This window comes from Alphaproteobacteria bacterium LSUCC0684, from assembly GCA_041228335.1.
Lineage (GTDB): Bacteria > Pseudomonadota > Alphaproteobacteria > Puniceispirillales > UBA1172.
In genome coordinates this window covers 1550749-1663395 of record CP166130.1, presented here as the reverse complement: position 1 = coordinate 1663395, position 112647 = coordinate 1550749, and the positions used below count along the sequence as shown (strand labels likewise).

The 112647-nt window shown below is 58.2% G+C and carries 116 protein-coding genes, 1 other RNA gene and 1 pseudogene (2 of these 118 cut by a window edge); 77 read left to right on the top strand and 41 right to left on the bottom strand.

The features are described from left to right. The 5 genes from pdeM to AB8880_07940 form a co-directional block, all read left to right on the top strand. Positions 1-188, top strand: the 3' portion of a protein-coding gene (gene pdeM / locus AB8880_07960) for a ligase-associated DNA damage response endonuclease PdeM (GenBank protein ID XDZ64861.1). 505 nt of this gene lie to the left of the window's left edge; the window shows 188 of its 693 coding nt (coding positions 506-693); its start codon lies beyond the left edge, outside the window; it ends in the stop codon at positions 186-188. Between the two features lie 29 nt (positions 189-217). Continuing rightward, positions 218-1657: a deoxyribodipyrimidine photo-lyase gene (locus tag AB8880_07955; GenBank protein ID XDZ64860.1), complete on the top strand. Its 1440-nt coding sequence runs from the start codon at positions 218-220 to the stop codon at positions 1655-1657. A gap of 65 nt (positions 1658-1722) precedes the next feature. Further along, a complete protein-coding gene (locus AB8880_07950; GenBank protein XDZ64859.1) occupies positions 1723-3030 on the top strand; it encodes an NAD(P)/FAD-dependent oxidoreductase in 1308 nt (435 codons plus the stop codon). Beyond that, positions 3030-3830 (top strand): DUF1365 domain-containing protein, encoded by an 801-nt coding sequence (locus tag AB8880_07945; GenBank protein ID XDZ64858.1) that lies wholly within the window; start codon positions 3030-3032, stop codon positions 3828-3830. Before AB8880_07950 ends, AB8880_07945 begins: the two co-directional genes overlap by 1 nt. After that, the gene (locus tag AB8880_07940) at positions 3827-5017 is read left to right on the top strand and encodes a class I SAM-dependent methyltransferase (GenBank protein ID XDZ64857.1); all 1191 of its coding nucleotides are present in this window, start codon (positions 3827-3829) and stop codon (positions 5015-5017) included. The genes AB8880_07945 and AB8880_07940 overlap by 4 nt, the downstream gene beginning before the upstream one ends. Positions 5018-5031: 14 nt before the next feature. On the opposite strand, the gene AB8880_07935 is transcribed toward AB8880_07940, so the two are convergent. Continuing rightward, the gene (locus AB8880_07935) at positions 5032-5493 is read right to left on the bottom strand and encodes a nuclear transport factor 2 family protein (protein XDZ64856.1); all 462 of its coding nucleotides are present in this window, start codon (positions 5491-5493) and stop codon (positions 5032-5034) included. Next, positions 5490-6233, bottom strand: a complete 744-nt coding sequence (locus AB8880_07930) for an SDR family NAD(P)-dependent oxidoreductase (protein ID XDZ64855.1) — start codon at positions 6231-6233, stop codon at positions 5490-5492. The genes AB8880_07935 and AB8880_07930 overlap by 4 nt, the downstream gene beginning before the upstream one ends. Positions 6234-6445: 212 nt before the next feature. Here AB8880_07930 and xsc point away from each other — a divergent pair, with 212 nt between their 5' ends. From xsc to AB8880_07910, 4 genes are all read left to right on the top strand, one after another. Then, on the top strand, positions 6446-8227 hold the full coding sequence (gene xsc, locus AB8880_07925; GenBank protein ID XDZ64854.1) for a sulfoacetaldehyde acetyltransferase: 1782 nt from the start codon (positions 6446-6448) through the stop codon (positions 8225-8227). Between the two features lie 91 nt (positions 8228-8318). Beyond that, a complete protein-coding gene (locus AB8880_07920) occupies positions 8319-9836 on the top strand; it encodes a trimethylamine methyltransferase family protein (protein ID XDZ64853.1) in 1518 nt (505 codons plus the stop codon). Between the two features lie 58 nt (positions 9837-9894). Beyond that, the gene (pyrC, locus tag AB8880_07915) at positions 9895-10944 is read left to right on the top strand and encodes a dihydroorotase (protein ID XDZ64852.1); all 1050 of its coding nucleotides are present in this window, start codon (positions 9895-9897) and stop codon (positions 10942-10944) included. Positions 10945-10957: 13 nt separating this feature from the next. Beyond that, the gene (locus tag AB8880_07910) at positions 10958-11644 is read left to right on the top strand and encodes an orotate phosphoribosyltransferase (GenBank protein ID XDZ64851.1); all 687 of its coding nucleotides are present in this window, start codon (positions 10958-10960) and stop codon (positions 11642-11644) included. Here AB8880_07910 and grxC read toward each other — a convergent pair. Both grxC and AB8880_07900 read right to left on the bottom strand, forming a co-directional pair. After that, positions 11641-11919: a glutaredoxin 3 gene (gene grxC / locus AB8880_07905; protein ID XDZ64850.1), complete on the bottom strand. Its 279-nt coding sequence runs from the start codon at positions 11917-11919 to the stop codon at positions 11641-11643. The genes AB8880_07910 and grxC overlap by 4 nt on opposite strands. 9 nt (positions 11920-11928) lie before the next feature. Next, positions 11929-12552 carry a MarC family protein gene (locus AB8880_07900; protein ID XDZ64849.1) on the bottom strand — a complete coding sequence of 208 codons (624 nt, stop codon included), beginning with the start codon at positions 12550-12552 and terminating at the stop codon, positions 11929-11931. A 95-nt stretch (positions 12553-12647) separates the two neighbouring features. Between AB8880_07900 and AB8880_07895 the strand changes: the two genes are divergently transcribed. Continuing rightward, positions 12648-13601 (top strand): histone deacetylase, encoded by a 954-nt coding sequence (locus AB8880_07895; GenBank protein XDZ64848.1) that lies wholly within the window; start codon positions 12648-12650, stop codon positions 13599-13601. Here AB8880_07895 and AB8880_07890 read toward each other — a convergent pair. The 3 genes from AB8880_07890 to AB8880_07880 are packed head-to-tail and all read right to left on the bottom strand — an operon-like array spanning position 13555 to position 15323. Next, on the bottom strand, positions 13555-13740 hold the full coding sequence (locus tag AB8880_07890; GenBank protein ID XDZ64847.1) for a hypothetical protein: 186 nt from the start codon (positions 13738-13740) through the stop codon (positions 13555-13557). The two genes, AB8880_07895 and AB8880_07890, sit on opposite strands and share 47 nt — an antisense overlap. After that, positions 13737-14720, bottom strand: coding sequence for an arginase family protein (locus AB8880_07885; protein ID XDZ64846.1), 984 nt, complete (start codon positions 14718-14720; stop codon positions 13737-13739). Before AB8880_07885 ends, AB8880_07890 begins: the two co-directional genes overlap by 4 nt. Before the next feature lie 18 nt (positions 14721-14738). After that, entirely contained in the window at positions 14739-15323 is a 585-nt protein-coding gene (locus tag AB8880_07880; protein ID XDZ64845.1) for a tetratricopeptide repeat protein, read from the bottom strand. A gap of 91 nt (positions 15324-15414) precedes the next feature. On the opposite strand from AB8880_07880, the gene AB8880_07875 reads away from it, so the two are divergent. Then, on the top strand, positions 15415-16026 hold the full coding sequence (locus tag AB8880_07875; protein XDZ64844.1) for a LysE/ArgO family amino acid transporter: 612 nt from the start codon (positions 15415-15417) through the stop codon (positions 16024-16026). Between the two features lie 12 nt (positions 16027-16038). After that, the gene (locus AB8880_07870; protein ID XDZ64843.1) at positions 16039-17238 is read left to right on the top strand and encodes a CaiB/BaiF CoA transferase family protein; all 1200 of its coding nucleotides are present in this window, start codon (positions 16039-16041) and stop codon (positions 17236-17238) included. Positions 17239-17253: 15 nt separating this feature from the next. Here the strand turns inward: AB8880_07870 and AB8880_07865 are convergent, their stop codons facing one another. From AB8880_07865 to AB8880_07855, 3 genes are read right to left on the bottom strand one after another with little or no spacing between them, the layout of a single operon-like run. Beyond that, a complete protein-coding gene (locus tag AB8880_07865) occupies positions 17254-18171 on the bottom strand; it encodes a histone deacetylase family protein (protein XDZ64842.1) in 918 nt (305 codons plus the stop codon). An 11-nt stretch (positions 18172-18182) separates the two neighbouring features. Then, positions 18183-18314 (bottom strand): hypothetical protein, encoded by a 132-nt coding sequence (locus tag AB8880_07860; protein ID XDZ64841.1) that lies wholly within the window; start codon positions 18312-18314, stop codon positions 18183-18185. A 2-nt stretch (positions 18315-18316) separates the two neighbouring features. Next, a complete protein-coding gene (locus AB8880_07855; GenBank protein ID XDZ64840.1) occupies positions 18317-18970 on the bottom strand; it encodes a class I SAM-dependent methyltransferase in 654 nt (217 codons plus the stop codon). A 151-nt stretch (positions 18971-19121) separates the two neighbouring features. Between AB8880_07855 and betB the strand changes: the two genes are divergently transcribed. The 10 genes from betB to AB8880_07805 all read left to right on the top strand — a co-directional run bounded on the left by betB (position 19122) and on the right by AB8880_07805 (position 29267). Next, the gene (gene betB / locus AB8880_07850) at positions 19122-20570 is read left to right on the top strand and encodes a betaine-aldehyde dehydrogenase (GenBank protein ID XDZ64839.1); all 1449 of its coding nucleotides are present in this window, start codon (positions 19122-19124) and stop codon (positions 20568-20570) included. A gap of 11 nt (positions 20571-20581) precedes the next feature. Next, complete coding sequence (gene speB, locus AB8880_07845; GenBank protein XDZ64838.1) at positions 20582-21553, top strand: agmatinase; 972 nt, start codon at positions 20582-20584, stop codon at positions 21551-21553. A gap of 54 nt (positions 21554-21607) precedes the next feature. After that, positions 21608-22141, top strand: a complete 534-nt coding sequence (locus AB8880_07840) for a YbaK/EbsC family protein (GenBank protein ID XDZ64837.1) — start codon at positions 21608-21610, stop codon at positions 22139-22141. A 163-nt stretch (positions 22142-22304) separates the two neighbouring features. Continuing rightward, the gene (locus AB8880_07835) at positions 22305-22922 is read left to right on the top strand and encodes an HD domain-containing protein (GenBank protein XDZ64836.1); all 618 of its coding nucleotides are present in this window, start codon (positions 22305-22307) and stop codon (positions 22920-22922) included. Positions 22923-22952: 30 nt separating this feature from the next. Next, positions 22953-23924, top strand: a complete 972-nt coding sequence (locus AB8880_07830; protein XDZ64835.1) for a class 1 fructose-bisphosphatase — start codon at positions 22953-22955, stop codon at positions 23922-23924. Positions 23925-24051: 127 nt separating this feature from the next. Beyond that, positions 24052-26046 (top strand): transketolase, encoded by a 1995-nt coding sequence (gene tkt / locus AB8880_07825; GenBank protein XDZ64834.1) that lies wholly within the window; start codon positions 24052-24054, stop codon positions 26044-26046. A 12-nt stretch (positions 26047-26058) separates the two neighbouring features. Beyond that, complete coding sequence (gap, locus tag AB8880_07820) at positions 26059-27066, top strand: type I glyceraldehyde-3-phosphate dehydrogenase (protein ID XDZ64833.1); 1008 nt, start codon at positions 26059-26061, stop codon at positions 27064-27066. A gap of 13 nt (positions 27067-27079) precedes the next feature. Next, complete coding sequence (gene rpe / locus AB8880_07815; GenBank protein ID XDZ64832.1) at positions 27080-27772, top strand: ribulose-phosphate 3-epimerase; 693 nt, start codon at positions 27080-27082, stop codon at positions 27770-27772. 5 nt (positions 27773-27777) lie between these two features. Continuing rightward, positions 27778-28485 (top strand): phosphatidylserine decarboxylase, encoded by a 708-nt coding sequence (locus tag AB8880_07810; protein XDZ64831.1) that lies wholly within the window; start codon positions 27778-27780, stop codon positions 28483-28485. Then, entirely contained in the window at positions 28485-29267 is a 783-nt protein-coding gene (locus AB8880_07805; GenBank protein XDZ64830.1) for a phosphatidylcholine/phosphatidylserine synthase, read from the top strand. Before AB8880_07810 ends, AB8880_07805 begins: the two co-directional genes overlap by 1 nt. Before the next feature lie 31 nt (positions 29268-29298). On the opposite strand, the gene AB8880_07800 is transcribed toward AB8880_07805, so the two are convergent. The 3 genes from AB8880_07800 to AB8880_07790 form a co-directional block, all read right to left on the bottom strand. Next, positions 29299-29835: a DM13 domain-containing protein gene (locus AB8880_07800; GenBank protein XDZ64829.1), complete on the bottom strand. Its 537-nt coding sequence runs from the start codon at positions 29833-29835 to the stop codon at positions 29299-29301. Positions 29836-29934: 99 nt separating this feature from the next. Further along, the gene (locus AB8880_07795; protein XDZ64828.1) at positions 29935-30246 is read right to left on the bottom strand and encodes an AzlD domain-containing protein; all 312 of its coding nucleotides are present in this window, start codon (positions 30244-30246) and stop codon (positions 29935-29937) included. Beyond that, the gene (locus tag AB8880_07790; protein ID XDZ64827.1) at positions 30243-30959 is read right to left on the bottom strand and encodes an AzlC family ABC transporter permease; all 717 of its coding nucleotides are present in this window, start codon (positions 30957-30959) and stop codon (positions 30243-30245) included. The genes AB8880_07795 and AB8880_07790 overlap by 4 nt, the downstream gene beginning before the upstream one ends. Before the next feature lie 187 nt (positions 30960-31146). Between AB8880_07790 and pgk the strand changes: the two genes are divergently transcribed. The 7 genes from pgk to glcF all read left to right on the top strand — a co-directional run bounded on the left by pgk (position 31147) and on the right by glcF (position 38209). After that, complete coding sequence (gene pgk, locus AB8880_07785) at positions 31147-32370, top strand: phosphoglycerate kinase (GenBank protein XDZ64826.1); 1224 nt, start codon at positions 31147-31149, stop codon at positions 32368-32370. Between the two features lie 7 nt (positions 32371-32377). After that, complete coding sequence (locus AB8880_07780; GenBank protein XDZ64825.1) at positions 32378-33046, top strand: HAD-IA family hydrolase; 669 nt, start codon at positions 32378-32380, stop codon at positions 33044-33046. A gap of 62 nt (positions 33047-33108) precedes the next feature. Continuing rightward, positions 33109-33750, top strand: a complete 642-nt coding sequence (gene msrA / locus AB8880_07775) for a peptide-methionine (S)-S-oxide reductase MsrA (protein XDZ64824.1) — start codon at positions 33109-33111, stop codon at positions 33748-33750. A 126-nt stretch (positions 33751-33876) separates the two neighbouring features. Next, on the top strand, positions 33877-34002 hold the full coding sequence (gene ykgO / locus AB8880_07770; GenBank protein XDZ64823.1) for a type B 50S ribosomal protein L36: 126 nt from the start codon (positions 33877-33879) through the stop codon (positions 34000-34002). 153 nt (positions 34003-34155) lie between these two features. After that, positions 34156-35643 (top strand): FAD-linked oxidase C-terminal domain-containing protein, encoded by a 1488-nt coding sequence (locus AB8880_07765; GenBank protein XDZ64822.1) that lies wholly within the window; start codon positions 34156-34158, stop codon positions 35641-35643. Then, positions 35643-36887: an FAD-binding protein gene (locus AB8880_07760; protein ID XDZ64821.1), complete on the top strand. Its 1245-nt coding sequence runs from the start codon at positions 35643-35645 to the stop codon at positions 36885-36887. The genes AB8880_07765 and AB8880_07760 overlap by 1 nt, the downstream gene beginning before the upstream one ends. A 2-nt stretch (positions 36888-36889) precedes the next feature. Next, positions 36890-38209 (top strand): glycolate oxidase subunit GlcF, encoded by a 1320-nt coding sequence (glcF, locus tag AB8880_07755; GenBank protein ID XDZ64820.1) that lies wholly within the window; start codon positions 36890-36892, stop codon positions 38207-38209. Positions 38210-38227: 18 nt separating this feature from the next. Here glcF and AB8880_07750 read toward each other — a convergent pair whose 3' ends face one another. From AB8880_07750 to ssrA, 3 genes are all read right to left on the bottom strand, one after another. After that, positions 38228-39832 (bottom strand): fumarate hydratase, encoded by a 1605-nt coding sequence (locus AB8880_07750; protein ID XDZ64819.1) that lies wholly within the window; start codon positions 39830-39832, stop codon positions 38228-38230. Between the two features lie 33 nt (positions 39833-39865). Then, positions 39866-40363, bottom strand: a complete 498-nt coding sequence (locus tag AB8880_07745; protein ID XDZ64818.1) for an SspB family protein — start codon at positions 40361-40363, stop codon at positions 39866-39868. A 108-nt stretch (positions 40364-40471) separates the two neighbouring features. After that, positions 40472-40844, bottom strand: a transfer-messenger RNA (tmRNA) gene (gene ssrA / locus AB8880_07740). A gap of 91 nt (positions 40845-40935) precedes the next feature. Here ssrA and AB8880_07735 point away from each other — a divergent pair. Together AB8880_07735 and AB8880_07730 are read left to right on the top strand one after the other, a co-directional pair. Next, positions 40936-41730: a thymidylate synthase gene (locus AB8880_07735; protein ID XDZ64817.1), complete on the top strand. Its 795-nt coding sequence runs from the start codon at positions 40936-40938 to the stop codon at positions 41728-41730. Continuing rightward, positions 41730-42266, top strand: coding sequence for a dihydrofolate reductase (locus AB8880_07730; protein XDZ64816.1), 537 nt, complete (start codon positions 41730-41732; stop codon positions 42264-42266). The genes AB8880_07735 and AB8880_07730 overlap by 1 nt, the downstream gene beginning before the upstream one ends. A 40-nt stretch (positions 42267-42306) precedes the next feature. Here the strand turns inward: AB8880_07730 and AB8880_07725 are convergent, their stop codons facing one another. After that, positions 42307-43428 (bottom strand): P-loop NTPase, encoded by a 1122-nt coding sequence (locus tag AB8880_07725; GenBank protein XDZ64815.1) that lies wholly within the window; start codon positions 43426-43428, stop codon positions 42307-42309. A gap of 180 nt (positions 43429-43608) precedes the next feature. Here AB8880_07725 and hflK point away from each other — a divergent pair, with 180 nt between their 5' ends. The 3 genes from hflK to AB8880_07710 all read left to right on the top strand — a co-directional run bounded on the left by hflK (position 43609) and on the right by AB8880_07710 (position 47169). Then, positions 43609-44706 (top strand): FtsH protease activity modulator HflK, encoded by a 1098-nt coding sequence (hflK, locus tag AB8880_07720; protein XDZ64814.1) that lies wholly within the window; start codon positions 43609-43611, stop codon positions 44704-44706. A gap of 10 nt (positions 44707-44716) precedes the next feature. Next, the gene (gene hflC, locus AB8880_07715; protein XDZ64813.1) at positions 44717-45589 is read left to right on the top strand and encodes a protease modulator HflC; all 873 of its coding nucleotides are present in this window, start codon (positions 44717-44719) and stop codon (positions 45587-45589) included. A gap of 104 nt (positions 45590-45693) precedes the next feature. Beyond that, positions 45694-47169, top strand: coding sequence for a DegQ family serine endoprotease (locus AB8880_07710; GenBank protein XDZ64812.1), 1476 nt, complete (start codon positions 45694-45696; stop codon positions 47167-47169). 125 nt (positions 47170-47294) lie between these two features. Here AB8880_07710 and serB read toward each other — a convergent pair whose 3' ends face one another. Continuing rightward, positions 47295-48179: a phosphoserine phosphatase SerB gene (gene serB / locus AB8880_07705; GenBank protein XDZ64811.1), complete on the bottom strand. Its 885-nt coding sequence runs from the start codon at positions 48177-48179 to the stop codon at positions 47295-47297. Between the two features lie 36 nt (positions 48180-48215). On the opposite strand from serB, the gene miaA reads away from it, so the two are divergent. The 11 genes from miaA to sbmA all read left to right on the top strand — a co-directional run bounded on the left by miaA (position 48216) and on the right by sbmA (position 61069). Then, positions 48216-49160 carry a tRNA (adenosine(37)-N6)-dimethylallyltransferase MiaA gene (miaA, locus tag AB8880_07700; GenBank protein XDZ64810.1) on the top strand — a complete coding sequence of 315 codons (945 nt, stop codon included), beginning with the start codon at positions 48216-48218 and terminating at the stop codon, positions 49158-49160. A gap of 155 nt (positions 49161-49315) precedes the next feature. Continuing rightward, on the top strand, positions 49316-51118 hold the full coding sequence (locus AB8880_07695; GenBank protein XDZ64809.1) for an acetolactate synthase 3 large subunit: 1803 nt from the start codon (positions 49316-49318) through the stop codon (positions 51116-51118). Between the two features lie 10 nt (positions 51119-51128). Then, the gene (ilvN, locus tag AB8880_07690; GenBank protein ID XDZ64808.1) at positions 51129-51668 is read left to right on the top strand and encodes an acetolactate synthase small subunit; all 540 of its coding nucleotides are present in this window, start codon (positions 51129-51131) and stop codon (positions 51666-51668) included. A gap of 26 nt (positions 51669-51694) precedes the next feature. Next, complete coding sequence (gene ilvC / locus AB8880_07685) at positions 51695-52714, top strand: ketol-acid reductoisomerase (protein ID XDZ64807.1); 1020 nt, start codon at positions 51695-51697, stop codon at positions 52712-52714. Positions 52715-52874: 160 nt separating this feature from the next. Then, positions 52875-53912, top strand: a complete 1038-nt coding sequence (locus tag AB8880_07680; GenBank protein XDZ64806.1) for a rod shape-determining protein — start codon at positions 52875-52877, stop codon at positions 53910-53912. A gap of 8 nt (positions 53913-53920) precedes the next feature. Then, positions 53921-54883 (top strand): rod shape-determining protein MreC, encoded by a 963-nt coding sequence (gene mreC, locus AB8880_07675; protein XDZ64805.1) that lies wholly within the window; start codon positions 53921-53923, stop codon positions 54881-54883. Next, positions 54880-55404, top strand: coding sequence for a hypothetical protein (locus AB8880_07670; protein XDZ64804.1), 525 nt, complete (start codon positions 54880-54882; stop codon positions 55402-55404). Before mreC ends, AB8880_07670 begins: the two co-directional genes overlap by 4 nt. Next, positions 55401-57347 (top strand): penicillin-binding protein 2, encoded by a 1947-nt coding sequence (gene mrdA / locus AB8880_07665; protein ID XDZ64803.1) that lies wholly within the window; start codon positions 55401-55403, stop codon positions 57345-57347. Before AB8880_07670 ends, mrdA begins: the two co-directional genes overlap by 4 nt. Beyond that, the gene (rodA, locus tag AB8880_07660; GenBank protein XDZ64802.1) at positions 57347-58492 is read left to right on the top strand and encodes a rod shape-determining protein RodA; all 1146 of its coding nucleotides are present in this window, start codon (positions 57347-57349) and stop codon (positions 58490-58492) included. Before mrdA ends, rodA begins: the two co-directional genes overlap by 1 nt. Next, positions 58492-59811: an RNA polymerase factor sigma-54 gene (rpoN, locus tag AB8880_07655; protein XDZ64801.1), complete on the top strand. Its 1320-nt coding sequence runs from the start codon at positions 58492-58494 to the stop codon at positions 59809-59811. The genes rodA and rpoN overlap by 1 nt, the downstream gene beginning before the upstream one ends. A 4-nt stretch (positions 59812-59815) precedes the next feature. Further along, positions 59816-61069 carry a peptide antibiotic transporter SbmA gene (sbmA, locus tag AB8880_07650; protein XDZ64800.1) on the top strand — a complete coding sequence of 418 codons (1254 nt, stop codon included), beginning with the start codon at positions 59816-59818 and terminating at the stop codon, positions 61067-61069. A 50-nt stretch (positions 61070-61119) separates the two neighbouring features. Here the strand turns inward: sbmA and AB8880_07645 are convergent, their stop codons facing one another. Both AB8880_07645 and glmU read right to left on the bottom strand, forming a co-directional pair. Further along, positions 61120-62559 (bottom strand): PfkB family carbohydrate kinase, encoded by a 1440-nt coding sequence (locus AB8880_07645; protein ID XDZ64799.1) that lies wholly within the window; start codon positions 62557-62559, stop codon positions 61120-61122. Further along, on the bottom strand, positions 62556-63914 hold the full coding sequence (gene glmU / locus AB8880_07640) for a bifunctional UDP-N-acetylglucosamine diphosphorylase/glucosamine-1-phosphate N-acetyltransferase GlmU (GenBank protein ID XDZ64798.1): 1359 nt from the start codon (positions 63912-63914) through the stop codon (positions 62556-62558). Before glmU ends, AB8880_07645 begins: the two co-directional genes overlap by 4 nt. A 113-nt stretch (positions 63915-64027) precedes the next feature. Between glmU and glmS the strand changes: the two genes are divergently transcribed. Further along, the gene (gene glmS / locus AB8880_07635) at positions 64028-65845 is read left to right on the top strand and encodes a glutamine--fructose-6-phosphate transaminase (isomerizing) (GenBank protein ID XDZ64797.1); all 1818 of its coding nucleotides are present in this window, start codon (positions 64028-64030) and stop codon (positions 65843-65845) included. Between the two features lie 11 nt (positions 65846-65856). Continuing rightward, positions 65857-66417 (top strand): peroxiredoxin, encoded by a 561-nt coding sequence (locus AB8880_07630; protein XDZ64796.1) that lies wholly within the window; start codon positions 65857-65859, stop codon positions 66415-66417. Between the two features lie 108 nt (positions 66418-66525). On the opposite strand, the gene AB8880_07625 is transcribed toward AB8880_07630, so the two are convergent. Then, the gene (locus tag AB8880_07625; protein ID XDZ64795.1) at positions 66526-68718 is read right to left on the bottom strand and encodes an LPS-assembly protein LptD; all 2193 of its coding nucleotides are present in this window, start codon (positions 68716-68718) and stop codon (positions 66526-66528) included. A 228-nt stretch (positions 68719-68946) separates the two neighbouring features. Between AB8880_07625 and AB8880_07620 the strand changes: the two genes are divergently transcribed. Genes AB8880_07620 through AB8880_07610 form a run of 3 tightly spaced genes read left to right on the top strand, consistent with a single transcriptional unit; the run spans position 68947 to position 72717 of the window. After that, on the top strand, positions 68947-69987 hold the full coding sequence (locus tag AB8880_07620) for a glycosyltransferase (GenBank protein XDZ64794.1): 1041 nt from the start codon (positions 68947-68949) through the stop codon (positions 69985-69987). Continuing rightward, a complete protein-coding gene (gene asnB / locus AB8880_07615) occupies positions 69987-71750 on the top strand; it encodes an asparagine synthase (glutamine-hydrolyzing) (protein ID XDZ64793.1) in 1764 nt (587 codons plus the stop codon). The genes AB8880_07620 and asnB overlap by 1 nt, the downstream gene beginning before the upstream one ends. Before the next feature lie 58 nt (positions 71751-71808). After that, entirely contained in the window at positions 71809-72717 is a 909-nt protein-coding gene (locus AB8880_07610; GenBank protein ID XDZ64792.1) for a glycosyltransferase family 9 protein, read from the top strand. Positions 72718-72742: 25 nt separating this feature from the next. Here AB8880_07610 and AB8880_07605 read toward each other — a convergent pair whose 3' ends face one another. Genes AB8880_07605 through cysQ form a run of 4 tightly spaced genes read right to left on the bottom strand, consistent with a single transcriptional unit; the run spans position 72743 to position 76648 of the window. Further along, positions 72743-73297, bottom strand: coding sequence for a DUF924 family protein (locus AB8880_07605; GenBank protein XDZ64791.1), 555 nt, complete (start codon positions 73295-73297; stop codon positions 72743-72745). A gap of 9 nt (positions 73298-73306) precedes the next feature. Then, a complete protein-coding gene (locus tag AB8880_07600) occupies positions 73307-74752 on the bottom strand; it encodes an FAD-binding oxidoreductase (protein ID XDZ64790.1) in 1446 nt (481 codons plus the stop codon). A 47-nt stretch (positions 74753-74799) separates the two neighbouring features. After that, positions 74800-75768 (bottom strand): L-threonylcarbamoyladenylate synthase, encoded by a 969-nt coding sequence (locus AB8880_07595; GenBank protein ID XDZ64789.1) that lies wholly within the window; start codon positions 75766-75768, stop codon positions 74800-74802. After that, a complete protein-coding gene (cysQ, locus tag AB8880_07590; protein ID XDZ64788.1) occupies positions 75761-76648 on the bottom strand; it encodes a 3'(2'),5'-bisphosphate nucleotidase CysQ in 888 nt (295 codons plus the stop codon). The genes AB8880_07595 and cysQ overlap by 8 nt, the downstream gene beginning before the upstream one ends. Positions 76649-76732: 84 nt before the next feature. Here cysQ and AB8880_07585 point away from each other — a divergent pair, with 84 nt between their 5' ends. After that, positions 76733-77428 carry an SOS response-associated peptidase gene (locus tag AB8880_07585; GenBank protein ID XDZ64787.1) on the top strand — a complete coding sequence of 232 codons (696 nt, stop codon included), beginning with the start codon at positions 76733-76735 and terminating at the stop codon, positions 77426-77428. Positions 77429-77507: 79 nt separating this feature from the next. Here AB8880_07585 and AB8880_07580 read toward each other — a convergent pair whose 3' ends face one another. Next, on the bottom strand, positions 77508-78161 hold the full coding sequence (locus tag AB8880_07580; GenBank protein XDZ64786.1) for a DNA-3-methyladenine glycosylase: 654 nt from the start codon (positions 78159-78161) through the stop codon (positions 77508-77510). Between the two features lie 51 nt (positions 78162-78212). Between AB8880_07580 and AB8880_07575 the strand changes: the two genes are divergently transcribed. Next, on the top strand, positions 78213-78902 hold the full coding sequence (locus AB8880_07575) for a cytochrome b/b6 domain-containing protein (protein ID XDZ64785.1): 690 nt from the start codon (positions 78213-78215) through the stop codon (positions 78900-78902). Positions 78903-78937: 35 nt separating this feature from the next. Here the strand turns inward: AB8880_07575 and AB8880_07570 are convergent, their stop codons facing one another. Then, entirely contained in the window at positions 78938-79360 is a 423-nt protein-coding gene (locus AB8880_07570; protein XDZ64784.1) for a cytochrome c, read from the bottom strand. Positions 79361-79485: 125 nt separating this feature from the next. Here AB8880_07570 and AB8880_07565 point away from each other — a divergent pair, with 125 nt between their 5' ends. Continuing rightward, on the top strand, positions 79486-80097 hold the full coding sequence (locus AB8880_07565) for a LysE family translocator (protein XDZ64783.1): 612 nt from the start codon (positions 79486-79488) through the stop codon (positions 80095-80097). Here the strand turns inward: AB8880_07565 and AB8880_07560 are convergent. The 6 genes from AB8880_07560 to AB8880_07535 form a co-directional block, all read right to left on the bottom strand. After that, a complete protein-coding gene (locus AB8880_07560; protein XDZ64782.1) occupies positions 80066-81013 on the bottom strand; it encodes a DMT family transporter in 948 nt (315 codons plus the stop codon). The genes AB8880_07565 and AB8880_07560 overlap by 32 nt on opposite strands. Before the next feature lie 74 nt (positions 81014-81087). Further along, complete coding sequence (locus AB8880_07555) at positions 81088-81549, bottom strand: PTS sugar transporter subunit IIA (protein ID XDZ64781.1); 462 nt, start codon at positions 81547-81549, stop codon at positions 81088-81090. Between the two features lie 127 nt (positions 81550-81676). Next, positions 81677-82399, bottom strand: coding sequence for an LPS export ABC transporter ATP-binding protein (gene lptB / locus AB8880_07550; protein ID XDZ67046.1), 723 nt, complete (start codon positions 82397-82399; stop codon positions 81677-81679). A 188-nt stretch (positions 82400-82587) separates the two neighbouring features. Beyond that, positions 82588-83409 carry an LptA/OstA family protein gene (locus AB8880_07545; protein ID XDZ64780.1) on the bottom strand — a complete coding sequence of 274 codons (822 nt, stop codon included), beginning with the start codon at positions 83407-83409 and terminating at the stop codon, positions 82588-82590. Between the two features lie 14 nt (positions 83410-83423). Then, the gene (gene lptC, locus AB8880_07540) at positions 83424-84131 is read right to left on the bottom strand and encodes an LPS export ABC transporter periplasmic protein LptC (protein XDZ64779.1); all 708 of its coding nucleotides are present in this window, start codon (positions 84129-84131) and stop codon (positions 83424-83426) included. A gap of 30 nt (positions 84132-84161) precedes the next feature. After that, positions 84162-84788, bottom strand: coding sequence for a ribonuclease D (locus tag AB8880_07535; GenBank protein XDZ64778.1), 627 nt, complete (start codon positions 84786-84788; stop codon positions 84162-84164). 241 nt (positions 84789-85029) lie between these two features. On the opposite strand from AB8880_07535, the gene AB8880_07530 reads away from it, so the two are divergent. From AB8880_07530 to AB8880_07515, 4 genes are all read left to right on the top strand, one after another. Next, positions 85030-85773, top strand: a complete 744-nt coding sequence (locus AB8880_07530) for an AzlC family ABC transporter permease (GenBank protein XDZ64777.1) — start codon at positions 85030-85032, stop codon at positions 85771-85773. After that, the gene (locus AB8880_07525; GenBank protein ID XDZ64776.1) at positions 85770-86102 is read left to right on the top strand and encodes an AzlD domain-containing protein; all 333 of its coding nucleotides are present in this window, start codon (positions 85770-85772) and stop codon (positions 86100-86102) included. Before AB8880_07530 ends, AB8880_07525 begins: the two co-directional genes overlap by 4 nt. Positions 86103-86181: 79 nt before the next feature. Continuing rightward, on the top strand, positions 86182-86616 hold the full coding sequence (locus AB8880_07520; protein ID XDZ64775.1) for a cupin domain-containing protein: 435 nt from the start codon (positions 86182-86184) through the stop codon (positions 86614-86616). 149 nt (positions 86617-86765) lie between these two features. Further along, a complete protein-coding gene (locus tag AB8880_07515; GenBank protein ID XDZ64774.1) occupies positions 86766-87782 on the top strand; it encodes an extracellular solute-binding protein in 1017 nt (338 codons plus the stop codon). Here AB8880_07515 and AB8880_07510 read toward each other — a convergent pair. Further along, on the bottom strand, positions 87763-87936 hold the full coding sequence (locus AB8880_07510) for a hypothetical protein (GenBank protein ID XDZ64773.1): 174 nt from the start codon (positions 87934-87936) through the stop codon (positions 87763-87765). The genes AB8880_07515 and AB8880_07510 overlap by 20 nt on opposite strands. On the opposite strand from AB8880_07510, the gene AB8880_07505 reads away from it, so the two are divergent. Continuing rightward, positions 87935-88798 (top strand): DMT family transporter, encoded by an 864-nt coding sequence (locus tag AB8880_07505; GenBank protein XDZ64772.1) that lies wholly within the window; start codon positions 87935-87937, stop codon positions 88796-88798. The genes AB8880_07510 and AB8880_07505 overlap by 2 nt on opposite strands. A 42-nt stretch (positions 88799-88840) precedes the next feature. Here AB8880_07505 and AB8880_07500 read toward each other — a convergent pair whose 3' ends face one another. Continuing rightward, on the bottom strand, positions 88841-89641 hold the full coding sequence (locus AB8880_07500) for a phytanoyl-CoA dioxygenase family protein (GenBank protein ID XDZ64771.1): 801 nt from the start codon (positions 89639-89641) through the stop codon (positions 88841-88843). A 93-nt stretch (positions 89642-89734) separates the two neighbouring features. On the opposite strand from AB8880_07500, the gene AB8880_07495 reads away from it, so the two are divergent. The 4 genes from AB8880_07495 to queF all read left to right on the top strand — a co-directional run bounded on the left by AB8880_07495 (position 89735) and on the right by queF (position 93456). Next, positions 89735-90685 (top strand): CoA ester lyase, encoded by a 951-nt coding sequence (locus AB8880_07495; GenBank protein XDZ64770.1) that lies wholly within the window; start codon positions 89735-89737, stop codon positions 90683-90685. Positions 90686-90715: 30 nt separating this feature from the next. Further along, a complete protein-coding gene (locus AB8880_07490) occupies positions 90716-91681 on the top strand; it encodes a 2-hydroxyacid dehydrogenase (GenBank protein XDZ64769.1) in 966 nt (321 codons plus the stop codon). After that, positions 91678-92937, top strand: coding sequence for a glycerate kinase (locus AB8880_07485; GenBank protein XDZ64768.1), 1260 nt, complete (start codon positions 91678-91680; stop codon positions 92935-92937). The genes AB8880_07490 and AB8880_07485 overlap by 4 nt, the downstream gene beginning before the upstream one ends. Positions 92938-93003: 66 nt before the next feature. Continuing rightward, positions 93004-93456: a preQ(1) synthase gene (queF, locus tag AB8880_07480; protein XDZ64767.1), complete on the top strand. Its 453-nt coding sequence runs from the start codon at positions 93004-93006 to the stop codon at positions 93454-93456. Here the strand turns inward: queF and AB8880_07475 are convergent, their stop codons facing one another. Beyond that, positions 93457-94455, bottom strand: a complete 999-nt coding sequence (locus AB8880_07475; protein ID XDZ64766.1) for a threonine/serine dehydratase — start codon at positions 94453-94455, stop codon at positions 93457-93459. It lies immediately after the preceding gene. Between the two features lie 210 nt (positions 94456-94665). On the opposite strand from AB8880_07475, the gene dapA reads away from it, so the two are divergent. Further along, positions 94666-95559 carry a 4-hydroxy-tetrahydrodipicolinate synthase gene (gene dapA / locus AB8880_07470; GenBank protein XDZ67045.1) on the top strand — a complete coding sequence of 298 codons (894 nt, stop codon included), beginning with the start codon at positions 94666-94668 and terminating at the stop codon, positions 95557-95559. Between the two features lie 23 nt (positions 95560-95582). After that, the gene (smpB, locus tag AB8880_07465; GenBank protein ID XDZ64765.1) at positions 95583-96044 is read left to right on the top strand and encodes an SsrA-binding protein SmpB; all 462 of its coding nucleotides are present in this window, start codon (positions 95583-95585) and stop codon (positions 96042-96044) included. Here the strand turns inward: smpB and AB8880_07460 are convergent. Together AB8880_07460 and AB8880_07455 are read right to left on the bottom strand one after the other, a co-directional pair. After that, positions 96038-96700 (bottom strand): uracil-DNA glycosylase, encoded by a 663-nt coding sequence (locus AB8880_07460; protein ID XDZ64764.1) that lies wholly within the window; start codon positions 96698-96700, stop codon positions 96038-96040. The two genes, smpB and AB8880_07460, sit on opposite strands and share 7 nt — an antisense overlap. Continuing rightward, positions 96700-97317 carry an NYN domain-containing protein gene (locus AB8880_07455; protein ID XDZ64763.1) on the bottom strand — a complete coding sequence of 206 codons (618 nt, stop codon included), beginning with the start codon at positions 97315-97317 and terminating at the stop codon, positions 96700-96702. The genes AB8880_07460 and AB8880_07455 overlap by 1 nt, the downstream gene beginning before the upstream one ends. A gap of 167 nt (positions 97318-97484) precedes the next feature. Between AB8880_07455 and folK the strand changes: the two genes are divergently transcribed. From folK to parC, 11 genes and pseudogenes are all read left to right on the top strand, one after another. Further along, entirely contained in the window at positions 97485-98003 is a 519-nt protein-coding gene (gene folK, locus AB8880_07450; GenBank protein XDZ64762.1) for a 2-amino-4-hydroxy-6-hydroxymethyldihydropteridine diphosphokinase, read from the top strand. A gap of 168 nt (positions 98004-98171) precedes the next feature. Next, a pseudogene (gene rpoZ, locus AB8880_07445) lies at positions 98172-98447 on the top strand (DNA-directed RNA polymerase subunit omega). Between the two features lie 240 nt (positions 98448-98687). Beyond that, a complete protein-coding gene (locus AB8880_07440) occupies positions 98688-100811 on the top strand; it encodes a bifunctional (p)ppGpp synthetase/guanosine-3',5'-bis(diphosphate) 3'-pyrophosphohydrolase (GenBank protein XDZ64761.1) in 2124 nt (707 codons plus the stop codon). Between the two features lie 29 nt (positions 100812-100840). Then, complete coding sequence (locus AB8880_07435; protein ID XDZ64760.1) at positions 100841-101377, top strand: DUF2062 domain-containing protein; 537 nt, start codon at positions 100841-100843, stop codon at positions 101375-101377. Beyond that, positions 101364-102152, top strand: coding sequence for a pyridoxine 5'-phosphate synthase (locus AB8880_07430; GenBank protein ID XDZ64759.1), 789 nt, complete (start codon positions 101364-101366; stop codon positions 102150-102152). Before AB8880_07435 ends, AB8880_07430 begins: the two co-directional genes overlap by 14 nt. Continuing rightward, positions 102149-102535 carry a holo-ACP synthase gene (gene acpS, locus AB8880_07425; protein XDZ64758.1) on the top strand — a complete coding sequence of 129 codons (387 nt, stop codon included), beginning with the start codon at positions 102149-102151 and terminating at the stop codon, positions 102533-102535. Before AB8880_07430 ends, acpS begins: the two co-directional genes overlap by 4 nt. Positions 102536-102546: 11 nt before the next feature. Further along, entirely contained in the window at positions 102547-103299 is a 753-nt protein-coding gene (gene lepB, locus AB8880_07420; protein ID XDZ64757.1) for a signal peptidase I, read from the top strand. Then, positions 103292-104014 carry a ribonuclease III gene (rnc, locus tag AB8880_07415; GenBank protein XDZ64756.1) on the top strand — a complete coding sequence of 241 codons (723 nt, stop codon included), beginning with the start codon at positions 103292-103294 and terminating at the stop codon, positions 104012-104014. Before lepB ends, rnc begins: the two co-directional genes overlap by 8 nt. Continuing rightward, positions 104011-104904, top strand: coding sequence for a GTPase Era (gene era / locus AB8880_07410; GenBank protein ID XDZ64755.1), 894 nt, complete (start codon positions 104011-104013; stop codon positions 104902-104904). Before rnc ends, era begins: the two co-directional genes overlap by 4 nt. Before the next feature lie 3 nt (positions 104905-104907). Continuing rightward, a complete protein-coding gene (recO, locus tag AB8880_07405; GenBank protein ID XDZ64754.1) occupies positions 104908-105678 on the top strand; it encodes a DNA repair protein RecO in 771 nt (256 codons plus the stop codon). A 53-nt stretch (positions 105679-105731) separates the two neighbouring features. Then, the gene (gene parC / locus AB8880_07400; protein XDZ64753.1) at positions 105732-107939 is read left to right on the top strand and encodes a DNA topoisomerase IV subunit A; all 2208 of its coding nucleotides are present in this window, start codon (positions 105732-105734) and stop codon (positions 107937-107939) included. Positions 107940-107941: 2 nt separating this feature from the next. Here the strand turns inward: parC and AB8880_07395 are convergent, their stop codons facing one another. Genes AB8880_07395 through hemB form a run of 3 tightly spaced genes read right to left on the bottom strand, consistent with a single transcriptional unit; the run spans position 107942 to position 110967 of the window. Beyond that, positions 107942-108679: an arginyltransferase gene (locus AB8880_07395; GenBank protein ID XDZ64752.1), complete on the bottom strand. Its 738-nt coding sequence runs from the start codon at positions 108677-108679 to the stop codon at positions 107942-107944. Between the two features lie 36 nt (positions 108680-108715). Next, positions 108716-109939 (bottom strand): threonine ammonia-lyase, encoded by a 1224-nt coding sequence (locus AB8880_07390; protein XDZ64751.1) that lies wholly within the window; start codon positions 109937-109939, stop codon positions 108716-108718. A 17-nt stretch (positions 109940-109956) separates the two neighbouring features. Then, positions 109957-110967, bottom strand: coding sequence for a porphobilinogen synthase (gene hemB, locus AB8880_07385; GenBank protein ID XDZ64750.1), 1011 nt, complete (start codon positions 110965-110967; stop codon positions 109957-109959). A gap of 138 nt (positions 110968-111105) precedes the next feature. Here hemB and AB8880_07380 point away from each other — a divergent pair, with 138 nt between their 5' ends. Both AB8880_07380 and proS read left to right on the top strand, forming a co-directional pair. Further along, positions 111106-112179 (top strand): enoyl-CoA hydratase/isomerase family protein, encoded by a 1074-nt coding sequence (locus tag AB8880_07380; GenBank protein ID XDZ64749.1) that lies wholly within the window; start codon positions 111106-111108, stop codon positions 112177-112179. A gap of 8 nt (positions 112180-112187) precedes the next feature. Then, positions 112188-112647, top strand: partial view of a proline--tRNA ligase gene (proS, locus tag AB8880_07375; protein ID XDZ64748.1) — the beginning only. The gene runs 857 nt beyond the window's last position; only the first 460 of its 1317 coding nucleotides appear in the window; the start codon lies at positions 112188-112190; its stop codon lies off the right edge, out of view.

Here is a 112647-nt window from a genome sequence, read left to right as displayed (position 1 = left end):
CCCGCGGCGTCAGCGGCAAATGCTTTATTCATGATGGAAGGCGGCTCATCATGCCAGCTTTCGGCGCCTATACCGGCGGGCTGTCGGTAGGGGACCCGGCCATGAAAAATCTTTTCGGCTCACATGCAGAAATTCTTTTCTGCCATGCTTGTCAGATCTATCGTTACCCCTATTCTCTAGTGCAGTAACCTGATCACGTTTTCCCGAAAGGTCAGCTATGGCAACGGTACTCTGCTGGTTTCATCAGGATCTGCGGATAGGGGATCATCCTGCGCTTACGGCGGCGATATCCTCCGGTCATGCGGTTGTTCCGGTTTATATTCTTGATGAAAGCGCGGCAGGCGACTGGGCCATGGGGGGTGCAAGTCGATGGTGGCTGCATCACAGCCTTGATGATCTCGCCCGCGGGTTTGAGCGGATGGGCTCAAAGCTCATTCTTCGCAAAGGCGATGCCGTGCGAATTCTTCCAGCGCTGGCAGAAGAGATCGGGGCTGTTGCGCTCTACACCCATAAAAGGGGTGAGCCCTGGTCAAAGGCCCAGCTTTCTGCGGTGGCTGAAGTGCTGGCGAAAGAGGGCATCCCCACGCATCTTGAAAACGGCTCGTTTCTGAAAGATTTTGGTGAGGTGCGCTCAAAAGCAGGGACGCGGATGAAAGTCTTCACCCCCTATAAGCGAAACCTGCTCGCGCAAGGGGGGATGCGGGCGGTTCTGCCGCGACCGGGCGCGTTACCGTCGCCGTCCTCATGGCCAAGATCAGCGACACTGGATGAGATGAAACTTCTGCCCCGGAATCCGGACTGGTCCGGCGGGATTGATCGGGCGTGGCGCGTCGGCGAAGCGGCGGCACTGCAACGACTTGATGATTTCCTTGAAGATACGATCACCCGTTATGGTACATCTCGCGACCGGCCTTCGATCTCGGGAACATCCCGGCTGTCGCCGCATCTGCATTTTGGCGAAATCTCTCCGGTGACGGTGTTTCATGCGGTGATGGAGCATGCTGGCGGCGCCCCTTCCGCTGATGCGGAGACGTTTATCGCGGAGGTTATATGGCGTGAATTTTCCTATGAACTGCTGGATCAGTTTGCCGATATGCCGGACCGCCCCTTGAGGGCCGAATTTGAACACTTCCCCTGGCGTCAGGATTATGCAAGTGACCTAGCCGCCTGGCAGCGCGGCCAGACAGGCTACCCGCTCATCGATGCCGGCATGCGGGAGCTTTATGAAACAGGCTGGATGCATAACCGTGTCCGCATGATCACGGCGTCTTTCCTCACCAAGCATCTGCTCATCCCATGGCAGGAAGGCGCGCGATGGTTTCATGACACGCTGGTGGATGCTGATCTTGCCTCGAACAGTGCAGGCTGGCAGTGGGTGGCAGGATGCGGCGCCGATGCCTCGCCCTATTTCCGGGTCTTCAACCCCATCACCCAGGGGCAGAAATTCGATGCCGGTGCCTATGTCCGGAAATGGGTTCCCGAAGTGGCAAAGATGGATGACCGTTCTCTTTTTGCGCCATTCGACGCGCCGGAAGGGTTGCGCCTCAGCGCAGGCCTAAGGCTTGGAAAAACTTATCCCGAACCTCTTGTTGACCATGCAGCCGGCCGTCAACGTGCGCTCAATGCTTTCGCGCAGATCAAATCACAAGATAATTAATAGCCGCATCTGGTCAAGCCACGCAGCAGATCTATCTCATGGATATTATAAATTAGGAATAAATTATGCGTATTGCTGTTATTGGCTCCGGCATCTCCGGTCTGGCGTCGGCTTATCTTCTCTCCCGTTCCTATGAGACACATCTTTACGAAGGTGATAATCGCATTGGCGGACACTCACATACCGTGGATGTGATGACCGCCGAAGGCCAGGTGCCGGTGGATACAGGCTTCATCGTCTTCAACCCGCTCAATTACCCCAATCTTGTCGGGATGTTTGATCATCTTGGCGTGGAAACAGAAACCACCGATATGTCCTTTGGCGTTTCCATCGGGCCCGGTGATTGCGAATACGAAGGCTCGCTCCGGGGGCTTCTGGCCCAGCCGTCCAACCTTGTTCGGCCAGCCTATTGGGCCATGTTGCGTGATCTGGTTCGGTTTTATCGCAGCGCCACGGTTGAGGTGGGGCAGGGACCTGAAGGCGAAAGTCTGGGGCAGTTCATCGCACGGCTTGGCTATGGTGATGCCTTTGTTCAGGATCATCTTCTGCCGATGGCGTCGGCGATCTGGTCCTGTCCTGCCGAAACCATGCTGGCTTTTCCGGCCCGGTCATTCATCGCGTTCATGAATAATCATCAGCTGCTGAATTTCATTGAGCGTCCACGCTGGCGGACGGTGACCGGAGGCTCGCGCCAGTATGTGCGGAAAATCGAAGAAGCCCTTGGCAGAAATATCCACCCAGAGACATTGATTGAGGGGATCACGCGCAAAGCAGGCGGGGTGGCGCTTCATATCAGAGGGGTTGGTGAAGTCTGGTACGATAGGGTGGTTCTGGCCGCGCATGCTGATCAGTCCCTGAAACTCATCGATGATCCTCACCCGGAAGAAAGCCGGATTCTCGGGGCGTTTGATTTTCAGCCCAATCGTGTTCTTCTCCACAGCGATACACGGCTCATGCCAAGGCGAAAATCTGCCTGGGCGTCATGGAGCTACCTGACCCGGCGTGATCCACGCGACGGGCTCTGCGTGACCTACTGGATGAACCGGCTGCAGAATATAAAGGTGGCTACACCGCTATTGGTTTCGCTCAACCCTTTCATCGAACCTGACCCGGCGCTTGTCCATGGTGAATATTTCTATGATCATCCGGTATTTGATCAGAAAGCCATTGATGCCCAGCGGCTTCTGCCTTCCCTGCAGGGAAAGAACGGGCTTTTCTATGCCGGAGCCTGGACACGATACGGATTTCATGAAGACGGTCTGGCATCTGCCGTTGCCATTGCGCGCAGTCTTGGCGTCGAGATTCCCTGGGAAAGCCCGACCGCTGGCTACGCCATCGCGAAAGACATGGCAGAGGAAAAAAGGCCCGCCTGATGCAAGCCTGCTGCCTTGTCAGATCGAGTATCATCCATACGCGTCATCAGCCAGCGAGCCACCGGCTTGAGCGGCGTGGCCTGTCGATCTGGCTTGATCTTGACCGACTTGATGAAGCTGGCAGGCTGAGTGCTGCCTTTGCCATCGGCCGCTTTAATCTGCTCTCGTTTGACGAGAAAGATTACGGGCCGAATTTTGCTGCCGGAAGAAAGCTCGTCGAACCTCTTGCTGATTATGCAAGACGTCTTGCCCGGCAGCATTGCCCTGATACACCTGTTGCGCGGGTTCGCCTGCTGACCTTCCCGCGCATTCTTGGCGCAGCTTTTAATCCTATCTCGGTCTATCTGTGTTATGATGATCAGGACAAACCGGTATTCTGCATTTATGAAGTGCGGAATACTTTCGGGGATATGCATTCCTATATCGCTGCCATTGATGGAAGGGGGGCACCGGTGCATGAAGTTGAAAAAATGCTCCATGTATCACCGTTTTTCCCGGTCAAGGGTGAATACAGGTTGAAGATACGCGCAGCAGCAGAGAAGATCAGTCTCTTGATCGATTACCAGATCGAAGGAAAGCAGGCGCTGACGGCAAGCTTGCGCGGCGATATTATCCCGCTTTCAAGCAGATCAATTTTGACGGGCCTGATCTGGGCCAGGCTGTTTCCCATGCGGCCTCTTGTTTCCATCCATATTGAAGCGCTCAAACTATGGGCCAAGAACGTGCCGTTCTTTGCTCGCCCTGAACCTCCCGCAACACCCTGGTCAGAGGCCAGAACAAGAAAAAAGGATCCGGCATGATATCTTCTCTTCTATATCCTCTGCAGGTGCGGGCATTTCTGACGGTGTTGCAGAATATCCGCGCCGGCACCCTTCATCTTATGCTGGCGGATGGCAGCACCTATAAATTCACCGGCGATAAGCCCGGACCTGAAGCCGATCTTCAGATCAACAGCCGCGCTGCCCTGGGGCAGATCATGCGTGATGGCAAGATGGGTTTTTGTGAAGCTTTCATGACCGGCGGGGTCAGCAGCACACGTCTGGCGGCGCTGATTGAGCTGGTCGTTCTCCAGAATGCGTATGTGGAGGAGAATCTCAAATTTTCACGGATCAAGACCTGGTTAAGGTTGATGTATCATCAGATGCGTTCAAACACCAAAGCAGGATCACGAAAGAATATTTCCTTTCATTATGATCTCGGCAACAGTTTCTATGCCAAATGGCTTGATCAGAGCATGACCTATTCCTCGGCGATTTTTGAGGATGAAAGCCAGGACCTGACCCGTGCGCAGGAGGCCAAATATCGCCGTCTCGCCGAGCTTGCCGATATCCGCGAAGGGCATCATGTGCTGGAAATCGGTTGCGGATGGGGCGGATTTGCCGAATATGCCGCCCGGCATCTGAAAGCAAGGGTGACCGGCATTACCATTTCAAAGGAACAGTTTGATTACGCCACGAAGCGGATGGCAGAAGCCGGGCTCGATGATCTCGTGACCATCGTTCTCAAGGATTATCGTGATCTTGATCATTCCTATGACCGCATTGTCTCCATCGAGATGTTCGAAGCCGTGGGGGAAGCCTACTGGCCGACCTATTTTGAAACCCTTTCACGCTGTCTTGAACGCGGCGGCAAGGCAGCCCTTCAGGTCATCACCATCGATGATGCGGTCTTTGATGATTACCGCCGGGAACCTGATTTCATCCAGCGATATATTTTCCCGGGCGGGATGTTGCCCTCCATGCCTGCGCTTGCGGATCCGATAAGGAATGCCGGGCTCAGAATGGAGGCGGCGGACGGGTTCGGCCAGCATTATGCCGACACGCTCAGGGTCTGGAGGGAGCGGTTTCTCGCCGCCTGGCCGGAGCTTGACGGCAAGGGGTTTGATTCAAGATTCAAAAGGATGTGGGAGCTCTATCTTGCCTATTGCGAGGGCGGGTTCCGTGCCGGATCCATCGATGTCAAGCAGATGCTGCTTGTAAGAGAATAACCCCTTTTTATACGTCACTCCCCCACCGTCCCGGGCGGAAGCCGGAAAAGCCTGAGCATGGATTTCATGACAAGCCCTATCCCCGGCAGTTTGCTGAGCAGCTGGCTTGCACTGTCCCAATGGTCGATATGTGCCGTGATCAGGCCATCGGCATTGATGGTGATCTCGCTCATCCCTTCAAGATCAATCTCGGTTCGGGGCCATGAGCGCAACCGCCCGGTCATGCGCCAGCGCAGATATACCGCCTTCTGCCCGGAGGCAATGTCCGATACCTGAAAGCGGGGCTCATCGCAGACCTCGAACATATGGGCAAAGACCTGACGAAAGGAAGCCTTGCCACGCAACCGGTTGAACGGGTCGGCAAAAATCACCTCATCGTGAACGAGATCAACAAGCTGATCAATCCTGTCCGGTTGAAGCCGGGAAAAAGCCTCGGCATAGCGCGTTGCCGCCGTCATCAGATGCTGGGAAGTCATGATCGTCCGGTCCTTTTGCTGACAAGAGCAAAATACGTCCGGTAGGGCAGGTAACGCAACAGCCGCATCATTCGCGCAAAGCGTTTCGGGAAGGCTATTTCAAACCGGTCGGTTTCCATCCCTCTGAGGATGGCTTGCGCCGCCGCCGCCGGTGACTGGAGATCGGGCATGTCGAAATCATTGATGGCAGTGGCTTCGGTATCAACAAAGCCGGGGCAGATGACCTGAACCGTAATCCCTGCAGGTTTCAGATCAAACCAGAGCGACTCGGCAAGGGAAATCAGGGCGGCCTTTGTCGGTCCATAGGCGGCAGATTTCGGCAGGCCGCGCCATCCCGCCACCGAAGAGACGATCATGATGCGGCCCCGGCCTCGCGCCACCATCCCGGGGGTGATGGCAGCCAGCGCATGCACCACGCCCATGTAATTGACCTCGATATGCTGGCGGAAGACCTCGACATCGGGTGACCGCCCATCCTGCGGGGTATAGACCCCGGCATTGAGGATGGCGATATCGATCGGCCCGTGGATCTGTTCCGCCTCGCCGGCGGCCGCCATCATCGCATCAGGGCTCGTGACATCCGCCGTGATCGCGGCAAAGCCTTCGAGTTTATCTTTCATCTGCTGCAGGCGATCACGACGCCGGGCCACGCCGCTTATCCGGTGGCCGTTGCGGCAAAGCGCATGGGAAAGGGCCTCGCCAATGCCTGAACTTGCGCCGGTAATGAAGATATGTGCCATTCTATCTGCCTCTTGTGTCCTGATGTAAGGCGTTTTTCACGTTTCGCCAGCCTTAACCCATGTATGCGGGCAGGGCTGGTACCAAATATTGGCTGAACTGGACCTATCTTAAACCCGGCGGGTTTCATAAAAATAAGATGTTATTTAAAAGGCAGGACCGCACCAATGCGCTTGCCTTGATGAACAAGCATGAACGCCAGAGGAGACCTGCCATGAAAATGACCACCGAAGAAGCTTTTGTCAAAGTCCTTCAGATGCATGGGATTGAACATGCGTTCGGGATTATCGGATCGGCGTTCATGCCGATTTCGGACCTCTTCCCCAAGGCCGGGATCACTTTCTGGGATGTGGCCCATGAGACCAATGGCGGGATCATGGCTGATGGCTATACCCGCGCCACCGGCAAGATGTCGATGTGCATTGCCCAGAATGGCCCGGGGATCACCAATTTCGTGACCCCGATCAAGACAGCCTACTGGAATCACACCCCCCTTCTTCTGGTAACGCCTCAGGCCGCGAACAAGACGATCGGCCAGGGCGGGTTCCAGGAAGTCGAGCAAATGGCTTTGTTTCGGGATATGGTATGTTATCAGGAGGAAGTGCGTGATCCGGTCCGGATTGCCGAGGTTCTCAATCGCGTGATCGAAAAGGCCTTTCGTTCTTCCGCGCCGGCCCAGATCAACGTGCCCCGTGACTACTGGACCCAGGTTATTGATATCGACCTGCCGCCGGTTGTCCGGATCGAGCGTCCGCAAGGCGGCCGCGACGCGATTGCCCAGGCAGCCCAGATGCTCTCCGAAGCGAAGTTTCCGGTCATTCTTTCCGGTGCCGGTGTGGTGATCGGCGGGGCGATCAATGCAACCAAAGCATTGGCCGAACGTCTTGATGCACCTGTCTGTTCGGGATATCAGCACAATGACAGTTTCCCGGGCAGCCATGAACTTGCCGCTGGTCCCCTTGGCTATAATGGCTCACGCGCGGCCATGGAACTGATCGCCCAAGCCGATGTCGTGCTGGCGCTTGGAACGCGCCTCAACCCGTTTTCAACCCTGCCGGGGTATGGCATTGACTATTGGCCCAAGGACGCAAAGATCATCCAGGTGGATATCAACCCTGACCGTATCGGCCTGACCAAGAAGGTCACGGTGGGGATCTGCGGCGATGCCAAGGCCGTCGCAACACAGATCCTTGATCAGCTTGCGCCATCCGCAGGCGACGCTGGCCGTGCCGAACGCAAGGCCGCCATCCATCAGGCCAAGTCAGCCTGGTTGCAGGCACTCAGCTCCATGGATCATGAAGATGATGATCCCGGCACCAGCTGGAATGCCGATGCCCGGACCCGTGACAGTGACCGCATGTCGCCGCGTATGGCCTGGCGGGCGATACAGGCCGCCCTGCCCAAGGAAGCCATCATTTCCTCCGACATTGGCAACAACTGCGCCATCGGCAACGCCTATCCCACTTTCGAAGAGGGCCGCAAATATCTTGCGCCCGGTCTTTTCGGTCCATGCGGGTATGGTTTCCCGTCCGTGCTCGGGGCCAAGATCGGCAAGCCGGACACCCCGGTGGTCGGCTTTGCCGGTGACGGCGCTTTCGGGATTTCAATGAATGAGATGACCGCGTGCGGCCGTGATGACTGGCCGGCCATCACCATGGTGATTTTCCGCAACTACCAGTGGGGTGCGGAAAAGCGCAACACCACGCTCTGGTATGACAACAATTTTGTTGGCACCGAGCTTGATCCGCATCTGAGTTATGCCCGTGTTGCCGAAGGTTGCGGGCTCAAGGGCGTTACCGTCAAGGGCATGGATGAGCTGACGGCGGCACTTGATCAGGCCATCAAGGATCAGATGGACAACAAGATCACCACCTTCATCGAAGTCATTCTCAATCAGGAACTCGGGGAGCCATTCCGTCGGGACGCCATGAAAAAGCCGACGGTTGTCGCCGGGATTGACCCTGACGATATGCGCCCTCAACAGGCCGCTGAATAAGCCCTGATTTGATACGATAAAAATAATCTTCTCACGGTATCCGGTTTCGGATACCGTGATTTTTTTTGATCTCTTCAAGGGGGAGATACGGATGGAACAGCGCCGGACCAGACGAAGTCGCCGCAGTGAAACGGCAACAAAGGTTGTTGCCTTTCCCTATATCCAGCGCCGTATCCCCTTTACAAATTACCTCGGCGAAGAAGGCCTCTCCAGGATCGAAGATCAGGCCGAATGGCTGATGCAGGAGATCGGCCTTGAGTTTACCGATGATCCGGTCGCGCTTGAGATATGGCGTGATGCCGGGGCCGATATTGATGGAACGCGTGTGCGCCTGCCACGCGGCATGGCCCGAAAGCTCATGGAAACCTGCCCGGTGTCTTTTGTCCAGCATGCCCGCAACCCGGAGAGGTCCGTGCGCATAGGTGAGGGCAATCAGGTTTTTGCGCCGGTCTATGGTCCTCCTTTTGTCATGGATATTGAAAAGGGGCGGCGCTACGGCACGCTGGAAGATTTGCAGAATCTCGTCAAATTGACCTCGGCCCTGCCAGCCTTGCACCATTCCGGTCTGGTGACATGCGAGCCGTGTGATATTCCGGTCAACAAACGCCATCTTGATATGGTGGCAACCCATATGATCTATTCCGATAAGCCGATGCTCGGGGCGATCACCGCCAAATCCCGGGCGGAAGACAGCGTTGCCATGGCCCGGATCCTTTTCGGCGCTGATTTCCTCGAAGATCACTGCGTCATCATGGGCAACGTCAACACCAATTCACCTCTTCTGGTGGACAAGGTCGTGACCGAAGCCATCCGGACATATTCCGCCGCCGGACAGGGGATGGTCGTCGTCCCCTTTATCCTGAGCGGGGCGATGGGGCCGGTCACCACCGCGGCCTCGATTGCCCAGGCGCTGGCCGAAGCCATGGCCTGCGGGGCCTTCACCCAGCTTGTCCGTAAAGGGGCACCGTTTGTTCTGGGCAATTTCCTCTCATCGATGTCGCTGCGGACAGGGGCGCCGACTTTCGGCATGCCTGAACCCACCGCATCAAACTATGTCATCGGCCAGCTTGCGCGCCGGCTCAAGGTGCCGCTTAGGTGTGGCGGCTCGCTGACGGCGTCCAAACTCCCCGATGCCCAGGCCGCGGCAGAGAGCGCCGACAGCATGCATTCAACGGCCATGGCCGGGGCGAATTTTGTTCTCCATTCGGCGGGCTGGCTCGAAGGCGGGCTCACCACCGGATATGAAAAGCTGCTCATCGACGCCGATCGTCTCGGCGGGTATCAGAAACTCCTTGAAGGCATGGACCTTTCGGATAATGGGCTTGGCCGATCAGCCTATGATGATGTGGAACCGGCCGGGCATTTCCTCGGATCAGCCCATACCATGGCGAATTACGAAACCGCCTTCTATGAACCTCTTCTTTCCAATGCCGACAGTTATGAGCAATGGATGGAAGATGGCGGCAAGGATACCGCCCGCCGCGCCTATGAGTGCTGGAACACCATGCTTGATGAATATGAAGCGCCGCCCATGGATATTGCCAGGCGCGAAGAAATCGAGGATTTTGTCGCAAAAAAGAAAGCCAGCATGGAAGATGCGTGGTATTAGACCATGATCCTTCCCGGGATTGATAAGAGAATGATTTTGCAGGCAGGAGAATTCAGGCGTGAAAGATACGCTGGACATTATCGCGCCGGATGACTGGCATCTTCATCTTCGCGACGGGGAGATGCTCAGGGCCGTTCTGCCTGATACCGCACGGCATTTCCGCCGGGCCATCATCATGCCCAATCTCGTGCCGCCCCTTGTCCGCTCGACCGAGGTTGCGGCCTATCGTGAACGTATCCTCCGTGCCCTGCCCGAAGGGATGGAATTCACGCCGCTCATGACGGCGTATCTGACCGAAGATACCGACCCGGATGATCTGGTCCGGGGCCATGCCGACGGCATCCTGACGGCGGTCAAACTCTATCCGGCCGGGGCGACCACGAACTCCGCCTCCGGAGTGCGTGATATTGCCCGCGTCATGCCGGTGCTTGAACGCATGGCGGAGACGGGCCTGCCGCTCTGCGTGCATGGTGAGGTGACCGATGCGGCGGTGGATATCTTTGATCGGGAGCGTGTGTTCATCGAAACCGTGCTTGACCCGATTCGCACGGCGCTGCCGGAACTCAAGGTGGTCATGGAACATATCACCACCGCTGATGCGGCCGATTACATCAAGGCTGCCGCCACCCATCTGGCGGCGACGATCACCACCCATCATCTGATGATCAACCGCAATCATATTCTGGCCGGCGGTATTCGGCCACATTATTACTGCCTGCCGGTGGCGAAACGTGAAGACCACCGGCTTGCCCTGCGGCGGGTGGCGACCTCCGGTGATCCGCGGTTCTTTCTGGGCACGGATTCGGCGCCGCATCCGGACCGGGCCAAGCTGCAGGCTTGCGGCTGCGCCGGGATCTACTCCGCCCCCAATACGCTTTCCTGCCTTGCCCATGTCTTCGAAGAGGAAGGCGCCCTCGACCAGTTGGAAGGTTTTACCAGTCTGGGCGGGCCGGCGTTCTACGGGGTTGCGCCGAATGCCGCGACAATACGCCTTACCCGGCAGAAGACGCCCATCTCCTTTCCCGCAACCCTTGAGGCTGGGGATGAGACCGTGACGATCTTTGATCCGGGCGTTGACCTCTTCTGGCGTGTTGATACGATAAGCTGAACAGGAAAAGACCATGCTCCAGACAACCTATCCCGACCGAGATCACATAGCCCGTGCCGCCGCCAGAATGCTGCTGGAAATCGATGCCGTGCATTTCCGCAGTGATCCCCCATTTATCCTGACCTCAGGTGCGGCGAGCCCTGTTTATATCGACTGCCGAAAACTCATCTCCTTTCCGCGTATCCGGTCATCGCTGATGGATTTTGGCGTCGCGACGGTGATGGAAACAGCAGGATATGAGGCGTTTGACAGCGTTGCCGGCGGGGAGACTGCCGGTATTCCCTTTGCCGCCTGGTTTGCCGAACGGATGGGGCTGCCGATGCAGTATGTCCGCAAGAAGCCAAAGGGTTTCGGACGTGATGCCCAGATCGAAGGCCAGATCCGTGAAGGTGATCGGGTCTTGCTTGTCGAGGATCTTGCCACCGATGGCGGCAGCAAGATCGTCTTTGTGGATGCCTTGCGCAAGGCCGGGGCCGAATGCCACCATACCTTCGTTGTGTTTTTCTATGACATCTTCAAGGAAACACAAGAGATCATGGCCGATAACAACCTCACCCTCCATTACCTGACCACCTGGCGTGATGTGCTAAATCTTGCCCGCGAGATGGAGAAATTCGACAAGAAGACGCTTGATGCCGTGGCCGAATTTCTCGACGCGCCGAAAGACTGGTCGGCTGCCCATGGCGGGAAAGCCGACTAGCTCGCCGAAGCCTTTCTGTCAGCCAGAAGAGCATCGAGCTCTCCTGCACGTTCCAGCGCATAAAGGTCATCACAGCCGCCGATCGACTGGTCATTGATGAAGATCTGCGGCACGGATGTCCGCCCGCCAGCGCGCAAGGTCATGGCGCGGCGCGTCTCCGCATCAAAAGTGACGTCAATCTCGTTAAACGTGATGCCCTTCTGCTCAAGCAGGCGTTTTGCGGCACTGCAGTATCCACATAGTGAACTTGTATAAATCTCAACTTCTGCGCTCATGGTTCTGTCCTAGAAAAAGATTTCCTTGATTCCGTCGATGACAAACTGGGTGGCCAGCGCCCCGAGTATCATGCCGAAGAGCCGCTGAATGACCAGCGTGACAACAGGCGTCAGGATGCGGGTTGCAAACGCCGCCGCCTTCATCGCCACCGCGGCCAGCACGACAACAGCGGCGATCGGCAGAAAGCCCATCAGATGCCCGGCGCTGCCGAACGCCTCAGATTGTGCGGTCACGACGGTAAGCGTCAGGGCGGCCGGTCCGGCGATCAGGGGAATGGCCAGGGGAAAGACGGCGAGGCTGTCAAGCTCGGCTTTGCTGGCGACCTGCTCGGCGGTTGAAATCTTGCGGCTGGTGCGGCGTTCAAAGACCATCTCAAACGCCACAGCGAGCAGAAAGATCCCCCCCAATATTCGGAATGACGCCACCTCTACCCCGATCTTTTCCAGAAACGGTCCACCGAAAAGGTAGAAACTTCCCAGCACCCCGATGGCCACAATCGTGGCCACGATAATGATACGGTCGATCGCCGCCTTCCCATATGGGCTGACCATGGCAAGAAAGATGGGGGCAAGCGAAATCGGGTCGATGACCACCATCGCCAGCAGGAAGGTTTGTGTCCATTGATCAAGCATGCCGTATTCCGTGACCGAGGCCAGATCATGCTGGCCTTGATCTATCCCTTACCCCTATAAGGTAGGAATAACAACGCCATTTTCCCAGACTGGCCATGCTGTATTTTGTCACCCATCCCGATTACGATATCCCCCTGCCGCCGGAACATCGGTTTTCCGCATCGAAATTTTCGGCGCTGATGTCCTGCCTGATTGAGCAAAACCTTACCCGAGGGGTACGGATTATCTTCCCGCATCCCGTCACGCGTGATGATCTGGCACGGGTGCATGACCGCGGATATATTGACGCGGTAGCCGAAGGCACGCTAGATCCGTCGGCGCTTCGGGTGCTGGGCCTGCCCTGGTCGGAGCGTCTTGCCCGCCGGTCCTTTCTTGCCCCCGCCGGCACCTATCTTGCCGCAAAAAAGGCACTTGCCCACGGGCTTGCCTGCCATGCCGCGGGCGGGACGCATCATGCGCATTACAGCCACGGTGCAGGGTTCTGTGTTTTCAATGATCTTGCCTATGCCGCCACGCGGCTGATCGAGAGGGGCGAGGCAGGTTCTGTTCTGATCCTTGACGCCGATGTGCATCAGGGAGATGGCACCGCCCGCATCCTTGAAAAGGAGCGGGCTGTCTTTACCTGTTCCCTGCATTGCGCGAAAAACTACCCGGCCCGCAAGGCGGAAAGTGATCTTGATGTGGAAGTCCCGCGCGGGACCGGGGATGAGCTCTATCTTGCCATCCTTAATGATACCCTGCATCGGCTTATGGATCGCATCACCCCTGATCTCGTTCTCTATGATGCCGGGGTTGATGTTCATCGCGGCGATACCCTCGGCTGGCTTGATCTCAGCGATGCGGGGATACTGGCACGGGATGAAATGGTGCTGGACTGGTTCTGCCGCCGCGGGATACCGGTGGCAACGGTCATCGGCGGTGGCTACATCCCGGATCAGGGAGCGCTTGCGGCAAGGCATGCCCTGATTTTCCGCGCTGCCCGAGAGGTCTATCAGCGATATTTCACCGACGGAACAGAATCCGCAGAAGAAGCATCCCGACCCGTTTGATCACGGGCAGCATCACCGGCGACAGAAGAATGGGCAGGATCCTGTTTCTGAACTGCGATGAAAGCTGCGGCATGACCCGGCCGGCAACCCAGAAGACAAGAAAAGCGACAACAGCAATCAGCAGAAGTTTGGCGATCATGGCTGGCCACGCGCGATCTGGCCTGCAATCAGGCCGAGCATGGAAATACCGAGGCGGGAGGCCATCAGCGCACCCTGGCCGTTGATATCCTGCGCCGGCATCATTTCAACCATATTGAAGCCAATGATCGGGGCACGTTCGGAGGCCCGCCTGAAGATTTCCATCATCTGCCAGTAGTTGAGCCCGCCGGGCGCGGCGCCTATCACCGCGGGCATATGCACCGGATCAAGGCTGTCAACGTCAAGGGCGATATAAAGAGGCACGCCTTCGGGCAGGTCTTCGATGGCGCGGGCTATTCCGCCACCTTCAAGAAGTTGTTGCATGGGATGAAGGCGGGTGCCGTAATTCAGCGCATCCTTCACGTCACCTCCCCGGGCCGAGCCGATGCCGCGGGCGGCAAGCTGGACAATCGTGCCGATGTGATCCATTTCACTGGCCCGGCGCATATTGCTCGAAAGCCCCATCCTTTCGCCATCAACCTCGTCCCGCCAGTCGATATGGGCATCGATCTGGAGGATCGAGAGCGGCGCCTCATCCGCATAGGCTTCAAGCACGGGGATAGGGATACTGTCATCACCGCCAAAGATGAACGGCACCGCCCCGGCCCGTCGGAGCATGCCGATATGTTGCCGGATGATCTCCCTGTTGCGGGCGGTGATGGCGGCATCGGCGCTGTCGGTCACGTCAAGATTGCCGCAATCAACGGCCGTCACGCCTTCGGGAAGAATGCCCCCCGATGGTGCCGTGCCATGAAGATCAAAGTCATGATGATCGAGCATCCCGGGCCAGGTCCGGGCCTTCCTGATGGCGTCAGGCGCCTCCTTGCAATAGGAGCCGAGCGGGTACGGCGTGGCCGAACCGATCCCGAGGATGGCGATATCAGCCGTCATCTCTTCTGAAATTCGGCCTTCGGGAAGATTGAGCCATGTCCGGGCATCGTCACCCCCGAAAAGATCGCCCATGCGTGGTGATGAAGACATCTTTCCCCCTCAGGATATTCAGGCGGGATCCCCGCGCAGTTGCACCTCGATCTCGGGAATGAGGCGCAAGGCATCGGGGCTGAACGGGTTGATGGTGAGAATATGCCGATAAAGCTTTAGCGCTTCCTCCATATTGCCACGCTTGAGGCGTATCATGGCAAGGCCGGAGAGGGCCCCGAAATGTCGCGGCTCCCGCACCAGCACTTCGGCGATATCCTCTTCAGAGCCGGTCAGATTGCTCAACATGTAGCGCACGGTTGCTCTCTTGTTCCAGGCTTCCATGTAATCGGGTTCACGCTCGATCAGCTGCGTGAAGACACGCTCGGCGCCCTTGAAATTTCCTGCCTGCATCAGGGTGAGGCCATGCTCCATCATCACCTTGCTGGTGCTGTTTTCGCTGTCGCCGGTCCAGATCTGCCAGATCTCATGGATGGTCTTGGCGGCGGCGGTCTCTGTTGTGGCCTCGGCCAGATCATGGAAGAGGGCATTGAGCTGCGCGTTGCTTTCATCGGCCCGCCCTTCTGCAAGGGACGCGCCAGAAAGCATCAGGCACAGGGCCAGTCCTGAAAGGAGCCCGCGCAGATCTATTCGCATGGTTTTCATGAGGTACATACTCTATACTTATCTCTGGGCGCGGCCACCGCAAGGGGAAATGCAGGAAAAACACCTTGCCGCATGAGCATCTGGGGGGAGAATGACGTTTTTGAAGGGCTTTCTTCTGGGCTTGTCGCTGATCCTGGCCATCGGCGCACAGAATGCCTATGTGTTGCGGGCAGGCCTTAACGGCACCCATGTCTTTGCGATCTGTCTTTTCTGCGCGCTTTCCGATGCTGTTCTGATTGCCCTCGGGATCACGGGCATGGGGGCGGTGCTTGGCGGGATGGAAGATGTTTCCTTCTGGCTCTATCTTCTGGCCGCGGGCTGGCTTTCGGGATATGGCCTTCTGAGGTTGCGTGATGCCATCAAAGGGCAGTCCAGCCTCAAGGCAGAAGGGAGTGGCCAGCATAAACTGATCCCGGCGCTGGTGATGGCGGCGGCGTTGACCTGGCTCAACCCGCATGTCTACCTTGATACGGTGGTGCTGCTGGGCGGCATTGCATCAACTCTTGCGCCTCCGGAAAGGGCGGTTTTCGGCCTCGGCGCGGCGATCTCCAGTTTTGTCTTCTTTTTCGGGCTGGGGTATGGTGCAAAGGCCATAGGCCGCCACCTTACCAGCCCTGGAATATGGAAGCGCATTGATCTTGGCATTGCGCTGATCATGTTCTGGCTTGCCGCCGGGCTTCTGGCTGCGGCTTTCCGTCTCTAGAAGGGGTTTTTCATGTCCGAAGATACATTTCCTGCCAATCCCGGCCCGCTCAGCGGGCTTCGTATTCTCGATTTGACGCGAATCCTGGCCGGGCCGACGGCGACCCAGCTGCTCGGTGATCTTGGCGCGGATGTGGTGAAGGTTGAACGTCCGGGGCAGGGGGATGATACCCGCAGCTGGGGGCCGCCCTACCTTAACGATGCAGCGGGTCAGCCGACGACGGAAAGCGGGTATTATCTTGCGGCCAATCGAAACAAGCGGTCACTTGCTCTTGATATCACCACCGATGAAGGGGCGGCAACGCTTCAACGGCTTGCGGCCAAAGCTGATGTACTGATTGAAAACTTCAAACTTGGCGGGCTTGCAAAATACGGGCTTGGCTATGAGGATCTGAAGGCGGTTAACCCCGGGCTCATCTACTGTTCGATCACCGGTTTCGGCCAGACCGGCCCCAACGCGCATCGCGCCGGCTACGATATCATGGTCCAGGGCTATGGCGGTTATATGTCGATTACCGGCGAAAAGGGTGGACAGCCGCAGAAAGTCGGTGTTGCGGTGGCTGATCTGATCACGGGCATGTACAGCGTCACCGGTATTCTGGCCGCGCTCCGGCATCGCGACGCCACCGGCGAAGGCCAGCATATCGATATCGCGCTGGTGGACGCGCAAGTATCCTGGCTGGCGAATGTCGGGGTGAATTACCTTCTCTCCGGCATCGTGCCAGCGCCGATGGGCAATACCCATGCCAATATCGTTCCCTATCAGGTCTTTGCCACGGCCGACAGCCATGTGATCATCGCCGTCGGCAACGATACCCAGTTTGCCGCCTTTGCCGCCATCCTCGGCCGCGCAGATCTTGCCGAAGATGATCGTTTCAGAACCAACCCGGACCGGCTTCGCCATCGCGAGGTCATCGTCCCCTTGCTTGAGGAGCTGATCCGCCAGTGGAAACGCGATGATCTCCTCAAAGCCTGTGAAGAGAGGGGTGTTCCGGCAGGCCCGGTTCACAACATGGCGGATGTCTTTGCATCGGATCAGGTAAAGGCGCGCAAGATGAGGATTTCCATGCCCTATGAAGGGGCTGAACATGGCACGGTAGATCTTATCGGCAATCCGCTCAGATTATCGGCAACGCCCGTTTCCTACCGCCATGCGCCGCCGCGATGCGGCGAACATACCGATGAAGTGCTCGCAGACTGGCTCAAGGAGTAAATGGCCCGGTCAGGATCAGCGCAAGGCACCAAGATGTGCGGTGACCGAATCTTTCAGCGCCGCAAGGTCATATCCGCCTTCGAGCAGTGAAACGAGCCTGCCTTCAGCACAGTCTTCGGCCAGTTGCCGGATCATGGTGGTGAGGGTGGCAAAATCCCCGGCCTGAAGTTCAACGCTTGCCAGCGGGTCGTCGGCATGGGCATCGAAACCGGCCGAAAGAATGATCAGTTCAGGCTTGCCGGCCCTGATCCGGGGGATGAGGTGATCCCGCCAGATGGAAATCACCGTCTCGCCATCGCTGCCTGCGCGGAGCGGAGCATTGTGGATATTGCCCTTGCCGGTTTCATCTGCCGCGCCCGTTCCCGGGAATAGCGGCATCTGATGACTTGAAGCAAAAAGCAGATCACCATCGTTCCAGAAGGCAGCTTGCGTGCCGTTGCCGTGATGCACGTCGAAATCCACCACGGCAACGCGGGTGAGGCCATGGGCTTCACGCGCGTGCTCGGCGGCGATGGCAGCCGAAGAGAAAAGACAGAAACCCATGGGTGTGTCCGGCTCGGCGTGATGCCCGGGTGGACGGGCGGCAAGAAAGACGCGTTCGGCCGCCCCGGTCATGACTTCGTCAACCGCGAGAACCGCCCCGCCAGCGGCACGAAGACCAGCTTCAAGTGATCCGCGTCCCATATGGGTGTCGGGGTCAAGAGGCGTTGTCCCCTCATTTTCGGTGTCGTAGGCGGCGATGGCGTCGAGATAGGCATTGCCATGAACAAGGGCAATCCGGTCAGGTGCAGCTTTCGGCGCATCAAGGCGATCGATATCCTGAAACCTCTCTTCGATGGCCTGCCAGACGGCGCGAATCCGGTCCGGACGTTCGGGATGCCCCATGGGAACAGGGTGATGGACAAACGCCTCATGGGTGATGATCTTGAGCATGGATTGACCCTCTAGTCCTTCGGTTTGTCTTTTTTCGGCCTTCGCGTGACTTCAAGCCCGAGGAAGTCGAGCAGTCTCGGGATCAGGAATCTTGCGACAATGATGCTGAACCCTCCCCATATCAGGATATCGGCGATTTCCATCTTCAGGCTCCCTTGAGAAAGGTGAATTCGGCGACGGTGGCAGTCGTGCTGCTTGCGGTGACGGCGTCGGGATCCGCATAAATCCCGATCGAATGCAGAACCGGGGCTGTAATCACGCCATCTTCCTTGAGTGATGTGAGGGTGGCGGCAAAGCCTTTTTCCTCAAAATGCTGGGCATTGATGCCGATAAGGGCGAGGCCGCCGGGCTCGGCCAGGCCAAGGGCATGGATGAGCGCATCCGGGCCGAGATGGCCGAGGGTGAAGGTCCCGGCGCTGATCAGCGCCCGGTACCGCCGTTCCGGCAATGTGGACGGGTCGGTGAGATCCGCCAGATGCAATGCTGCATAGACATCTTTACTCGCCGCCACATCGAGCATGCCTTGTGAGATATCAAGCCCGTCAATCGGTGACGTAACGCCGAGATCACGCAAATGCTGACCAATAAGACCGGTGCCGCATCCGATATCGGCAATGCGGCCGTCCCCGTCGGGAAGCAGGCTGGCAAGAAGCCGGGCAATCCGTTCGGGATAGACATAGCCTTCGGCAATGGCGAAATCAGCTTCATAGGTTTCCGCCCAGCGATCGTAATAAAGGCGATGTTCTTCCGGGGTGGAGAGGCTGTAGGCTTCGTCCCTGTTCTGGTTCTCGTGGTTCATATCCTGACTGTAGCAAAATCCGCCCGGGATTGAAGCAGTTTTGCACCCTCTTTTTTCAACGAGGACATTTGTCAGGGTGAGGTGATTTTTGCATGGCCAAATCTTTCCCGCATGGGTAGGCTTAGTCTTCAGGGTTGAGGAGAAGCAGGCGATGACACGGGTGATTTCAAGCTATTATGGCGGGGCGCCTCGTCCGCAGGGAGCGGCGGCACAAAAAGTGCCGAAATACTATCCGGCGACAGGCGAAGTCATCGCCGAAGTGGAACTTGCCACATCTGCCATGCTTGATGAAGCCGTGGCCATGGCAGGCGAGGCGCAGAAAGACTGGGCGAAAGCATCCGTTCAGGCCCGGGGGCAGATCCTCATCCGTTGCGCTACGGCCCTGCGGGACGCCAATGATGAACTTTCCCGGCTTGAGGTGCAGGACGTCGGCAAGGTTTTTGCCGAAGCCAGTTCGGCCGATGTGCCGAGCGGGCCCGATGTGATGGAATATCTCGGCGCCGCGATCATGACCTATACCGGCACCCAGCATCAGTGGCCGGGCGCGGTGGGGTATACACGGCGCGTACCGCTCGGGGTTTGCGCCGGGGTTGGCGCCTGGAACTTTCCGGCGCAGATCGCGCTCTGGAAGTCGTCGCCGGCGCTGGCCATGGGCAATGCCTTCATCCTGAAACCATCGGAGATGACGCCGCTCGTCTCGCTGAGGATTGCGGAAATCATGGAAGAGGCTGGCCTGCCGCCCGGGCTGATGAACGTCATGCAGGGAGATGGTGCGCTTGGCTCGGCCATCTGCGCGCATCCCGGTATCGCCAAGGTCTCGCTGACCGGCGGGTCTGCCACCGGCCGCAAGATCATGGCGCAGTCGGCGGACAGCCTCAAGCGGGTGACATTGGAACTCGGCGGCAAGGCACCGCTGATCCTGTTTGAGGATTGCGATCTGGAAAAGGCGGCAACCACCGCGCTTGAGGCCAATTTCTATACCGCCGGTGAGGTCTGTTCAAACGCCACCCGCGTTTTTGTCCAGCGATCTGTTGCTGATGAAATCATCCGGCTGATGAAGGAAAAAACCGAAGCCATGACGGTCGGTGACCCGATGTCCGATGACGTCCAGATGGGGGCGTTGATCTCGGAGCCGCACCTGAAGAAGGTTCTCGGCTATGTTGAAAAAGGTATTGCCGAAGGTGCCAGCCTTGTCACGGGAGGCAACCGGCTTCACCCGCAAGGGGTTGAAGGCGGCTATTTCATGCAGCCTACCATTCTCGGCAACTGCACCGATAGCATGACCGTGGTGAAGGAGGAGATCTTCGGCCCGGTCATGAGCGTTCTAGTTTTCGACACCGAAGACGAGGCAGTTGAGCGGGCCAACGCAACCGAATATGGTCTCGGCGCGGGGCTTTTCACCCGTGATCTGAGCCGCGCCCACCGTGTCGCGGGCAAGCTCGAAGCCGGCAATGTCTGGGTCAATTCGTATAATCTAATTCCGCCGGACATGCCTTTTGGCGGCGTCAAGAATTCAGGTTTTGGACGGGAATCCTCGGCTTTTGCTTTTGAAGCCTACAGCGATATCCGGGCCACATATATTGCCATTGATGATGAGTAAGGGAGCAAGATATGAGCGCATCATCTTTCTTTGAGCCGGTTTCCGGCGCTCAACTGCCAAGATTTGCCGGCGTGCCGACCTTCATGCGTCTGCCGATAGTGGGTTTTGACCACCCGAGAATAGGGGAGGTGGATATCGGCATCGTCGGTGTGCCATGGGATGGCGGGACAACCAACCGCCCCGGTGCCCGCCATGGCCCGCGCCAGTTGCGTGACCTTTCGACCATGATCAGGTCCACCCATCCTGTTTCCTATATCTCCCCATTCAAGATGGTGAATTGCGCGGATCTTGGCGATTGCCCGATCAATCCGGCCGATCTCAACGATACGCTGGAACGGGTGACGAATTTCTACGCTGAGATCAGTTCAAGAGGCATCATCCCCATGACCGCAGGGGGGGATCATCTGGTCTCGCTGCCGGTTCTCCGCGGTCTTGCCACAAACGGTCCGGTGGGGATGATCCATTTCGATGCCCATACCGATCTTTTCGACAGCTATTTCGACGGCTTCCGCTTCACCCATGGCACCCCGTTCCGCCGGGCCATCGAAGAAGGCCTGCTTGACCCGAAACGGGTGGTGCAGATCGGTATCCGCGGCACCATGTATGATGGCGAAGATATCGAATGGGGAAGGGCAAACGGCGTTACGATCATCACCATGGATGAGTTTGCCGATCGTAGTATTGCCGATGTCATGGATCAGGCCCGGGCTGTCGTTGGCGATGCGCCAACCTATGTCAGTTTTGATATCGACTGTATCGATCCTGCCTTTGCCCCTGGCACGGGCACGCCTGAAATCGGCGGCTTCACCACCCGCGAAGCCCAGTTGCTCGTGCGGCGGCTCGAAGGGCTCAACCTCATCGGTGCTGATCTGGTGGAAGTTTCACCGCCATTCGATCAAAGCGGCAACACGGCCTGGGTTGGTGTTTCCATGATGTTCGAATTGCTCTGCATGTTGGCGGTCGCGGTTGATGCCCGGAATTAGGCCAGCCTCGGACCTGCTCCAGTTAAGCAGGCAGGCCTGGCCGGAGGCGCGGGGATGACGTCACCCGCAGCGCCCGACACGCCGGCTACCCGCAAGGTCAAGGCAGCGCTTGACGCAGCAGGGATGTCAGCGCGGCTGGTTGCACTTGCGGAGACCGCCCGCAGCGCCGAAGAGGCAGCCAGCTCGCTCAAGGTTGATGTCGCGGCCATCGTCAAGACGCTGATTTTCGATCTCGTTCCATCGGCAGGTCCGCTCCAAGGCCAGCCGATGCCGGTTGCCGTGCTCATCAGCGGGGATCGGCGCTGTGATATGGCGGCGGTTGTCCGGGTTCTTGGCCTTGGCGGCAAGATCAGCCGCCCGGATGCTACACGCGTCAAGGACGTGACAGGTTATTCCATCGGGGGAGTTTCGCCGGCAGGCCTGCCCGAAGAGGTGGTGGTGCTGATCGACTCGGCGCTGTCACGTTCGGAAACCGTCTGGGCAGCGGCGGGGCATACGCATCTGGTGTTCGGGTGCAGCTTTGCTGAACTTGAGCGGCTCACGGGCGGCCGGGTGACCGGGGAGATCAGCATGCCGGCGTCATCTTAGCCCGGCTCGGGCGGCAATGGGGCAGAACCGAAGATCAGCCTCGACATAAAAAGTTTCATCCAGTCCATTGGCGTTTATCCTGTCTTGCAAGATGAGCACGGTTTGCCCCATAATCGGTTACGTTAACAGTGCCTTTCAAGGGCCGATCCAGGAGAGTGATCAGATGGCGGAGAAAGTCGTATCCTTCACGCGGATGGATGAAGGAACTTATGAAGATTATCAGATGCTTGCGGAACTCGAGCATGAATATTGCGACCGGACCGCGGATCGCATCCTTGACCAGTTGGAAGGGCAGGGCAGGGAATCCCTCACCGGATACAAGATCAACCGGCTTGAGCATGGGCTGCAATCGGCGGCAAGGGCGGAACATGACGGCGCCGATCTCGACTGGATCGTCGCGGCCCTCATCCATGATATCGGCGACGGGCTTTCACCACAGAATCACGATCGCATGGCGGCCGAAATCATCCGACCCTATGTGCGGGAAGAAGTTTCCTGGGTGGTGGAAAAACACGGCATTTTCCAGATGAAATACTACGGCCATCATTATGGCTGGAATCCAGATAAACGCGATGAATTCCGCGAAAACCCCTATTGGCAGAGCTGCGCCGATTTCTGTGAGCGCTGGGATCAGATGTCCTTTGACCCGGACTACCCGATGCCGCCCCTTTCGTATTACGAGCCGATGGTGAGAGAGGTTTTTTCCCGCAAGGCATGGGATGACAGATATATCCGGCCCGGGGAGGTTGTGGGGCTGCCGGAAGATCGCCATCCTCGTTAGTTTTCGCGTTCAGCACCCCGGAGGTTTTGCATGAAGTTGACGGCTTTTCTCAAGGCGGCAATACAGGCCGGCGAGACGGATGCCGATCAGGTTTCCGTCATTCTCGGTCTAGCCGATGCGGCAGGGCAGATCACGCATCTGGTGCATCGAAACGGTATATCCGCTGATCTTGGGTCGGATATCGGCGGCACCAACAGCGATGGCGACAGCCAGAAAGCTCTTGATGTTCAGGCAGAAGAGCTGATCTGCTCGTGTCTTTCCGGCAGCGGTGCTGCCTGTCTTCTTTCCGAGGAGCAGGAAGATCCGGTGCCGCTCAACCCTGAAGGAAGCCTCCTTGTTGCCGTGGACCCGCTGGACGGGTCATCGAATATCAGCGTCAACGTGACCATCGGAACCATTTTCTCGCTGCTGCCGGCAGGTGACGTGCCGGCCGAAAACACCCTTCAGCCTGGCCGCAACCAGCTGGCGGCCGGATTTTTCACCTACGGCCCACAGACAACGCTCATCCTTGGTCTGGCCGGAAGCGACAAGGCAAGGTGCTTTGTTCTTGATCCGGATCACGGGGAGTTCGTCGCCATGGCAGGGGATGTGGAAATCCCTGCCTCAACCAATGAATTTGCGATCAATTCCGCCTACGCAAATCACTGGTATCCGCCGGTTCAGCGATGGATGGCCGATGTGCTGGCGGGCAAGGATGGCCCGCTCGGCAGATCATTCCGCATGCGCTGGGTTGGTTCGCTTGTTGCCGATGCCTGGCGAATCTTTCGCCGCGGCGGCATCTTCCTCTATCCCGGGGACAACCGCCCCGGCAATGAGGCCGGGCGGCTCAGGCTTGTCTACGAAGCCAGCCCCATGGCATTTCTGGCGGAAAAGGCAGGTGGCAGAGCAAGTCATGGCACCGGCGCCATTCTTGATCTTGTGCCGGAACACCTGCATCAGCGTGTGCCGCTCTTCTTCGGAGCAAGGGAAGATGTGGAGCGACTGGAAAAGGAGCATCAATAGCGCCATTTTGGGGCGATCCCCGGTTGAAGAGAGGCGCAACAGTTGCTAAGAAAGGCTACCAGCCACGGCTTCGGCAGATACGCGATCAAGATGTGCCGAATTCCGTGGGCAATGAGAAGAGGGTCAGATGTCCAGCGTCAATGCTTCCGCGTCTCTGGGGCGCAAAATGGCGGATGCCATTCGGTTTCTTTCAATGGATGCGGTGCAGGCGGCAAATTCCGGTCATCCCGGCATGCCGATGGGCATGGCAGATGTTGCCGCCGTTCTTTTTTCGGAATTCATCAAACTGAACCCTTCGGACCCGTCCTGGCCGGACCGGGATCGATTCGTTCTTTCCGCCGGGCATGGCTCGATGCTCCATTACGCGGTGAATCATCTCATGGGTTATGCCGACATGACGATGGATCAGATCCGTAATTTCCGCCAGTTTGGGGCCATTACCGCCGGGCATCCCGAATACGGCATGGCAAAAGGTATCGAAACAACTACCGGGCCGCTCGGGCAGGGTCTTGCCACCTCGGTCGGCATGGCGCTGGCCGAACGGATCATGGCGTCGCGCTTTGGCGAGAAGCTCGTCAACCACCGCACCTGGGTGATTGCCGGTGACGGCTGTCTTCAGGAAGGGATCAGCCATGAGGCGATTGATCTTGCCGGGCATCTGAAACTCGGCCGGCTGACGGTGTTCTGGGACGACAATTCCATCTCCATCGATGGCGGCACGGATCTTTCGACCTCGACCAATCAGATCGCCCGTTTCCGCGCCGCCGGCTGGCATGTCCAGTCCATCGATGGCCATGATCACGACGCTATCCGCCTGGCGGTGACCGCCGCCATGTCCAGCCGCAAGCCGTCGCTCATTGCCTGCAAGACGACCATCGGCTTTGGCGCCCCGACCCTTGCCGGAACGGCCAAGACACATGGCGCGCCTCTCGGGGATGAAGAGATTGCCGCAACCCGCAAGGCGCTGGGCTGGTCCAGCCCGCCTTTTGAGATTCCGGCCGATGTGGCCGAAGCCTGGACAAACGCCGCAAGGCGATCAGTTCCGGATTACGAGGACTGGACTGAAAGGCTCGAAACCTCACCAAAGCGCAAGCGCTTTACTGCCGCCATCTCCGGTGAGCTGCCAGCGAAATTCACCCGCATGATGAAAGCCTATATTAAACAGCTCAAAGAGGACGCGCCGAAACTGGCCACGAGACAATCGAGCCAGAAAACGCTTGAGGTGGTGAATGCCGCCACCGACCTGACCATCGGCGGCTCGGCTGATCTCACCGGCTCGAACCTGACAAAGACCGCCGATACAGCCCCTGTTCTGCCGGGCAGGTTCAAGGGCCGGTATATCTATTACGGGATACGCGAGCACGGGATGGCCGCTGCCATGAACGGAATTGCCCTTCATGGCGGGCTTGTTCCCTATGGCGGGACGTTCCTTGTCTTCTCGGATTACGCCCGGGGCGCGATGCGTCTTTCCGCCCTGATGCAGCAGCGTGTTGTCTATGTGATGACCCATGATTCCATCGGTCTTGGAGAAGACGGGCCGACGCATCAGCCGATCGAGCATCTCGCCATGCTTCGGGCAACGCCGGATCTTCATGTCTTCCGTCCCGGTGACGCGGTGGAAGTGGCCGAAGCCTGGGAAGTGGCGCTCGGCCTTGCGAATGCGCCATCGGTACTGGCCCTGTCGCGTCAGGCTACGCCAACGCTGCGGCGGGAGAAATCATCCGAAAACAAGGTTGCCCTTGGCGGTTATGTCCTGGCTGAGGCAGATGGCAGGCGTGATATCACCCTGATTGCCACCGGCACGGAACTCGCGCTTGCGATGGAGGCAAGAGACATCCTCAAGGCAGAGCATCATATCAACGCGGCGGTGGTCTCACTTCCCTGCTGGGAGCTTTTTGACCGGCAGGAGGAGGCCTATCGCAAATCTGTTCTGGGCGAAGGGCCCCGGATCGCTGTTGAAGCCGCTTCAGGTTTCGGCTGGGAGAAATATATCGGCACCGATGGCGGATTCATCGGCATGAACAGTTTCGGTGAATCCGCGCCGGGCCCGAAACTCTATGATCATTTCAACATCACCGCCGCGGCAGTGGCCGCAAAAGCGGTGGCAATCATCACGTCCTGAAGGGGAAGACGCATGGCAGTAAAAGTCGCAATTAACGGATTTGGCCGGATCGGCCGGAACATACTTCGCGGGATTATCGAATCCGGGCGGACAGATATTGAGGTGGTGGCGATCAACGACCTCGGCCCGGTTGAAACCAACGCGCATCTTCTGCAATATGACAGCGTTCACGGCAGGTTCCCGGCGAATGTTACCGTGGATGGTGACGCCATCAATGTTGGGCGCGGCCCGATCAAGGTGACGGCCATCCGTGACCCGAAAGATCTGCCCTGGGGTGATATGGGTGTTGATATCGCCATGGAATGCACCGGGATTTTCACCGATCGCGACAAGGCGGCGGCACATCTTGAAAACGGCTCCCGCCGTGTTCTTGTCTCGGCTCCGGCCACCGGCGCTGACCTGACCGTTGTCTATGGCGTCAACCATGATAAACTGACCGCCGAACATATGGTTGTCTCCAACGCCTCCTGCACGACGAACTGTCTTGCGCCTGTTGCCGCGGTCCTTCATGGTGCCGTCGGCATTGAGCAGGGATTCATGACCACAATCCACAGCTATACCGGCGATCAACCGGTCCTGGATACGATGCACAAGGATCTTTATCGTGCCCGGGCGGCCGCCACCAGCATGATCCCCACCACCACCGGTGCCGCCAGAGCGGTTGGCCTGGTCCTGCCGGAGTTGAACGGCAAGCTTGATGGTGTGGCGATGCGGGTGCCTACCCCGAATGTTTCGGTGGTTGATCTCAAATTCACCACCAATCGTGCGACCAGCGTCGAGGAAATCAACGGCCTTATCCGCGACGCCGCCGATGGCAGGCTCAAGGGCGTGCTCGGCTATACCGATGCACCCCTTGTGTCGATGGATTTCAACCATGACCCGAGATCTTCCATCTTCCACATGGACCAGACCAAGGTCATGGAAGGCGGGCTTTGCCGGATCATGACCTGGTACGATAATGAATGGGGTTTCTCCAACCGGATGGCGGATACCGCCGTTGCAATGGGGGCCCTGATCTAGGGATAAGAAAGAGATGACCACGCGTCCGATCCGCATTGCCCCGTCTATTCTTTCCGCTGATTTTGCCTGCCTTGGCGATGAGGTTTCAGCCGTGGAGGAAGCGGGGGCGGATTGGATTCACCTTGATGTGATGGATGGTGATTTTGTGCCTAACATCACCTTTGGCCCGCCGGTGATCAAGCGTTTGCGTGGCCGGAGCGAGACATGCTTTGATGCGCATCTGATGATCAGCAATCCCGATGCCTATATCGCTGATTTCGCTGATTCGGGGGCGGAGATCATCACCATTCATGCCGAAGCCTGCCGCCATCTTGACCGCTCGCTTGCGGCCATCCGTGATCTTGGCGTCAAGGCCGGGGTTGCGCTCAACCCGGCGACACCTGTTGCGGCGATTGCCCATGTGATCGATCGTCTCGACCTCGTTTTGCTGATGACGGTCAATCCGGGTTTCGGCGGCCAGAAATTCATTGAGGCGGTGCTCCCGAAAATCAGCGCTGTTGCCGAGATGATTGGCGACAGACCCGTTGATATCGAAGTCGATGGAGGCGTGACAGTGCAAACCGCCCCGCTGGTTGCAGCCGCCGGGGCCAATGTACTGGTGGCGGGGTCAGCGGTGTTCGGCAAGAACGATCCGGCGCTCTATGCCGAAAATATCCGCGCTATCCGCAACGCCGCCGAAGATGCGGCATCCCGGGCAGGCAGGTGAAACCGATGCATGTCTTTCAGTCCATCAGGGAAAATGTTCTGGTGCCCATCCATCCGGCAGGCTGGCCGTTCATTTCCATTTTTGCCATCGCAACGCTGATTCTGTCCGCGCTCTGGGAGCATTTTTTCTGGCCTGGTCTGATCCTCACTCTATGGTGTGTCTATTTCTTCCGTAATCCGGTCCGGACGACTCCCGACAGGGAGGGGCTCGTCATCGCCCCGGCAGATGGCCGTGTTCTTTCCGTTGAAGATCTGCCCGCACCGGCGGAAATGGATCTGCCCGATGCGTCCTATACCCGGATTGCGATCTTCATGAATGTCTTTGATGTGCATGTTAACCGCGCGCCAATGTCAGGCACGGTCGTCGACAAATTCTATTTCCCCGGGGCGTTTCTCAATGCCAGCCTTAACAAGGCATCTGAAGAGAATGAACGTCTCGGTCTGGTGATCAAGACCGACCATGGGCCGGTGATCGGCTGTATCCAGATCGCAGGTCTGGTGGCGCGCCGTATTCTCTGTGATGTGGCCGAAGGCGATACGCTCAAGACAGGTGAACATTACGGGATCATCCGCTTCGGCAGCCGGGTGGATGTCTGGCTGCCCAAACCGGTAAAGGTTCTGGCCATCCCCGGTCAGCGGACAATTGCCGGTGAAACCATGATTGCCGATTACACTCGCGGCGCCAAGGCGAATACAACGGGGACAGCGCGCTGATGGCCGGCAAGGATAATTCCTCTCCACCGAGAAGGCGCGGCCGGCTGATCGCCAATGTCAGCCTTGCCTGGATGCTGCCGAATTTCCTGACGATCTCGGCTCTTCTCTGCGGGATGTCGGCGCTCCGATTTGCCCTTCATGATCGCTGGGAAGCGGCCATTATCATGGTGGCGGCGGCAGCCATACTCGATGCGCTGGACGGGCGGATGGCGCGCATGCTCAAAACCTCGAGCAATTTCGGCGCCCAGCTGGACAGCCTCTCGGATATGGTGGTGTTCGGGGTGGTGCCGTCGCTGCTGCTCTATTTCTGGGCACTGGAAGAAGGCGGGCGGATAGCCTGGGCCGCCTGCATGTTCTACACGGCCTGCTGCGCCCTGCGGCTGGCTCGGTTCAATTCCGAATTGCACGATACGCCCGCCTGGGCGAGCAACTATTTCACCGGCATCCCGTCTCCGGCGGCGGCGTTTCTGGCGCTTGCCCCGGTGGTGGCGAGTTTCCGGTTTGATTGGCCCGCCGCGCTGGAATGGCAGCATCTGGCACTATGGCTTGCGCTGGTGGGGGCCGGGGCGATTTCCACGATCCCGACTTTTGCTGGAAAAGGTGTCCGCCTGCCGCGAACCTCCGCCCTGCCGGCGATGGCATTGTTTGCGCTGGTGCTGGCAGCACTGGTGGCGCGGCCATGGGATGTATGGGTCGGTCTTGCGCTCGTCTATCTTGCCCTGATCCCTGTCTCGATTGTTAAATTCCATCGCCTGAAAGCCGAACACGAACCGTCTTCCTGAGTGTTCAATCTCTTTGCCGATGGGCGCGGTTTTATCCCCTTTTGGTCAATCTGCCCGCGGTGATGAACTGGCTGAAGCGTTCGCACCAGATCACGACAGCGGCATATCCGGCGGTATCCAGCCCGGCCGGGATTTCATAGGAGAAATTCCTGAACCCCTTGATGCGGGCGATCTCGAGTGATTGTGCCTTGATCGCGGCAAAGCCTTCCTCATCCTCGACATAGGAAGGGGCCAGGTAAAGCCGGTAATCCGGGCCGGGGGAAACTTCCCCTTCAAGGGTGACGCGATCAGATGAAAGATACAGCGTTCCCTCCCCCCAATGGAGAGCATCAGAGCCGGGCAGGTCGCGCCGGAAGACGGCCTGGCGTTCGGCCTTGTCCGCAGCGGCCTGCACAATGGCGATATCCGCCGGTTCATCGGCGATCAGAATGGGCAGAAAATAGACGCCGAGACCAAAGCCGATGACAAGCCCGGCAAAAAATTTCAGGGTCAGGGCCAGAAAAAACCGCTGGCGCCAGTATTCCACGAACTGGTGGAAACTGTTTTTTGAAGGTGGTGTCTTTGTCATGGTTCTCCGGGCATGATCTTGCCTCCAGGATTTGCAGGCATCGGCATGCGTCCTCTTATTGGTATCCTTCCTTGATACACGAAAAAGCTGAAGAAAACCTTAACCGGTGATGAATTCAATTCCCCAGAGCAGCAGCATCCCGGTGAGGATGGTCAACGGAACGCTGCGGGTCCAGAACGCAACGATGGACGCACCGATGAAAGCCGGGATACGCGGATTGTCCATCACATTGATCATATCGCCGGTCACCAGCACTTCGGGGGCAATGATCGCGGCCATGACCGCCGGCCCGACATAGCCGAGAAGCCGTTTCAGGCGTTCGGGTATCGGCCGGTCTCCCAGCAGCCCGATCATGGAATACCGCGCCGCAAAGGTCATCAGCCCCGCCGCAATCATGACAGCCCAGATCATGACCTTGCATCCTTTCGTGCCAGAAAATCCTCGGTCATTGCGCCCGCCACCATGCCGGCGATGGCGGCAATGATGACGCCGGTATTCCAGGGCAGGTTCCGTGCCATGAGGGCAACACCGCCTGCGGTGATGAGAGCGGCGAGAGCAGGTTTCTGCCGCACCATCGGGGCCAGCAGCGCCATGAAGGTCAGCGGAATGGCAAAGCCGAGCCCGAGGGATTGCGGCAGGGTCGCCCCGATCAGAATACCGGTAGCGGTAGCGGCCTGCCAGCACGTCCAAAGGGTAAGGCCGGTGCCGAGCAGATGATAATGCTGATAAGGGCCATGCGGCCGGGTTTCCAGACGGTTGAGGGAGATGAAAAACGCTTCATCGGTCAAAAGATAGGAAAGAAGGATGCGCCAGCCCCGGCCCAGATGGCCAAGATACTGAACCATCGAGGCGGAATAGAGCGCATGCCTCAGATTGACGATTCCGACCGTCCCGGCAATGACCATCCCGCTGGCCCCGGCCGTGACCATCTGGGCGAAAATGACCTGGCTTGCCCCGCCGAAGACGATGGACGACATGAAGAAAACGGCCAGCGGATCCATGCCGGCGCCGACGCCAAGGACGCCGAACACCATCCCGAAAGGAAAGATGCCGATCAGCAGAGGCGCTTCTTCCATGATGCCTGTTCTGAATTCTTCTGAACGGCTGGGTGTTGGCAATGACATCGGAAAGCCTCGATCAATGGGGGCGTGGTTGCCTGCCCCATCAATACAAGAGGAAGGCTCGGGGATGCAAATCCATTTTCGGGCGAAGATCACGGGTCCGGGGGAATATGGGTGATGAAGGTGCGGTTGCCTCTTGAGGGGCATCATGCTAGATCGAAAGCACTGTAATCGATCATGAGCAGCGCCAATGTCCTCCTCCTCCTCTGCCTCTCTTTTTGCTTCCCTTGACGATATTGATATTTCCGGCAAGAGGATTTTCTTCCGCACGGACCTGAACGTGCCCATGGCCGATGGCGTTATTACCGATACAACACGTATCGACCGCACTGCCCCGGGGATAGCCGCGCTGGCTGCACGTGGTGCCCGGGTCATTGTGGCGGCGCATTTCGGCCGTCCCAAGGGCAGGCGCGACATGTCGGCGAGCCTTGCCCCGATAGCGCCTGCGCTGGCGAAGGCTGTGGGCCGGCCGGTTGATTTTGCCGAAGACTGCATCGGTTCGGCGGTGCGGGAGAAATCCCGGCAGATGCAGGATGGCGATATTCTTCTTCTTGAAAATCTCCGGTTTCATCCCGGGGAAGAACAGGGCGAGGAGAGTTTCGCCAGCGCTCTTGCTGAACTTGCGGATATCTATGTCAATGATGCCTTCTCCGCAAGCCATCGTGATCATGCGTCCATAGCGGCACTGGCACAGTTTCTTCCCGCCTATCCGGGCCCGCTCATGGCCGAAGAGCTGGCGGCATTGACGGCGGCGCTTGAGGCACCAACACGTCCCCTTGCGGCGGTGGTTGGCGGCGCCAAAGTGTCAACGAAACTGGCGGTGCTGAACCATCTTGTTGAAAAGGTGGAAACCCTGATTGTTGGCGGCGGCATGGCCAATACGTTCCTGCTGGCTAAGGGGATCGGGATCGGCGGCTCTCTTGCCGAAGCCGATATGGCGGATGAAGCAGGCAGAATCATGGCGAGGGCAGAAGAAACGGGTTGCCAGTTGATCCTCCCCGATGATGTCGTGCTGGCCCGTGAATTCAGGAAAGGGGCACCGGCACGCACCCTGACGCTCGGCGAAGGCGAGATTGCCGATGATGAAATGATCCTCGATACCGGCCCTCTGACCGTGGCCCGGGCCATGGCGGCGGTTGATCAGTCGCATACCCTTGTCTGGAACGGGCCGATGGGGGCCTTTGAACTTCCGCCTTTTGATGCGGCCACCGTGGCATTGGCCCGGCATGTTGCCCGGCGCAGCAGCGAATCCGGGCTCGTATCGGTTGCGGGTGGCGGCGATACCGTCGCGGCCCTCAACACCGCCGGGGTGGAGCAGGATTTCCATTATGTCTCAACCGCGGGCGGGGCCTTTCTTGAATGGATGGAAGGCCGGGTTCTCCCCGGCGTTGCGGCCCTGATGGTGCGGGGCTGATCAGGATATGCCGGTTGTTGTTTTCGATCTGGATGGAACGCTTGTCCACTCCGCGCCTGATATCGCCTGGCATCTGAACGCCGCGATTGCCGCGCATTGCGAAAGCGTGCCATCGCTTTCCGAAGATGACGTCGAGATGCTGATCGGTGGCGGGCTGATGGATCTCATCATCCGGGGTTTTGCCGCCCTTGATCTTGCCCCCGATGACGCCACGCTTGATGCAACGATCACGTCTTACCGAAAGATGTATCTTGCATCTCCCGTGGTGAAGACAACCCTTTATCCCGGGGTGGAGGACATGCTGTCGGCACTGAAGAATGCAGGCTACGGCATCGCCCTCTGCACCAACAAGAGCGAAGACACCGCCCATGCCGTGCTCCGGCATTTTGATCTTCTGCCGATGTTTGATGCGGTGGTTGGCGGCGATACGACGCCGACACGCAAACCTGATCCGGCCTCGCTCCTTGCCGCGGTTGAACGGGCAGGAGGCGTGCCTGGCCGCGCCGTCATGGTCGGGGACAGCAAGGCAGATGCCGGGGCAGCGCACGCCGCCGGCACAAGCCTCATCCTTGTGGATTGGGGATATTCGGCGGTGAATGTCCATGATCTCGGCGGCGATGCCGTGATCTCCTCCTATGACGGGTTTATCGATCAGGTGGCGCCGCTTGCCGGGTAGCGTCAGGCTTGCATAAGACGCGGCGGCCTCCCATATATAAAAGCAAAGAAAGGAAGGTCTTGATGTTTTCCATGCTGATGAAGAAACTCGAACTTCCCGCAAAGGCAGATGCCTTGCCCGGCCGCGGATCCCCCATTATTGAACCAGGGCCACATGCGGTGCTGGGCAATCCCATCATCCCGCCCTTTCCCGAAGGGATGCAGCGTATTCTGCTTGGCCTGGGTTGTTTCTGGGGGGCTGAACGTCTCTTCTGGACTCAAAAAGGCGTGTGGACAACCTCGGTAGGGTATGCTGGCGGCTTTACGCCGAACGCCACCTATCAGGAAGTATGCAGCGGCGGCACCGGCCATACCGAAGCGGTAGAGGTCGTGTTTGATCCGGAGGCGGTTTCCCTTGATGAGCTGCTGCAGATTTTCTGGGAAAGCCATGATCCGACCCAGGGCATGCGTCAGGGAAATGATATCGGCACCCAGTATCGATCCGCCATCTACGCGGATGATGCCGATCAGCTCAACGCCGTGCGCGCCAGCCGTGAGGCGTATCAAAAGGCCCTGAACCGCGCCGGGTATGGCAGCATCACGACCGAAATTGATCTCGCCGGTGCATATTATCTCGCCGAGGACTATCATCAGCAGTATCTGCATAAAAATCCGAACGGATATTGCGGGCTCAGGGGAACAGGCGTGGCTTGCGCGATTTCCTGATCAGGAAGGTGCGGAAACAGAAGGATCAGCTGGTCAGGATGATGAGAGGTTTTGGGGCTTGACCCATCCCGTTCCAGCCGCTATACGTCTTCACACCTGAACATCAATTGAACGAAAGCATTCGATATGAAAGTCGCAAGCTCGCTCAAAACACTGAAATCACGTGATCGCAACTGCCAGGTTGTGCGTCGTCGCGGCCGTCTTTACGTTATCAACAAGAAGAACCCGCGCATGAAGGCACGCCAGGGCTGATCGCCATCGCTGAAATCAAATCGCAAACCCGGCTCAGGCCGGGTTTTTGTTTGCCCGGAGAAAGGGCCTCGACATGACCCCCCGCCATGCCTGAAGCTCTTGGATTGATTCGCAGGCGGTATTGACGTTATAACCGAATAAAAGGATGTCCCCATGCAGATGCCCGAACCTGATCGTGAGATGATCCAGCGGCGCGAGGAAATCGCCTCCGGCCTCAGGAAACTGCTTGGCCCGAACGGGGTTGTCGCCGACCCGAAGTCGATGAGCGTTTATGAAAGCGATGGCTTGAACGGGTATCGGCAGACCCCGCTTGTGGTGGCGCTGCCGGCCGATACCGCCGAAGTTGCCGCGACCTTGCGCTATTGCAATGAAAACGGCATCAAGATCGTGCCCCGCGGGGCGGGAACCTCGCTGTCGGGCGGGGCGTTGCCGCTCGAAGACGGCGTGCTGCTCGGTCTTGGCCGGATGAACCGGATTCTTGAAATTGATTACGATAACCGTGCCGTGGTCACCCAGCCTGGCGTGACCAATCTTGCCATCACCCATGCGGTTGAGGGCAAGGGGTTTTACTACGCGCCGGATCCCTCAAGCCAGATCGCCTGCTCGATCGGCGGGAACGTGGCGGAAAATTCCGGCGGCGTCCATTGCCTCAAATACGGGCTGACCACGAACAACCTGCTCGGGCTTGAACTTGTCACCATGGATGGGGAGATACTGCGTCTTGGCGGCAAGCATCTCGATGCCGGCGGATATGATCTGCTCGGGGTAATGACCGGATCTGAAGGCCTGCTCGGCATCGTGACCGAAGTCACCGTACGAATATTGCAGAAGCCGGCGACCCGCAAGGCCCTGCTGATCGGGTTTGCCTCCGCCCTTTCTGCCGGTGAAGCGGTTGGCGCCATCATTGCCGAGGGGATTATCCCGGCGGGGATGGAAATGATGGACAACCCCGCCATCAATGCCGCCGAAGATTTCGTTTCAGCCGGTTACCCGCGGGAAGCCGATGCACTGCTGATCGTGGAACTCGACGGTCCCGAAGCCGAAGTGGAAATCCTCACCGAACGTGTCGCGGGCATTGTCAGGGGCAAGGATGCAACGATGATCCGTGTCAGCCAGACCGAAGAAGAGCGAGAGTTGTTCTGGGCCGGGCGCAAGACAGCTTTTCCGGCAATCGGCCGTATTTCGCCGGATTATCTCTGCATGGACGGCACGATCCCGCGGCGGCAGCTGCCGGAAATGCTCAGCCGCATGTCACGGATGAGCCAGCAATTCGGGCTCAGGGTTGCCAATGTCTTCCATGCAGGTGATGGCAATCTGCATCCGCTGATCCTCTTTGATGCCAACACGCCCGGGGATCTGGAGCGGGCAGAGGAATTTGGCGCGGCCATTCTCAAGGCCTGTGTTGAACTTGGCGGCGTGCTGACCGGGGAACATGGTGTCGGCGTTGAAAAACGTGACCTGATGGGAGAGATGTTCAGTGAAGACGACCTGAAACAGCAGCAACGGCTGAAATGTGCTTTTGATCCGGATCATCTGCTTAATCCCGGCAAGGTCTTCCCGGTATTGCACCGCTGCGCTGAACTTGGCCGATTGCATGTGCATCAGGGCCAGCTGCCCCATCCTGACCTGCCCAGATTCTGATGCGCGAGACAGAAACCCATACCGCCCCGGCGCTTGCGGTCACCGATAGAGAAGAGCTCAAGGATGCGCTCGCCGCAGCCGTCACGGACCGGACACGGCTTGAATTGCGCGGGCAGGGGAGTCGAACAGGTCTCGGCCGTCCGGTTGAAGCCGAAAGTGTGCTCGATATATCAGCTTTAAGCGGTATCACGGCCTATGAGCCGGATGAGCTCGTGTTGATGGCCAAAGCCGCAACCCCGCTTGCAGAAATTCTGAAAACCCTGGACGATGCCGGGCAGATGCTGGCATTCGATCCGCCCCTTGGTGCCGAGACGATTGATCAGGCAAAGGGGACCATCGGCGGTATTCTTGCAACGAACCTTTCAGGGCCGCGGCGGCTGGTTGCTGGTGCCGCAAGGGACTACCTGCTCGGGTTTCAGGCTGTATCCGGCCGCGGCGAGAGCTTCCAGTCCGGCAGCCGCGTGATGAAGAACGTCACCGGGTATGATCTTTCCAAACTGATGGCCGGGTCTTTCGGAACGCTTGCGGTGATGCATGACGTGACCATCAAGACGATGCCGAAACCTGAAGATGCGGCTAGCCTCATCTATTTCACCGATACCGCTGCCATGGCGCAGGAGCTTATCCGTGATGTGTTTGCAAGTCCGTATGAGCCATCTTCCGCGGCCATTATTCCGGCAGATCTTCTCGTTCATTCCCGGGTTGGGAACTTGCGTGATGCCAGCGATCAGCGTGTTGCCGCGGTGATCCGTATCGAAGGCTTTGAAATATCGATCCGGGACCGGGCTGATGGGATCATCGGAATATCAAGGCGGGTAAAGCCTTCCTTGCGCCTTGCCTCTAAGGAATCAGATCTTTTGCAGATGGAATTACGGGAAACGCTCCTTCTTCCCCGCCAGTCAAATCGCGTGATCTGGAAGATTTCCTGTCCGACCGCCGCCGGAGGTGTCTTGCTGGATCAATACATGGCACGCCCCAACTGTTCCGGCTATGCCGATTGGGGCGGCGGGCTCATCTGGCTTAATCACCCTGAAGGCCGGGATGCCAGCGCTGAAATTATAAGGGGGATGCTCAAGCAATATGGCGGGCATGCCACCCTTTATGAAGCTCCGGAGAATGTCCGGCGGGAGGTGCCGGTCTTTCATCCCCAGCCTGCGGCGCTTCATAATCTGTCCCGCCGTGTCAAGGCTGGCTTTGATCCGCTCGGCCTGCTCAACCCTGGCCGGATGTATAAAGGGGTCTAGCGATGCAGACGAATTTCACCACAAGCCAGCTGAAAGAACCTGACATTGCCCGCGCCGACAGTATCCTCAGGAAATGTGTTCATTGCGGCTTCTGCACGGCGACCTGCCCGACCTATGTTGAAACCGGGGATGAACGTGACAGCCCCCGGGGGCGGATCTGGCTTATCCGTGATCTGCTCGAAGGCAATCTTGAAAATGCCGACACAGCCGGTCATCATCTTGACCGTTGCCTGACCTGTCTTTCCTGCATGTCGACCTGTCCTTCGGGGGTGGATTACATGCATCTTGTGGATATCGGCCGCCGCCATGCGGACAAGGCGCGCCGCCCTGGATGGGCGGAAAACCTTCGTCGCCGGGTGCTTGTCTCGGTTCTGCCCCATGCGGGCCGGGCTTACGTGATGCTGATGCTGGGCTGGCTTGCCCGGCCTTTCCGCGTCTTTCTGCCGTCGTCACTGAGGGCCATGCTTGATGTGGTGCCGGCAAGGATGCCGCGGCTTGATAAAGTGGGAAGCCGGGATGTGATCTACCCGGCAGCAAGCGGCACCCCGAGCCATCGCGTCGCGCTTCTTGCCGGATGTGCCCAGCGGGCGATCGACCCGTCCATCAATGCCGCGACCATCCGGCTGCTCAATCGGCGTGGTGTCGAGGTGGTGGTGCGCCGGATGGCATCCTGCTGCGGGGCGGTGGCCAAGCATACCGGTGATGAAGTTTCAGCGGAAAAATCCATGGCAGCCACCATCCGCGCCTTTGCCGATGAAAAACGAGATGGCGGGCTCGATGCGATCATCATCAATACCTCCGGCTGCGGCACAACGGTGAAAGACTACGGTGATCATTTCGCGAGTGATGAGGGTCTTGCCGCTGATGCCGCGGCGGTTTCGGCGATGGCGATGGACATCACGGAATTTCTCGATCATATCGGCCTTGGTGAGGTGGATATGGAGCGAAGCCGAGGGCTCAGCGTTGCCTATCACGCCGCCTGCTCGCTTCAGCATGGCCAGCAGATCAGGACCCCGCCGAAGGATCTTCTGCGCCGGGCAGGTTTTGAGGTGCGGGAAGTCGCGGAATCCCATCTCTGCTGCGGTTCAGCCGGAACCTATAACGTCCTTCAGCCAGAGCTTGCCGGAAGGCTGAAGGCAAGGAAACTCAGGAATATCAATGCGGCGGCGGCGGATATCGTTGCGGCAGGCAATATCGGCTGTATCAATCAATTAAGCGCAAGCACCGCCCCCATCCTTCATACGGTGCAGCTGCTTGACTGGGCCACGGGCGGGCCGAAGCCTGCGGGCGTGAAAACGCCTGGCCTGAAATCCGCCAGCTGAACATCGCTCAAGTCCCGGTCAGTCCAGGCTGAAGAAATCGTTGCCCTTGTCGTCGGTGATGATGAAGGCGGGGAAATTTTCAACCTCGATTTTCCATACCGCTTCCATGCCGAGTTCCGGATATTCCAGCACGTCGACATGGCGGATCGCATCCATGGCCAGTTTTGCGGCAGCCCCGCCGATGGAGCCGAGATAAAACCCGCCATGTTTTTTACAGGCGTCCCGCACCGCCCGGCTGCGGTTGCCTTTGGCCAGCATGATCATGGAACCACCTGCGGCCTGGAATCGATCCACATAGGCATCCATCCGGCCCGCGGTTGTCGGCCCGAAACTTCCCGAGGGCAGGCCTTCCGGTGTTTTGGCCGGGCCCGCGTAATAGACTGGATGATCCTTGAAATATTGAGGCAGGTCGCCATCTTCCTCAAGCCGTTCAAGCAGTTTGGCATGGGCGATATCCCGGGCCACGATCAATGTGCCTGTCAGGCTGAGCCGGGTTTTGACCGGGTAGGCTGAAAGCGTTGCCAGCACATCCTTCATCGGCTGATTAAGGTTGATCGCAACCGCATCATCTTTCTCATCAACGGTGATATCCGGCAGGAAGCGGGCAGGGTCACGTTCCAGCCTTTCGATGAAGATACCGTCCTTCGTGATCCTGGCCATGGCCTGGCGATCTGCCGAACAGCTTACCCCGATCCCGACAGGGCAGGAGGCGCCGTGCCGTGGGAGCCGTATCACCCGGACATCATGGCAGAAATATTTGCCGCCGAACTGGGCACCTATGCCCATCTTTCGGGTCATCTGAAGGATTTCTTCCTCCCAGTTGAGATCACGGAAGGCATGTCCGGCCTCGCTGCCTTCGGTGGGGAGCGAATCCAGCGCCCGCACCGATGCCATCTTGACTGTTTTCATCGTCGTTTCGGCCGAGGTGCCGCCTATCACCACCGCGAGGTGATAGGGCGGGCAGGCGGCGGTGCCAAGCGAGCGGATGGCGCCGTCAATGAATGTCTTCAGCCCGTCCGGGTTGAGCAGCGCCTTTGTCTGCTGAAAAAGGAAGGATTTGTTCGCCGAACCTCCACCTTTCTGGATGAAGGTGAAATGATATTCCTGCCCCTTGCCGGCATAGAGATCAATCTGCGCGGGCAGATTGGTGCGGGTGTTGACCTCATCGAACATCGTCAGCGGCGCCAGTTGGGAATAGCGCAGATTGTTGTTGAGATAGGTGTTGTAGACGCCTCGTGAAAGCGCCTCGGCATCATCACCGCCGGTCAGGACACGCTCGCCTCTTGTGCCGCTGATGATGGCGGTGCCGGTATCCTGGCACATGGGCAGCACCTGGTCCGCCGCAATCACCGCATTCTTGAGCATTTCAAGGGCAACGAAACGGTCGTTTCTGGTAGCCTCCGGATCATCGAGGATGGCGCGGAGCTGGGCAAGATGGCCTGCCCGCAGAAGATGCGAGATATCCTTGAAGGCCCTCTCGGCCAGCAGCGTCAGCCCGGCCGGGTCAACGCGCAGGAATGTCTCTCCGTCAAGGGTGACTTCCCTGACATGATCTTCGGTGATCTTTTCCCATTCGGTTTCGGCGCCTGCGGTGGGAAACATGGGCGAATAGGTGAACGACATGCTTGATCCTGCAAAATCTCTAGGGTGGCAATTTCAGGTTTTCTTGCGGAATGTATCGAGCGAGACGACATCAGCCCCCTGGCTTTCCGCTCTGTTGTCGGCGGCGGTATCTTCCGTGTCACCTGGCGCATCCGGATCTTCCTGGTCATCTTCGGTGTCGGCCTCATGGGCGAACTGCAGCCCGAAGCCGACGGATGGATCATTGAAATCCAGAATGGACATGAAGGGGATGGTGAGTTTCTCGCGTTGCCCTCCAAAAGAAAGGGTGATGCAAAAATCCTTTTCCCCGATATGGAGATCCCAGTACTGATGCTGGATGATGATCGTCATTTTTTCGGGATGGCTTTCTTTCAGCCGGTCGGGGATTTCAACCCCCGGGTATTCGGTCAGGAAAGTGATATAGAAATGGGTGTTTCCGGGCAGGCCGTTCTGCTCGACGATCTTGAGTGACGAGCTGACAACGGTCCGCAAGGCCGTTTCAACCAGCAATTCGTAATTGATCTGTGGTGTAAAACTGTTGCCTTCGCTCATGGTTTCCCCCGGTGTCGTATCTTTAGTCTGCCACCACAAGATCACCAATGCAACCAGACATAAACGATATCTTCACATGAACTGCGCCAGAACGTCATCACCGGCAAGAGAGGACGCTTCTGTTGCCAGGTGCGCCCAAAACCCCGCCAGCAAGGCTCAACTTGACTGGACTTTAAAAGTGGTTATCGCAACCGCTGTTAAGCAGCAACGGCAACCGGAGCAGTGTTGTCATTTGCAACTACTCAATGGCCCGATATCGGTGGTGCCATGCCGAACGAAAACATTATCTTTACCACATGCGTCGATCCTGGTTCGCCCCCTCGGGATTTGGCGCAACCCATTTCGGGCCGGCCTTGATATGGTGGAGGCGCCGGGCACTGCCCCCGGGTCCGCTCTGCTTATTTCATAATGCGTTTATCGTCATAGCCGGTGCGACCGGCACGACCGCATGATACTCCCAATTGAACGGAATTCCAAGACCATCGGAAGATTTAACCTTGGGCATAATTTTCGGTGGTCAGGCGGTAGGGGCTCACGCTAGACTGGGTCTTTAACGCGAGGTGGATTTTGTCATGCACGCCTATCTTGATCTTGTTCGTCATATACTGGAAAACGGCACCAGAAAAGAAGATCGCACCGGCACGGGAACGATATCGGTGTTCGGCTGGCAGTCGCGTTATTCACTTCGGGACGGGTTTCCGCTTCTCACCACTAAGAAACTGCATACGAAATCGATCATTCATGAGCTGATCTGGTTTATTCGCGGCGATACGAATATCCGCTATCTTAACGATAACGGGGTTACGATCTGGGATGAATGGGCGGATGAGAATGGCGATCTCGGCCCGGTTTACGGCAAGCAGTGGCGCCGCTGGGAGGCGCCGGATGGCCGCGAGATTGATCAGCTCGGCGATGTTGTCGAGATGATCAGGAAAAGCCCTGATTCCAGACGCCTGCTCGTTTCCGCCTGGAACCCGCCCGAGGTTGGCCGGATGGCCCTGCCGCCCTGCCATTCCCTTTTTCAGTTCTATGTTGCGGAGGGGCGGCTTTCCTGCCAGCTCTATCAGCGCAGCGCCGATGTCTTTCTCGGGGTGCCGTTCAATATCGCCTCCTATGCGTTGCTGACACATATGGTGGCCGAAGTGACCGGCCTTGGCGTCGGGGATTTCATTCACACCATGGGTGATGCGCATCTCTATCTTGATCACCTTGATGTGGCGCGCGAGCAACTCACCCGTTCGCCGCGGCCCTTGCCGAGGCTTCGACTTGTCGATCCGCCCGCCCGGCTTGAAGATTTCACCGCCGATCATATCGTCATCGAGGATTACGATCCCCATCCCCATATTCCGGCAAGGGTTTCGGTCTGATGGGGGCGAAATATCCCTTGGTGGCGGTGGTGGCGATGGCACGGAATAGCGTCATTGGCGACGGGGAAAAACTGCTCTGGCATCTGCCGGGTGATCTGCCGCGGGTCAAGGCGCTGACCATGGGCAAGCCGCTTATCATGGGGCGGCGAACCTACCAGTCCATCGGCCGTCCCTTGCCGGGGCGGGCCAATATCGTCCTGACACGCTCGCCTGACTTTAATCCCGAAGGCGTCATCCCCGTTCACGATGCCGAAGCGGCGCTGAAGGCAGCGGCGGAATGGATCGGTGAAGACGCATCACGCGGGCAGGAGATCATCATTTTCGGTGGCGGCGATATCTACTGCACGTTTCTTGCCCAGACCAGCAGGATTGAGCTCACCGAGGTTGATCTTTCCCCCGAAGGCGCGGCCCGCTTTCCTGAAATCATCTCTTCGGACTGGCGGGAAACCAGCCGTGAGACGATCCCGGCTGAAGGAGATTTGCCATCTTATGCCTATGTGACGCTCGAACGCCTCCATCCTGAGCCGTATCGATAGGGCAGATACCCGCGTCACCCGGCCATTAATTTGCCGGCTATTAATTAATGGTGATCCTCGGCGCTGGTTTGGCGCTTTCCGGCAGGCTTGCGAGCAGGGTTTCGGCTATCTTTCGGTAGGCTTCGGCATGGCTGCTTTCCGGCTGGCTTGCGACGATCGGCGTGCCGGCATCGGCCGTCGCCCTGATTTCCATCTCCAGCGGGATCTTGCCGAGAAAGGGCAGGCCGAGTTTGCGGGCTTCCGCTTCGGCGCCGCCATGGCCGAAGATGGGTGAATTCTCCCCGCAGGACGGGCAGATGAAATAGCTCATGTTTTCAATGATCCCCAGCACGGGCACATTGACCTTGCGGAACATGTTCAGCCCCTTGCGGGCATCAATCAGCGCCAGATCCTGCGGTGTTGAAACGATCACCGCGCCGGCAAGTTTCGCCCGCTGCGACAGGGTAAGCTGGGCATCGCCCGTTCCCGGCGGCATGTCGATCACCAGAATGTCCGGCTCGCCCCAGGCGACATCCCGGAGCATCTGTTCCAGCGCGGACATGACCATGGGGCCGCGCCAGATGGTCGGCGCGTCTTCATCGACCAGAAACCCGATGGACATGGCTTTCAGCCCATAGGCATCAAGCGGGATCAGCTTGTTGTTTTCCGCGGTGGGCTTGCGGTTCAGCCCCAGCAGCCGGGGCAGGGACGGGCCATAGATATCGGCATCCAGAATGGCCACGGTCTTGCCAAGGGACTGGAAGGCCAGCGCCAGATTGATGGCGGTGGTGGATTTGCCCACGCCCCCCTTGCCCGAGGCAACGGCGATGACATGCGTTGCCGGCTGATGCATGTCGTTCTCGCCGCCATGGTGATGCCCCTGATGCGTGTGCCCCTGGGAAGGCGCCTCGCCTCCTTGAGGCTTCGGCTTGCTGTGTGCGGTGAGCATGGCGGTGGCGGAAAGCACCCCCGGCAGGGCAAGCACCACGCTTTCGGCGGCGTTTTTCAGCGGCGCGGCAGCGCTGGCATCGGCGGGATCGATCTCAAGGCTGAAGCCGATATGACCTTCCTTGATGATTACTCCTGAAATCTGGCCTCTTGCGACAAGGTCAATCACCTCGCCATCCAGTGAAACCGAGGAGAGCGCCTTGAGTACGTCTTCTTGAGAAAGTGTCTGTGTCATGCCTGCCCCTGAAAAAGGAAAACCTGTTGAAAATCGAAAACTTCGCTTGATATTGTGCTTGAAATCAACCGTCTTAATACAAATATGTAAAGAGCGATAGGATATGACAAGGTTCTGATATGATTTACTCGCTGTCACGGCCGGTGCATCATGTCGCAGGATCAAGAAGCGGAGAAACAGATGCCCTGGAACAATCAAGGAAATGGCGATGGCGGCGGCCCATGGGGAAGTGGACCGAAAAAGCCAGGTGGAGGATCACCCTTCGGTGGCAATCGCCCCCCGGAATTCGATGACGTGTTGCGCGAAGGCAGGGAACGCTTCACCAAAATGGTTCCAGGCGGTATCGGCAGCAAGCGTACGATCCAGCTTATTCTCCTTGTGCTTTTTACGCTCTGGCTTCTGTCCGGCTTTTACCGCGTCAATCCGCAGCAGCAGGGCGTGGTCCTGCGTTTTGGAGAATGGACGGCAACAACGTCGCCCGGCCTCCATTATCATCTTCCCTATCCGATAGAAACCGTCCTGACCCCTGAGGTCACCCGCGACAACCGTATCGATATCGGGTTTCAGAATCTGGGCCGGGGCGGGGCCAATACCCGCCGTGACATCCCTTCCGAAAGCCAGATGATCACCGGTGATGAGAATATCGTTGATATTGATTTCGTGGTTTTCTGGCGTATTGGTGATGCCGGGCAGTTCCTTTTCAATCTCGCCGATCCGGAAGAAACGACAAAGGTTGCCGCTGAAAGCGTGATGCGTGAAATTGTCGGCGGCGTCGATATCCAGTTTGCCCTCACCGATGGCCGCCAGCAGATCCAGTCCGAAGCCAAGACCCGCCTGCAGGATCTGCTGAATGAATACGAAGCCGGCGTGATTGTTCGTGAGGTGCAGCTTCTGGCCGTCGATCCCCCTCGTGACGTTATCGATGCCTTCAACGAAGTTCAGCGTGCGCGTCAGGACAAGGACCGGCTCAAGAACGAGGCGGAAGCCTACCGCAACGATGTCGTGCCCCGGGCCCGAGGTGAAGCCGCGCGCATCATTGCCGAAGCTGAGGCATATGCCGCCCAGGTGGTCAGCCAGGCCGAAGGTGATGCGTCACGCTTCCGTCAGGTGTATTCGGCCTATCTTGCCAACAAGGACGTGACCAAGGAACGCATCTATATCGAAACCCTTGAGGAAATTCTCTCCAATGTCGACAAGGTGATCATCGATCAGGGTACAGGTGGCCCTGGCGTGGTGCCGTATCTCGCCCTTCCTGAAATCAACAAGAAGACCCCGTAGGAAACCCGTCATGAAAACATCTACCGTCTCGATTATCGTTCTTGTTGTTCTTGGTTTTCTCGGTATCAACAGTCTTTTTGTTGTTGAGCAGACCCAGCAGGGTATTGTGCTTCAGTTTGGTGAGCCCAAGCGAACCATTCAGGAGCCCGGGCTCAACTGGAAACTGCCTTTTATCCAGAACGTCGTCTTTTATGAAAACCGGGTACTCTCCATGGTTTCTTCCGACAGCGAGGAAGTCATCCTCGCCGATCAGAAGCGACTTGAAGTCGATACCTATGCCCGGTTCCGCATCATGGACCCGCTGCTGTTTTATCAGACCGTCCGGAATGTTCGCGGTGTTGAACAGCGTCTTGATGCCATGATCGACTCATCCGTGCGCCGTGTGCTCGGGGGTGAAACCCTGCTCAGCATCCTCTCGGATGCCCGGAGTGAGATTATCCGCTCCATCCGGGAGGAGGTTAATCTTTCGGCGGAAAGCCTCGGGCTTGAGATTGTCGATGTCCGGATCAGGCGTGCGGACTACCCCGATGCTACGTCCCAGAATATTTTCAACCGGATGAAATCCGAACGTGAGCGTGAAGCCAAGGAATTCCGCGCCACCGGTGAGGAAGAAGCCCAGAAAATCCGCGCCGATGCCGACAAGCAGCGGACAGTTATGCTGGCTGAAGCCCGCCGCGAAAGCGAAATCGAACGTGGTGAGGGTGACGCGAAATCCATCCGTATCTATGCCGATGCCTTTGGCGAGGATGAGGAATTCTTCGCCTTCTACCGGTCCATGCAGGCCTATCGCGAAAGCTTCCGCCAGGATGGAACCTCACTTGTGATCTCGCCGGACAGCGAATTCTTCCGCTTCTTCGGCAATAAATCCGGCGTAGCCAGATAACCTGCCTGGTTTCAGGCGAATTGCGCAGGGATATGACTGATTATGGCCGTATCCCTGCCATTTTTTCAGGCGAAACATATGCATTACGTCATTATCAGGAGAAGATGATGCTACTGACGACACCAATCCATATATTTTCCTTTGCCCGGATGCGTCTTGCGGTCGGGACGATGGCAATGTTGTTCATGGTGGCCTGGATCATTCCCGTATCCGCGGCGGACCGCCCGGAAAGTTTTGCCGATCTGGCCGAACAGCTCAGCCCCGCGGTGGTCAATATCTCAACCACCACCGTTATTCAGAATCAGAACAACAATTTCCCGCAATTCCCGCCCGGCTCGCCGTTTGAGGATTTTCTTGAAGAATTCCGCAACCGTGACAGCAAGCGCCAGGCCCAGGCTCTTGGGTCCGGCTTCATTGTGGATCCGAAAGGAATTGTCGTTACCAACAACCACGTCATCGAAGAAGCGGATGAAATCCGCGTGACGCTATGGAACGATGAGACCTATGATGCCGAACTTCTCGGCCGCGATCCCAAGACCGATATCGCGGTGCTCAAGATCGATCCCAAGGGCAAGGAGCTTCAGGCGGTATCCTTCGGGAACAGCGACAAGCTGCGTGTCGGGGACTGGGTGCTGGCCATCGGCAACCCCTTTGGTCTTGGGGGCACGGTGACCGCGGGCATAGTCTCTGCCCGGGGCAGGGATATCGGCTCCGGCCCCTATGATGATTTCATTCAGACCGATGCGTCGATCAACCGCGGCAATTCCGGCGGCCCGCTCTTCAATCTTGATGGTGAGGTTGTCGGGATAAACACCGCCATTTTCTCGCAGACCGGCGGGTCGGTCGGGATCGGTTTTGCGATTGCCTCCAATCTTGCCGGCAATGTGGTAACCCAGCTTGAGGAATATGGCCGCACCCGCCGGGGATGGCTCGGGGTCTTCATTCAGGAAATCACCCCGGATATCGCCGAAAGCCTTGGCCTTGAAAATGAAAACGGCGCCCTTGTGTCATCGGTTCATCCCGATGGTCCCGCCGATGCGGGCGGCGTCCGCGCCGGTGACGTGGTGCTGCGCTTTGACGGCAAGGTGATTGAGGATATGCGTAGCCTGCCGCGCATTGTCGCCGAGACCTCGATCGGCAAGGAAGTCGAGGTCGATGTCCTGCGTGAAGGCAAGCCCCTGACTCTGAAAATCACCCTTGGTGAGCTGGAACAGGCGGAAAAGAACGGCCTGCTTTCAGGCGGGGTCCAGCGGCAGGACAGCCCCCATGATTTCGCCAGCCTCGGCTTTTCTGTCGCGCCGATCGATGATGCGGCAAGAAAGGAGTACGAGTTGCCTGAGGAAGTCAACGGCAATCCGCTCAACGGCGTCATCGTCACCGAAGTTGTCGATGGAAGCCCGGCGGCGGTACGCGGAATTACCAGGGGCGATGTTATCCGGCGGATCGGCCAGACCCAGATCATGATGGTCAAGGATCTGACCGAAGGCATCAGGGAAGCGCGGGAGCAGAAGAAATCCTCGGTCCTTCTTCTGGTTCGTCGCGGCGGCCGGGAGCGGTTTGTCGCAATCCCCCTCGAATAGACACCCCCTGGCACAAAGCCAGATCATGAATAAGGAAAAGGGCGGTCTTCGGGTCGCCCTTCTCGTTCATGGGGGCAGTTTCCATCACCTGATCATGCCCCAGCCCGGGGGTGTTCAGGCAAGCCTCAGGGCAGCACCATTTCGGTCTTGTCATATCCTTGCAGCCACAGGAGGCCGCGCAGATCCGCGTGGTCAAGGCAGGCGTCGGCCACGTCTTTAAGGGCCGGCTTTCCTCTATAGGCAACGCCAAGCCCTGCTGCCATGGTCATGCCCCGATCATTGGCGCCATCACCGATCGTGGCGACGTCATCCGGGCGGAGGCCGAGCTCGCGTGTCGCCACTTCAAGACGTGTCGCCTTGGCGTTCTGGTCAAGGATGGGGAGCGCAACCTCACCGGTGATCAGCCCGTCCCTGATGATAAGCTCATTAGCGTAATGCTCATCAAAACCGAGTTTTTGCGCAACGATCCGTGTCAGGAAGGTGAATCCGCCCGATGCCAGGATCGCATGGGCGCCATGGGCTTTCATCGTGGCCAGCAAAACCTCGGCCCCGGGGGTGTATTCAACCTCATTGATGATCTGCCGGATCAGGTGGTCGGGCTGGCCGCCAATCATCCGGACCCGTTCCATGAGGGACGCGGAAAAATCAAGTTCGCCGCGAATGGATCTGGCGGTAATCGCCGCGACGTCGTCACCTTTGCCGCTGAGGCGGGCCAGATCATCAAGGGATTCCGACGTGATGATCGTGCTGTCCATATCCGCAATCAGGAGAGATTTCCGCCGCCCTGCCGAAGGCAGAATATTGATATCAGCCGGGAAGGGCAGGTTGAGCTCCGCGCCTTTAAGCGGTGATCTACACTCAATATGAATCTCAACCGCAAGCCCGGGCCAGAGGAGGTGGCCATCGCCGACCTCCGCCCCTTGCGCGCTCAGCGCCCGGGCAAGATCTGTCTCTGCCGATACGGGCAGGGGGGTGGTCTCGGACGTGGTGAGGATCGCGACATATTGCATGATCACTTCTTATGGCGTATCGGCTAGGGTATGTCCATGGAAGAAAATCGCCCTGTCATCATTCTTGCCGGCCCCACCGCCAGCGGTAAATCCGCGCTGGCGCTCAACCTCGCGATGCGGGGTGATGGCGAGATCGTCAATGCCGACAGCATGCAGGTATATCGTGACCTGCCCTGCTTGACCGCTGTTCCCTCCATGGCGGAAAGAGAGGCGGTGCCACATCACAATTATGCCGTCCTTGATGGCGCCGAGCGCTGCTCGGTGGCGCGCTGGCTCGACATGACACGCAAGACCGTCGCTGAAATCCGTGGCCGGGGGCGCGTGCCGGTACTTGTCGGCGGCACCGGGCTTTATATAAGGGCGGCGCTTTCCGGTATCACGCCTCTTCCCGATATTCCGCCTGAAATCCGCGACAAGGCCACCGCCTTGCATCGTGAACTTGGGGGCAGGGCCTTTCGGGAAAAGCTGGCCGCCTACGACCCTGACCTTGCCGGACGGCTTGAGGACGGCGACAGCCAAAGGCTGGTGCGGGGCATGGAAGTCGCCATGGCCACCGGCCAGAAGCTCAGCGAATTGCAGCAGGCCCCGCCCGAAGGCGCGCTGCCCGGCCCGTTTCAGACGGTGCTGGTGATGCCGGAGCGGGCGGAACTCTACGCCAGAATTGACGCCCGCCTTCCCCGGATGCTGGAAAACGGCGCGATTGACGAAGCCAGAAGATTTGCCGCGCGTGATCTTGATCCGTCCCTGCCGTTGATGAAAGCCGTCGGCCTGCCGCCGCTGCTGGAGTTCACCCGGGGCCTCTTGTCGCAGGAAGAGGCGGCCCAACTTGCCTGCCGCGACACCCGCCGCTACGCCAAACGGCAGATCACCTGGTTCCGGCATCAGTTTTCAGCCATGTTTTGTGAAAAATCCCGGTTCGGTGAGCAATATTCGGAAAGTTTTTTTGATAAAATCTTGTCAAAAGTTGTTTTTAAGGGTTGACGTCACGCGGCACATATGAAAAAACAAGATCATTACGATACTGAAATTCAGCATCATCCGGCGCAGGCATGACCCCTGGGAGACCAGGCGTTTTGCTTGCTTTGTTTTTGGATTGATTTAGACATGACGCTTGTATGCTAAGGAGAGACGAGGCCATGACCGGCAAGACCGAAAATACCGCCAGCGATACCGCGGCAGAGACCATGACCATTTCCGGCGCCGAGGCTATCCTCCGGGTACTGGAAGATGAGGGCGTTGAGGTCATTTTCGGCTATCCCGGCGGGGCAGTCCTTCCTATCTATGATGCGATTTTCAAAAGCAACGCGATCCGCCATGTTCTGGTTCGCCATGAGCAGGCGGCGGTTCACGCTGCCGAGGGCTATGCCCGCTCCACCGGCAAGACGGGCGTCGTTCTCGTGACCTCCGGCCCCGGGGCGACGAACGCCGTGACCGGGCTTACCGATGCGCTCATGGACTCGATCCCTGTCTTATGTCTGACCGGGCAGGTGCCAACGCATCTGATCGGCAATGACGCGTTCCAGGAAGCCGATACGACGGGCATTACCCGCCCCTGCACCAAGCATAATTATCTGGTCAAGGACAGCACCAGGCTCTGCGCCACGCTGCGGGAGGCTTTCCACGTCGCCTCGACCGGGCGGCCAGGGCCGGTGGTGGTTGATCTGCCCAAGGATATCCAGCTTGCCGATGTCACCCTGACCCCGGCCCGGGTTGAGGAGACGACACGCCGCTACAAGCCGCGGACAACACCCGATAAGGCATTGATCCGCGAGGCGGCGGAAATGCTGGCCTCGGCCAGGCAGCCGGTGATCTACGGCGGCGGCGGCATCATCAATGCCGGTCCGAAAGCCTCCGACCGTCTTCGTGAACTTGTAGCCCTTACCGGATTTCCGACAACCCTGACCCTGATGGGGCTTGGTACCCTGCCGGCATCGGACAGCCATTTTCTCGGCATGCTGGGGATGCATGGCACCTATGAGGCCAATCTGGCCATGTATAACTGCGATGTGATGCTCAATATCGGTGCCCGTTTCGACGACAGGGTGACCGGCAAGACGAGTGAGTTTTCTCCCGGCTCAAAGCGGATCCATATCGATATTGATCCGTCCTCCATCAACAAGAACATTCAGGTCGATCTGCCGATTGTCGGCGACGCGGGTGAGGCGATCGAGATGCTGATCAAGGAACTCAAGGCGATAAAATTTGCGCCGGACAAAACCGCGCTTGACGCCTGGTGGAAGAAAATCAACAGCTGGAAGTCGATCAACTGCCTTGGATATGATCAGTCCGACAAGATCATCAAGCCGCAATATGCCATCCACCGCCTCTGGGAAAAGACGAAAGGCATGGATGCCTTCGTGACAACCGAAGTCGGCCAGCATCAGATGTGGGCGGCGCAGTATTTCGGCTTTGAGAACCCGAACCGCTGGATGACGTCGGGCGGGCTCGGCACCATGGGTTACGGCCTTCCGGCGGCCATGGGGGTTCAGATCGGCAACCCGGACGGGCTGGTGATTGATATTTCGGGCGAAGCATCGTTCATGATGAACATGCAGGAGCTTTCAACCCTCGCGCAGTACAATCTGCCGGTGAAGGTGTTCATCATCAATAACGAATGGATGGGCATGGTCCGCCAGTGGCAGGAGTTGATCCATGGCGGGCGGTATTCCGAAAGCTATTCGGAATCCCTGCCGGATTTCATCAAGCTTGCGGATTGTTTTGGCATGACCGGCCTTCGCGCGGAAAGCGTTGATGATCTCGACAGCGTGATTGATGAAATGCTCGCAACCAACGGCCCGGTTCTCGCCGATATCCGTGTTGCCAAGGAAGAAAACTGTTTCCCGATGATCCCGTCGGGTGCGGCGCATAATCAAATGCTTCTCGGGCCGCAGGACAAGGTGGCAGCACCGGTCTCCGAAGAAGGCATGGTTCTGGTTTAGGAAGATGACAATGTCGCAGAATTTGGCCGAAGCCCGGCACACGATTTCCGTTCTTGTTGATAACGAACCAGGTGTTCTGGCCCGGGTGATCGGCTTGTTTTCCGGTCGCGGGTACAATATCGAAAGCCTGACGGTTTCCGAAGTCGACCGGGTCCATCATATCTCCCGGATTTCCATCGTCACCCGGGGCACCCCGATGGTGATCGAACAGATCAAAGCCCAGCTCAACCGGATCGTGCCGGTGCATCTGGTGCGGGACCTGACAAGCGGCGGCGACCATATCGAACGTGAACTGGCGCTGGTCAAACTCATGAATACAGGGGATGAACGCATCGAAGCCCTCAGGATTGCGGATACGTTCCGTGCCCGGACACTTGACAGCACGCTGAAATCCTTTGTCTTTGAAATTACCGGAAGCAGCTCAAAGGTAGAAGCTTTCGTTGATCTGATGGCATCACTTGGGGAAGTGGAAGTGGCGCGTACCGGCGTTTCCGCGATTTCCCGCGGTGCCATAGCTGACATGCCGATCAGTCTCAAGACTGATGGCTGAACCCCCATCTAATCAGGAGAAAATCAATGCGGGTCTATTATGATCGTGATGCCGATGTCAATCTTATCAAATCCAAGAAAGTCTGTATTGTCGGCTATGGCTCACAGGGCCACGCCCATGCGGCCAACCTGAAGGACAGCGGTGTTGCCGAAGTTGCGGTTGCCCTGCGCGAAGGATCGTCGAGCCGGAAGAAGGCCGTCGAAGCCGGGTTCAAGGTCATGACGGTCAAGGAAGCCGCCGGATGGGCAGATCTGCTCATGATGCTGACGCCGGATGAACTTCAGGCAGAGATCTACGAAGAAGAGATTGCCGGCAATATGCGTCCGGGTTCCGCGCTCGCCTTTGCCCATGGCCTCAATGTTCATTTTGACCTGATCGTTCCCGCAAGCGACGTTGACGTGATCATGATCGCCCCCAAGGGCCCGGGCCATACGGTTCGCGGCGAATATGTCAAGGGTGGCGGCGTGCCGTGTCTGCTTGCCGTGCATCAGGATGCTTCGGGCAATGCCCATGATCTTGGTCTTTCCTATGCGTCGGCCATTGGTGGCGGTCGTTCCGGCGTCATTGAAACCAGTTTCCGTCAGGAATGCGAAACCGATCTTTTCGGTGAGCAGGCGGTCCTCTGCGGCGGCCTGTGTGAGCTGATCAAGGCCGGTTTCGATACGCTCGTTGATGCCGGATATGATCCGGAAATGGCGTATTTTGAGTGTCTCCATGAAGTCAAACTCATCGTTGACCTCATCTACGAAGGCGGGATCGCCAACATGAACTATTCCATTTCCAACACCGCGGAATATGGTGAATATGTCTCCGGCCCGCGGGTGATCACCGATGAGACACGTCAGGCCATGCGTGATATTCTCGATGATATCCAGTCCGGCCGCTTCACCCGTGACTGGATGCTGGAAAACAAGGCCCGCCAGTCCAGCTTCAAGGCGATGCGCCGAAATGCTGCCGATCACCGGATCGAGGCCGTGGGTGAAACCCTGCGCGGGATGATGCCATGGATTGGCGCAAACCGCCTGGTGGATAAATCCAAAAACTAAGTTTCCATATATATTCAGCGCCATAACGTGATAAATTCGCGTCATGGTGCTGGATTTAGCCACATTTCTGTATTAAAGATGGGGTAGGTCGATGGTTTTGCCACGATCCGCCGTGAAAACGGCCATGCAATTCTAGGGGACCGGATTTAGGGTATTGCTCATGCTAAACGCTATCAGAGGATTGTTTTCGGCTGATCTTGCGATCGATCTCGGAACAGCGAACACGCTTGTCTATGTCAAGGGACGCGGGATCATTCTTAATGAGCCTTCCGTGGTGGCCATCGCCCAGATCCGTGGCAAGCAGCAGGTTCTGGCGGTTGGCGAAGAGGCCAAGGTCATGCTGGGCAAGACACCTGGAAACATCCGCGCGATCCGCCCCATGGCAGATGGCGTGATTGCGGATTTTGAAGTCGCCGAAGAAATGATCAAGCATTTCATCCGCAAGGTGAACGGCAAAATGCCGCTTTCAAGCCCCCAGGTCATCATCTGCGTGCCCTCCGGGTCGACGGCGGTTGAGCGGCGGGCCATTCAGGAATCCGCTGAAAGTGCAGGCGCAAGACGTGTCTACCTGATCGAAGAGCCGATGGCAGCGGCTATTGGTGCAGGCCTGCCGGTGACGGAACCGTCCGGGTCCATGGTGGTGGATATCGGTGGCGGGACGACCGAAGTTGCCATCATTTCTCTTGGAAATATTGTCTATGCCCATTCCGTTCGCGTCGGTGGCGACAAGTTTGATGAAGCGCTGATCAATTACATGCGGCGCACGCATAATCTCCTGATCGGGGAGTCGACCGCGGAACGCATCAAGAAAGAGATCGGGATTGCCTGCAAACCTCAGGGTACAAACGGCCAGAAAATCTCGGTCCGGGGTCGCGATCTCGTCAACGGCGTGCCGAAGGAGATCCGGATCAACCAGGTGCAGGTTGCCGATGCGCTGTCCGATTCCATCCGCCAGATCATCGAGGGCGTGAAAGTCGCGCTCGAACAGACTCCTCCCGAACTTGCGGCAGATATCGTGGAAAAAGGCATTGTCATGACAGGTGGCGGCAGTCTCCTTGCCGAGATTGACACCGTGCTCAGGGATTCAACCGGCCTTGCCGTTTCCATTGCTGAAGATCCGCTGACATGTGTTGCTCTCGGAACCGGACGTTGCCTTGAAGAAATGCGGACCTTGCAGAACGTATTGGTTGGCGCATAAGGCAGACTATGGCCAGAACCAAGGGCAGTCGTAAACGTAGCCCGAAATCGAGCGGGATCACCAGACAGGTCCTGATCTTTGTCGCTTGCGTTGCGATGCTGCTTCTTGGCAAGGTGGATATCAGCGCGATCAATTCTGCCCGGACTGGCCTCACCGGATTTATCACGCCGATCGCCGAAGTTGTCTCCGTGCCGTTCCGGGCCGTCTATGCGATGGTAAGCAGCATGCAGGCCGTGGCCAATCTCCGTGAAGAAAACATCCGCCTCAAGGAAGATGTGGAACGTTTGCGCCAGTGGCGACGCAAGGCTGAAATTCTGCAAAACGAAAACCGGCAGCTCAGATCGGTCAGCGGCGTGATCATTCCAGGCGGGACAACACCTGTCGCTGCCCGGGTCATTGCCGTGAACGCGGACAGTTTTGCGCATTCCGTTCTCATCAACGCGGGCGCCTATGCCGGCATCAGGAAAGGCAACGCCGTGACCACCACCGACGGGCTGGTGGGCATCGTGGTGAGTGTTGGCGCCAAGCACAGCCAGGTTCTGCTGGTGACGGATATCAACGCCATGATCCCGGTCATCCTGTCGGCGTCGTCCTGGCCGGCGACAACAGCCGGGCTCAACAGTACCGAGCTTGATCTGAGGTTTCTGCCAGCCGAGGCCACGGCTAATCTTGATGATCTTGTTCAGACATCCGGTCATGGCGGCGTGTTGCCGCCCGGGATACCTGTTGGGCGTATTTCCGAAGTCCGTTCCGATATGATCAAGGTACGCCCGGTGGTTGATCTTCAGCGGCTGGGTTTTGTCTCTGTTCTGACCACGCCGGAAGATCCCGGATTTGCTCTTGATGATATTTACGATCAGACGTTCCGGACACTTCCAGAAGACGAACAGGGCTTCACCCTTGAAGGTATCAATGCCCTCGGCCAGCGCAGCCCTGAAAATGAAATTCCGTCCACCGGAGAAAGACCGTGACACCGCATGAAGAACATGAAGGCCCGCTTCTTCTGCCGCAGGTGATCGGGTTTGTCGGGATGCTGACCCTGGCCTTTGCTGAAAGTGCGCTTGGTCATATGCCGATATTTTTCGGCAGCGTGCCGCGGATCATGCTGATCATGCTTTTCATTCTGACCCTGCAATTGCCCGCAGCGCTGCCAACGTCGATGGTTGTCATCGTCGGTCTTGTCTATGATCTTGTTCAGGGCAGCCCGCTTGGCTATACCGTCAGCCTTATGGTGATCGTTCAGGCGGCGGTGATGTGGCGCCGGGTGAGGCTCGCGGATGCCGATGCCGGGACTGTCTGGTCCGAATTCGGCCTGGTGATGGCGGTTGTCCAGATCTATGGTCTGCTGGTATTGGTCCTTTACACCGGTCATTTTCCGGCCATCGGGCCTGTTCTGTTCCAGTTCGCGTCAACCGTGCTGCTGTTCCCGATCCTGTACTGGCTGACAATATTATCTTCCAACCTTTCTCTTGTCTGGCGGAGAGGCAGATGATCACCAGGAATATGCGTCTCCATGAAACCATGATCAGCCGCCGGGCCCTGATCCTTGGTGGCGCACAGGCACTCCTTGTCGGCGGTCTTGCTGCCAGACTCTATTATCTCCAGATTCAGGAAGGGCTGACCTATAACCGGCTCTCGGAACGCAACAAATATGATTTTCGCATCATCCCGCCGTCAAGGGGGCGGATTTTCGACACCCGCGGCAGGCTGCTGGCAGGTAATGCCGAAGCCTACGCGCTCAGCATCATCCCGGATTACACCCGTGATCTCGAACGGTCCTTGCGTCAGCTCGCCCGCCTGATCGAGTTAAGCGATGAAGAAATAGCCGCCATCCTCAAAGAAGCCTCGGGGCAGTCGTCTTTTCTGCCGATTATCATCCGTTCCGACCTGACCCAGCGGGAGGTTTCAAGGCTTGTGGTGCGCAGCCCCGAACTTTCGGGGGTAAGTTTTGCCAAAGTGGAAAAGCGTGTCTATCCCCAGGGGCTTCTGGTGGGGCATCTGACGGGATATGTCAACCGCGTCACCAAGGATGAAATCAACAAGGGGCTGATCACCCCTGAACTTGCCTCTCTTTTCACCGGCAAGACAGGGGTGGAAAAGGCGCAGGAGCAGGTCCTGCGCGGGGCCCCGGGCCGGGAGCGCATACTTGTCAATGCTCTTGGCCGTCCCATTCGCACCGCGGTGGATGATCAACCCAGTACCGGCAGGGATATCCGGCTCACGATTGATGTTGATTGCCAGCATCAGGCGCTGGCATGGCTGAAACAGGGGCCGCACAAATCTCTTCCGCGCTCTCACCCCAAGGTCAGGCGTGCGCTTTCGGCCAATCCTGATCTGGCCAGGTTGATCCCGGCGGCGGAAACGACCTTGTTTGAAGACAGCAAGGGCCGCATCATCCCGCCGGAAACAGGTTCGGTGGTGGTCATGGATATCCATACCGGTGCCGTTCGCACCCTTGTTTCCTCCCCGACATTTGATCCCAATGTCTTTTCCGGGCGTATCAGTTCAGCGGAATGGAAAGCGCTGATTGAAAACAAGCGGCGCCCACTTCTCGATCGCGCGCTTTCAGGTCAGTACAGCCCCGGTTCAACCTTCAAGATGCTGGTGGCGCTGGCCGCGCTTGAAGCCGGCGTTATCAGCGAAAAAACAACATTCTTCTGCCCCGGGCATAAGACCGTCGGCAACAAGGATTTTCACTGCTGGCAGAAACTGGGGCATGGCACGGTCAATGTATTGCAGGCGATTGAACAGTCCTGTGATGTGTTCTTTTATGAAATCGGCCTTAAGACAGGGATTGCGCGAATAGCTGAAATGGCACATCGGCTCGGCCTCGGCCAGAAGACAAGAATAGGTCTGCCCGGGGAGAAGAACGGGCTTGTTCCCGACAAGGATTGGAAGGAAAAGGCCATCGGCAGTTTCTGGACCCTCGGGGAAACCGTCAATGCGTCGATCGGCCAGGGCTATGTGCTGTCAACGCCGCTTCAACTGGCCGTGATGACGGCGCGCCTCGCCAACGGGAAGAAAGCCGTTGAACCAACGGTGATGGAAGCTCAAGGCGAGGTGCCCGAATTCGCGGATCTGGAGATCAATCCCTATGCGCTTAAAATCATCCAGCGCAGCATGCGGCGGGTGATGAACGGCAAACTGGGAACGGCCCGGAATCATGATCTCACCGATGAGGGATATCCCCTTGCCGGCAAGACCGGAACAGTACAGGTCAAGGCCATCACCAAGGCTGAGCGGGAAAGCGGCATCATCGACAATATCGACCGGCCATGGAAGTTTCGCGATCATGCGCTTTTTGTCGGCTATGCCCCGTATGATGCGCCGAAATACGCGATTTCCGTTATTGTCGAGCATGGCGGCGGCGGCTCCTCGGTTGCAGCGCCGATTGCAAGCAAGGTGATGAATCACATATTGAAGGAGGGGATCTGATGAAACCCGCCCTGATGCCATCGCGTCATCTTGCGCATCCGCTGGCGCCGCCGGTTTCCGCATTACAGCGTCTCCGCAAGATCCCCTTGTCCATGATACTTATCCTGATCGTGCTGGGCCTCATCGGGGTACTTGCGCTCTATTCCGCTGCGGGCGGCAGCTGGTCGCCATGGGCGTCACGTCATCTGATCCGGGTTGGTCTTGGACTGGTATTGATGGCGGGGATTGCGGCGGTGCCGATCTGGTATTACCGCAAACTGGCCGCTGTCGGATGGGCGGGGTCTATCCTGCTTCTGGTGTCCCTTCGATTCATTGGCACCGGGGAGGGGGTGCAGCGATGGATCAGTATCGGCGGCTTTAATCTGCAACCATCTGAGCCGGCAAAACTTGCCGTCATTCTCACCCTTGCCGCCTATTTTCATACCATCAACCCTGAATTGCTCCGCCGGGTCCTGACCTATGTTCCGGCTTTCATCATTGCGCTGGTGCCGTTTGCTTTGGTCTTGATCCAGCCTGATCTCGGGACCTCGGTCATGCTCTTCGGTTCAGCCGCGGCGGTGGTTTTTATTGCCGGCATGCCGCGCTGGATGGTGATGGGAATTTTTGGATTTGCACTTGCCGCAATACCTGTTCTCTGGTCCCAGCTCTATCAGTATCAGCGCGACCGGATTCTCATCTTCCTCAATCCCGGCGCAGATCAGCTCGGGGCAGGCTATCAGATCACCCAGGCCAAGATCGCCCTCGGCAGTGGTGGTTTTCTGGGTAAAGGGTATCTTCAGGGCAGCCAGAGCCGGTTGAATTACCTGCCCGAAAAGCAGACCGATTTTGTCTTTACCATGATCGGTGAAGAATTCGGCTTCATCGGCTGTATTGCCATTCTCGGGCTGTATATCGGGCTGATTGCGCTGCTTTTGCGCACCGGCCTGCAGCTGAAATACCGGTTTTCCAAACTGATGATCTTCGGCATATCCATGATGCTGTTTCTCTATCTTTTTGTAAATATCGGCATGGTGACGGGGATGCTGCCGGTGGTTGGCTCGCCCCTGCCGCTGATTTCCTATGGCGGGACTGCGATGATAACGGTGTTCATTGCCATGGGGCTGGTGATCAGCGCCGTGATATATGATCACGAAAGCCGGGATTGATGGCGCGGCTCGGGGTTTCGCCTCATGCAGGGCTTAAGGCAAAACAGCGTCTTGCGCTGACCCCGCGGATGCGGCAGTCGATTGCCGTTCTCTCTCTTCGAGGCGCTGGCATCAGCCGCCTTGCCGAAGATCTTCAATCCGCCAACCCGCTTCTTGATATCACCCTGCCTGAAGACCACCCCCTTTCAGGGCATGGGCAGGATATCCCGCTTGATATGGGGCATATCTCCGGGGAAGCGCTTCACCCTGTCACCCTGGCAGAACATCTCTTTCGCCAGATCAACCAGTCTCTCCGCGACCCGTCGGAAAGGGCGGTGGCGATGGCGCTTGTTGAGCATGTTTCGCCCGCGGGCTGGCTTGATCCTTCGGGCGTCGAGGCGGCCCGCTCCATGGGCATGGATGAGGCGGCATTTGAAGAACTGATGGCCCGGCTTCATGAACTTGAACCTGCCGGTGTCTTTGCCCGCAACCTTGCCGAATGCCTCAGGATACAGCTTGCCGATCAGGGCAGGCTGACGGAATCCGCAACCGCGGTGCTGGCGCATCTTGATCTTCTTCCCGAAGAAGGGGTTGCGGGGCTTGCCCGCATCACGGGGCTTGATCCGCAAGAGATCGAAGCGGTGCTGGCTGGGATGAGATCATGCAACCCCCGCCCGGGTGCCGGGTTTCTGGTGGACCGGGGGGATATCTTCCGGCCTGATCTGATCATTGAAAAATCCGAACATGGCTACAGTATTGCCGTCAATCAGGCAAGCCTGCCCCGGGTTGAGCTCATGCCTGAAGACGACGGCGAGGAGGATGAAGCCACCCGCCTGCTCCGCAAGAAGGCAAGGGAAGAAGCCGGCTGGCTTAATGCCGCTATTCGCCAGCGTTCGGCCATGTTGCTTGAAGCCGGTGTTATTCTGCTTCGGGTGCAGAAGGAATTCCTTGATCAGGGAGATGCGGGAATACGGCCGTATCGCATGCAGGATCTGGCCGAAGAGATGGGATGCCACAAGAGCACGATCAGCCGTCTTGTCGTCGACAAACTCTGCCAGACCCCGCGTGGCATGATTGCGCTCAAGGATTTTTTTGCGGTGGGGCTTGGTCAACCTGATGGAAGCCAGGTGGCGGGCCGGGCGGTTTCCGCCCATATCTCAAGGCTTGTGGCCGAAGAGGACATATCTATGCCGCTTTCCGATGATACCTTGGCTGAAAAACTTGGCCGTGAAGGGATCATCGTTGCACGCCGGACCATTGCGAAGTATCGTCAACTGGCCGGATTGCCCAATTGGCGTGGCCGCCTCGATGCGAATTCCATGAAACCCGAAAGGAAGTGACTTCATGTTTCAGTCGTTTTTCCCGAAACCTCTTCTGTTCTTTTCAAGTGTTGTACTCTGGTCGGCGGTTACCGTTCTTTTCTGGTATACGGCCGGGCAGGATGTCGGCACGGCGCTCGGGTTCACCTTCCCCGAAGAAGGGGCAGAGCCCATCATCGGGCTTGGTTATTTTGCCTCATCGGATTTCATCTGGTTTTATATCTATTACGGGCTGATCACGTTGATTTTTGCCGCGTTCTGGTTCATTGTCGCGCCGCATCGCTGGCAGATGTGGTCCATCCTCGGCTCATCGCTCATTCTCTTCAGCACCTATTTCGGCGTTCAGGTTTCGGTTGCCATCAACAACTGGCGGCGTCCGTTTTTCGATGCGGTTCAGGACGCGCTCACCGGTAAAGGCAATGTCACGGCCTGGGATCTTTATGCCTATATCATCACCTTTGCTGAAATAGCATTTCTGTTCATCGCGGTGTTTGTCATCACGCGGTTTTTTGTCAGCCACTATATCTTCCGCTGGCGGACAGCGATGAATGATTACTATGTCTCCCACTGGTCGAAGCTTAGGACGGTGGAAGGGGCCTCCCAGCGTATCCAGGAAGATACCATGCGTTTTGCCGGGATCATGGAAGGTCTTGGGGTGTCGGTGGTCGACGCGGTGATGACTCTTTTTGCCTTCCTGCCGGTTCTCTTCTCGCTTTCGGTCTATGTCAAGGAATTGCCGATTGTCGGCGAAATTCCTGATCCGCTGCTGTATGCGGCGATCTTCTGGTCGATTTTCGGCACTGTTTTCCTCGCCGCGGTCGGCGTGAAACTTCCCGGGCTCGAGTTTCGCAATCAGCGGGTGGAAGCCGCGTTCCGAAAAGAGCTTGTCTATGGAGAGGATGATCCGGCCCGGGCCGAGCCGATGACGGTGAAAGAGCTTTTTGAAAATGTCCGGAAAAATTATTTCCGGCTCTATTTCCATTACATGTATTTCAACGTGGCCCGGAGTTTCTATATTCAGGCGGATAATATCTTCTCGTATTTTATCCTGATCCCGACAATCGTCTCCGGCGCGATTACGCTTGGCATACTTCAGCAGATCCTGACGGCCTTCGGCCAGGTGTCCAATTCATTCCAGTATATCGTCAATTCCTGGCCGACGATCATTGAACTCTTGTCCATTCACAAGCGCCTGAAAGCCTTTGAAAGCGTCCTTGATGACAAGCCTCTGTCCAAAATTGACCGGGACTTCATGTCCGGCAAGGACAGCGCGTTCTGATACGGGACATGCCGGGGCAGGGGGCTATGGACGCCCCCTTGTCCTGATCGTCAGCGCCCGCTCAGCCTTGTGGTGGAATACCCCTCGCGTATCGGCACGACAATGACCTTGCCGCCATTGGCGCGGACAAGATCAGCCCCGACGATCTGGTCGGCGGTATAATCTCCGCCCTTGATCAGCCGGTCAGGCATGATCCGGCGGATGAGCCGTGCCGGGGTTTTTTCCGAAAAGATGGCAACGGCGCTGACCATGGGCAGGCTTGCCAGCACGGCGGCGCGGGTGTCTTCATCCTGCAGGGGGCGACCCTCGCCCTTGAGCTTCCTCGTCGAGATGTCTGAATTGAGGCCGACAATCAACCGGTCACAGCAGGAAGCGGCCTTTTCCAGCACCCGGATATGCCCGGGATGAAGCCGGTCAAAACAGCCATTGGTAAAGCCGATGCGGAGCCCTTCCTGCCGCCAGCGCAAGATCTCATCACGCAATCGTGCCGCATCGCTGGCACCGCCAGCCACCAATTCGCTGAGGACTTCACCCGGCGTTACCGAAGACGTGCCTGCCTTGCCGACAACTATCCCCGCCGCGGCATTGGCAAGGCGGACCGCTTCCATGCTTTCCGTGCCGACGGCGAGCGCCGCTGAAAGCATCGCGATCACCGTGTCGCCTGCGCCGGATACATCGAAGACCGACCTTGCCATCGACGCGATCACGAACGGGGGAGATGAGGCATCCGCCAGCATCATTCCTTCTGCCCCCATGGTGGCGAGGATCTGCCCTATACCGTGGGAGGAGGCCATCTTGCGTGCTGCAAGGGCAATTTCATTCCGGCTTGCAAGGGCAAGCCCGGTCATCTGCCTGAGCTCGCCCAGATTTGGGGTGATGATGCTCGCCCCTGAAAATATGCCCGCATCCGTTTTCTTGGGATCGACAAGAACAGGGATACCTGCTTTGCGGGCAAGGCGTATCAGGGCCCGGGCTGTATCACGGGTGATCACGCCCTTGTTATAATCCGAAAGGATGAGGGCATCTGCCTTGTTGATCTCTATTTCCGCAACCGCGAGGATTTTTCTCGCGATGGCAGCGGAAATCTCGGTTGTGTCTTCCTCATCCACCCGCAGCATCTGCTGGCCGGCGGCGGAATATCGGGTCTTGAGGGTTGTCGGCCTTTTCCTGTCGGCAATGGCACGGAAACGGATGCCGGGTTCTGTTGCGATCGCCTTCCTTAGCATGGCGGCGGCTTCATCATGGCCGGTGACGCCGATCAGCGAGACCCGGGCCCCGAGATGACAGAGGTTGCGCGCGACATTGGCCGCGCCTCCCGGCATGGCGACCGAACTTGCGCGTGACATCACCGGCACCGGCGCTTCGGGAGAGATGCGCTCAACATGACCGGAGATGAACTGATCGAGCATGACATCGCCGACAATGGCCAGTCTCGCCGTGCTGATGCGGGTGAAAATCTCCCCCGGGGTAAGTTTCGTTTTGCCGGTCATTTTACATCTTCTCGTCTCTTCTCGCGGAAACGCTTGGCCCCGCCGGAAAGGTGTCTGGTCTCGGCTCTTGCAACCGCGAGGCTGTCCGCCTCGACGGGCTCGGTGATGGTGCTGCCGGCGCCGATCATGGCCCGGTCACCGACGCTGACCGGCGCCACAAGCGACGTGTTGGAGCCGATAAACGCTTCATCACCTATATGGGTTGAATGCTTGCTGGTGCCGTCGTAATTGCAGGTGATCGTCCCGGCGCCGATATTCGCCTTCGTTCCGACGGTGGTATCGCCGAGATAGGTCAGGTGATTGGCCTTGGAAAGATCCCCCATGGTGGTGTTTTTCGTTTCAACGAAATTGCCGATACGGACGCCTTCGCCAAGCGTCGTTCCCGGGCGCAGGCGTGCATATGGGCCAATGATGCAGCAGGCGCCGGTCCGCACGCCTTCAAGATGGCTGAAAGCCCTGATCTCGCTGCCTTCGCCGATAATAACCCCGGGGCCGAAGACCACATGCGGCTCAATAATCACGTCCTTCTCAAGAACCGTATCGTAATGAAGATGGACGGTTTCAGGTGCAATCAGCGTTGCGCCCGCCTCCATCGCCGCCCATCTGAGCCGTTTTTGCAGCTCTGCTTCGGCAAGGGCCAGATCATGACGACTGTTGATCCCCATCACCTCGGCCTGCTCGGCCTTGAGACAGAGCGCGGCATGCCCCTTTGCCCGTGCAGCTGCGACAATATCGGTCAGATATTTTTCACCGCTGACCTCATTAAAAGGGCAGTCTTCAAGCAGCTCGAAGGCAAGCGGCGCCCTGATCGCCATGATACCGGCATTGACGAAACGGATCGCGGCCTCGGCAGGATTTGTGTTCTTTTCCTCGACAATGGCCTCAACCTGGCCCGATGAAGACGTGATCAGCCGGCCATATCCGGTGGGATCATCGGCATCGAAGCCGAGGCACACAACCGCGGCGTCATCTACCGAAAGCAGATGATCCGCCATCCGGCGGTAGGTTTCTGCTGTCACCAGCGGGGTGTCGGCAAAAGCGACAAGAATGACGCCGCTGAACATGTTGAGGGCGGGTTTCGCGGCCTCCACCGCGTGACCGGTGCCGAGAGGCGGGTCCTGCACCGCCGGGATGATATCAAGCCCGGTGATATCTCGGTAGGTATCAAGAAATTTTGTGACCGCCAGCGCGTCCTTGGGCATGACAACAATCTGCCGTGATGCCCCGGCAAGATGGGCCGCTTCCAGCGCCCAGGAGAGCATGGGTTTGCCCCCGAGGCGATGCAGGGGCTTGGGCAGGCTTGATTTCATCCGCTTGCCCGCGCCCGCTGCCAGTATGACCGACGCGAATTCCATGCCCTCTTTATACCTTCCTTGGAAAGGTTAATAAAGAATATACTCATCCAAAGCATTGATACCGCGCTGAAAAATAACTAAAACTGAAAGCATCAAATGGATCGGAGTTTGCCATGTGCGGAATTGTTGGAGCCATAGGAGATGCCGAGGCATCGGAAGCCCTTTATGATGCGCTTCGGCGGCTGGAATATCGCGGCTACGATTCTTCCGGCATCTGCATGCATCAGGGGGAGCGGCTCGTTCGCCGACGTGCGGTCGGCAAACTCAGGGCCCTTGGCCAGTTACTTGAAAAAGAGCCGGTTTCCGGGTCGGTCGGGATCGGGCATACGCGCTGGGCCACCCATGGCGGGGTGACGCTGGAAAACGCCCACCCGATCATGACCGAAAACGACAGCGTGGCGGTCGTCCATAACGGGATCATTGAAAACTTTCGGCAGTTGAAGGATGAACTGGCCTCCCGCGGCCACATCTTTTCAAGCGAAACCGATACCGAAGTGCTCTGCCATCTCTTTTCCGAAGCGATGGCGGAACATGAAACCCTGATCGACGCGACGGCGGCGGTGCTGGAGCGCATCAAAGGTGCTTTTGCCTTTGCCGTATTGTCTCTCGCCTTTCCCGGGCAGATCGCGATTGCGCGCAACGCGTCGCCCCTGGCGGTCGGCCTTGGTGATGGCGCCAATTATATCGGCTCGGACGCGATTGCCATGGGCGGACTGGCACAGCGGGTTATTTTCCTTGAGGATGGTGATTTTGGCGTGGTGTCGAAAGATCATGTGGATATCCGGAGCGCCGATAACAGACCGGCGCAACGTCCGGTGGTGAGCGTTCCCTCCAACCCGCATCTGGTCTCGAAAGAAGGATATCAGCATTTCATGCTGAAAGAGATTCACGAGCAGCCCGATGCCATTTCCCACACCCTTGCCAGCATCACCGACAATAGCGGTCATCTTGCGATGGATCTCGGGGATCATGCGGCCCTCAAGGGGTTGCTTCTGCTTGGGGCGGGGACATCGCATAACGCCGCGATGATCGGCAAATACTGGATCGAATCGCTGGCCGATCTGCCGGTGGTGACGGAAATCGCATCCGAATTCAGGTATCGTCAGCCTTCGGTCAGGCATCTTGATCTGGCGGCAGGTATCTCGCAATCCGGGGAGAGTCTGGATACCCTGATGGCGCTTCGCTACGCCTCGGAAAAAGGTGTCCGGACGCTGGGCGTTATCAACGTGCCTGAATCCACGATCTATCGTGAGACAGATATCCAGCTGCTCACCCATGCCGGCCCTGAAGTCGGGGTTGCCAGCACCAAGGCATTTACCGCCCAGTTGACTGTTCTGCTTGGGATGGCGGTTGTTCTTGGCCGTGATCGCGGGGTCCTTTCGGAACAGGACGCGGCCGCCATCGAAGAAGGCCTGATGGCGCTCCCCCGGCTGGTGGGCAAGGCGTTGAGCTTGATGGAGGGAGTAGAGGCCCATGTGCCGATGCTTTCCCGGGCGTCTTCCTGTCTCTTTCTGGGGCGCGGGCTTCTCTATCCATTGGCGCTTGAAGGGGCGCTCAAATTAAAGGAGTTGAGCTATATTCATGCCGAAGGATATGCCTCGGGGGAAATGAAGCATGGCCCGATCGCGCTGATCGAAGAGGGCATGCCGGTGATTGCCATGATGACCTCGGGCGAACATCTCGATAAATCGGTCAGCAACCTGATGGAGGCACGGGCAAGAGGGGCGTCGGTGATCACCATTGCAACCGAGGGCGCAGCTTCGGCGGCGGCCGAACTCGGGCCGGTCATTCCGGTGCCGGATTGCCACCCTGCCGTGGCGCCGATCCTGTTGTCGATCCCGGCACAGATGCTGTCCTACCTGACGGCGGTCCATAAGGGAACGGATGTCGACCAGCCGCGCAACCTCGCAAAATCCGTTACCGTGGAGTAAGGATAAAAGACATGTCCGCAAATTACGAAAAACTTCCGGAAAATCTGCCCGTTCCCGAAGATGACGGGGCCTGTGATCACCTCATGGGGGTAAATCTTCCTGATATCGAGCTTCCGTCCACCAGGGGCGGCATGGTCAATCCTGCCCGCGTGGCGGGGAAGGTTGTCATCTTCTGCTATCCCATGACCGGCAAGCCAGGTGTTGCGCTGCCGGAAGGCTGGGATGATATTCCCGGGGCAAGAGGCTGCACCCCGCAGAACTGCGCGTTTCGGGACAGTAGCGCTGAAATCAGGGAACTGGGCGCGGAGATATTCGGGCTCAGCACGCAAGACAGAGACTATCAGCAGGAGATGGCAGAACGACTTCATCTGCCTTTCCCTGTTCTGAGTGATATCGAGATGGAATTTTCATCAGCCTTGAGACTGCCCTTGTTTTCGGTTGACGGGATGGACCTGCTCAAACGCGTGACGATCATTGCCGGCAATGGCGTCATCGAAGCGGTGCATTACCCGGTCTTCCCCAGTAATTCAGATCCGGCCTGGGTCCTTAAGCATCTTCGCACCCGCGGGTGACAGGGAAATTCCGGCCCTGCGCATGGTCCTGCCAAAAACCCCGGGCCCTGCCAATAAAACTTGGCCCGGGAGGGAAAGCCTCGATCTTTAAGGTATAGGCGCGCCTGATTAATTGCTGCGCCCGAGATCCGAGGTGCTGATCGCCCCGAGATATTTGAAACTGAACAACAGGAAGATTTCATCAACAGGTTTGATATCGCGGTCGGATTGCGTGTCGCGTGTGTAGCCGATACTGACGGTGAGGCAATCCTGAATACCGCCACCATAATTGAAGTCAACCATCGAATCCTTGAGCTTCCTTGTATCGTTGGACAGGTCATATTCCTGGGTGATCTTCACTCTCCAGTTTCCGGGAAGTTGTTGCTCGGCTGTCAGGATCAGCTGTTCCTTTTCGGTGCTGGCGGCGCTGAAATAGGATTTTGCCAGCTGGTTATAGGTCGCGGATACTCGTGTTTTCCCGAGGCTGAGCGACGCGCTGGTTTTGGTTTCGTTAAGATCAAATTCTCTTGGATGGAATCGCCCGGACAAGGAGAAATCCAGATATTTTCGGGGCTTGATGGCAATACTTGCCAGAATATCGGAAATGCGGTCACGCTCATTGGTGGCGTTGAGTCCGTCCGGAGATTTGCCGGACAATCGTATCGATGAGCCGAGAAATCCATCCACATTGCCGAGAATTTTATCTTCAAGCGACACGGAAACACCAAGATCAACGCGGCTGTTGGAGATCATGAAATCTTCACCCTGTTGACGGTGAAGGAGGAAAAGATTGGCTTCATCAAGCCTGAAATCCGAACTGTCGCGGTTCGGAATCTTGTTGGTGCGGTCACTGGATCTGATGGAGACAAATTTGGCTTTCGGCTCCAGAAACATGAATCTGTCCATGACCCTGGCCGTCATCGGCAGGGACCAGCCGACCCCGGCGGCGATACTGGCCTGGCCAAGCTCGCCTGTATATCCCGAATTTCCGGTTGCGGTCTCAATATCGCGGTACTGGCCCACCAGGCGTCCTTCGGAGGAAAAGACGCCATATCCGGTCAGAAATTCTTCATACCCATAGATTTCCGATGACCAGCGGCGAATATCGGTATAATCGTCATTATGCAGGCTGATGGCGCTCAAGCGAAGCCGGAGAGAGAGGTTTTCCCGGCTTGTGGGCAGGTATCTTTCGTGAAAAACCGATGGCAGCATGACCGGTTCCTTTTCCGGCCCCTTGTTGTTGCGCAGATCCTGAATATCATAGGCTTCAACACGGCTGTATCTGAAGGGATCAATCCGCTCGGACGTGATATAGGATTTCAGGTATTCATCATCTTCAAACTTGTAGCGCCGCTGGAATGTATCCTGGCTGGCACGATAGAGACGGACATGTGTCTTCCAATGATCACCGAGAATGGTGTTCAGGGTTGCATCAACGCCGAAAACATCCTCTTTTGATTTCTTGAAAGTATTGAGCCGGCCGCCGGTAATTCTGGCATTGAGATCGCTCTTGTCCCATAACCGCCGATATCTGGCATTGACCGCATTTCCATCCGTGCCAAAAAGATAGGGCGTGATCTCAAGATCATGGGTATCGCCTGTCACGATATAATAGGGCTGCGAATAGATCAAACCGACATCGGAAGAAATGGCAATCCGGGGTTGAAGCAGCCCGGTCTGGCGGCGCACCGTCCAGTCCGGATGCGACAGATACGGAAAATACATGATGGGCACGGAGAAAATCTGCATCCGCACATTCTTGTGGACAAGTTTTGTCTCTTCCGCCACATGGATTGTTTCCGACGTGCGTATTTCCCAGGCCGGGGTGGCACCGCCCTTGAAATCACATTTGCAGGGGGTAAACCGGCCCCGGTCAAAGACTTTTCTGCTTTTATCGGTGAAATCGGCCCTGTCGGCGCTCAGCCAGGATCCATCCTGAAGACGGCTGATCACCTCTTCCGCAAAGCCGGTTGAAAAATCCCCATCAAGGAGAAGATGGTCGGCATAATGGGTATTGCCTTCCCTGTCGATGAAGATGACAGATCCGGTTGCAACCGCCTCGCCCTTGTTCCGGTCATATTCCACGCGGTCGGCGGTGAGCCGCATCGATTGCTGCTCCAGCACCACGTTTCCCGTGGCGATCAAGACGCCTGTTTCAGCATCGGATGAGACCGCATCGGCCGAAAAGTCGATCGGTGCGTCGCCGGAGTTCTGCGCCCATCCGGCACCGGAGAGGGTGATGAGTGTCAGAACAGCCATCACCACGACCCGGACACGCCGACAGCCTGAAGAGAGAATTTTTGAAAAATCAGGATAGGTCATGGGAGGTGCCGGGCATCTTTTGGTGGTGGAGTTGGATCATAGTCTATATATTTTTGAATACAATGTAACAAAACCCGCCGTGCCATCATAGGGGAATTGAATGAAAACGCCGATAAACTTCCCGGAACCTGCATGGAAGGCAGATGGCGATGGGTGTAAATTAATGAATTGTTTTGTCGATAATTTCCCCATGTGCAGATCTCTGCCAGTGTCGCAGGGTAAGAGTTGATGCCTGGCCAGGGAGATTTCTCGCTTGTTCAGGTCATGGCAGGGGCTGAAAATGGCGGCGCCGAGCTTTTCTTCGAACGTCTGGCTGAACAGTTTCATCATCACCAGGTGGATCAGCAGATCATTGTCAAGCCATGGCCGCAGCGTGTTGCTCGGTTGCGCGATATGGGTCTTGACGTCCGCACCAATAGAATGCGGCCTCTTCTGGCCATGCTGGATAAGGCAGAACTGCACAACCAGATCAGCAAAGCTGACCCGGGCGTGGTCCTCACCTGGATGAACAGGGCAACCGGTTTTGTCCAGCCCGGGCCCTGGTGCCTTGTTGGACGTCTTGGCGGGTATTATGATCTGAAATACTATCGCCATTGCGATTGGCTGGTCGGTAACACCAAAGCCATTGCAGATTGGCTGATATCCAGAGGCTGGCCGAAAGATCGCGTGCATCATCAGGTCAATTTCGTGCCTGAATTTACCGGCGAGGCGGCATCGCGGCAAGCGTGGAAGACGCCGCCGGATGTTCCTCTGTTTGTTGCCATGGGCCGATTGCACCGAAATAAAGGCTTTGATACGTTACTTGATGCCTTTGCCCGGCTTCCTGGCGGAATATTGTGGCTTGCCGGTGATGGACCAGAGCGCGACGCGCTCAGAACCCATGCGGTGAACCTCGGGATACTGGAAAGAGTGAGGTTTCTTGGCTGGCAGGATTCGCCCTTGAGCATTCTGGCGGCGGCGGACATATTCATCTGCCCGTCGCGGCACGAACCCTTCGGCAATGTCATTGCCGAAGCCTTGAGTGCGCGAAAACCTGTCATTGCAACCTCATCCGATGGCGCCAGGCAGATTCTTAGCCATGGAGATGATGGGATTATCGTGCCGGTCGATGATGCCAGCGCTCTTGCCGCATCGATGCTGGATATGATGAAAGACAAGGATCTTCAGCTAAGACTTGCCGTTGCCGGCCATCAGACATGGCACAACTCGTTCCGGCCGGAAAAGGTTGTATCGGACTGGCTCGATTTTCTTCAAGGTGTGCAACGCTGATGTGTGGAATTGCCGGATATTTTCTCAAGCCCGGGCAACCTCATCCCGGGGGTTGCCTCGGCAGGATGCGGCAGGCGCTGAAGCATCGCGGGCCGGACGGGGAAGGTGAACGCCGGTTGGGTCAGGCGGGATTTGCCCATACGCGCCTCTCGATCATTGATCTGGCGGATGGAGCCCAGCCCTTTGTCAAAGGCAATCACATGCTGATAGCAAATGGCGAGATCTATAATCATGAAGACCTTCGTCATGATTTGTCCTATGCGTTTGAAAGCAGATCAGATTGTGAGGTTGCGCTTCCCCTGTGGCAGAAGGAAGGCCCGGATTTTGTCAGGAAATTGCGGGGAATGTACGCGCTTGCTCTTTATGACAAGGGCAATGACCGTGGATTGCTTGCCCGTGATCCTTTCGGCATCAAGCCTCTTTACTATATCGAAACCCCGGCGGGGCTGTTTTTTGCCTCTGAAATACGTGCCTTGCGTGAGGCCGGATTGCTGAGAGATGAGGCACCGTCCCGCTTGCAGGGCGCCTATATCCTTGACCGGCAATATGCTCCAGTCTCCCCATTTGAAAACGTCAGGAGAGTGATGCCCGGTGAAGTGCTTGAAATTCAGGCAGGCAGCATCATCTCTCGTCATCGCGACCGGCCTCTTGAAACGGATATGTCGGAAGAAGCCAGCCTTCAGCGGCTGGACAGGATGCTGGAATCCTCCATCCAGGCGCATCTTCTTTCGGATGTGCCATATGGCATGTTTCTTTCTGGCGGTGTTGATTCCGCCTGTATTCTGGCGATGATGGCGCGGCTGAACACCGCCCCGGTCAATGCCTATACAGTGGTCTTTGATACTGCAGGCCAGGGCCGGTCCGTGGATGAAAGCCGTCTGGCTTCACATCTTTGCGAAAAGCTTGGCGCGCGGCATAGCGTCGTTCCGTTCGGGGCAGATGATTTTGACCGTATCGCAGGACTCGCGGCATTGGCTTGCGATGATCCGGTTGCGGATTATGCCATTCTTCCCACGCTTCATCTGGCAAAGAGAGCGGCCGAGGATGTCAAAGTCATTCTTTCCGGTGAGGGCGGGGATGAATTCTTTGCCGGGTATGGCCGGTACCGGTCGGCCACAGGCATCTTCAGATCAAAACCCATGCGCCGCCCGGGGCCTGCTCTCCGGGCTGATATCCTGCAGCCTGACCTCGCCCAGTCTCTCCGTCAGGATATGTATCAGCGAGCAGATAAGGGTATTCCGCTCATCCAAAGAATACTGGAGCCGGATGCAAGCCTCAGGCAGGTGCAGGCCCGGGACATAGAAGAATGGTTGCCCGATAATCTCCTCATCAAACTGGACCGGTGTTTGATGCGCCACGGCGTGGAGGGGCGGACACCCTTTATCGACCGGGAACTTTCCGCCTATGGGTATCATCTGCCGCGGCGAGAAAAGATAAACTCAAGGCAAGGCAAGTTTCTGTTAAAGACGTGGCTGCACCGGGAACTTCCCGAAGCAGAGGCATTTTCAAGAAAGCGCGGCTTCACGGTCCCTGTTGGCGAATGGATCGCCCAGCGTGCCGATACGCTTGTCCCCTTGCTCAGGCTTCAACCGGGTCTTTCGAGCCTTGTTCGTGAAGGCGCCCTTGAGCCGGTCATCCGCAAAGCAGCGCATGGCCAGGGGCAGCTGGCCTGGAGACTGCTCTTTTATGCGCTCTGGCATCAGATCCATATAGGTGGAGTTGCAGCAGATCAGCCGATTAGAGATATACTTGCGGCGCGCTAGGTCAATTTACTGGATGGTATTAAGATAATGCACCCGTTTTTCAGAAAGTAACCCGAAGATGGCAGAGGCAAGGCGGATACTGGTGATCAAGCATGGTGCGCTGGGGGATATTGTCCAGGCCCTTGACGGCTTTGCCAGCCTCCGCGCCGGGCATGAAGGTGATCATCTCGCGGTGCTGACAAGCCCGGGCTTTGCCGGTTTCCTTGAAGAGATGCCGTTTTTCGATGCGGTGCATATCGATCATCGCGCCGGGCCTTTCGCGCTGCGTGAATATATCCGGCTGCGGCAGCTCTTCCGGCAGGGTTGGGACCGTATCTATGATTTCCAGTCGTCGCGCCGGACCATCCGCTATTTCCGTTACCTGATCCCGCGCGGCGTTGAGTTTGTCGGCCTGCCGGCCCGTGCCAGTCATCCGCTGCCGGATATGACGGGGATGAACAATCGTGACCGGATGCTGCTGACGGCACGTCTTGGTGGCTGCCCGGATGCCGTGGCGTCGATGGACTGGCTGAAAACCACGGCGGAAGAGCCATCATCAAAACTTGCGGTCCTGATCCCGGGATGTTCGCCCGCCAAGCCTGCCAAGCGCTGGCCGGCGGAACGGTTTTCCGCCCTTGCCATGAAACTTGCCGATGAGGGCTATGAGCCGGCGCTGGTGGGCACCTCGCTTGATCGCGCGGTTGGCGATGCCATTCTCGCAAAAGCACCAGACATAAAAGATCTGATTGGCCAGACGGATCTGCGCGGTCTTGCGGCGCTGCTTTCCTCGGCCAGACTGGTGGTGGGGAATGACACCGGCCCTGTTTTTCTTGCCGCCCGCCTTGGCGCGCCGACGGTCATGGTGATGTCGCGTCATACCGATCCGGCGATGTCGGCGCCGGTGGGGCCGCGGGCAGGCTGGATCAAGGAGGAGGATATCAGGTCGATAAAGCCCGAAGACGTGCTTGAAATTGCCCGAAATCTGTAGCTTCAGCCGCAACCCGGGCGCAAGTCTAGAAAGACGAATCCGGCCCGTTGAGAAATTCCCGTTCTTCGTCGCTGAGCGGGCGGCCAAGAATTTCGTTTCGATGCGGGAAATACCCGAATCGTTCAACAATCACTTTATGTTTGATCGCGTATTCATGGACGCGTTCGGCGGTGTATTTCTCAAAAAGAGGGAGGGATTTTTCCTGCACCTCGAGATCTTCGGCATGCATCATCGGCATCAGGAGAAACTGCCGCCAGTCCGGGTCGTCAAACTGGTCGAGATAGCCGCGCACGACGCCTTTCCGTGACAGGGCCAGCGCCATCTCGTCACCGGCAAAGGCGAGCGGGGTGTCGCGATAGATATTGCGGGTGAACTGGTCAAGCATGATGATCAGCGCCATCAGGCCGTCGGCGTTTTCCGCCCAGGCATCGAGCTGCCCTGCCAGGGCCTTTTTCACCAGCGGCTCGAACCTGTCTTTGATGGCTGCGTCGAAATCAGGATCTTTCCTGAAGCGCTGCATCGGTTCGGTCTCTTCAAACCAGAATCGAAGTATGTCGGGGATCCGCTCCGCATGTCGCATGGCTGCCTCCTATAGAATTTTGCCCGGGTTCATGATTCCTTTCGGGTCCAGCGCTGCTTTGATCGCCGCCATCAGATCGAGCGCGGTCTGGTCCTTTGTCTGATGCAGCATGGCACGTTTCTTCTGCCCGATCCCGTGTTCGGCGCTGATCGAGCCGCCATATTCGCGCAGCAGCGAGGACAGCATGGCATCAAACCGGGGGTAAAGTGAAGGAAAATCCGGATGCCCGTCTTCGGGGATCGAAAGATTGTAATGCAGGTTGCCGTCACCGAGATGGCCGAAGCCGAATACCTTGACCCCCGGCGCGATGGCCTCTGCCTCCCGGGCTGCCCTGGCATAGAAACTCGACATATGTTCGATGGGGATGGAAATATCCGATTTATAGGCGGGCCCGGCCTTGATCTCGCTTTCAGGGGTAAGTTCGCGCACCGACCAGATCATCTGCCGCTGGGTTTCGCTTGCGGCGATAGTGGCGTCCGTCACCAGCCCGTCGTCAAACGCCGTTGCCAGCAGGGTTTCCATCATGCGTCTCAAGGGCAGGCTGCCGTCATCTGCTGGCCGGGCATCGCCGGCGGCGGTGGAGGTGATCTCGATCAGGGCCGAAAATGGCGGCGGGTCGGCGATGGGGAACCCCGCATCGGGAAAATGCCGCCGGACATTTTCAAGAATGGATCGCGGCATCAGTTCAAACGCGGTGACGGTGCCGCCGCTGGCTTCCTGGCAACGGTTGAGCAGCTCGATCGCCGCTTCGATGTCGCGCAGTCCGGCAAAGGCGGTGGCAACGACTTTCGGCTGGGGAAAGAGCTGGAGCGTGGCGGCGGTGATTATCCCAAGCGTGCCTTCGGCACCGATGAAGAGATTCTTGAGATCATATCCCGTATTGTCTTTCTTGAGTGGCGAGAGCAGGTTCATCACGCGCCCGTCGGCAACAACCACTTCGAGCCCAAGGCAAAGACTGCGGGCATTGCCGTAACGAACGACATTGAGCCCGCCTGCATTGGTCGAAAGATTGCCGCCGATCCGGCAGGTTCCCCGTGAGCCGAAATTGAGCGGGAACAGCAACCCCTCCTTCTCGGCGGCCTTCTGGATATTCTCAAGGATGCATCCGGCTTCCACCACGATGGTGCGGCTATATGGATCAAGATTTCGGATCTGGTCCATCCGGGCGAGGCTGATAAGGATGGCCCGGCCGGTCGCATCAGGGGTGGCGCCGCCGCAGAGGCTTGTATTGCCTCCCTGCGGGACAACCGGCAGGCTTTCCTTGTTGGCCAGGCGCAGGATCGCGGCCACTTCCTCCGTGTTTCCCGGGCGCACAACCGCCATGGCCCGGCCGGTGTAATGGCCCCGCCAGTCGGTCAGATACGGCGCGGTATCCGCCTCTTCCGTCAGCACATGTCTTGCCCCTGTTATGGCGCTGAGCAAAGGCAGGATCTTGTCTTTTTCAGGTTGCATCATCACGTTCTCCGCTCCTTGGCTTGAGCATAACTCAGGTGTGGCACCAATCAATCAGAAAGCGGCGCCGTATCCGCCGCGGCCCGGGCCAATCGGTCGTTGATCGCAGTCCCGATCCCGCCTTGCGGAATAGGCGCAATGGCGATACGTTCAGCACCGGCCGCATCAGCCTGACGCAGGATATCATAAAGGCGCGCCGCCGCTTCGATGAGATCACCGGTTTCGCTGAATGAAAACATTGCCCGGGCCCGGCCGGCATGGTGTTCCCCAAAGCCGATCCAGGCATCGGTTTCCTTCGGTTCTGGCTGGTTCAGCGCAACAGGGGTGCGCGGGGCGTAATGGCTTGCGAGCTGCCCGGGGCTGAGGATATCTTCCCCCGGAGCATGGATCTCAAGCCCAGTTACCTCTTTGATCATCTCGGCCGTGACACTGCCGGGCCGGAGGATGACAGGCGCATTGCCGCGGGCATCGATGACCGTTGATTCAAGCCCCTCGATACACGGGCCCGTATCCAGTATGAGGGCAAGTTCAGGCGCATCACCAAGCTCATCGGCCACATGAAGGGCGCGTGTCGGGCTGATCCGGCCTGACCGATTGGCCGAAGGCGCGGCAACCGGCATTGCCGCTTCATGGAGAAAGGCGCGCGCCTGTGCTGCCCCGGGGACGCGCAGCGCAATGCTGTCAAGACCGCTGGTGGCGAGCGGTGAGACCGGGCATCCCTCCCGCTGGTCAAGCACAAGCGTCATGGGTCCGGGCCAGAAAGCGGCAGCCAGGGTTTCCGCAAGCGGCGTCGGCCTGCCAAGCCCGAAGGCAGCCTCGACGTCGGGCAGATGGGAGATCAGCGGGTTGAAGGCCGGCCTGCCCTTGGCCTTGAAAATTCGGGCCACGGCCTCGCCATCGGTGGCGTTGCCGCCAAGGCCGTAGACGGTTTCCGTTCCGAAGGCCACCAGCTGGCCGGACCGCAGATACGCGGCGGCTTTTCCGAGATTTTCGGGCCCGGCGCGGACAATCTCAGCCATCGCCGCCCTCATGCGGGGGGATCCACTCTGATGGAACCGAGCCGTCCACCTGCCCCATGGCGGCAAAATATCCGTTGAGACGCCCAGGTTTGCCATAGCCGAACGGGGTTCCATCCGGGCCGATCACGAGGCCGCCGGAAGCTTCGACAATCGCCTGCCCAGCGGCGGTATCCCATTCCATGGTCGGGCCGATGCGCGGATAGAGATCAGCCTCGCCCTCGGCAATGACACAGAATTTGAGCGATGATCCCACCGCCACCGAAGACTGTGCCCCGATCCGCGCGATCCAGGCTTCGAGGGCAGGGCCACGATGCGCCCGGGTCGCCACCACATCCGGATCTTCCCGGCGCACCTTCCGGCTTGAAATGGGAAAGGCCGCGCCCAGATCATCAAGGCTGGCTTTGGTGAGCAGGTCGTCCTGCCCCGATATATCCGCCTGACGCTTCCAGGCCTTGCATTCGGCCCCGGCCCAGAGCGTTCCCGTTGCCGGGGCATAGATCACGCCAAGCACGGGGTGCCGGTCTCGGATGAGGGCGATATTGACGGTGAAATCCTTGCCGCCATTGATATACCCCTTGGTGCCGTCAAGGGGGTCAACGCACCAGTATTCACCGGGTTCATGATCATCCTCTCCGGTATAGGTTTCTTCCGTGATCGCGGGCAGGGAAGGGGCAATCTCAAGCAGGCCTGAAGTGATGATCTCATCGGCGGCGAGATCAGCTGCCGTCACCGGGCTGCCATCGGCCTTGTGGTCACGCTCAACACCGCGCTTGCGGATCTGCATGATCGCGTTGCCGGCATCGATGGCGATGGTTTCAAGATGGGTGATCTGGGATGGGGACAGGTGCATCGGGACGTCTTTCATGAAAGGCGCTACCATGGCACATCTTGCGCAGATTTGCCAGATCAACCGCCGCATGTTAAGCCTGACCCATGGAGAGCCGGGCGGGAAAGGATAAATGACATGTGTGGCCGTTTTGCCAATGCCGCCTCCCCGGATCTGGTCAAGGCGAAATTCAGGCTGGTGTCATCGGGCATCGGCGGCCCTGCGGCAGGCGGCCCGGGCCATAACGCCGAGCCGCGCTGGAACATCGCCCCGAGCATGGCCGTCGATACGGTCATCAAGACAAGCCAGGGGCCGGAACTCGACGAAATGGAATGGGGGCTGACTTCCCTCCATGGCCAGCGCCCGCTGATCAATGCCAGGGCTGAGACCATGTTCGAAAAACCCACCTTCTCGGCTTCTGCCCGGCATCGGCGATGTGTCATCGTGGCAACGGGATGGTATGAATGGAAAGCTCCAAAGCAGCCATATTTTATTCATCCTGCGGATGAAATGCCGATGGCCATGGCTGGCCTCTTCTGGGATGAGGCCGAACGCAGGCGATGCGTGATCGTGACCACCTCGGCCGCAGGCGAGCTTGCCGCAATTCATCACCGCTCGCCGGTGGTGCTGGCAGCAGATCAGTGGCTGGACTGGCTTGATCCCTTGAACTCGCAGGCTGATATCGAGGCGCTGACAAGGCCCGAAGATGGGGCGGCACTCCGATGGCATCCGGTATCAGCCGAAGTCGGTTCCATCAAGGCCAACCATCCCGGGTTGATCCGGCGAGATGACCGCCACGGCCAGTCCCCGCCCGCGCAGATGGATCTGTTCTAGCAGATGGATCTGTTCTAGCAGATGGATCTGTTCTGGCAGATGGATCTGTTCTGGCAGATGGATCTGTTCTAGAGAGATATCAGCCGATATCCGTCACGGTGGCGGCATGGCGATGCTGGGCATAGACATGCCAGAGCATCAGCGCTCCGGCGCCGCGATACGGTTTCCACGGCTTCCCCATCTCGGCCATCATCTCGCCACCGGGACGAGCATTGAGGGATTTGAGGATTTTCATGCCTTCCTGCAGCGCGAGATCGTTATAGGGCCAGGCATCCATGTCAAGCAGCACGAAAAGCCGGTAATTGTCGGCGGTCCAGGCCCCGATCCCGCGCAGGGAGGTGAGCTTCCGGCTGGCTTCCTCTCCCGCCATATGCGCAAGCGCCGCCAGATCAAGATCTCCGGATTCAACCGCTTCAGCAAGGCCTTTTATATATTCGGCCTTGCGGCCGGAAAGACCGGCCTCACGAAGGATCGGCTCAGGTGCGGCGGCGGCGATGGCGCTCTTGTCAAGCCCTGCTGCGATCATCCTGCCCCAGACGGATGCTGCTGCTTTCGTTGAAATCTGCTGGCCGATGATGATACGGGCCAGCGTTGCAAAGCCCGGCTCAAGCGTCCGGTCAGGTGGCGGGCCGAACTGTTCGAGCGCCGCGGCAATCTCCTTGTCTTCCCGGGCCAGCGCCAGGAGCGCGCCATCCCTGCCCATCAGGGCTTGCTGCATGGTCACTCTCGGCATTTCTCCCCCCCTCTGCTTGCTGTTGCCTCAAGAATGCGGCAGGATGCGAGGATGAGCAAGACCGAAGACCATATCGAGCCGGAACACCAGCAGGAAGGCGTGGTCTGGGATCTGCCCTTGCGCGTGTTTCACTGGCTGCTCATGGCATCGGTGATCGGCTCCATCGTCAGCGCCAAGATCGAAAATATGTTCCTGCATGAAAAATTCGGGCTGACCGTGGCAGGATTGGTGATGTTTCGCATTGTCTGGGGGATTGCGGGCAGTCACCACGCCAGGTTCAGCCGCTTCATGGTACCGCCATCTGCGGTGATCTCCTATATTCGCGCGCGGATTGCCGGGGCAAGGGATCATCGCCCCGGCCATGCCCCGACCGGGGCATATGCCACCGTCGTGATCCTGCTGGTGCTGGCCGCGATGGCAGGTCTTGGCATGATGTCGAATGACGATGTGCTTTATGAAGGGCCGCTGGCCGCCTATGTCGGCGATTTCACCAATATGGCCAGCACGCTTCACCATCGCGCAGAAGTGGTTGTTTTTGCCCTGATCATTCTGCATCTGGCGGCGATATTGATCTATCGGGTTGTTTTCGGCATCCGGCTTGTGCCTGCCATGATCAGCGGCGGAACGGACCCGCAGGCCCGCCCCGTTTCACGCCGTCACCAGATCGCCGGGTTGGTGCTGATGGCAGCTCTTATTGGCGCCATGCACCTCCTCAGCTTTCTTGGAAACCGCTTTTACTGAAATTCGCCACCCTTGCCGATGGCAGGTTCAGCCCCCTAGTATTTGAAGGAGTTGTGGCAGGCCTTGCAACTTGCCCCAAGGGTGTTGAGCGCGCCGGGCAGGGCTTCGGCGTTGCCTGCCTTGGCCAGTTGAGCAAGGGCAAGCGCGCTGTCTTCGGCATTTTTGGCAAGCGATACGAATTTTTCCCACTCCATCCAGATTTCAGGACGTGCCTTGGTGTCGCCTTCGTCCGAGCCTTTGGGGAAGAAGGCCGTCATGTCCCGGGACCAGTTGGCGACGACGGATGCGGCGGCGGCAACCGCGGCATGATCGCCTTCGGGGATTGCCGTGTTGATCGCTTTGAGCGCGTCGACATTCTTTCTGAAATTGGCTTTCCGCTCGCCGATCACGTCAGCGCTGGCGGTGGACAGGCCGAGGACAAGGCTGAAAGTCAGGGTGATCAGGGCTGGGAATTTCATATCGGTCTCCATGAGCGGGGTCAGGACGGGATCAATCCCGCATCTCTTTCTTCCGAAGATAGTCTCAGAGGTTGTCTTGGCAAGTGAGCAGGTGATAGACTCCGTCCTGAAAAGATATCACCATCATGACCTTTACCTCTCTTTATCTCCCGATGCTGGGATTTCTGATTGTAGCGTCCTTCACCCCGGGGCCGAACAATATCATGCTGGCATCCTCCGGGGTGAATTTCGGTTTTATCCGGACATTGCCGCATATGCTTGGCGTGACGATCGGCTTCGGTTGCGTGTTGCTTCTGGCCGGGGTGGGGCTTGATCAGATTTTCCGTATCTTTCCTCTGGCCCAGCAGGTGCTTCGCGTGGCCGCCCTCATTTTCATCGGCTATCTGGCCTGGGGTATTGCCCGAAGCGAGGGGAGTTCCTCCGCCGACAGTCGCGGCCGCCCGCAATATTTCTGGGAGGCCGCCAGTTTTCAGCTGATCAACCCCAAGGGGGTGGTGGTCGGGGTGACCATGGTATCGACCTTCATCACCCCCGATGATCCGTTTCTCGGCCAGTTTGTCATGATGCTGCTCACCGCCATGGCGATAGCGCTTCTGTCAACCATGGCCTGGGCTGCTTTCGGGTTGATTATCAGCCAGTGGATCAGGACACCGGTCCGCCTGCGGGTGTTCAATGTCACGATGGCCTTGTTGCTGCTGGCGTCGATCACACCGGTTGCGATTGATCTTTTTCGGTGACCGAGATTCGCGGCGTGGCGGCCTTGCGGCTGAGCCGATATTCACGGATGGAGATGAACAGGCACGACGCCACCACAATCACCATCCCGGTGATTTCGATCAGATCCAGCTTTTCCGCCCAGATCCACCATCCAAGGAGGCCGGCAATCGGCACCGAAAGATACCGGATAGGCACCAGCACCGCCGCCTCTCCATGGCGATAGGCGGAGGTGAATCCGATCTGCACGAAGGATGCCCCGATGCCGAGAATCACCAGTAGCAGCAGATGCTCCGGCACAATCCCGTTTATATATCCGGTCTCTCCTGTGATCAGCACCAGCACCGGATAAAGCAGGGCGCCGGTAATATTATGCCATAGCGACACGGTGACCGGTTCATCGGTTCGCCCCAGCATGCGCAGCAGCACAACGAGAAACGCCCCGGAAATCGCCGAGCCAAGCCCGAACAGGGCACCGATATTGAGGCTTTCCGCAAAAGGATTGGTGAGCATGAAAATGCCGATAAGCCCGATGAACACCGCCGAGCCGCGATAGATCCCCACTTTTTCCTTGAGGATCAGCGGGGAGAGGATCGTCACAAAAATGGCCGAGGACTGGAATAGCGCCGTTGCCTGCCCGAGGGAAATATGCGTAATCGCCAGAAACCAGAAGATGATGCCGATCTGGCCGGTAACGATTCGCATCAGCAGCCGGTCCCAGCGGCTGACACTCAGCATCGACCGTCCCCGCGCGACAAAGGCGGCCAGCGCCAGCGGCGGGATGCTGAAAACAAATCGCAACGACAAAAGCACCAGCACCGTTCCGAGGGGGCTCAGCTCCTTGATGATAAGCGAGGTGACCACGCCGGCAAGAACCGCCATGATCATATAGGCAATTCCAAGCATGTTGCCGTGAAGCGAAGGAAAGCGGGTGGTCAAATGCGTAATCTCCTCGATCCAGCATATATCCGGAAAGAGGTATTGTCAGTATTATAGTACAGAAAGCCGGTATGTCAGGCGGCGTTTGAGACGCTATCGCTATTCAGCAGCGTCCAGACAGCATCGCTGTTGGTGCAGCCCCGCAACTCGGACGCACGCGCCGGAACCCGCAGAATTCTCGAAGCAAGCGCAAGCGCCGTCAGATGCTCGCCACCAGGGTTTTCCGGTGCCAGCAGCATGAAGACGATATCGACCGGCTTTTCATCATTCGATTGATAATCCACCGGCTTCTCGAGGAGCGCGAGCATCGCTATAGGGGTGCCGCGGAGCTCGGCGGGAAAGGCGCATCGTGCATGCGGGATGGCAACGCCGTCGCCGATACCGGTGCAGCCAAGGCGTTCACGTTCCAGGATCTGGTCAAGGACGGCACGCTGATCAAGCTCGGGGATGGTTTCGGCTATACGCCGGACCATTTCCTGCAGGACCTGTTTTTTGCTGTTCGCTTTTAGCCCGATGACAATATCATCAGGTGTCATGATTGAGCTGATTTTCATGTGTTTAACGGGACGAAAGGCCCTGCCTGAATTGGTAAATTTTTTCCATTAAAGGAACGATGCGTTGATAGAAGAACGGAGGGATGATGTCAATATCCTAAACGGAGGATCAGCGGGTGAAATTGCTGCCGAGATAGACATCCTGAACATTGCGGTCACGGACCACGTCATCAGGGGTTCCGGACATGATGACCCGGCCGTCATGCATGATATAGGCCCGGTCAACGATATTCAGCGTGTCGCGCACATTATGGTCCGTGATCAGCACCCCGAGGCCGTGATTCTTGAGCTGGCCGATCAACTCGCGGATTTCCGAAATGGCAATCGGATCAATCCCGGCAAGAGGTTCATCAAGTAGAAGAAAGGTCGGCCGGGCGGCAAGGGCCCGGGCAATCTCGACACGTCGACGCTCCCCGCCGGAAAGCGTCAGCGCGCTTGACGCCCGAAGGTGGCCGAGATCGAATTCCACCAGCAACTCTTCGAGCATGATATTGCGAATTTCGGGATCGGATTCGATCGTCTCGAGAATGGCGCGGATATTCTGTTCCACCGTAAGCCCGCGGAAAATGCTGGCTTCCTGCGGCAGATAGCCGATGCCCAGCTGCGCCCGCCGGAAAACAGGCACATCCGTGATATCCGTCTGGTCAAGGAGAATGCTGCCTTCGTCGTTTTTGACAAGGCCGGAGATCATGTAGAAACAGGTTGTCTTGCCGGCCCCGTTTGGCCCCAGAAGCCCCACCGCCTCGCCTCGTTTGACATTGATGGTGACATTGCGGACAACACGCTTCTTGTCGTAGAACTTGCCGATCTGCTTGGCGACAAGGCCAGACATTTCCGTGTTGCTATGCACCAATCGTGGCTGGCTGAAGTCCTGGTTGGGGCTGGTGTTCATCTGGATGTGGTCTCTTGAAACAATCGCCGCAGGTTATCCCTGATCTTGGGTTAACACTATCAAAGAAATGCAATGAATACAACCGCATCATCCTGACCAATCCGGATAATGCTGGCAGGGCTGGAATTCTATTTCGTTTTCGTGAACACCCCGCCGACGCGGCCGCCTTCGGATGACAGGGTCGATGTGCCCGCAACAGTGTCGATCACGGCTTTGTCACCGGTCATGATATTGGTGTTGTCCTTGAGCGTGACATTGCCGGTCAGGTTCGCGATGCCGGTGGTCTGGTCATAGATCATGTGATCGGCTTTGCCCTCACGTGCTCCGGCCACCCCGGGGCTGATGACTTCGGCCTTGCCCTTTGCCATGATCGTGATGAAGTCGGTTTCATCTTCATTGAGCACCGCCTCAATGCGATCACCTCTGAGCTCGCGGCCATTGGTCAGGATCAGCTCGGCGTTGCCGATGGCGGTCACAAGTCGGCTTGCGCGGTCGTAATTGAGACTTTCGCTGGCCTCAAGCGTGTTGCGGTTATTGTCGATTTTCGGGTTGCCGCCGGTGAGGATGATTTGCTCGGTTGCAAGGTTATATTCGATTCTGTCGGCTGTTGCGATGACGCCCGGGCGGGTGAATTCGGCATTTTTGTCGCCGATGATAAGGGAAATGCTGATCTCGTCTGCATCAGCGGTGGGTGTGCCGGTTTCGTTTTCCTCGACATAATGGGCGGTGATGACCTCGGCCTTCAGGGTCATGCCGCCCTGTCTGGCGATTGCGTTGCCGGTGGCGATATATTGCTTTTCCACCCGCAGCCATTTCAGGCTTTCATCCGCTTCAACGGTGAGATCGGTCTCGCTTGTCTGGGCGATGGCGGGGGTAATGGCAGCAAGGCCAAGGAGGATGACGGTAAGGATGCTTATGAAAAGGCTTTGGATGCGGTTTTCCCTGAACATGCTTGAAGTATCTCCTAATCGTTGACCCGGATTGCCTGATTGAGCACAAGAATGGCGTGGCCGAGAAAGGTTAAATCGTTGCCCTTGTCGTCGATGATCATCCCGTTGGAACGGATATTTGCTTTTGGCCCGTAGCCCCGGACCTCGGTATTCGAGGTCATGCGGCCTGTATCGAGGTCGGCATCGGCTTTCTCGGTCAGCAGCGTGTATCCCAGATCAGGGCGGACAATCACCACACGGCCGCTGAGATTTACCTTGTTCTCATCACGGAAGAACTCTCCCTCATTAGACCGGATGGTGATGGGATTGCCGCTTGCGGTATCAACACGCGCGCGGGGCGAGTCCATATTGATCAGATTGGGTCTGTCCGGGTTTTCTGTTGCCGTTTCGGCAAGAACGATGAAATCATTGCCGCCGGAGGTCACCCCCTTGTAACTGGCTCCCTTGAGCTCGACATTGCGGCTTTCCGGTGTTGTCGCGGTCTCTGCCTTGATCTGCACCTTGATATCTGCCTTCTTGCCGAGGCCGAGAAGACCGCCAATGGCGATGACGGCAACGCCAACCCCGAGGATCAGCCCGGCCCGTATCGCACGGTGACGCCGTGAGGCTTCGACCATGGATTTTGCCGATGACCTGTCCCGCTTGCGTGGCGCGAAGCTGAAGGATTTATCGGTGCCTGCGGCCTCGGCCTTGGTGGTCTCGGGTGGTGTTGTCTCGGTCATGGATCGGGATGTTCCGTTCGGCCGTTGGGTTTAGTGGGAAAAGATATCCATGCTTTCAAAGCCGCTGAGGTCAAGCTCCGCCCTGGTTTGCAGGAAGGCAAAGCATGCGGCAGCTTCGGAAAGGCGGCCTTCGCGTTCAAGCCGTTCAAGAAGCGATGCCTTGATCTGGTGCAGATACAGCACGTCCGATGCGGCATAGGTTTCCTGTTCTGGTGTCAGGTTTTCCGCGCCCCAGTCCGAAGATTGCTGCTGCTTGGATAATTCCATGCCCAGAATTTCCCGCACCAGCTCGCTCAGCCCGTGGCGGTCGGTATAGGTGCGGATCAGTTTGGAGGCGATCTTGGTGCAGAAGATAGGTCCATGGACAGGGCCGATGCCGTGGATCAGTGCGGCCAGATCAAATCTGGCAAAATGGAAAATCTTCTCGATCTCCGGGTCAGCGAGCATCCGGGCAAGGTTCGGGGCAGGTTTCCGGTCGCGATGTATCCGCACAAGATGGGCCGAATTGTCCCCGGATGAAATCTGCACAAGGCAGAGCCGGTCCCGGAGATGATTGAGCCCCATGGTTTCGGTATCGATCGCAACGCTGTTGCCGAGATCGAGGCCATCGGGCAGATCATGATCATGCACGATGATCGTGGGCGCCGTGCCTTTCATCCATATCTCCTGCCAAGAATACGTCAATGATGGCCAAGACATACCACACGCGAAAGCAGGACGGCAACTCTTCTGAGGGGGAGAGGGGCGCGGTTTTTCAGCAGATATCCTTCGGGCGCTTGTTTTATAGGGTGCATTTCAAAGACGGCTTGAATTTATCTCTTCATCTGGGTCAATATGAATTCCGGCATTTCGTTCCGGCCATGTTTTTCCGCCAGCTTTTTTTGAGAGCATACCTGTCATGACTTCTTCGGCCGCATCACCTGATCTGTCCCGGTCGCCTATGGTCCGGGCGCGAAAGGACGGGATGCGTGATGCGCTTGGTATTCCGGCGATCAGCATTTTTTCCACCATGGTGGGGTTTGCCGCGATCGCCAAGGAAGCGGGGTTCGGCATGGCGGAGACGCTGGCCACCACCATCCTTGTCTGGGGAATGCCCGGGCAGGTGGCAATGGCGTCGCTGCACATGGCAGGGGCATCGGCGCTGGTGATTTTCACCGCCGTCACCCTTGCCAATATGCGGATGCTGCTGATGACCATCTCTGGCGTTGAAATGATGGGCTTCAGGCATCATCCCCTGCCGTTCTGGAAGCGGCTGCTGCTGGTCCAGATGCTTGCCATCACGTCCTGGGTTCAGCTTGGCGTGGTGGAAGATCGCTACCCGCCGCCATTGCTGATCTCGTATTTCTCCGGTCTGGGCGGGATGATTTTCGGTGCCGGGCTCATCGGTACCGTGACAGGGTTCACCATGGCCGATCTGGTGCCGGAGGAGGTCTTGCGCGCGATACTCGTCATCACGCCGCTTTATATCCTGATGATGGTGATCAACGCGCGCCGGGTGCGTAATCGTCTGGCGGGTCTGGCCGGCGGCGTGCTCTGCCCGATCCTGTTTCCGCTGATCGGGGAATGGGCGATTCTCGCCGCCGGCCTGCTTGGCGGGACGCTGGTGATGCTCTGGCGCGGCACGGATAAAGGGGCGGGATGATGGCAGATCAGCTTTACCTCTGGCTTCTCGTTTTTCTTGCATTTATCGGCACGTTTGTCTGGCGATTTCTCGGCGTCGTGATCGGAGACCTCATCCCCCAGGATAGCCTCTGGTCGCAATGGATCAATGGCGTAGCCTATGCCATGGTTGCCGGTGTCATGATGCTGATTGTCGTCTTCCCGAGCGGGCTTGTGGCGACGACCGAACTGAGCTGGCGGCTGGCGGCGCTGATCGTGGCTCTTGGAGTCATGCTCTGGCGCGGCAACATGATAGTGGCGGTGGCAGCCGGGTTGGGGGCGTTTCTGCTGGCGTCATTCTTTGGCATATAGGTCTTTTCTTGCGCGCCATTCTGGGTATATTTTCAAAAAAGAAGGGTCATCCTTCGTTTATGTGAATATCTGGAACGACATGATGGAAGCAGACGATATCATTGACCAGCTTGGCCTCAAGGCACATCCCGAAGGGGGCTGGTATCTTGAAACCTTCACCGGAAATTCCCCCGCTGGCAGCCGGGGGGAGGTTTCCGTCATCTATTTTCTTCTCAAAGAAGGGGAGACAGCCCATTGGCACCGGATCAGGGATGCGGATGAAGTCTGGTCCTGGCATGCAGGATCGGTGTTGTCCCTCTATGTCAGGGAAGGCGATGGCCCTGTCCAGACGCATCGCCTCGGGATGGACATCGCCAAAGGCCAGCGTCCTCAACTCATCATTCCGCGTGGGGCCTGGCAGGCGGCGTCGAGCCAGTCCGGCTGGGTTCTCGCCAGCAATATTGTCGCGCCTGCCTTTGATTTCAGAACCCTTGAACTTGCACCGGCAGGGTTTGAGCCGGGTTTTGGCATCTGAACCGGCGGCCGGTGTCGATCTGAATCCTCCCCGCTCGCAAAGGGGAAAATCCGGCCGGAATTTTATCTCGCTTGATGGAAATTTGGGTGTTGACAAATTCAGTTGTTTAAATGAGATTGATAATCATTCTCACCTATGGAGAGGGCATCATGCACCTGTATCGTCGATTGGTTCTGGCAGTTCTTCTGGCCTTGGGCGTTGTCGCACCGGCCTTTGCCGGGACGCTGAATATCTATTCCTACCGCGCCCCCCAGTTGCTTGCGCCGCTGCTTGAGGCATATGGCAAAAAGACAGGAACGGAATTCAACGTCGTTCACGCGCCGCAGGGGCTGGCCCAGCGGCTTCAGGCCGAAGGCGCGTCGTCACCGGCGGATATCGTGCTGACCAGTGATGTGTCGCGCATTGTGGAACTGGCGGAGCTTGATCTGCTTGCTCCGGTCAGCTCCCCGGTGATTGAGCGCAATGTCCCACAGTACTTGCGTGAAAAGGAGGGCCGCTGGATTGCACTCTCGACCCGGGCCCGGATACTCGCCGTCTCGAAGGATCGTGTTGCCGAAGGCAGCATCTCCCGCATCGAGGATCTTGCTGATCCGAAATGGAAAGGCCGGGTATGTTCACGCAAAGGCAGCCATGTCTATAACCGGGCCTTGCTGGCCTCGCTCATTGCCCATCATGGCGAAGCCGAAGCCGAAGCATGGGCGCGGGGGCTGGTGGCCAATCTTGCCCGCAAGCCGCAAGGGAATGATCGGGCCCAGGCAAAGGCCATCTTTTCCGGTGAATGTGATGTTGCGCTCATGAATACCTATTACTACGGTAACATGAAATTCAACACCGACAACCCGGAACAGAAACTCTGGGCTGAAAGCATCCGTCTTGTCTTTCTCAATCAGGAAGATCGTGGCCAGCATATCAACATTTCCGGCGGCGGGATCGTCCGGACGTCCCCCCGGGCAGAAGAGGCCCGGGCCTTTCTTGAATGGCTGACCGAAAAAGAGGCCCAGTCGATCTATGCCAGCGTGAATTTTGAATATCCCGTCAATCCGGCGGTTTCGGCAGATAGTGAAGTGGCGTCATGGGGCAGTTTCAGGGTCGACACCTTGCCGATCGAGTCGCTGGCGGAATATTCCCGCGCCGCCCAGATGATCATCAACCGGACGGGCTGGTAAAAAATCTTTCCGGGCTGGAATTTATTCCATCTTGTGCCATATTCAGATCATCAACCTCATGCAGGAAATTTTCTGGTGTATCGGCGATGATTTTGACGGCACGTTCAAGGATACGCTGGAAGCAGTTGCTCCCTTGGGTATTTCTGACCATCATGGGGGTAAGCTGGGGGTTGTCTTTCTCGCTTGGCAAGATCGCCGTTGAAAGCGGCGGAGCGCCCTTGGGGATTGCGCTTTTTCAGGCGATGTTTTCGGCGACCGTTCTCTTGGTGGTCTCGCTGGTCCGGCGCAAATCTGTCCTTGAGCTGCGCAACCATCTCCGGCTGATCACGATCATCGGAATACTTGGCGCCGTCCTGCCCGGCTCGCTTTTCTATTATTCGGCTCCCCATGTTCAGGCAGGCGTGCTTTCCATCACCATTGCGCTGATCCCGCTGATGACTTACGGCGCGTCGGTGCCGCTTGGCATGGAGCGGTTCTCGGTCAAGAGATTTGCCGGCCTGCTTTGCGGTATTGCGGCCATCGCGCTCATAGCCCTGCCGCAGAACAGCCTGCCGGATCGTGCGGCGATACCCTGGATCCTTCTCGCCTGCATCAGTTCGCTCAGCTATTCAGGCGAGAATCTGGTGCTGGCGGCACGGGCAGTCTCGCGCATCGGCCCCATCCGCATGTCGCTTGGCATGAACGTGATGGCGGCCCTGATGCTTTTCCCGCTGGCCAGCTGGAACGACAGCCTTCTTGTCTTCAGCTTTCCTTTCGGCAGCATGGAATATGCGGTGATAGGTCTGTCCCTGATATCCGTCGTCGCCTATACCATGTTCGTGATGTCCGTCAGCATGTTCGGGCCGGTTTTTGCCAGCCAGACCGGGTATCTTGTCACTCTTTCGGGGGTGTTCTGGGGGATGTATATTTTCGGTGAAACCCATTCCTGGTGGGTCTGGCTTGCGCTGGGGCTGATGATGATCGGGCTTGCGCTGGTGACACCCAGATCCGAAGAAGATCAGCCAGTTTCAGCCTGATCCGCCATTCGCGATAAAGGCGCCGCGCCCCGTCCTTGAGTCTCAGGCCGCCCGGTAAGCGATGGGGAACCAGTCTTCGCGGAGTTTCTCGCCATCGGTCATGCCATGGCCGGGGAAAGGCGGGGAGGTGCGTCCGGGGCGGGTGACGTAACGGGCATCATCCCCCAGAAACCTGAGCGACAAGGCCCGCCGCCGGGAGGCGTTCATGTTGCCCCGCGCGCCATGGACACATTTGAAATGAAACGCCACCGCATCCCCCGGCTCAAGCTCCCATTCCAGCACGCGATAGGCTTCCGGCTCGCGGTCCGGGTCCGGCACCGGCAGGTATTCGTCGTCATCGGGGTAGAAGGCATCCTCGTTCAGCCAGCGTACGGGCAGGACCATCTTCTCCCAGCGGTGGGAGCCGGCGATCATCCGCAACGTGGCCTCTTTCACCGGATCAACCGGGATCCAGAAACTCAGATTCTGCTCACCTTCGACGAAATAATAGGGCGCATCCTGGTGCCATGGCGTCGGCTTTGAGGTGCCCGGCTCCTTGACAAGCACATGATCATGGAAGATCTGCGCCGTCTCTGAACGCATGAGTTCGGCCGCCGCCTTTGCTGCCGGAGACCGGAGCATGATCTCTTCAAGGGCGGGGATTCGCTGCCAGTTGCAGTAATCATCGAAAAATCTGCCGCTGTCGCCTGCCTTGGTGTTTTCCGCGGCATATTCCCCCGGTTCGGCCATATTCATCTCAATCCCGTCGCGGATGACATCCACCCAGTCCTTGAAAAGGCCGGGCAGGTGGACCGCCCCGTCGTGCTGATAGTTTGTAATCTGTTCTGTTGTAATCATGGTCATATTCTTGCAAAGCGGTCTTGATGCTGGCTGGACATTGCGTCAATTGATATTATGGTTAGAGAAACCGATAAAACAAAGCGAAAATTCAATCCCATGAGCCATCGTCTGACCCCCGATCCATCACCTCGTCTGCGTCGCTGTCTGCTGGCGGTTCCGGCCTCATCCATGAAGATGATGACCAAGGCCGCGACCACCGATGCCGATGCTGTTTTCCTCGATCTTGAAGATGCCGTTTCAGCAGGCGAGAAGGCGGCCGCGCGCCTCTTGGTGGTCACGGCCCTCAGGGAAATTGACTGGTCCGGCACCGGCAAGACAATCTCGCTTCGGGTGAACGGCCTTGATACTTCCTGGACGTATCGTGATCTTGTCGATGTGCTGGAAGCCGCCGGAGACAGGATCGATACCGTCATCCTGCCCAAGGTCGGCGGGCCGGAGGATCTTTATGCCGCCGATTGCCTCATCACCCAGATCGCGACCGCGAAGGGGTTTGCCCCGCCCGCCCTCGAAGGGCTGATCGAAACAGCCGCCGGCGCCGCCAATCTTGAAGCGATCGCAAGATATAACCGTGATATCGGCAAGCCAAGGCTCGAAGCCCTGCATTTCGGCGCCGGTGATTTTGCCGCCAGCATTCAGGCACGAACCGTCGATATCGGCGGACTCAACCCCGATTATCCGGGGGATCAGTTCCATGCCATCCTGTCGCGTATTGTGGCGGCTTGCCGGGCCAACGGGCTTGTTCCCATGGACAGCGCCTTTGGTGATTTCGGTGATCCGGCCGGGTATGACGCCGCCGCCCGCCGGGCATCGAGCCTCGGGATGGCGGGCAAATGGGCCATTCATCCGGCGCAGATACCGCTGGCCAATGCCGTGTTTTCCCCGAGCGAAGATGAAGTTACCCGCGCCAGAGGTATTCTTGCGGCACTTGATCTGGCCGCCGCCGAAGGCAAGGGGGCTGCCGCCTATGAAGGCCGGATGATCGACGCCGCCAATGAGAGGATGGCCCGGTCCGTGCTCGCCATCCATGACCGGATCAAGACGCGCTGATCGCGTCGCCGCAAAAAAAGGAGACCGCCCATGTCCAAGCCACGCATTCTGCTCACCCGCCACTGGCCCGAAGAATCCGAAAATGCGCTCCGTGCGGCTTTTGACGTGACCGTTGATCCAGAAGACAGACCACTCGCACCAGAAGCCCTGATCACCGCCATGAAGGCGCATGACGGGATCGCCTGCACGGTGACGGACCGGCTCGATGCCAGCGTCCTTGACGCCGCCGCCGGCAACTGCCGGATCATTGCCAATTTCGGCGTTGGCGTAAACCACATTGATACAGCAGCGGCAGCACGCCACGGCATCGTGGTGACGAACACCCCCGGGGTGCTGACCGATGCCACCGCCGATATCGCCCTCACGCTCATGCTCATGACCTGCCGCCGCGCCGGTGAAGGGGAGCGTGAACTCCGAAGCGGTGAATGGGCAGGCTGGCGGCCGACGCATCTGCTTGGCCGGGAGATGACCGGCAAGACGCTCGGCATTATCGGCATGGGGCGGATAGGCCGGGCCACCGCCCGCCGCGCGGCCCTCGGCTTCGGCATGAAGGTGGTGTTCTACAACCGTTCCCGCCTCGATGATGTCGGCCCGTTTGAGGCCGAACAACTGGCCACGGTCAGCGATGTCGCTGCCCGCGCCGATATCATCAGCCTGCATTGCCCCGGCGGGGAGGAAACACGTCATATCCTGAATGCTGAGGCCATGTCAGCGATGAAACCCGATGCCGTGGTCATCAACACCGCCCGGGGTGATGTCGTGGATGAGGAGGCGCTGGCTGAGGCGCTCTTGTCTGGCCGCATCGGCGGCGCCGGACTGGATGTCTTTCAGGGTGAACCGGTGATCAATCCGCGCCTGCTGGCGGCCCCGAATACCGTTCTGCTGCCGCATCTGGGTTCGGCGACGCTGGAGACACGAAACGCCATGGGGATGAAGGTTGTCCGCAATCTTGAAGCTTTTTTTGCTGGCCGGGACGTGCCTGATCCCGTCACATGACCATAGCAGAATTGAAGCACCGGGCCGAAACTGCATTTGCCGCCGCCCTTGCTGCTGCCTCACCTGCCCGCGCCATAGCCACGGCCATCAGGGATCTTGAATCTGCCCCCACCTTTGTTCTCGGGATTGGAAAGGCCGCGGTTGCCATGGCCGAGGCGTGCCGGAACCAAGGCATCAACGCGCCGGGAATGCTGGTCACCAACAGGGAAAACGCGCGGCAGGTCACCGGGTTTGAGCTCTATAGAGGCGGCCATCCCGTGCCTGATCAGGGCAGCCTCGATGCGGCGGCGGCGATCTCGGCGCGGCTTTCCGGACTTGGGGAGGATGATCATCTTCTCGTATTGTTGAGCGGTGGCGGCTCGGCGCTGATGGCCCTGCCCATGCCTGGCCTGACCCTGGATCACAAGATCAGGCTCAACCAGGCCCTGCTCGGAAGCGGTCTTGATATCCATGCGATGAACGCCGTCCGCCGCCTGTTCTCACGCGTCAAGGGTGGGCGTCTGGCGGCGCTTGCGGCACCGGCGCGTATCACGCAATGGGCGCTTTCCGATGTGCCGGGTGATGCCCTGATCTCGATCGCAAGCGGGCCATTTGCCGCCGAAACAACGCCATTCGACGTCACCCTGGGGTATCTTGAGGCATCCGGCCTCCTCAACGAAAGCTGGGTAGGGGAGGCGCTGGCGCGTCTCCGGGCCGGGGATGCGGAAATGCCGCTCATGCAAGGAGACAAGCGGCTTGATAAGATCGAAACCTCCATCCTGGCCAGCAACAGCATCTGCGTTGAGGCGGCCCTGGCCTCGCTTGGCCCGGCCGCGGTGACGCTGCCGCCGCTTGAAGGTGAGGCTTCAGCCATGGGCAGGCAGCTGGCCGAACTCATCAGGGAGGCAACGCAGCCGCTGGCGGGAGTTGCCGGGGGAGAGACGGTTGTTCGCCTGCCCGCCAGACATGGCCTTGGCGGGCGCTCGCAGGAGCTTGCCCTTGCCTTTCTTGCGGCCATGGCGGAGGCCAATTCTGGCGGCGAATGGGTGCTTCTTGCCGCAGGAACCGATGGCCGGGACGGGCCCACCGATGCCGCCGGCGGTTGCGTGACCAGCGAGATGCTGGGCCATGCCGATGCCGCCCGTGCCGCGCTTGAAGCCCATGATTCCCACCCCTGTCTTGAAGCGATGGGCGGGCTGGTCCGCTGTCCGCCCACCGGCACCAACCTTGCGGATCTGGTGGTGGTGCTGGCCTCGCCTTGTGGTGGCCCGGTCTAGTATTTTCCCCTGGAAGCCTGCGGACGTTTGGTTTATATCCACCTCATTGATGGAAAGGATCACCTCATGACCGACAGCCTGAAGCATCTTGGCAAACCCAGCGTCATGCCGCAAAGCCCGGAGGAAGCCGAACTTGATCGGGTGCCTAATCCGCATCCCGATACGTTCTTCGTGGCGCGGTTTACCCAGCCTGAATTCACCTCCCTCTGTCCGGTGACGGCGCAGCCGGATTTCGCCCATCTGGTGATTGACTATGTGCCCGACGAATGGATGGTGGAAAGCAAATCGCTCAAACTCTATTTCAATTCCTTCCGCAATCATCAGGCCTTCCACGAAGCCTGCACCGTCGATATCGGCAAGACATTGGCTGATCTGCTCAAGCCCCATTGGTTGAGGATCGGCGGATACTGGTACCCCCGCGGCGGCATGCCGATAGATGTTTTCTGGCAATATGGAAATTTGCCTGAAGGCGTATGGGTGCCGGACCCGGGTGTTGCGACCTATCGCGGGCGCGGCTAGTCACCGGGGCTTGAAGGCACGGCCCTCGGGCATTTCCAGCGCGCGCTTGAAAATATCCCTGTCGACATTGCCGCCGGAGGCAACGATAACCGTTGTCTTGCCCCTGATCTCGACCTTGCCGGAAAGCGCCGCCGCAAGAGCAACCGCGCCGCCGGGCTCGATCACCAGTTTGTATTCCGACCAGGCAAAAGCCATCGCGGCCAGCACTTCATCGTCGCTGACGGCAACGCCATGGCTGACATGCTGGCGGTTGATGGCGAAGGTCAACTCGCCCGGGGTTGGCGTGACAATGGCATCGCAGATCGTTTTCGGCCCGGGGATATTGGCAAGGCGTTCACCGGCCTCGATGGATCTTCTGAAGTCGTCGAACCCTTCCGGTTCGGCGGCGATGATCTCAAGATCAGGGAGATGCTCATGAAGGCCGAGCGAAAGCCCTGAAAGCAGCCCGCCGCCGCCGGTGCAGCAGATGAGCTGGTCCGCGGAAATGCCGCGGGCATCAATCTGTTCGGCGATCTCGATACCGATTGTTCCCTGACCTGCGATGACGGGCGCAAAATCATAAGGTGGAATGATGGCCGCGTCATGCTCACGCGCCAGCGCCTGGCCGATATCTTCACGGCTTTCGGTGTAACGGTCATAGGTCACGACGTCACCGCCAAGTTCGGCCGTTCCGGCCTTTTTGGTTTCCGGGGCATCTTCCGGCATGACGATGATGGATCTGAGCCCGCGTGCCGTTGCCGCCGCCGCCACTGCCTGGGCGTGGTTTCCCGATGACCAGGCCACGACCGTGCGGGTTGACGCATCCAGCATGGCAACCGAATTGGCGGCGCCGCGGAACTTGAAGGATCCGGTGCGTTGCAGGGGTTCGGCCTTGATCAGCAGCATGCCCCCCAGACGGGCATCGGCCCGGGGTGAGGAGATGAGCGGCGTGACCACGGCGTCCCCTTTGATGCGGTCCCGCGCCGCGGCGACATCTTTATAACTCGGCAGATCCATCATCTCGAAGACTCCCTCAAAGATACGTTCCCCTCAAAGATACGTTCAGGGCACGATATATCGTGGCCAAGTCTAGGCATGCTGGTCTTTGCTGGCAACTCGCTTTATACTGGAATGGAGATATGGATCCATGGCCAAGAATGGCTTGAAGATGAGCGCATCTGGGCCTATGCTCCGGCACATCTCGTATCTCTGGACTGGAGAAGGATCATGATGACTGGTGATGCCCGATTTGGCGGCTCTTGCGTAGCCCTGATTACGCCGTTCCTCGCGGATGGCAGCCTGGATGAGGCCGGGTTCCGAAAACTGGTCAACTGGCAGATCGCCGAAGGCACGCGCGGCCTTATTCCGGTGGGCACCACCGGGGAGTCCCCGACGCTCAGCCATGATGAGCACAAGAAAGTGGTCGAAATCTGCATTGAGGAGGCCGCCGGCCGGGTGCAGGTGATCGCAGGAGCAGGTTCAAACTCCACCCATGAAGCGGTTGATTTCGCCACCCACGCCGCCGACGCCGGTGCCGATGCGGTGCTGGTGGTGACCCCCTATTACAACAAGCCGACCCAGGCAGGGCTGAAGCATCATTACGCAACGATTGCCGATGCCGTCTCCGTGCCGGTGATCATCTACGATATTCCCGGCCGTTCCGTCGTTGCCATGAGCAATGATACGATGGTGGAACTGGCACAGCATCCGAATATCGCTGGCGTCAAGGATTCCTCGCAGGATCTGTCGCGCCCCACCCATCTCCTCAACCGGATCGGGCCGGGTTTCTCCCAGCTTTCCGGTGAAGACGGCACGGCGCTGGCCCACCGGGCCGCGGGCGGCCATGGCTGTATTTCGGTGACGGCAAACATCGCCCCTGGCCTGCTTGCGGAAATGCATGCGGCCTGGGATCAGGGAAATATCGCCCGGGCGCAGGAGCTGAACGCGCTGCTGATGCCGCTTCACGAAGCCATGTTCTGCGAATCCAGCCCGGGGCCGGTGAAATACGCCGCCAGCCTGATGGGAATCTGCGGCGCCGGGCTTCGGGCACCGCTGGTGGATATTGCCGATGCATCGAAGGCGCGGGTGGAAACTGCCCTCAGGCATGTCGGCATCCTGTCCTGAAATGAACAGGAGGGCCTTCGGCCATGGCGGGGATAATCTCAACAGGCCGGGTGGCTGAAAATCGCAAGGCCCGGCACGAATACGACATCACGGAGACGATCGAGGCGGGGATGGTCCTTCTCGGCAGTGAGGTGAAATCCCTGCGCCGTGGCCGTGCCAGCATCGCCGAAGCCTATGCCGGCGAAGATAACGGCCGGATCGTCCTGATCAATGCCAATATCCCTGTCTATGAAGCTTCACGCGACAATCATGAGCCCAAGCGCAAGCGCCCGCTTCTGCTGAAACGCAAGGAAAATGACCGCTTGCTCGGCCTGATCAACAAGGATGGCATGACACTCGTGCCGCTGACCATCTATTTCAACGACCGGGGCATCGCCAAACTGAGCCTCGGCATCGCCAGGGGGCGCAAGAAACAGGACAAGCGCGAAGCCATCAAGAAACGTGACTGGGACCGCCAGAAAGCGCGGATACTCAAAAACTACTGATCGGCTAGCCCGGGAAGGCCGGCGGCCTGCGTTGCCTTTCGGAACACGTCACGGAACATCTCCGTGGTCAACCGCCCGGTCTGGGTGTTGTAGCGTGAGCAATGATATGACGCGACAAGCCTGATCCCGCCCGGAAGATCATGTTCCCGTGCATGACCGAAAGGATAGTCAGCCTCCCGCAGCCCGAGCGCCTTGAGTGCCGAGGCATGGCCGATCCGCCCAAGGGTGATGATGACCCTGATCTGCGTCATGGCGGCGATATCTTTGATGAGAAACTGCCGGCAGGTATTGATTTCAGCCCCGGTGGGCTTGTTCTGCGGCGGCACACAGCGAACCGCATTGACAATACGGATGGCGTTGAGCCGAACCCCGTCATCGGCACGCGCATCATACCTGCCGGAACTGAGGGCAAACTCATCCAGCATCTGATAGAGCAGATCACCGGCAAAATCGCCGGTAAAGGGACGTCCTGTCCGGTTGGCCCCGCGCATTCCCGGGGCAAGGCCGATCAGCATGATCGGCGCGTCCGTTGGCCCATAGCCATTGACCGGGCCGTTATGCCAGTCCGGATGGGCGGCGCGCGCCGCATCCAGATATTCGGCAAGCCGCGGGCAGAGCCGGCAGGTTTGATCACGGCGGGGTGGAGGCACAGCCATCAGAACCGTCGCCGGTCGTCCAGTACCTCGGCTTCATCATAGTCGTCGCCGTCGTCATCAATCCCGGAATAGTCATGATCCCGGGGCGGGCGAGAGATCAGGTCACGAAGCTCATTGGCATCGATGAAATCATCGGACTGGCGGCGCAGGGTATCGGCCATGAGCGGCGGCCGTGTCTTGACCGTCGAGACCACCGTAACCCGGATGCCGAGATTCTGCACTTCCTTGAGCAGGCGGCAGAAATCCCCATCGCCTGAAAACAGGATGGCGTGGTCGATATGCGGCGCAAGTTTCAGCATGTCGAGGGCAAGTTCCATATCCATATTGCCCTTGATGCGTTTGCGGCCGGTTTCGTTATCGGTGAATTCGCGTGTCTGCTTGGTTACCAGCGTGTAGCCATTATAGTCGAGCCAGTCGGAAAGTTTGCGGATCGGCGCGTAATCATCTCCATCAGGCAGGGCGGTATAATAATAGGTCCGGACCATGCGCCCGGTATTCCTGAGCAGCGTCAGCAGTTTTTCATAATCTACCTCGAAACCAAGCTGTTTGGTGGTGGCGTGAAAGTTCGAGCCGTCAATGAAGGCGGCGAAGCGATCGTTCTTCTGAATGGAAAACATGGAATGTCTATTTCTTTATTTAAGTTGATATCTATGGCTAAGGGGAGGGTGCTTGTATCCGGGTTGAATTTGCTGAATGACTTTTGAATGGTTGATTATGAATATAAATACAGTATACAAGCAGCCTTCTGTATAAGCCGCTGTGATCTTTTGATAACACTAGAATCATGAAAAATAAAGATAAAAATAAAGATACCTCCCGGATCTTCCTCGGCATCGGTGCCAATCTCACCCCGGATGGATTTTCCGGCCCGCGGGAAGGTTGCCTTGCTGCCATCGAAAGCCTGGCCGAAGACGGGATCCGCGTGGTGGCGCTTTCCCCCTGGTACAAGACCGCGCCCGTGCCTGTTTCAAGCCAGCCATGGTATCAGAATGCGGTGGTTGAAATCGACACCGACATGGCACCGGAAACCCTGCTTGCGGTGCTGCATGATCGGGAGGCCCGTTTCGGGCGTGTCCGGATGACCCGCAATGAAGCCCGGGTGCTCGATATCGACATCCTCGATTTCAGGGGGGAAGTGCGGGATGGCAATCTTGTTCTGCCGCATCCGCGCCTGCACCAGCGCGCCTTTGTGCTGTACCCGCTGGCGGATCTTGCGCCAGGCTGGCGGCATCCGGTCACGGGGGAGGAAATTGCCGGGCTGATCGATAATCTTGACCCGGAACAGGTGGCTGTCCTGGCCTGAAGCCATAGATGATGGCGCCGCTCTTTTATGCTCATCCATCCGGCGGCGGGCAGGCAAGTTGCCGCATAGAATGATGAAACCTCTTGTTTTTCCGTGCCATCGGGAGTATATCCCAAGGGATTGTGGCCTTTGCCACAGCCGAAATTTCACCAATGCTGGAGAGCGACCATGGCCCGTGTAACGGTTGAAGACTGTATTGAGAAAATTCCCAACCGGTTTGACCTTGTATTGACGGCGGCCCAGCGTGCGCGTGGCATCTCTTCGGGTGACCCGCTGACAATCGATCGCGACAACGACAAGAATCCCGTCGTTGCCTTGCGTGAGATTGCCGATGAGACGATCTCCATCGGCGACGTGAACAACGATCTGATCAGCAGCCTCCAGCGTCAGAGAATCCGCGAGGAAGAGCAATCCGCCCTCGATGAGGCCGCGAGCCTCGCGCAGGATGACATGGCCGCCTTCAACAGTGATTTCGGCGCCGACGCCATGGACGCTGAAGGCATGCAGGTCCCGGCTGATACGCTGGCTTCCCCGGTTGAAGATGACGGCTCTTTCGCCGATGAAGGATCTTTTGCCGATGAAGGTGACGCCGGCGACAACAGCGACGATCTCTGATCTGCCGAAACTTCAACGGCGTGAAATCTTCTTCCAGATCGGATCATTTTCTGCTGTTCTGGGTGTATCATGCTTGTTGAAACCGCAAAACATCTGACCGACCGCATCCGGGCCTATAATCCCGGCGTTGATGAAACGCTGGTCTCCCACGCCTATGACTTTGCCGAAAAGGCCCATCGCGGCCAGGTGCGGGCTTCGGGTGAGCCGTATTTCACCCATCCGCTTGAAGTTGCCCATATCCTTGCCGATATGCACCTTGATCAGGCGACGATAGTCACGGCATTGCTGCATGATGTGGTGGAGGATACGGGCGTATCCCTGACCGAGATCAGGGATCAGTTTACCGATGAAATCGCCCAGCTGGTGGATGGCGTCACCAAACTGACCCGGATTGAAATGCAGTCCGACAACCGGCAGGCGGAAAACTTCCGCAAACTGGTGCTGGCGATGAGTGAGGATATCCGCGTTCTGCTCGTCAAACTGGCGGACCGGACGCATAACATGCGCACCATCGACTATATCCCCAAGGCCGAAAAGCGCGAACGTATCGCCCAGGAAACCCTTTCCATTTTTGCGCCGCTCGCTGAACGGATCGGGATGACTCATTTCCAGCATGAACTCGAAGACCGGGCCTTTGCGGTGCTCAACCCGCAGATGCGGACCTCGATCATCTCCCGCCTCGATTACCTGACGTCCAAATCCGAGGATTTGATCAGCCGCATCTGCGATGAGCTCAACACAACCCTCTCCGACGAAGGGCTTGAGAGCACGATTTCCGGCCGCCACAAGACCGCCTATTCTATCTGGCGGAAAATGCAGCGCAAAAAGGTCGAGATGGAGGAGCTTTCCGATATCATGGCGTTTCGCATCATCGTTCCCGATGAAGCTGATTGCTATCTTGCCCTTGGCATCCTGCATCGCCGCTATCCGATGGTGATGGGCCGGTTCAAGGATTACATCTCAACCCCGAAACGCAACCGCTACCGGTCGCTTCATACGGGCATTATCGGGCCGCTCAAGAAAAAGATCGAATTGCAGATCAGGACCCCGGAAATGCACGAAGTCGCCGAACGGGGCGTGGCCGCACACTGGAGCTATAAATCCGATGGCCAGTCCATCCGCCGGAATGAAGTCGATCAGCTGAAATGGCTCAGCGATCTCATCCAGGTGCTGGAAAACACCGTCTCACCCGATGAGTTTCTTGAACACACCCAGATGGAAATGTACGCCGATCAGGTTTTCTGCTTCTCCCCCAAAGGGGCGCTGATCGGCCTGCCCAAAGGCGCAACGGCGGTGGATTTTGCCTATGCCGTGCATTCCGATATCGGCAATACCTGCGTCGGGGTGAAGATCAACGGCAAGATCCGCCAGCTTGCCACCGTGCTCGACAATGGCGATCAGGTTGAGATTCTCACCTCGGCCAACGCCACCCCCAAACCGGAATGGGAGAATTTCGTTCTGACCGGGCGGGCCAAGTCAGCCGTTCGCCGTTTCATGCGTGTTGAGCGGCAGAAGGAATTTGCCCAGCTCGGCAAGGCGCTGGTCACGAAAGTCTTTCGCCAGGCGAAGAGAAAACTCAGCAAAGATCAGCTGGTGCCGTGTCTGGCCTATTTCAATCTGCGCAGCGATGATGAACTTTATGCCCGCGTGGGTGAGGGGCTGATCAAGCCTGAAGACGTGCTCCGCTATTTTCATCCCCGCCTCAAGATTGCCGAAAAAAAGAAGGGCGGTACGGCAAACGGCAAGCCGACCCTCAACATCAAGGGGCTTATTCCCGGCATGGCCGTGCATCATGGCCGGTGCTGTCATCCGTTGCCGGGGGAAAGAATTGTCGGCATCGTCACCACCGGCAAAGGCATCACGGTACACCGGATGGATTGCCAGCATCTTGAAAATTTCCACAACATGCCGGAATTATGGGTGGATATCGAATGGCAGAGCGATACCCCCAATGTGGTGGCCGCCCGGGTTGAGGCCGTGATCTCGAATGAACCCGGGAGCCTTGCGGCGGTCTGCACGCTGATCAGCGAGCATGGCGGCAACATCACCAATATCCAGCTTGTATCCCGGAACATGGATTTCTTCACCTTCGTCACCGATATCGAGGTCAGCGATTTCAGGCACATGACCGCGATCATCGCCGCGATGCGGGCCAATCCCTTTATTGAATCCGTTGAAAGAGCCAAAGCCTGATGCTGTTCCGCCGCCGGTCTTCGAGCAAAATGGCCAAACTGCAGGCCTTTTTCTGGCCCGAAAAGGGATTCTGGCGCGGCTGGATGTATCTCATGTTTCGGGTCTTGCGGCTGCGCTCATCGGATTATTCGCTGGCCGCGGGGTTTGCCTGCGGGGTGTTCGTGTCCTTCACCCCCCTGATCGGGGCTCATTTCTTCATCGGCGCGGCGCTGGCCTGGCTGATCCGGGGCAATATCATCATGTCGATGATCGGCACCGCCATCGGCAACCCGTGGACATTTCCCCTGATCTGGACATTGATCTATCTTGTCGGATCGATGATCATGGGTGTTGAACCCGGCTCGCATGATCTTTCCAATCTCAGCTATCAGGTGTTCATGGATGCGCCGGGCACCGTCTTTTTCTCGATGATGGTGGGCGGCGTGGTCACCGGCTTTATTGCGGCGCTGATCTTCTTTATGCTTGGCTATATATTCGCCGGCAAGATCAGGGCCTGGCTTATCAAGCTCAAATGGCAGAGACTGCGGGATAAACAGCGCGGGAGAGAAGAAAATGACAACCAGTAACCCCGGCGGCGGGCATGACACGAAATCCCCCGGCTATCTGCGCCTTGGAGTGAATATCGATCACGTTGCAACGATACGCAACGCAAGGGGCGGAGCCCATCCGGATCCGGTATCCGCGGCCATCATCGCCGCCCGGGCCGGGGCGGACGGTATCACGGCGCATTTGCGCGAAGACCGGCGGCACATCCGCGATGATGATATCCGCCGCATCATGGACGCCACCGACAAGCCTCTTAATTTTGAAATGGCGGCGACGCCGGAAATGCTGGAAATCGCGCTTCGCCACCGCCCCAATGCCGCCTGTATCGTGCCCGAAAAGCGGGAGGAGATCACCACCGAAGGCGGGCTTGACGTCGTGGGGCAGAAAGACCGGCTTCGCGGCATGATCGCAACGCTGCGTGAGGCTGGGATCCGGGTGTCTCTTTTCATCGAGGCGGATCCGCATCAACTCGACACCGCCGCCGAGCTTGGCGCCGATATCGTTGAGATCCATACCGGGCGGTACTGCGATGAAACCGGCGCATCACGCCAGGCCGAACTTGCCCGCATCATCAGGGGTGTCAGCCATGCAGAAGCGCTGGGGCTTGAATGCCATGCCGGCCACGGCCTCGGCTACCAGACCGTCGGGCCGATTGCCGCCATACCTGCACTGGTGGAGCTGAATATCGGTCATTTCCTCATCGGTGAAGCGGTCATGACCGGCCTTGCCGAAGCGGTACGGGCCATGCGTGCCCATATGGATGAGGCCAGATATCCCGGGCAGGCCTCCTCATGATCTGCGGCATCGGCACGGATATCGTGGCCATTGACCGGGTTGACCGGTCTCTCGACAAATTCGGCGACCGTTTCATCCGCCGCATCTATACCGAAGCCGAGAGGGAGGAAGCCGGCAGGCGGGCCGGCAAGGCAAGGTTCTACGCGATGCGGTTTGCCGCCAAGGAAGCGGCGTGGAAAGCACTTTCGCCCGGCCGGACCAGCGGCATCGGCTGGCTTGATCTCGAAATTCGTTCCGCACCGGATGGGCAGCCATCGCTCGTTTTTCATGGCGCCGCGGCGGCGGTCTTCCGGCAGAAAGCTGGCCGGGACGGGCAGATCCATCTCTCCCTCAGCGACGATGGCGGAATGGCACTTGCTTTTGTGGTGCTTTCTAAGCCATAACAACCCTTTCCATGACCGAGTTGAACATGAATCCTGACAGCAAAAAAGAAAATTCCTTCCTTGAATTTTTCAAGACGGTTTTCTGGGCAATCGTCATCGCCCTTGTTTTCCGTTCCTTTCTTTTTGAGCCATTCAGCATCCCTTCCGGCTCGATGATCCCGACCCTCAAGGTTGGTGATTATCTTTTCGTGTCAAAATATTCCTACGGCTATTCGCGTTATTCCTTTCCCTTTGGCATTATTCCGTTTTCCGACCGCCTCTTTGGCCGCGAGCCCGAACGCGGCGACGTGATCGTCTTCCGCAAGCCAGGTGATGAAAGCATTGATTATATCAAGAGGCTTGTCGGCCTGCCGGGTGATGAAATCTACGTCCGGGAAGGCATTCTTCATATCAACGGCGCTCCGGTGACACGTCGGCTTGAGCCGGATATGCAAGGCGAACATATACCCTTCGGCCGCCCGGCCATCATCTATACCGAAACGCTTCCCGAAGGACGGGCGCATCTGATCCAGGAATACAGCGATAACGACCGGATGGATAATACCCCGCCGCGGGTTGTGCCGGACGGGCATTACTTCTTCATGGGCGACAATCGCGACAATTCCCGCGACAGCCGTGCCGAGGTCGGTTTTGTGCCGGCGGAAAATCTCGTTGGCCGCGCCGAATTTCTCTTCTTCTCGCATAATGGCAGGGCCAGTATTTTTGAAATCTGGAAATGGCCATCCGCCATCCGCTTTGGCCGGATAGGGATGAGCATTGACTGATCAGGGCAGCTCTTCGGTGGATAGAGCCGCCCCCGACCAGTTGGCCCCCGACCAGTTGGCTCTCGACCTGCTGATGGAGCGGCTGGGCTACCGCTTCGGGAACAGAGCTCTTCTGATCGAAGCGCTCACCCATCCCAGTTACACGGACGGCAGTGGCCGCATCCCCAACAACCAGCGGCTTGAATTCCTCGGGGATCGGGTGATCGGTCTGGTGATTGCCGATGCGCTTTTCACCGCCATGGCAGCGGAACGTGAAGGGCAGCTGACCCGGCGCTACGCGGATTGCGTGGAAAACAGCCGCCTTGCGCGCATCGCCCGTGATCTTGAAATCGGGCGTTTTCTGAAAGTTCAGCCCAATACAAATCTTGCGGAAACCGACAAGGTGCTGGCCGACGCGCTTGAGGCGGTGATCGGCGCGATCTGGCGTGATGGCGGGATGGAGGCCGCATCCGGGGTGATTGCGTCGATCTGGGGTGATATGATCACGGGCGAAGCCACGGTTGCAAAAGACAATAAGACACGGCTTCAGGAATATGCGCTTGATCGTAAAATGGGGCTGCCAAAATACGCGATCATTGACCGCACGGGGCCCGATCATGAACCGATATTCACGGTTTCGGTCACGCTGGGTGAAGCATCACTCACCGCCACCGGAATGTCGAAACGCAGCGCCGAACAGCAGGCCGCTGCCTTGATGCTGGAGAAAATCAGATGAGCCGTGCCGGTTTTGTTTCACTTATTGGCCCGCCGAATGCCGGCAAGTCCACCCTGATGAACCAGCTGGTCGGGCACAAGGTTTCCATCGTCACGCCCAAGGTGCAGACAACCCGGGCCCGTATCCGCGGGATTGCCATGCATGATGAGGCACAGATCATCTTCATCGACACGCCGGGCATCTTCAAGCCGAAACGGCGGCTGGACCGGGCCATGGTGAGCGCCGCCTGGCAGGGGGCCGGCGACAGCGATGTGGTGGTGCTGGTCCATGACTGCGCCCGGTCCCGCCTTGATGAGGATACGATCCGCATCCTGGACGGGCTGGCGGCAACCGAAACCGAAGCCGTGCTGGTGCTGAACAAGATCGATCTGGTCAGCCCTGAACGTCTGCTTGAGCGGGCAGCGGAAATCTCGGGCCGCATGGATTTTGTCAAGGTGTTCATGGTCTCGGCGGAAAAGGGTCGCGGCACCGGTGATTTTCTTGACTGGCTGGCCGGGCAGATGCCCGAAGGTCCGTATCTCTATGATCCCGAAGATCTTTCTGATCTGCCGCTCAGGTTGCTGGCGGCTGAAATCCTGCGCGAGAAACTCTTTCTCAACCTGCATGAAGAACTTCCCTATCAGCTCACCGTTGAGCCGGAAAGCTGGGTTGAACGTGACGATGGCAGCGCCGAAGTGCGGTGTTCGATCTATGTCAGCCGCGAAGGCCACCGGGGAATCATCCTTGGCCGCGGCGGCAAGACCATCGGGCGGATCGGGCGCCAGGCGCGGGAGGAACTCGAAGAGGTGCTTGACCGGCGCGTGCATCTCTTCACCCATGTCAAATATCGCAAAGACTGGATGAACGATCCCGCCCGCTATCGCGACTGGGATCTGGATTTCAACGCCTGACCGATGCCGGAATGGGATGACACAGCGCTGATCCTTTCGGTGCGCCCACATGGGGAATCGTCCAGCATCGTCAATCTCATGACCCGTCATCACGGCCGTCATGCCGGGCTTGTCCGTGGCGGGCAGTCGCGCAGCCAGCGCGGCGTGCTTCAGCCCGGGAACGAGGTTGAGGCTTCCTGGCGCGCCCGCCTGGCGGAACATCTCGGCAGCGTCACGGTTGAGATCAGCCGCCCCAATGCTTCCGCTGTTCTCGATCAGCCGATCTGTCTTGCCGGCCTCGCTTCAGCCTGCGCGGTCCTTGAAGGATGCCTGCCGGAGCGTGAGCCGCATCCGGGGGTTTTCGATGCCACCACCGCGCTCTTTGGTCTGGTGACAAGCGAAGCCGATGCCGAAATCTGGCTTGCGGCCTATATTCGCTGGGAAATCGCCATGCTTGACGTCGCCGGTTACGCGCTTGATCTGGGCCGTTGCGGGGTGACGGGGGAAAGGGAGGGTCTTGCCTATGTCAGCCCGCGCACCGGCGTCGCCGTCACCAGCCATGCGGCCGGGCTGCATAAACCGAAGCTTCTGGCCCTGCCCCGGTTTCTTGGCGGTATGCCCGGGGATGGCGACGACCACGCGCTTGCGCAGGACCTGCTTGACGGAATGCGCCTGACGCGGCATTTTCTGGAACGCAAGGTTTTCGGCCTGCACCATCTGCCCTTGCCGGCGCCGAGGCAGCGTCTGGATGATCTTGTTCAGCGCCGCTTTGCCCCGTCATCGGACACCACCTGACGGGCAATCGGTGGCTGGCATCGGCGGTCAAACTGGAATAAAGATGAGCAATCATGAGTGATACGTCCACAGGCTTTATCAAGGCGGAATTCGCCGAGGCGCTGAGCCAGCGATATCTGGCATATGCGCTTTCCACGATCACCTCCCGGTCCCTTCCCGATGTGCGGGACGGGCTCAAGCCCGTGCATCGCCGCCTTCTTTATGCCATGCGGCAGCTGAAACTCGATCCCGATCAGGGCTACAAGAAATCAGCCCGGGTGGTGGGGGATGTGATGGGTAAGTTTCATCCCCATGGTGACGCCGCCATCTATGATGCCATGGTCAGGCTGGCGCAGGATTTCGCGATGCGCTATCCGCTTGTCGACGGGCAGGGGAATTTCGGCAATATCGACGGCGATAATGCCGCCGCCATGCGCTACACCGAAGCGCGGATGTCCGATGTTGCCCGTCTTCTTCTTGACGGCATTGATGAAGACGCGGTGGATTTCCGCCCCACCTATGATGGTGAAAGCGATGAGCCGGTTATCCTGCCGGCGGCTTTCCCCAATCTTCTTGCCAACGGCGCCCAGGGAATCGCGGTGGGGATGGCAACGTCGATCCCGCCCCATAATATCCTTGAGCTTTGCGATGCGCTTTTGCATCTCGTCAAGACGCCTGGCGCCACCCATGAGAAGATCGCAGCTTACGTCAAGGGCCCCGATTTCCCCACCGGCGGCGTGCTGGTTGAAGACCCGGCCTCGATTGCTGAAGCCTATCAGACCGGCCGCGGCGCCTTCCGCGTTCGTGCCGAATGGATGGTGGAAAAGGAAAAGGGCGGCGGCTGGCGGATTGTCATCACCGCTATTCCCTATCAGGTGCAGAAATCCCGGCTGATTGAAAAAATGGCGGATCTGCTGCAGTCAAAGAAACTTCCTGTTCTGGCGGATATCCGGGATGAATCGGCCGAAGACCTGCGTCTTGTGCTGGAGCCGAAATCCCGCCGGCTTGAACCGGCCATGGTCATGGAAAGCCTGTTCCGGATGACCGATCTTGAAACCCGGGTGCCGCTCAACCTCAATGTGCTGGATTCCTCCGGCACGCCGGGGGTTTTGTCGCTGAAGGATGCGCTTCTTGAGTGGATTGATCACCGGCTGGTGGTGCTTCGGCGGCGGTCCCGTCATCGGCTGGAGCGGATTGGGCATCGCCTTGATGTGCTGGGCGGATATCTTGTTGTCTACCTCAATCTTGATGAGGTTATTGCCATCATCCGCGAGGAGGATCAGCCGAAGCCGCGACTGATGGAGCGTTTCGGGCTCAATGAAAATCAGGCCAACGCCATCCTTGATATGCGTCTTCGTTCATTGCGGCGTCTCGAAGAAATGGAAATCCGCGAGGAACGTGACCGCCTCACCGCTGAACAGGAAAATCTCAACGCTCTTCTTGGCGATGAGGCCGCCCAGCGCAACGCCATTTCCGATGATATCAAGGCGCTCAGGACCTCTTTTGCCCGTACCGACGCGCGCAAGACCCGCCTCGATACCCTGCCGGAGATTACGGGCGATCCGCTGGAGATTCTGGTAGAAAAGGAGCCGGTCACCATCGTCTGTTCCGCCAAGGGGTGGATACGGGCGATCAAGGGGCATCTTGCCGCCGATGCCGAGGTCAAGTTCAAGGAAGGGGACGGCCCTGCGTTCATGGTCCATGCCGAGACCACCGACCGCATCGTCCTGGCCGCGGATAACGGGCGTTTCTATACGCTCAACGTCGATCGGCTTCCCGGTGGCCGCGGCTTTGGTGAGCCGGTCTCCCTCATGGTTGAACTTGGCCCGGATACAAGCATCATCAATATCTTTCCCGCCCGGGCCGGCCGCATTCTTGTGGCGTCGGATGAGGGCCATGGCTTTGTCGCGGATCTTGAAAGCGTCACCGCCCAGACCCGCAACGGCAAACAGGTCATGACCCTCGGCGATGGCACCCGCACATTGGTGGCGCGCCTCGTTGAGGGGGATATGGTGGCGACGGTGGGCACGAACCGCAAGATGCTTGTCTTCCCGCTGGCCGAACTTCCTGAAATGGGCCGCGGCCGCGGCGTTATCCTGCAGCGGTTCCGTGAAGGTTCACTGGCCGATGCAAAGACGTTCCTGCGCGATGAAGGTCTCTCATGGGTGCAGTCCGGCGGCCGCATCCGGTCCGAAAAGGATACATCCCCCTGGATGGGCAAGCGCGGGTCGGCAGGCCGCCTTGCCCCGACCGGTTTCCCCCGCCCCGCGAGATTTACCTGATCTCAGTTCCCGAGCGGTGTCCATCTTCCGGCAACCAGCACTTCCGCCGGGGCGAATCTGGCCTTGTAGGTCATCTTCTGCGACGCCGCGATATAATAGCCGAGATAGAGATGATCAAGCCCCATCTCCCAGGCCAGCGCGGCGGCGTCAAGCACCATGAACGTGCCGGGGGAACGATGGTCCTCGCCGGGATCAAAGAAACTGTAGACAGCGCTCAGCCCGTCGTCCTGAATATCGATCAGGATGACGCCGATCAGCCGGTCTTCGGCCCGGTATTCGACCAGAACCGTCTCGATCGGGCTTGAGGCGATCATGGCGGTGTAACTGTCTTCATCCATCTCCGCCATCTGGCCATCGGCATGGCGCGATGCCAGGTACTGACGGAAGAGCTCATAATGATCGTCCCGGCTGAAATTCGGCAGAATGCGGCGGCCCAGATCACTGTTCCGGGCCATGACGCGTTTCTGGTTACGGCTGAGCCTCAAGTCGCCATCCACGCCATTTCCGGCAGGGATGCGAATGGGCAGGCATTCCCGGCATCCCTGGCATACCGGCTTATAGACCCAGTTTTCCACCCGCCGGAATCCGGCTCGTGCAAGAACATCATGTTTCTCTGGATGGCGGCTGAGATCGGTTGCCAGCCGTTGCTCGGTCCGGCCATCAAGATAGGGGCAGGAAGATGGCCGGGTGATCTGAAACTCGGTCGGGTCACTGAAGATGAGATTGCGAAATTGGTTCATCCTGTGCGTTCCCGTTTCCCCGTTTGTCCCTGAAGATCAGATCTGCTGTTCGGTATCGGAAAGAACAGTAACCCGGAAACCACGCTTTTCAAGGGCGGAAATGATTTCATTGACATGCTCGCGGCCTCTTGTCTCTACAACGGCATCGATCTTGGCAAGTTTAGCCGGCACATCATGAAACATGCGCTGGTGGAAGATTTCGACGATATTCCCCTTGCACTCGCCGATCGCCGTGGCAATCGATGCCAGCATGCCTGGCTCGTCGCTGATATCGATCCGGAGGCGGGCGATTCTTCCGTCCTTGGCCATGGAACGGGTCAGCACGCCAGCCAAGAGGCGCGGGTCGATATTCCCGCCGCAGATCACAACGCCGCATTTCTGGCCTGTAAACACCTCCCTGTGCTGGAGGAGGGCGGCAATTCCTGCCGCGCCGGCGCCTTCGGCAATGATACGCTGCTGCTCGACAAGGGCACTGATGGCGCGCTCGATATGGTCTTCATCCACCAGCAGGATTTCATCCACCAGGTTTTCGACCACCGGTCTGGTCAGATCGCCCGGATGCTTGACGGCAATCCCCTCGGCGATGGTCTCGCCACCGGCGGTGGAACTTGTGCGTGAAATCATCTGCGACATGGTGGGCCACAACGCCGCCTCGACCCCGACAAGCCTGATATCAGGCTTGATATCCTTGGCGATGGTGGCAATGCCTGCCATCAGCCCGCCGCCGCCGATGGGCACGATGATCGTGTCCAGATCAGGGGCATCTTCGAGCATCTCGAGCCCGACCGATCCCTGGCCGGTGGCCACGTCTTCATCATTATACGGATGGACAAGGGTCATGCCGCGCTCGCGGATGATCTCCTCGACCTTGCCTTCGCATTCATTGAGGTTCCGGCCCTCAAGCACCACCTCCGCTCCCCAGGCGCGGGTGCGGTTGATCTTGGCAAATGGCGTCTGCGCCGGCATCACGATCACCGCCGGTATGCCCATCCGGCTGGCGTGATAGGCCACCGCCTGGGCATGGTTTCCCGCCGACATGGTGATGACGCCGCGGCGCTTCTCGTCATCGCTCAGCGTCTGCATCTTGGTAAACGCGCCCCGCGCCTTGAATGAGGATGTATGCTGGAGGTCTTCCAGTTTGAGCCAGAGATCAATCCCGGTCAGGAGCGACAGGCCCGGCGCCGGCACAAGAGGCGTGCGGATGATGTGCCCGTCCATGGCGGCATGGGCTTTGCAGATATTCTCAGGCGTGATGGTCATGGATAGGTGTTTCTTCGCTAGGTGTTCAGGCGCCGGGCCATTTCTTTGGCATGATAGGTCAGCACGCCGCGGCATCCCGCCCGGCGGAAGGACATGAGCGCCTCGGCGATGATACGGTCACGATCAAGTCCTCCGGCAGCGGCGGCAGCTTCGATCATGGCGTATTCCCCGCTGACCTGATAGGCGAATACCGGGATATTGAACATGGAACTCGCCCGCTGAATGATATCGAGATACGGCATGCCCGGTTTGACCATGACAAAATCCGCCCCTTCCTGAATATCAAGCTCGATCTCGCGCATGGCTTCATCGCTGTTGGCCGGGTCCATCTGATAGGTGTCCTTGCCGACATTGCCGGCGATCTTGCCGGCGCCGACGGCATCACGGAAAGGCCCGTAGAACGCCGAGGCATATTTCGCGGCATAGGACATGATCAGCACATTCTCATACCCGTGGGAATCGAGCATCTTGCGGATGGCGCCGACCCGGCCATCCATCATGTCGGAAGGTGCGATGATACTGGCCCCGGCTTCAGCCTGCACCAGCGCCTGTTCGACCAGAATGGCGACGGTTTCATCATTGGTGACCATGCCGTCCCGGATCACGCCGTCATGGCCGTGGGTGGTAAAGGGATCAAGCGCCACATCGGTGATGATACCCAGTTCCGGCACCGCCTCACGCACGGCCCGCACGGCGCGGCAAACAAGATTATCGCGGTTGCGGGCGTTGCTGCCGTCCTCGTCCTTGTCGGCGGCATCGATACGCGGGAAGATCGCGATGGCGGGAATCCCCAGATCATGGGCCTCTCTTGCCTCTTTCGCCAGATCTTCGATACTGTACCTGAACACGCCGGGAAGGGTTTTCACCGCTTCAGGCGGGCCATCTCCCTCACGCACGAAAAGAGGCCAGATCAGATTGGCCGGGGTCAGCACATGCTCCTGCACCATCTGGCGTGACCAGGGGTTGAGGCGCGCGCGCCGAAGGCGGATGGACGGGAAATGTCCGGGTGAAATAATGGTCCTGTTCATGCCATTATTTTGGCATATCCTCTTGAGATGTTGCAAACAGGAAAATATCAGCCGCCAGGGGGCAAGTTGACGCGTGGCTCCACCCTTTGCACTTGTGCCCAAATACAGTATAGGAGGGCTATGCGTAGAGACGAGACCATGCCAGCACCCCATGTGATCATCGATCAGCAGGAAACAGCCGGGCGGATCATCCTTTCACGGCCCGAAGCGCTCAATGCCGTTTCGAGGGAAATGTGCGATCTCATCATCGCGGCTTTGCTTGCCTGGGCGGATGATGAGGCCATTGACCGCGTCGTGATCACGGCGGCCCCCGGCCGGGCGTTCTGCGCAGGCGGGGATGTTCGCTCGATCATCCCGCTGATTGAGAAGAACCCGGAACTCGGTGATGCCTATTTCGCCACCGAATACACCCTCGATGTTCTCATCGCCGCCTTTCCCAAACCCGTGATCACCATCGCAGACGGGCTCACCATGGGGGGAGGGGCAGGTCTGCTGGTCAATGCGTCGCATCCGGTCATCACCGATGCCATGGATTTTTCCATGCCGGAGACGGCGATCGGTCTTTTCCCTGATGTCGGTGCATCCCTGTTCTATCGCCGCCCGCCTGGCGCTGCCGGTCTTTTTCTGGGCATGACCGGATGGCGGATTGGCGCCGGCGACATGATCGCGCTCGGGATTGTGCCCCAGGCTGTTTCCGCCGCTGATCTGGAGGCAGTGCTGGCGGCGGTTCTGTCCTGCCCCGCCGATGCCATCACCGAAACCCTCACCGGGGTTGAGCTTGCGCCAGGGCAAACGCCGGTCGCGGATGCGGCGGGGTGGATCGATCAGCATTTCAGCAAGGCGGATCCGGTGGTGATTCGCGCGAGCCTTGAAGGCGATGATCACCCTTTCGCGGAACGGGCGCGCCAGGCGCTTGATACCCGTTGCCCGCTCTCGATTGCACTGACCCATCGGTTGCTGACCGATCCTGCGCTCTGTGCGCGCGATATCGTTGATGCCATTCGCCTTGATTACCGGCTTGCCTGCCGGATGCTGCGGCACCCGGATTTCATCAGCGGTGTTCGCGCCGTGCTGATCGACAAGCATAATCAGCCTTTATGGCAGCCTTCCACACTCGATGGCGTGACCAACGCGATGGTTGACGCTATAGTATCGCCTGAAGACAGCCCCCAACTTCCCCTTCCCGAACGGGTTGGGCCCATCACTCTTTGAGGAAACCCATGCGCCTGAGCAGATATTTCATCCCCGTACTGAAAGAAACGCCGAAGGAAGCCCAGATCGTGTCGCATCGCCTGATGCTGCGGGCAGGGATGATCCAGCAATCCAGCGCCGGGATCTATTCCTGGTTGCCGATGGGGCTCAAGGTCATGCGCAAGATCGAGCAGATTGTCCGCGAAGAACAGAATCGCGCCGGCGCCAATGAAATCCTGATGCCGACGATTCAGCCGGCGGAACTCTGGCAGGAATCCGGCCGCTATGAGGATTACGGGCTTGAGATGCTGCGGATCCAGGACCGCCATGAGCGCGACATGCTCTACGGTCCCACCAACGAAGAGCAGGTCACGGATATCTTCCGGACCCATGTCAAAAGCTATCGTGCGCTGCCGATGAACCTCTATCATATCCAGTGGAAATTCCGTGATGAGGTCCGGCCCCGTTTCGGGATCATGCGAGGGCGTG

Coding starts and splice junctions, on each gene's coding strand:
- dapA (XDZ67045.1), top strand. CDS start 94,666: ATGACTGGTGATGCCCGATTTGGCGGCTCTTGCGTAGCCCTGATTACG.
- tkt (XDZ64834.1), top strand. CDS start 24,052: ATGTCCAGCGTCAATGCTTCCGCGTCTCTGGGGCGCAAAATGGCGGAT.
- AB8880_07900 (XDZ64849.1), bottom strand. CDS start 12,552: ATGCTTGATCAATGGACACAAACCTTCCTGCTGGCGATGGTGGTCATC.
- AB8880_07800 (XDZ64829.1), bottom strand. CDS start 29,835: ATGACAAAGACACCACCTTCAAAAAACAGTTTCCACCAGTTCGTGGAA.
- AB8880_07430 (XDZ64759.1), top strand. CDS start 101,364: ATGACAACCAGTAACCCCGGCGGCGGGCATGACACGAAATCCCCCGGC.
- AB8880_07920 (XDZ64853.1), top strand. CDS start 8,319: ATGGAACAGCGCCGGACCAGACGAAGTCGCCGCAGTGAAACGGCAACA.
- lptC (XDZ64779.1), bottom strand. CDS start 84,131: ATGACCGAGACAACACCACCCGAGACCACCAAGGCCGAGGCCGCAGGC.
- lptB (XDZ67046.1), bottom strand. CDS start 82,399: ATGTCTGGCCTTGTCGCCAAGCAGATCGGCAAGTTCTACGACAAGAAG.
- AB8880_07575 (XDZ64785.1), top strand. CDS start 78,213: ATGAGCAAGACCGAAGACCATATCGAGCCGGAACACCAGCAGGAAGGC.
- AB8880_07475 (XDZ64766.1), bottom strand. CDS start 94,455: ATGATGGATCTGCCGAGTTATAAAGATGTCGCCGCGGCGCGGGACCGC.
- xsc (XDZ64854.1), top strand. CDS start 6,446: ATGAAAATGACCACCGAAGAAGCTTTTGTCAAAGTCCTTCAGATGCAT.
- asnB (XDZ64793.1), top strand. CDS start 69,987: ATGTGTGGAATTGCCGGATATTTTCTCAAGCCCGGGCAACCTCATCCC.
- AB8880_07760 (XDZ64821.1), top strand. CDS start 35,643: ATGCGCGAGACAGAAACCCATACCGCCCCGGCGCTTGCGGTCACCGAT.
- AB8880_07810 (XDZ64831.1), top strand. CDS start 27,778: ATGCATGTCTTTCAGTCCATCAGGGAAAATGTTCTGGTGCCCATCCAT.
- grxC (XDZ64850.1), bottom strand. CDS start 11,919: ATGAGCGCAGAAGTTGAGATTTATACAAGTTCACTATGTGGATACTGC.
- AB8880_07880 (XDZ64845.1), bottom strand. CDS start 15,323: ATGAAAACCATGCGAATAGATCTGCGCGGGCTCCTTTCAGGACTGGCC.
- sbmA (XDZ64800.1), top strand. CDS start 59,816: ATGTTTCAGTCGTTTTTCCCGAAACCTCTTCTGTTCTTTTCAAGTGTT.
- ilvN (XDZ64808.1), top strand. CDS start 51,129: ATGTCGCAGAATTTGGCCGAAGCCCGGCACACGATTTCCGTTCTTGTT.
- AB8880_07495 (XDZ64770.1), top strand. CDS start 89,735: ATGAGCCATCGTCTGACCCCCGATCCATCACCTCGTCTGCGTCGCTGT.
- folK (XDZ64762.1), top strand. CDS start 97,485: ATGAAAAATAAAGATAAAAATAAAGATACCTCCCGGATCTTCCTCGGC.
- AB8880_07745 (XDZ64818.1), bottom strand. CDS start 40,363: ATGAGCGAAGGCAACAGTTTTACACCACAGATCAATTACGAATTGCTG.
- AB8880_07930 (XDZ64855.1), bottom strand. CDS start 6,233: ATGGCACATATCTTCATTACCGGCGCAAGTTCAGGCATTGGCGAGGCC.
- AB8880_07695 (XDZ64809.1), top strand. CDS start 49,316: ATGACCGGCAAGACCGAAAATACCGCCAGCGATACCGCGGCAGAGACC.
- AB8880_07545 (XDZ64780.1), bottom strand. CDS start 83,409: ATGTTCAGGGAAAACCGCATCCAAAGCCTTTTCATAAGCATCCTTACC.
- queF (XDZ64767.1), top strand. CDS start 93,004: ATGACCGACAGCCTGAAGCATCTTGGCAAACCCAGCGTCATGCCGCAA.
- AB8880_07610 (XDZ64792.1), top strand. CDS start 71,809: ATGGCAGAGGCAAGGCGGATACTGGTGATCAAGCATGGTGCGCTGGGG.
- mrdA (XDZ64803.1), top strand. CDS start 55,401: ATGATCACCAGGAATATGCGTCTCCATGAAACCATGATCAGCCGCCGG.
- AB8880_07790 (XDZ64827.1), bottom strand. CDS start 30,959: ATGTCATTGCCAACACCCAGCCGTTCAGAAGAATTCAGAACAGGCATC.
- glmS (XDZ64797.1), top strand. CDS start 64,028: ATGTGCGGAATTGTTGGAGCCATAGGAGATGCCGAGGCATCGGAAGCC.
- AB8880_07780 (XDZ64825.1), top strand. CDS start 32,378: ATGCCGGTTGTTGTTTTCGATCTGGATGGAACGCTTGTCCACTCCGCG.
- AB8880_07485 (XDZ64768.1), top strand. CDS start 91,678: ATGACCATAGCAGAATTGAAGCACCGGGCCGAAACTGCATTTGCCGCC.
- AB8880_07570 (XDZ64784.1), bottom strand. CDS start 79,360: ATGAAATTCCCAGCCCTGATCACCCTGACTTTCAGCCTTGTCCTCGGC.
- AB8880_07605 (XDZ64791.1), bottom strand. CDS start 73,297: ATGCGACATGCGGAGCGGATCCCCGACATACTTCGATTCTGGTTTGAA.
- AB8880_07725 (XDZ64815.1), bottom strand. CDS start 43,428: ATGACACAGACACTTTCTCAAGAAGACGTACTCAAGGCGCTCTCCTCG.
- AB8880_07935 (XDZ64856.1), bottom strand. CDS start 5,493: ATGACTTCCCAGCATCTGATGACGGCGGCAACGCGCTATGCCGAGGCT.
- rodA (XDZ64802.1), top strand. CDS start 57,347: ATGAAACCCGCCCTGATGCCATCGCGTCATCTTGCGCATCCGCTGGCG.
- AB8880_07765 (XDZ64822.1), top strand. CDS start 34,156: ATGCAGATGCCCGAACCTGATCGTGAGATGATCCAGCGGCGCGAGGAA.
- AB8880_07505 (XDZ64772.1), top strand. CDS start 87,935: ATGGGGGTAAGCTGGGGGTTGTCTTTCTCGCTTGGCAAGATCGCCGTT.
- serB (XDZ64811.1), bottom strand. CDS start 48,179: ATGCAATATGTCGCGATCCTCACCACGTCCGAGACCACCCCCCTGCCC.
- AB8880_07750 (XDZ64819.1), bottom strand. CDS start 39,832: ATGTCGTTCACCTATTCGCCCATGTTTCCCACCGCAGGCGCCGAAACC.
- speB (XDZ64838.1), top strand. CDS start 20,582: ATGAGCGCATCATCTTTCTTTGAGCCGGTTTCCGGCGCTCAACTGCCA.
- AB8880_07835 (XDZ64836.1), top strand. CDS start 22,305: ATGGCGGAGAAAGTCGTATCCTTCACGCGGATGGATGAAGGAACTTAT.
- AB8880_07955 (XDZ64860.1), top strand. CDS start 218: ATGGCAACGGTACTCTGCTGGTTTCATCAGGATCTGCGGATAGGGGAT.
- AB8880_07950 (XDZ64859.1), top strand. CDS start 1,723: ATGCGTATTGCTGTTATTGGCTCCGGCATCTCCGGTCTGGCGTCGGCT.
- miaA (XDZ64810.1), top strand. CDS start 48,216: ATGGAAGAAAATCGCCCTGTCATCATTCTTGCCGGCCCCACCGCCAGC.
- AB8880_07595 (XDZ64789.1), bottom strand. CDS start 75,768: ATGGCTGAGATTGTCCGCGCCGGGCCCGAAAATCTCGGAAAAGCCGCC.
- AB8880_07620 (XDZ64794.1), top strand. CDS start 68,947: ATGCCTGGCCAGGGAGATTTCTCGCTTGTTCAGGTCATGGCAGGGGCT.
- AB8880_07530 (XDZ64777.1), top strand. CDS start 85,030: ATGACTTCTTCGGCCGCATCACCTGATCTGTCCCGGTCGCCTATGGTC.
- AB8880_07525 (XDZ64776.1), top strand. CDS start 85,770: ATGATGGCAGATCAGCTTTACCTCTGGCTTCTCGTTTTTCTTGCATTT.
- AB8880_07510 (XDZ64773.1), bottom strand. CDS start 87,936: ATGATGGTCAGAAATACCCAAGGGAGCAACTGCTTCCAGCGTATCCTT.
- betB (XDZ64839.1), top strand. CDS start 19,122: ATGACACGGGTGATTTCAAGCTATTATGGCGGGGCGCCTCGTCCGCAG.
- AB8880_07830 (XDZ64835.1), top strand. CDS start 22,953: ATGAAGTTGACGGCTTTTCTCAAGGCGGCAATACAGGCCGGCGAGACG.
- rpoN (XDZ64801.1), top strand. CDS start 58,492: ATGGCGCGGCTCGGGGTTTCGCCTCATGCAGGGCTTAAGGCAAAACAG.
- ykgO (XDZ64823.1), top strand. CDS start 33,877: ATGAAAGTCGCAAGCTCGCTCAAAACACTGAAATCACGTGATCGCAAC.
- parC (XDZ64753.1), top strand. CDS start 105,732: ATGAGTGATACGTCCACAGGCTTTATCAAGGCGGAATTCGCCGAGGCG.
- gap (XDZ64833.1), top strand. CDS start 26,059: ATGGCAGTAAAAGTCGCAATTAACGGATTTGGCCGGATCGGCCGGAAC.
- AB8880_07490 (XDZ64769.1), top strand. CDS start 90,716: ATGTCCAAGCCACGCATTCTGCTCACCCGCCACTGGCCCGAAGAATCC.
- AB8880_07940 (XDZ64857.1), top strand. CDS start 3,827: ATGATATCTTCTCTTCTATATCCTCTGCAGGTGCGGGCATTTCTGACG.
- ilvC (XDZ64807.1), top strand. CDS start 51,695: ATGCGGGTCTATTATGATCGTGATGCCGATGTCAATCTTATCAAATCC.
- hflC (XDZ64813.1), top strand. CDS start 44,717: ATGAAAACATCTACCGTCTCGATTATCGTTCTTGTTGTTCTTGGTTTT.
- AB8880_07625 (XDZ64795.1), bottom strand. CDS start 68,718: ATGACCTATCCTGATTTTTCAAAAATTCTCTCTTCAGGCTGTCGGCGT.
- AB8880_07565 (XDZ64783.1), top strand. CDS start 79,486: ATGACCTTTACCTCTCTTTATCTCCCGATGCTGGGATTTCTGATTGTA.
- cysQ (XDZ64788.1), bottom strand. CDS start 76,648: ATGGTAGCGCCTTTCATGAAAGACGTCCCGATGCACCTGTCCCCATCC.
- AB8880_07600 (XDZ64790.1), bottom strand. CDS start 74,752: ATGATGCAACCTGAAAAAGACAAGATCCTGCCTTTGCTCAGCGCCATA.
- pgk (XDZ64826.1), top strand. CDS start 31,147: ATGTCCTCCTCCTCCTCTGCCTCTCTTTTTGCTTCCCTTGACGATATT.
- rpe (XDZ64832.1), top strand. CDS start 27,080: ATGACCACGCGTCCGATCCGCATTGCCCCGTCTATTCTTTCCGCTGAT.
- AB8880_07710 (XDZ64812.1), top strand. CDS start 45,694: ATGATGCTACTGACGACACCAATCCATATATTTTCCTTTGCCCGGATG.
- AB8880_07585 (XDZ64787.1), top strand. CDS start 76,733: ATGTGTGGCCGTTTTGCCAATGCCGCCTCCCCGGATCTGGTCAAGGCG.
- AB8880_07395 (XDZ64752.1), bottom strand. CDS start 108,679: ATGAACCAATTTCGCAATCTCATCTTCAGTGACCCGACCGAGTTTCAG.
- AB8880_07390 (XDZ64751.1), bottom strand. CDS start 109,939: ATGACCATCACGCCTGAGAATATCTGCAAAGCCCATGCCGCCATGGAC.
- AB8880_07945 (XDZ64858.1), top strand. CDS start 3,030: ATGCAAGCCTGCTGCCTTGTCAGATCGAGTATCATCCATACGCGTCAT.
- AB8880_07435 (XDZ64760.1), top strand. CDS start 100,841: ATGGCCAAACTGCAGGCCTTTTTCTGGCCCGAAAAGGGATTCTGGCGC.
- AB8880_07515 (XDZ64774.1), top strand. CDS start 86,766: ATGCACCTGTATCGTCGATTGGTTCTGGCAGTTCTTCTGGCCTTGGGC.
- acpS (XDZ64758.1), top strand. CDS start 102,149: ATGATCTGCGGCATCGGCACGGATATCGTGGCCATTGACCGGGTTGAC.
- AB8880_07885 (XDZ64846.1), bottom strand. CDS start 14,720: ATGTCTTCATCACCACGCATGGGCGATCTTTTCGGGGGTGACGATGCC.
- AB8880_07910 (XDZ64851.1), top strand. CDS start 10,958: ATGCTCCAGACAACCTATCCCGACCGAGATCACATAGCCCGTGCCGCC.
- AB8880_07680 (XDZ64806.1), top strand. CDS start 52,875: ATGCTAAACGCTATCAGAGGATTGTTTTCGGCTGATCTTGCGATCGAT.
- msrA (XDZ64824.1), top strand. CDS start 33,109: ATGTTTTCCATGCTGATGAAGAAACTCGAACTTCCCGCAAAGGCAGAT.
- AB8880_07520 (XDZ64775.1), top strand. CDS start 86,182: ATGATGGAAGCAGACGATATCATTGACCAGCTTGGCCTCAAGGCACAT.
- AB8880_07440 (XDZ64761.1), top strand. CDS start 98,688: ATGCTTGTTGAAACCGCAAAACATCTGACCGACCGCATCCGGGCCTAT.
- AB8880_07870 (XDZ64843.1), top strand. CDS start 16,039: ATGTCCGAAGATACATTTCCTGCCAATCCCGGCCCGCTCAGCGGGCTT.
- smpB (XDZ64765.1), top strand. CDS start 95,583: ATGGCGGGGATAATCTCAACAGGCCGGGTGGCTGAAAATCGCAAGGCC.
- era (XDZ64755.1), top strand. CDS start 104,011: ATGAGCCGTGCCGGTTTTGTTTCACTTATTGGCCCGCCGAATGCCGGC.
- recO (XDZ64754.1), top strand. CDS start 104,908: ATGCCGGAATGGGATGACACAGCGCTGATCCTTTCGGTGCGCCCACAT.
- AB8880_07805 (XDZ64830.1), top strand. CDS start 28,485: ATGGCCGGCAAGGATAATTCCTCTCCACCGAGAAGGCGCGGCCGGCTG.
- AB8880_07795 (XDZ64828.1), bottom strand. CDS start 30,246: ATGATCTGGGCTGTCATGATTGCGGCGGGGCTGATGACCTTTGCGGCG.
- AB8880_07735 (XDZ64817.1), top strand. CDS start 40,936: ATGCACGCCTATCTTGATCTTGTTCGTCATATACTGGAAAACGGCACC.
- hflK (XDZ64814.1), top strand. CDS start 43,609: ATGCCCTGGAACAATCAAGGAAATGGCGATGGCGGCGGCCCATGGGGA.
- hemB (XDZ64750.1), bottom strand. CDS start 110,967: ATGAACAGGACCATTATTTCACCCGGACATTTCCCGTCCATCCGCCTT.
- AB8880_07380 (XDZ64749.1), top strand. CDS start 111,106: ATGCCAGCACCCCATGTGATCATCGATCAGCAGGAAACAGCCGGGCGG.
- glcF (XDZ64820.1), top strand. CDS start 36,890: ATGCAGACGAATTTCACCACAAGCCAGCTGAAAGAACCTGACATTGCC.
- AB8880_07455 (XDZ64763.1), bottom strand. CDS start 97,317: ATGTTTTCCATTCAGAAGAACGATCGCTTCGCCGCCTTCATTGACGGC.
- AB8880_07555 (XDZ64781.1), bottom strand. CDS start 81,549: ATGACACCTGATGATATTGTCATCGGGCTAAAAGCGAACAGCAAAAAA.
- AB8880_07580 (XDZ64786.1), bottom strand. CDS start 78,161: ATGCCGAGAGTGACCATGCAGCAAGCCCTGATGGGCAGGGATGGCGCG.
- AB8880_07855 (XDZ64840.1), bottom strand. CDS start 18,970: ATGAACCACGAGAACCAGAACAGGGACGAAGCCTACAGCCTCTCCACC.
- lepB (XDZ64757.1), top strand. CDS start 102,547: ATGACCGAGTTGAACATGAATCCTGACAGCAAAAAAGAAAATTCCTTC.
- AB8880_07535 (XDZ64778.1), bottom strand. CDS start 84,788: ATGAAAGGCACGGCGCCCACGATCATCGTGCATGATCATGATCTGCCC.
- AB8880_07865 (XDZ64842.1), bottom strand. CDS start 18,171: ATGCTCAAGATCATCACCCATGAGGCGTTTGTCCATCACCCTGTTCCC.
- mreC (XDZ64805.1), top strand. CDS start 53,921: ATGGCCAGAACCAAGGGCAGTCGTAAACGTAGCCCGAAATCGAGCGGG.
- AB8880_07730 (XDZ64816.1), top strand. CDS start 41,730: ATGGGGGCGAAATATCCCTTGGTGGCGGTGGTGGCGATGGCACGGAAT.
- AB8880_07630 (XDZ64796.1), top strand. CDS start 65,857: ATGTCCGCAAATTACGAAAAACTTCCGGAAAATCTGCCCGTTCCCGAA.
- AB8880_07460 (XDZ64764.1), bottom strand. CDS start 96,700: ATGGCTGTGCCTCCACCCCGCCGTGATCAAACCTGCCGGCTCTGCCCG.
- glmU (XDZ64798.1), bottom strand. CDS start 63,914: ATGGAATTCGCGTCGGTCATACTGGCAGCGGGCGCGGGCAAGCGGATG.
- AB8880_07890 (XDZ64847.1), bottom strand. CDS start 13,740: ATGATCGCCAAACTTCTGCTGATTGCTGTTGTCGCTTTTCTTGTCTTC.
- AB8880_07895 (XDZ64848.1), top strand. CDS start 12,648: ATGCTGTATTTTGTCACCCATCCCGATTACGATATCCCCCTGCCGCCG.
- AB8880_07860 (XDZ64841.1), bottom strand. CDS start 18,314: ATGGAAATCGCCGATATCCTGATATGGGGAGGGTTCAGCATCATTGTC.
- AB8880_07500 (XDZ64771.1), bottom strand. CDS start 89,641: ATGACCATGATTACAACAGAACAGATTACAAACTATCAGCACGACGGG.
- AB8880_07875 (XDZ64844.1), top strand. CDS start 15,415: ATGACGTTTTTGAAGGGCTTTCTTCTGGGCTTGTCGCTGATCCTGGCC.
- AB8880_07645 (XDZ64799.1), bottom strand. CDS start 62,559: ATGACCGGCAAAACGAAACTTACCCCGGGGGAGATTTTCACCCGCATC.
- AB8880_07840 (XDZ64837.1), top strand. CDS start 21,608: ATGACGTCACCCGCAGCGCCCGACACGCCGGCTACCCGCAAGGTCAAG.